The following is a 114,777-nucleotide window of genomic DNA, read 5'->3' as shown; positions in this document are numbered from 1 at the left end:
TGTCCCCAGATCGGCGTAGGGCACGCCTTGACCCAGCGTGTCGTTGAGGCCGAGCGGGTTGACGAGCACCAGCTTCGCAACGCGGTCGGGGTGCAGAAGCGCCAGACGAACCGCGAGGATGCCGCCGGTCGAATGGCCGACAAGCACGACCCGATCGGCCCCGGCGTCATCGAGCAGGCCCCGGGTCAGCTCGGCCAGGGCATGAAAGCTGTACTGATAGCCCGCCGGCTTGGACGATTTGCAGAAGCCGACCTGATCGGGAACGAGGACGCGAAAGCCGTTCTTCGCCAGCGCTGTGGCGGTGTCGGCCCAGGTCGCGGCGCAGAAATTCTTGCCATGGAGCAGCACCACCGTCTGGCCATTGGCAGCCGATGCCGGCGCCACGTCGAAATAGGCCATGCGGACCGAATGGCCTTGTGACGACGCGGTGAACCAGCGCACCGGCAGCGGATAGTCGAACCGTTCGAGGTTGGCGCCCAGCGACGCCGGTTGTGCGCCGACGCCCGTCGCCGACAACGCCGCCAGTGCCAGTGCCAAGATCCATCGTGCCATCCGGATCGAACGACCGGGCGGCGCCGCGGCTCCCGTCGCTCCGGTCATGGCGCGGTCTGCACTTCGGCGTCGGCACGCGCCGGCGGCGCTGGCGGCGCGGACAGGGCCAGCCAATCGGTGCGGGGCAGGCCGTACAGAAGGTCGAAAAATTCGAGCTGCGCCCGGGCCGGCATCGCGGTGTTGCTGTTCCACAGCATCACGATGCCGCTGCGCGCTGCCGGGTCGAACAGGATCAGCGAGCCATAGCCATCGACCGATCCGCGATGGCCCACCAGGGCATGGCCGGCATAGCGATAGGTCCGCCAGCCAAGCCCATAGGCCGGATCGGCCAGCGCGCGGTCCATCGCGCCGCGCCGCCGGTGCGGCGGCGTCGGCACGCGCGAACGGTGCATCATGTCCAGGCTGGCCGGGGACAGCACCGCCGGCGCATCGCCCATCTGGGCCCCCATCCAGCGCAGCAGGTCGCGGATCGACGAATTGACACCACCGGCGGCGGGGACGCGGTAATAGCTGTCGTTGACGGTGGTCGACACCTTGTTGTGCCGATGCGGGCGCGCCCAGCTCGCCGCCGATTCAAGTCCCTGCCGGCCGATCGTGGCGTGATCCATGCCCAGCGGCACGAACAGCCGCGCGCGCGCCACGGTCGCATAGTCCCGGCCGGTCACGCGCTCCACGACCTCGGTCGCCGTGTCATAGGCGATATTCTGATAGGCATAGCAGGTCGCCGGCGGACATTCGGGCTTCAGCGTCGCAAAGCTGGCGCGCAGCATCCGGGGGTCCTCGCCGGCTTCCAGCCGGTCGTCCCAGGCATTGTGCGGCAGGCCGAGACGGTGCGACAGGACATCGGCCACGGTGATCGCCCGGGTCCCGCCCGGCAGGGCAAGCGTCGTGCCCAGTGTCGCCAGCGGCGCATCGAGCGACAGCTTGCCCTCTGCCGCCAGCCCGACGACCACCGCCGAGGCGATGCTTTTGGACAGCGACGCCCAGCGAAAGACGGTGTCCGGCGTGACCGGGTCCTTCGATTGCGCCAGCGTCTCGCCATAGGCCCTGACGAACCGCACCTGCCCGGCCTCGATCGTGCCGACCGCCAGCCCGACCATGTCCGGTTCCTGCATCAGCGCCTTCAGCCGCGCGTCGAGTTGCTGGTAGTCGACGACCGCGGCCGGCGCCATCAGCGGCTGGCCGGTCGCGGCCCGGGGCGCGGCGATGGCGACCGCGTCGGTGCGCTGGACGGGCCCGCCCCGCAGCGCCAGCCCCACCGCGACCGCCACCAGGATGAGCACGACGAGCACGACCAGCCATGTCCCGCGTCGCACCGTCGCCGCTCCATCCATTCGGGGTCTGTCTCCCGGCCCGATCGCGCCCTAGGGTCGGGCCGACTGGATTCTGCCCTGCCCCGCCGTCACAGATTGAGCAAGGTCGGATTGCCGCCTTGCGCCGTGATGTTCACCGAAAGCGACCGTTCGACGGCGTAGCGCAGCAAGGCATGCGGTCCGCCGGCCTTGGGACCGGTGCCCGACAGGCCTTCGCCGCCGAACGGCTGCACGCCGACGACCGCGCCGGTGATCGTTCTGTTTACATAGGCATTGCCGGCCGGGACCAGCGCCCTGACATGGGCGGCAAAGGCGTCGATGCGGCTGTGGATGCCCAGCGTCAGCCCATAGCCGCGCTGCGCCAGCCGGGACGCGATCGCATCGAGGTCCCTGGGGTCATAGCGATAGATGTGGAGAATCGGCCCGAACACTTCGCTTTCGAGGAAATCGGGTGCCGGCACCTCGGCAATGACCGGGCCGAAGAAGCTGCCGGACAGATGCGCCGGGACCGGATGGCGATAGAGGATCCGGGCGTCGCGCTGCAGCCGCTCGACATGCGCGGCCAGCATGGCGCAGGCATCGGCGTCGATCACCGGCCCGACATCGGTGGCGGCATCGGCCGGATCGCCGATCACCATGGCTTCCAGCGCCCCGACCAGCGTCGCGATGATGGCGTCGGCGGACGGCGCCGGCAGGAACAACAGGCGCAGCGCCGAACAGCGCTGCCCCGCCGACCCGAAGGCCGACACCAGCACGTCATCGACCACCTGTTCGCGCAGCGCCGTCGTGTCGACGAACATGCCGTTCAACCCGCCGGTTTCGGCGATGAACGGCACGATCGGGCCGCGGCGGGCAGCGAGGCTGCGGTTGATCGTCCACGCCGTCTCGGTGCCGCCGGTAAAGGCGACGCCATCGATTCCGGCATGCGCGACCAGTGCCGCGCCGACGGTGGCGCCGTCCCCCGGCAGCAGCGCCAGCACATCGCCGGGCAATCCCGCGTCGTGGAACAGCCGCACCGCTTCGGCCGCCACCAGCGGCGTCTGCTCGGCGGGCTTGGCGAGCACGGCATTGCCCGCGGCCAGCGCCGCCGCGACCTGACCGGTGAAAATGGCAAGCGGGAAATTCCATGGCGAAATGCACAGGAACACCCCCCGCCCGTGGAGTTCGAGCTGGTTCAGTTCGCCGACCGGGCCGGGCAGGATGGTCGGCGCATCGAAGGTCCGTTCGGCAAGGTCGGCATAATAGCGGCAGAAATCGACCGCCTCGCGCACTTCCGCCACGCCATCGTTCAAGGTCTTGCCGGCTTCGCGCGCCAGCAGCGCGACGAACCGGTCGGTGGCGGCTTCCAGCCCGTCGCCCATCGCGCGCAGGATCCGGCCGCGGCCGATGCCGCCCAGCCTGTCCCAATCCGGCTGCGCGCGATGGGCGCGCGCCACGGCGTCGTCGATATCGGCCGGAGTTGCCGCCGACACGCTGCCGACCCGGTCGTTCCGATTGGCGGGATTGGTCACCGGCACGGCGCCCGCGCCCGGCCGCAGCGCACCGCCGATGATCGGCGCTGCCACCACCGGGCCGGAAAAGCGCTCCCCCACCGTCCGGGCATGGTCGCGGACCGCCAGGACACCATAGTCGCGCCCCGGCGGATTGGCGCGCACCGCGCCATAGATGTCGCGCGGCAGGGCGATCGCCGGATGCGGCCCGGGCCGGGCAATCACGGCGGCGATCGGATCGCCGACGACGGTTTCCACCGGCACATCATCGTCGAGCAGGGCGTGGACAAAGCTGCTGTTGGCGCCATTTTCCAGCAGCCGCCGGACCAGATAGGGCAGCAGTTCCTCATGCCCGCCGACAGGGGCATAGACTCGCACCGGGATCTGCGCATTGCTGCCGTGCGCGGGGCTGTAGAGCGCTTCGCCCATGCCATGGAGGCGCTGGCTCTCGATGCGCACCGCCGATGCGGCGGCCATGCTGCGCACCGCCGCCAGCGTATGGGCGTTGTGCGTCGCGAATTGCGCAAACAGATGCGGGCTGGCGTCGATCAGCGCCCGCGCACAGACGAGATAGCTGAGGTCGGTCGCTGCCTTGGTGGTGAAGACCGGATAGTCGGGGCGCCCCGCCACCTGGGCGCGCTTGATCTCGCTGTCCCAATAGGCGCCCTTGACCAGCCGCACCATGATCCGCCGCCGGCTGGTGCGTGCGAGCGCTTCAAGGCCGGCAATGACGGCAAGGGCGCGCTTCTGATAGGCCTGGACGACCACGCCCAGCCCCGACCAGTCGCCGAGCGCCGCCTCGTGCGCCAACCGGTCGACCAGCTTGAGCGACAGCACCAGCCGGTCGGCCTCCTCGGCGTCGATGGCAAAGTTGAGGTCGTACCGCGCCGCGATCAGCGCCAGCCGCTTCAACCGGGGATAAAGCTCCTCCCAGACCCGCGCCTCCTGCACGGCTTCGAAGCGCGGGCACAATGCCGACAATTTGACCGACACCCCATGGCCACGTTCGGGCGTGTCGGACCCCATCCGTGCCAGCCCCACCGTCTCGATCGCCGCGGCATAGGCCTTTTCATAATGTTCGGCATCGGCGGCGGTGCGCGCGCCTTCCCCAAGGATATCGAACGAACACAGGCTGCCATTGGCCTTCGCCCGTGCCAGCGCCTCGTCGATCGACCGGCCGAGGACGAACTGGTCACCCATCATCTGCACTGCGGTGCCGACCGCGGCACGGATCACCGGCTCCCCGAGCCGCGCCACCAGCCGCCGCATATAGCTGCGAAAATCGCGGCGGGCCTCGGGTTCGACATCGATCAGCCGGCCGGTGAGCATCAACGCCCAGCTCGAGGCGTTGACGAGCAGGCTATCGGACTGGCCGAGATGGCTTGCCCAATCGGCGGATCCGATCTTTTCGGAGATCAGCCGGTCGCGGGTCGCCGCGTCCGGCGTCCGCAACAGCGCTTCGGCGAGACACATCAGCGCCAGGCCTTCCTGCGACCCGAGCGAATATTGCTGCAAAAACCCTTCGATCAGGCTCTGCTTGCCCGCCGCCACGCGCGCATCGCGCACCAGGCCGATCGCCGTGTCGCGGACCGCGACCTGGTCGTCGGCCGACAGCGGCTGGCGCGCGAGCAGCGCCCGAACCGCCTCGGCTTCATCCTGAAATTTCAGGTCGTCGATGGCGTCCCATTGGGCATCACGTGGGTTCAAGCTGCTCACTCCTGTCGATCGCACACGACCGGCACCCGCCAATCCCGTGTCTGGCTTGTCGTTGGCGCACCGGATGTTACTGTCCGCGCTATGGGAATTTCCGAAGGTTTACCGATGCTCGACCAGATCGACCGCAATATCCTTCGGGTGATGCAAAAGGACGGCCGGATCACCAATCAGGATCTGGCCGCCAAGTCCGGCATTTCGCCGTCGGCGTGCTTCGACCGGCTACGCAAGCTCCGCGAACAGGGCTATATCACCGACATCGTCGCGCTTCTCGACCCGGAAAAGCTCGATCGATCGCTGCTGGTGTTCATCGAAGTCGTCCTCGATCGCACCACCAACAACCATTTCGACGAATTCGCCGCGGTCGTGCGGCGCATGCCCGAAATCCTCGAATGCCACATGGTCGCCGGCGGCTTCGATTATCTTCTGAAGACCCGCGTCGCCAACATGGCCGCCTATCGGCGCTTTCTCGGTGACACGCTGACGCTGCTCAAGGGGGTTCGCGAAACCCGCACCTACGCCGTGCTCGAGGAGGTCAAATACACCACCAACCTGCAGATCTGATCGGCGGTACATCACGGCTGCGCCGGCGCCGGGGCCGCGTTCAGCCGCTGCTTTTCGGCAGCGACCATCGCGGCGACATCGGCGAGCAGGCGCGGCGCGTCGTAGACGATGCCGTCCTTGATCGTATAGCGGACGCCGCCGACCTTTTCCTGGGCGTTGGTGGCATTGTTCAGCCGCATGAAGCCGGTGCCGTACAGCGTCTTCAGATTCTGCAGCGGGTTTTCCTTCACCACCACCAGGTCGGCGAGCATGCCGGTGCGCACCACGCCCATCGGTTCGGCGACACCCTTGGGTTCGTGAAGCGTCCGCGCGCCCAACATGGTCGCCGACCGAAAGATCTCCAGCGGCGTGAACCCGGCCTCGCGGAACAGCTCGAGTTCCTCGACATAGGCAAAGCCATAGACCTTGTAGATGAAACCCGAATCGGTGCCGACGGTCACCCGGCCGCCCATATTCTTGTAATCGTTCACCAGTGTGAAGAACCGCCCGTAAAAGTGCTTCCACGAGGTCTCGATCTCGCTGTTCCAGTCATAGAAATACGACCCATGGTTGTCGCGCGTCGACTGGAAATATTTCCACAATTGCGGGGTCGCATATTGCGCCTGCCAATCGGCATTGCGCGCCCGCATCAGGTCGCGCGACGCCGCATAGATGTTGAAGGTCGGATCGAAGGTGACGTGATGCGCCTTCTGCGCCTCCAGATACGCCATCCATTGCGGGCTGCCCGGTTCGTACACCTCGTTCCAGATGTTCGCGACTTCGCCGAAGCGATCGAGCTCGTTGTAGAAATTATAGCCCGGCGTGAACTTCTGGATGGTGCCGTCCTTCAACAGCGATTCCATGTGACCGTAAAAGTGCGTGATGGTGTCGAGCCCGGCTTCGCCGGCGATCCGCCCGTTGAAATTGGCGACGCCGAGCTGGCTGAGATGCGCCACCGTGCCCATCTTGTTCTTGTGCGCTTCGTCGATGGCGGCGGTGATGATCTCGGGCGTTTCATCCTGCCAGCCGAAGAACTTGATGCCGTCGATATTGTTGGCGGCGGCCCAGCGCACCCACTCGCGCGCTTTTTCCGTCGTCAGGATGCGGCCACCCGACCAGCCGGCCCCCAAAGTCTGGTAGTTGAAGATCCGCGGTGCCGCGATGGTGTTGGCGGCGGACCGGTTCTTTTCGGCACTCGCCAGCGCCGGCGCCGCCAGCGGCACGCCGCGCACCGTCGTCACGCCATGCGCCAGCCACAGCTTATACGCATAGGAGGCGTCGGGCGCCTTGTCGGGGCCGGGCAGGTGGGTGTGCATGTCGACAAAGCCGGGCAGCACATACATGCCGGTCGCGTCGATTTCCTGGTCGACATCGCGCGGTTCGCGGTTGCTGCGCTCCGGCAGGCCGGGCCAGCCCGCCTGGCGGATCTCGGCGATGCGATTGCCTTCGATGACGATGTCGACCGGCCCGCGCGGCGGCGCGCCGGTGCCGTCGATCAGCGTCGCGCCGCGAATGACCATCCGCCGGAACGGGCCGATTCCTTCCCCCGCAACCCGCGCCGGGGCGCCCCGCGCCACCTGCGCAGGCTCTGCCGCCGGCGCCGCCCGTTGCTGCGCCGCAGCCGGCGGCGCCAGCACCGCCGCCAGCGCGGCGATGCTGGCCAATGTTCGAAACACCATCGTCATTCCCCTGCCGATCCCTCAGTCGTCGATCCCTCAGCAATACCCGTCACGGGTGCGGCAGGCCCTCGGCCGGCATGCCCATGCGCTGCTTTTCGGACCGCACCATCACCGCGACATCGTCGAGCAGCTTCTTGGCATCGAAGACGATCCCGTCTTTGATGGTGTAGCTGACCCCGCCGACCCGTTCGAGCTTCTGGGTCTTTTCATTGAGCCGCAGCGCCCCGGTGCCATAGAGCGTCTTGAAGTTCTGCAGCGGGTTTTCCTTGACCAGCACCATGTCGGCCAGCTTGCCGACGCGCACGGTGCCGATCGGCGGCACTTCGCCCTTGGGATCGTACAGCGTCAGCGCGCCGTTGAGCGTCGCTGCCTGCACCACCTGGGAGGGGTTGAACCCGGCTTCCTGCAGCAGTTCGAGCTCCTGGATATAGCCGAAGCCATAGGGTTCGAAGATGAACCCCGAATCCGACCCGGTCGTCACCCGGCCGCCGATATTCTTGTAGTCGTTCATCAGCCGCATGAACTTGTGGTAGAAATTTCGCCACTTGACCTCGGTGCCAAGGCTCCAGTCGTAAAAATAGGATCCATGGTTCTCGCGCGACGACTGGTAGAAACCCCACAGCTGCGGCATCGTGTATTTGTCGTGCCAGTCGGCGTTGCGGGCGTGCATCAGGTCGCGGCCGGCCGCATAGATCGTCATCGTCGGATCGAAGACGACCTTGTTTTCCTTCTGCTTGTGCAGATAGTCCCACCATTCGGGCGAACCCGCTTCGAAGCTCTCCTCGCCCAGATTGGCGACATCGCCGAACCGGTCCTGCTCATCGGCGTAATTATAGTCGGGGCGCCAGTTCTGCACCGGGCCGTTCTTCAGCATCGATTCGAAATGGCCATAGAAGTGGGTGACAGTGCCCAAGCCGGCATTGCCCGCCTGCAGCGCGTTCATCCGCCCGACGCCGATCTGCGACAGATGCGCGACGGTGCCGATCTTCTGCTTCTTGGCCTCGTCCATGATGGCTTCCATCACTTCGGGCGGCTGGTCCTCGCTGTCGAGCAGCTTGATCCCGTCGATGCCCTGCTTGGCGGCCCATTGCACCCAGGCGCGCGCCACGGCCGGCGTGTTGACCCGGCCGCCGGTCCAGCCCTTGCCCTGGCCGGGCCGCTGATAGGCAAAGATGCGCGGCGCGGTGATCTCGTTGCGCGCCGACCGGCCGCGCTCGCTGAGCGAGGTTTCGAACGGCGCCAGGTCGACACCGCGCACGGTGGTGACACCATGCGCCAGCCACAGCTTGTACGAATAGGACATGTCGGGCGCCTTGTCGTCGCTGGCGCCATGGACGTGCATGTCGACAAAGCCGGGCAGCATGTACATGCCGGTGGCATCGAGCTCGTAATCGAAGTTGCGCGGCTCGCGGCCCGGCTTCATTGGCAGGCCGGGCGTGCCGGCGGCCACGATATCGGCAATCTTGTTGCGTTCGACGATGATGTCCACCGGGCCGCGCGGTGGTGCGCCCGACCCGTCGATCAGCGTCACGCCGCGGATGACCATGCGGTTGAACGGCCCGACGCCTTCACCCTGCGGCCGCGCCGGCGCCGGCACCGCTCCGGCCCGCGGCTTGACGGCCTGGACAGGACCGCCCGCCGGCGCTGCCGCTTCGGCGGTCTGCGCGTGCAGCGGCGGTGCCGCTGCTGCCAGCGCGACCAGGGCCGCGCCCAACCACAGCGCGCGCGATTTTCCAATGCTCATCGTCATGTCTCACCCCTCGTAACTGCCATGGCTGCCCGCCGGGCGACCCCCGCCGCCCGGCGCCGAAATCATCAGAAGCGCTTCGTGAAGTTCATCCCGAAGGTGCGCGGCGGCAGGCTGAAGGTCAGCGTCTTGCCGCCGGTGTTGGAGCTCGAACTGGCGCTGTTGATGGCGACATCGTCGAGCAGGTTGGCGACATAGAGATAGACGCCCCAGTCCCCATCGGGGCCCTGCATCCCGGCGCGCAGGTTGACCACCTCATAGGCCGGGATGAAGCGCCGGAAGACGTCCGCCGGCGCCAGCGTCGACCACGACGATCCGACATGCGAGGCATCGGCGCGCATCGTCAGTTCCAGCGTGTCGGACAAGGGCGTGGTGTAATCGGCCGAAACGCTCGCCGTCAGCCGCGGCACATAGGCCAGCCGATCGCCCTTGCGCCCGGTTGCGGTGACGATCGTGCTGACCTGGTCCTTCGACAATTTGGCGTCGGTGAAGCCGACATTGCCCGCCAGCATCAGCCCGGTCACCGGCGTCGCCGAAAGCTCGGCCTCGGCGCCATAGATGCGCGCCGCGCCGGCATTGGCGATCAGCCCGAACACCGACCCGGTGCCCGATGTCCGTGCCGATACCTGCAGATTGTCCCAATCGATGCGATAGCCGGCAACGTTGAAATAGACGCCCGGCGCCAGGGTCGTCTTGACCCCCAGTTCATAGTTCCACAGGCTGTCCGACGAATAGCCGGCCAGTTCCGCCGGCAGCCCGATGACCTGGTTGACACCGCCCGGGCGGAAGCCCTGCGCCGCCTGAGCATAGACCAGGATATCACGGTTGTGCTGGTACGACAGGTTGAACTTGTAGATGAAACCATCTTCCTGATAGTTCACTTCCTGATAGGGCGTGACCACCGAAGAATAATGGATCTGGCCCTGGTCGATGCGCCCGCCGACGACCTTGTTGAAGTCGAAATAGCGCGTGCCCGCCGTCAGTGTCAGCTTGTCGAAGAACTTGTAGCTCAGCTCGATGAACGCTGCCTTCTGCTTCAGCTTGTCGTTGATCGTGCGGTCGTAGCGGATGTTGTAAGGGTCGGTCGGCGACAACAGCTGGCCGGTCTGCGGATCGCCGAGCACCAGGGTCGAACGCACGACGGTCTTGCGATCTTCCATGAACAGCCCTGCCGTCCAGTTGAAGGCGCCGTCGCCGGCCGAACTGACGCGCAGTTCGTTGATCCAGTTCTTGACATTCTGCGGCTGGTACAGGCTCGAAACCTGGATCTCGCGGGTTTGCCGCAGATAGCCCGGCAGCTCGGCATCGGTGCAGGCGCGGGCGTTGCGCTGCAGATAGGTGCGGCAGCCCGCCGCCGTATCGCGGCCGTTGAAGGTGTCGCTGACATCGCCGACGACCGTGCGGCTGCGGTCGAAATAGGACGATACGCCGGTCAGCGTGAAGGCATCGAAATCATAGCGGACGGTGCCGTTGTACATCCGGTTGCGGTCGTAATTGCCCGATGCCGAGCGGCCGTCGGTGGCATAGTCGATCCCGGTTTCGGCGACCCAGCGCGGCGAATCGGTGGCGACATCCTCGAAGAACGCCGACAGATCGACCGTCAGCCGCTCGACCGGGGTGATCCGCACCAGCGCGCGGCCGCCATAGCTGCGGCCATCGTTGATGTCATTGCGGCGATAGACGATGTTGTCGACATAGCCGGCGAAGCGATTGTAGAAGCCGACGAGTCGCACCGCGACCTTGTCCTCAACGACCGGCAGGTTGATCATGCCATCAACCGAGCCGCCATAGCCGCCGCTGCGCACGCTCGACATGTTGGCGGAAAACGCCGCCTCGACCCGATCGCTCTTGGGCTTTTCGAAGATGACGCGCAGCGTGCCGCCCATCGACCCGGACCCGAACAACGTGCCCTGCGGCCCGCGCAGCACTTCGGCGCGCTCGACATCGAACAGCCGGAAGTCGGGCGTCGATCCGGCGGCGTCCGAACTCGTCGAAACCGACCCCGACACCGGCGTTTCGTCGAAATAGACGCCGACCGTCGGCTCACCCGATGACTGGATGCCGCGGATCAGCACGCGGCGGTTGCCCGGCCCCGAATCGACGATACGCAGCGACGGCGCATTGCGCGTCAGATCGGTGAAGCTCGTCGTGCCGCTGCGCTCCAGCATCGCCCCGGTCACTGCCGAAATCGCCAGCGGCGTTTCCTGGATGCGCGTGTCGCGGCGCAGTGCAGTGACGATGATCTCGCCTTCATCGGTTGCTGCCTGCGCGAGGGCCGCAGCCGGCGCCATCAATGTCACGCCGAGCAGCAAACCCAACCGTACGCCGCGCAACCGTGGCGTCTTGTAAATCCAGTCGTTCATGAAATGCCCCCTCCTGAAAGTCCCGCAGCCCACCCCATGCGTCCGACTTCTATCCGGATCGACATTTGTAACATAACCGCCATTAACCAGAATATGTTGGGTTTAATGCGCGACAGATTAGAATATCCCGGCGCTTTTGCCGAAATTGCCGAAGGATATTCGGATAGGCGCTGTCGCGGCGCTATGCCGCGTCCGATCGCACACCCTGGCGGCGAATCGGTTCAGATGGGTATATTCGCTGCAACCATGCCGCAGCGCAGCACCAGAGTATGGCGACGCGCGGGATGCTGCCCCCCGCCAGCGTCAGAAGGGCTTTACCACCACCAGGATGACGATGACGATCGTCGTCAGCGACGGAATTTCATTGACCAGCCGCAGCGTCTTTTCGGCGTACGGCCGCTCGCCGGCTGCGAATTTGCGCGCCGCACCGATCATCCAGCCGTGAAATCCCGACAGGCCGAAGACGACGAGAAACTTCGCCATCAGCCAGCCCGGCCATCCCAGGTGAAACGCCAGCATGATGCCGAGCACCCAGACGACGATCATGCCGGGGTTGAGGATGATGCGTTTGAGCCGGGCACAGCGTTCCGCCCAAAGGTCATTTTCCGGGGTGCCCGGCGCAACCTGCGACCAATACACCAGGAACCGCGGCAGCATGAACAGCCCCGCCATCCAGAAGATGACGAAGATGACGTGCAGCGCCTTGACCCACAGATAGGCGTCCCCGAGCCAGCCGACGGCGTGATCCATGTCAGAAAGGCTTCCGCAGCATCGCCATCAGCTGTTCGACATGGGCGATTGGCGCATCGGGCAGGATGCCATGGCCAAGGTTGAAGACGTGGGGCCGGGTGTCGAACGCCGCCCGGATGCGATTGACCGCCGTCACCAGCGCGTCCCCCCCGGCGATCAGCGCCAGCGGATCGAGATTGCCCTGCACCGGCATTCCCGGCGGCAACATCGCATCGGCCCATTGGGGATCGATGGTTTCATCGAGGCCGACGGCATCGACTCCGGTTTCGGCCGCATAGGCGGCCAGCTTGGCGCCGGCGCCCTTGGGAAAGCCGATGATCGGCACATCGCCATGGCGGACCATCAGCCGGCCGACGATATCGGCGGTCGGCGCGATCACCCAGCGTTCGAACTGCGCCGGCGACAGCGTCCCGGCCCAGCTGTCGAACAGCTGCACCGCCTGTGCGCCGGCCTCGATCTGGCCCGACAGATAATCTACGGTGACAGCGACGATCTTGTCGATGAGCGCCTGGAAGCCCTGCGGATCGGTATAGGCCAGCCGCCGGGTTTCGCCCTGGTCCTTGCTGCCATGGCCGGCGACCATATAGGTGGCAACCGTCCACGGCGAACCGGCAAAGCCGAGCATGGTGGTTTCGTGGCCGAGCTGCGCCTTCACCTTGGCCACGGTCTCGTAGATCCTGGCCAGATATTCGGGCTTTGCCACCAGCGCATCGAACCGCGCATCGCTCAGCGGCGGCGTCAGCTGCGGGCCTTCGCCGGGGCCGAAGGTCAGGCCCTGGCCGATGGCGTGCGGCACGATCAAAATGTCCGAAAACAGGATGGCGCCATCCATGCCGAAGCGGCGGATCGGCTGCAGCGTGATCTCTGCGGCTGCGTCGCTGTCATAAACCAGTGCCAGGAAACCGCCCTTTTCGGCCCGCAGCGCCCGATATTCGGGAAGGTACCGCCCGGCCTGGCGCATCAGCCAAACCGGCGGCGGATCGCGGCGGTCGCCTTTCAGCACGGCGAGCAGGGGGGGATCGGTCGGCGTCGGGTTCGAAATCATGCCGACCCATCACCGCGAAACCGGCCATGGGTCAAGGGCCAGTCGCGCCGCGCGCCACTACCGGCAACGGGCCATCTGCAATTCAATCTTGAATCGAAAATGCGATGGTAGTTGTCACCCGACCCATTTGGGGATTGTTGGCGCCGCACCGGCCTGTCCACAATCCGGCGCGCGGCTAGAGTCCTCAATCTCGGCGAGTCGCGAAAACTGTCCCCGTTATCCACAGGCTGCCCTGTGGAGTCTTCCCCAGCGGGATAAGCGGTTCGCGACTCATCCCGGCGGGCGGGAGGAATCGGTCGGAACTGTCGCAAAAGCCGCTTGCCCCCGGCGCTCGCCGCGCCATAACCATGGCGCCCCATGGTTATCCCCAGTCTCATCCCCGGTCTTTTCGCGTCAGTACCTCGGGCCCCAGCCGCCGGAGGCCCTTCATGACTCTCGAGCCGTCCCGCCTCCATCTCCACCTGGTCAGCGATTCGACCGGCGAAACGCTCGAATCGATCGCCAAGGCCGGGCTGGCGCGGTTCGAAGGTGTGGAAGGGATCAAGCATTTCTGGCCGATGGTGCGATCCGAAGGCCATCTCGACCGCGTCATCGAGGCGATCGCCCGCCAGCCGGGCCTTATTATCTACACCCTTGTCGATGGCGGCGTCCGCGACCGGCTCGAGCAGCGCTGCGCCAGCCTGGGGCTGCCCATCGTCTCGCCGCTCGATCCGATGATCGGCGCGCTGTCCGATCTGCTCGACCAGGCCGCGACGCGCCGGCCGGGGCGCCAGCACATCATGGACAAGGCCTATTTCGATCGTATCGACGCGATCAACTTCACCATGGTCCATGACGATGGCGCCGCCCACGAAAACTGGGAGGAAGCCGATATCGTCCTGGCCGGCGTGTCGCGCACCTCCAAGACGCCGACGTCGATCTATCTCGCCAACCGCGGCTACAAGACCGCCAATATTCCCATCGTCCCGCAATCGCCGCCGCCCGCGCTGCTGTTCACGCTGAAGCGGCCGCTGGTCGTCGGGCTGACGACGGCGCCCGAACGGCTGCTGACGATCCGGCGCAACCGGCTGCTGACCATCGGCCAGGCGCCCGACACCGATTATGTCGATGCAGCACATATCGAAAGCGAGGTCGCCTATGCCCGGCGGCTGTTCGCGGACCATGATATTCCGGTCATCGACGTGACGCGCCGGTCGATCGAGGAAACGGCCGCCGCAATCATCAACCTTTTCCAGGGCCGCACCCAGCGCGGCCCGAGCGGGCCGGTACCCCGGTGATGGTCCGATGATCGTGCTGGCCAGCCAGAGCCCGGCGCGGCGCGCCATGCTCGCCGCCGCCGGCGTCGCGCATGACGCGGTGCCGGCGCATGTCGACGAAGACGGTGTCACCGCCGGGCTCGTCGCCGCCGGCGCGACGCCCGATCGCATCGCCGATGCACTCGCCGAACTGAAGGCCGTCAAGATCGCGCGCAAATTGCCGGGCGTGCTGGTGCTGGGCGCCGATTCGGTCGTCGTGGCTGCCGATGGCGGGCTGATCGCCAAGCCGGAAACCCGCGCCGGCGCGGAGGCACAGCTGCGCCGGTTGTCGGGTGCCACCCACCGGCTGATCTCCGCCGCTGTCATCGCCGAAAACGGCGAACCGGTGTGGCGCGCCGGCGGGTCGGTGCGGCTGACGATGCGATCGCTGTCGGACGCGTTCATCGCCGATTATCTCGATGCCGAAGGCGATGCGGTGCTCGGCTGCGTCGGCTGCTATCGCATCGAGGGGCTGGGCGCGCAGCTGTTCACCCGCGTCGACGGCGACCAGTTCACCGTGCGCGGCCTGCCGCTGCTGGCGGTGCTCGGTTACCTGCGCGATCGCGGCGTGCTGGCGACATGACGCGGCTGCAGCCCGCCAGCGCCGGCATCTTCGGCTGGCCAGTGGCGCATTCGAAGTCGCCGGTCATCCACCGTTTCTGGCTCGGCAAGCTGGGGTTGGACGGCGATTATTCGCGCTTTCCCGTCCATCCCGACGCGCTCGGCGCCGCCATCCGCGCCCTGCCGGCGCTCGGCCTGCGCGGCGTCAACATCACCGTGCCGCACAAGATCGCGGTCATCGATCACCTCGATACGCTGGCCGACTCGGCGCGCGCCATGGGCGCCGTCAACACCGTCACCGTCACCGCCGACGGCAGCATCGCCGGCGCCAACACCGATATCGACGGCGTGCTGGAGCCCATCGCGCACCTCGACCTTGCCGGGCGCAGCGTGATGATCGCCGGCACCGGCGGCGCCGCACGCGCCGCGATCACCGCCGCGGTCGTCGCCGGTGCAGCATCGGTGACCGTCCTGGCGCGCGACCGCGCCAAGGGCGAGGCGATGCTCGCCAACGCGGGCACGGCCGGGTCGGTGCTGGCATTCGACGCGCCCTGGCCCGATGCCGATCAAACGGCGCTGTTCTTCAACGCCACCAGCCTCGGCATGGCCGGCCAGCCGCCGCTGCCCGTCGACCTGTCGCGGCTGCCCGTCACGACAACGGTGTTCGACGCCGTCTATGCCCCGCTCGAAACCCCGCTGCTGGCGGCGGCGCGCGCGCGCACCATGCCGGTCATCGACGGCCTGCAGATGCTCGTCGGCCAGGCGGCGACGGCGTTCGCCGCCTTTTACGACGCGCCGGCGCCGCGCCAGCACGATGCCGAACTGCGCGCGTTGCTGACCCGATGATCATCATCGGCCTCACCGGATCGATCGGCATGGGCAAATCGACCGTCGCCGCGATGTTCGAACGGTCGGGCATCCCGGTGTTCGATGCCGATGCCGCCGTCCGCGCCCTCCAGGGTCCGGGCGGCCGCGCCCTGCCCGCCATCGAGGCCATCTTCGCCGGCACCACCCACGCCGGCGGGCTCCACCGCGAAAAACTCGGCGCGCAGGTCTTCGGCAACCCCGCTGCGCTCAAACAGCTTGAAGCCATCCTCCACCCGCTCGTCGGCGAAGCGCAGTCGAACTTCCTCGCCCGCCACCGGCTGAAACGCGCCGTCGTTCTCGACGTGCCACTCTTGTTTGAAAAGGGCGGCTGGCGGCGCTGCGACCTGACCATCGTCGTCAGCGCCCCCTTGCGCGTCCAACGCGCGCGCGTGCTCGCCCGGCCGGGCATGACGCGGGCCAAGTTCGCCGCGATCCTCAAGTCACAGATGCCCGACGCTGAGAAGCGGCGGCGCGCCGATGTCGTGATCGAAACCGGGCGGGGCCGACGAGTGACATGGATGGCGGTGCGCCGTGTCGTGGAGCGCCTCCGTCGTGAAGGCGCCTGAGGCCCCTTCACCCCAAATCCTTTCATTACCGACTATGCAGAACGTCCGTTATGGGTGGTTAGCCGTCGTTGCCCGTGGCGAGACGATCAGCCTCGTCCGCCAACGCCAGAAGCTCTCGCTCTCCGTCAGCGCTCACTGGAAGGTCTACACTGCTCGCTCGAAGCCGGATACTATCAACCTCGGGATCGCGAAGGGAGCATGAGGTGAAATCGTCCCATTCGTATGGGCCGCATGTTTCGTCCAAAAAGGTCCGAATGGTGCGCGCAGCGTAAGCCGCCTTCTCTTGCTGGCCCTTCATCCCGTTGGCTTATCAGACGGTGCTAATGTCCGCCACTGAGCGATAGTTGCCAAGTCCCCCTGATGCCCCTCCGACGTGCGCGAGCTACCGGGATAGGGCGGGAATCTGCCATCAGACGCCTAGCCATTCTAACCCGCCCGGAAGCTCCTCCGCTGCGAAGTCGACCTGCAAAACCCGCCGGCGGGCGGGCTTAGCGGCGGCTTCCGATGCGTGCAGGATCGGGGTCGCATAAATCCACACGTCTCCAGCATCTGCGAGGCAGGTGTACGTGCCACACTGGCGCACAACGGCGTCAATTCCACCGACTGGAATGCGACCATGTTTATGCGAACCGGGCGCGATCAGCAGTGGGGCATTGGTCGCGGGAACGTCGTCCAAATGGATGCGCAACGTCACCATGCGAGACAGCAGCTCAAAGGGCGGAGCGACGTGCTGCATCCCTTGCTTCGTGGTCCACGGGCCGAAGCCTTGAACCTCATCGCGCCGTTCCACACAAATGGTGCGATCTTGGTGCCAAGCCAGCGACCAATTGGTTCCTGCGGTCTTGTCAAACAGGACGGCCCGAACCGGTCGGCTCCTTGGACCGAGGGTGCAGGCGGCAATCGCGCCGATCGAGCCATGCGATGCGAGGAATGGGGTTAGTGTTGCAACCCCTCTTATGCGGATGCCGGCGTGATCTGCCGGGAGGTAAGCTATGGAGCCGCGCAGTGCGGCGAGATCTCTGGCTACGGCACCCGGCAGGCGTTCCGCACCGTGGCTCTGAAAATTCAGCGAGGTGGCAATCGGGGACATAACCCGGCACCGATACGCTGACCGCTTATGCCAAACAATGTTCGCATTTGGGCGAAAGCCGTCGTTTGGGTCAACTGACCCGCCCATAAACGGGTGCAGGGGGTAACCCCCTGCCCTGCCGGGGGCTCTTCTCAAAACGCCGCAAAATCGCTACAGCCCCGCCATGCGCGAAATCGTCTGGGACACGGAAACCACCGGCATCTTTCCGGGTGATGGTCATCGCATTGTCGAGATCGGCGCCGTCGAGATGATCGGCAAGGTCGTCACCGGTCGCACGTTTCACACCTATATCGATCCGTGCCGGGCGATGCCCAAGGATGCCCAGGCGGTGCATGGCCTGTCGACGGCGTTCCTGACCGGCCAGCCGGTGTTCGAGATGGTGGTCGACGAATTCCTGGCGTTCATCGGCGATGCGCCGCTGGTGGCGCACAATGCGGCGTTCGACATGGAATTCCTCAATTACGAGCTGAAGCGGGCAAACCTGCCGCTGATCCCGCATACCCGCTCGATCGACACGCTGGAGATTTCGCGCAAGATCAACCCGGGTGCCAAGCACACGCTCGATGCGCTGTGCAGCCGCTATGGCATCGACCTGTCGGGGCGCACCAAGCATGGCGCGTTGATCGACGCCGAGTTGCTGGCGCGGGTTTATGTCGAGCTGACCGGTGGCCGCCAGATCGGTTTCGACCTTGCCACCGAGGCGGTGGAGGTCGAGCTGGTCGTCGACCGGGTCAATTTCGGCATCCGCGACCATGTCGCCCTGCCCGAGGAACTGGAGCGTCACGCGGCCTTTGTCGCGACCCTCAAGGACCCGGTCTGGCTGCAGTAAAGCATGCAATTCCCCCGATAGGACTTGGCATTGACCCCCTATCGGCGCGAGACTAGAGCCACCGCCCCGCCTGCGGGCGGCTGAGCCACAGGAGTTGAGCATGGACATTCGCATTTCAGGCCACCAGGTCGACACGGGCAGCGCCTTCGGCACGCACGTTCGCGAGCGTTTGAATGCGATGATCGACAAATATTTCCCGCGCGCCATTTCCGCCCAGGTGACGCTGGCGCCGGCGCCGCACGGGCATTTTTCCTGCGACATCGTCATGCACGTGATGTCCGACATCATCCTGAAGAGCACCAACCGCGCCGGGGAAGCGCATCCGGCCTTCGACGGTGCCGCCGATCGGATCGACAAGCAGCTGCGCCGCTACATGCGCCGGTTGAAGGACCGCCATGGCCCGGGCGCCGAGCGATCCGCCGAGCGCGCCGCCATCGCGGTCCTCGACAATGCCGATTACAAGATCTTCGCACCCGTGCCCGACGAAGCCGAGCCCGAGGGCGACCATCCGCTGGTCATCGCCGAAACCCGGGTCGACATTCCCGAAGCCAGTGTCGGCGATGCGGTAATGATGCTCGACCTGCGGAACACCAACGCACTTTTGTTCGTTAACAGCATGAGCGGCGACCATAATATGGTCTACCGCCGGGACGACGGAAGCATCGGTTGGGTGGAACCGCGCCGCGCATTGGCCGGGGTTGCCAAATGAGGCGCCAGCGAAGGCGAAAGTGAGTGTCATGACGAACAATGTTACCGGGTTCGACGATCTGGTGGATGCCGACGGCTTGATGGTCGGCCTGGCCGTGACGGACAAGGCGGCCCTGCTGGCGGCGATGGCGGAGCGGGCTGCCGCCGCGGCCGGCCTGTCGGCCGATACCATTCTCGAACATGTCCTGCTGCGCGAGGCGCTGGGATCGACCGGCTTCGGCGGCGGCGCCGCGATCCCGCATGCGCGGATCGAGGCGCTTTCCGGTATCATTGTCGTTGTCGCCAGCCTGGCAGCGCCCCTGGACTTTGCCGCGCTCGACGGCGAACCTGTCGATATCGCCGTGCTGATGCTGTCGCCGCAAGCTGCCGGCGCCGATCATCTCAAGGCGCTGGCGCGGATCAGCCGGACCTTGCGCGACCCCGCCCGGCTCGATGCGATGCGCGCCGCCGGTTCGGCCACGGCGCTGCGCCGCGCCCTTGCCGTTGTCGAGGAGGCATCGAGGCGGGCGGCATGACGGGCCGGCGATGACGGCGCGCTTGGCCAGCGGCATCCGCGTGGCGGCGCTGTTGCGCCGTGTCGCTGCCGCCGGCGGCTTCGCCACGGTGCTGGCGCGTGGCGACGCGACCGCCGGCAGCATCGCCATCGTCACGCGTGACCGCGGTGAAACCCAGGTGCTGGAACCGGTGCTTGCCCTTGCCGGCGGCTATGAATGGCGCACGGCGGCCAGCGGCGAATCCGTCGATAGCTGGGTCGAACGCGCGCGAAAGCGCGATCCGGACCTGTGGGTGATTGAACTGGATATCCCGGACGCCGCACGCTTCGTCGCCGAAACGGCTTCGTCCGATTGACGGGCCGGCCTTAACCATCGTTCAGAAATCGCATTGAACGCACGGCCCTTGGGCGGGCCGTGCTTGCGTGACCGAAGCGGACCGGACCGGACTTCAGCCCAGCCCTGGATGGCGGCCTTCCAAACGAGCGGAAGGACCATCCACGGCGGACCCGGACAAGGCCGTGTGTGATTGACGTTTGAATGACCTTTTCGGTTCCCGTGATCAGTGCAACCAGCAGCCGCCTGATCCTTTTGACCCTCGCCAGCGCGCTCCTGCTCGCCGCCGGCGATGCATCGACCAGCAGTTCGGCCCAGATGGGCCCGGTGGTCGATGACAGCCTTCTTGCTCCCATGACTGCCACCGACACCAGCGCCGCCAACGCCGCGCTCGCCGCCAGCCTGCCGGCCGACATCGCCGCCGCTGCCGTCGGCACTCCTGCCGCCGCCACACCTTCGACGCCGCTGCCGCCCTACAAGCTGGCGCAGCTGGTCAGCGACATGGGCAACGCCACCGACCTGGCCGAAGACGAAGATCTGCGCTGCCTTGCCAGCGCCGTCTATTTCGAATCGCGCGGCGAACCGCTCGAAGGCCAGCTCGCGGTCGCCCAGGTGATCCTCAACCGGGTCGAATCCGGCCGTTACGCCAACAGCGTCTGCGGCGTCATCAACCAGCCCGGCCAGTTCAGCTTCGATCGCAGCCGCACGCCCGCCGTCGGCGTCGACTGGCGCCGTGCCCAGGCGATCGCCCGCATCGCCGCGCAGGACCTGTGGCGCGCCATCGCCCCGCGCGCCGTGTCGTTCCACGCCGCGCGCCTGTCGCCGGGCTGGCGCGGCAAGACGCGGATCGCCCGGATCGGCAACCACGTCTTCTACCGTTGATCGCGGCCCGGCCGTTGCCGGGTTGATGTTCCCCTGTTGTTCCGGTTAAGCTTCCAGCATGACCGGTGCCGCCGCCCTCGCTCTGCCCTTCGCCGCTGTCGACGTCGTGCGGGGCGTCTCGCGGCTGCTGGTTCGTGCCGGCGTGGCGCCGCTTGCCGAAGTGTCGCTGGGCTGCGGCCGCCGCGCCGACATTTTGGGGGTGGATGGCGCCGGCCGGTTGACGCTGGTCGAGGTCAAGGTGTCGCTCGCCGATCTGCGCGGGGATCGCAAATGGCCCGAATATCTGGATTATTGCGATCGCTTCTACTGGGCGGTGCCGGCCGGGTTCGACCTGGCGCCCTTCGCCGACGACAGCCTGGCCCCGGCCCGGACCGGGCTGATCGTCGCCGACCGCTTCGATGCCGAAGTGGTTCGCGAAGCGCCCTGGGTGCCGCTGTCGTCGGCGCGCCGCAAGGCCGAAACGCTGGCCTTCGCCCGCCGCGCGGCGCTGCGCGTGATGCTCGCCAATGACCCCGAGGCCGTGTTGATCGGCGTCGACTGACTATTTGACCGGCCCGCCGCCGCGCACCACGAACAGCAGCAGCCAGCCCAGCCCGAGCATGCCCAGGATCGGCGTCAGGCCGGCCGACTGGCTGCCGCCGATCCGGGTCGCTGCCTCGATCAGCAACGGTCCCAGCCACATGGTGGCATTGCCCGACAGCACATACAGGCCGAAGAACACGCCGAGCTGATCGGGCGGCGCCACCCGCGTCAGCATGGTGCGGGATGAGGCATAGGCCGCCGTCACGGTGATGGCGATGATGCAGCCGAGCCCCAGGAACACCAGTTCCGGCAGCGTCGTGAACATCGGCCCGTCCCACAGCGCCGGGCCATCCCATGGCTGGTAGAACATCCGGTGGCGGCCCATGCCGAGCGCCAGCGCCTCGAAGACGATCAGCAGCGCCAGTTCCAGCTTGAGCGAGGTCTTGGGCCCCACGGCATCGTCGAGCCACCCGGCGAGCAACCCGCCGACGACCGCCGCCACCGACAGGATGATGCCATAGGCAAGCATTTCCAGCGTTGCCCATTGCATCGCGCCGGCGGCGAACAGCCCGCTGAACACCAGGATGGCGGTCAGCCCGTCGGTGAAGATCATCCGTGCCAGCAGATAGGTCAGCACGTTGCGATGCCCGCGCGCGCCGCGGAACAGCGCCGCCAGGTCGGCGGCGCCCGTCCGCACCGCGCCGCCCAGCGACAGCGCCGACCGCGCCATGTCGGGCACTTTCAGGAACAGCGGCAGGCTGAACGCTGCCATCGCCGCCGCCACGATCAGCGTGGTGACGCGGTCGGGCTCCCCCAGCGCCGGATCGAGGCCCCAGAGCGGCGCCGCCGGCAGCCAGCCCCACGCCACCTTGCCCGGCAGCGCAAAGGCGATGAGCACCCCGACCAGCATCAGCACCGACATCGCATTGCCGCCCGCCAGCCCCAGCCCGGACGCGCGCGCGGCGCCGGACAGCCCCGCCGCCGGCACCAGCAGGGCATTGTGCAGCATCTCGTGATAGGCAAAGGCCACTGTCATTGCGGCAAGGATCGTCGCCACCATCGCCGGCGACAGCCCGCCGCCGCCGGGCGGGGTGAACCACAGCGCCGCCGTCATCGCCACCATCAGCGCGACGACCGCCGCCAGCCACGGCTTGCGTGGCCCCAGCCGGTCGATCGTCGCGCCCAGCAGCGGCGCCGTCGCCATGACGATCCAGCCGCCCCATTTGTTGGCGCCGGCGACCAAGGTCTGCCCCGCCACCGGGTCGCCGATCACCCGCGTCACATAATAGGGCGCGAAGATGTAGATGGTGATGAGGATGACATAGGGGTCGCGCGCCGCCTGGGCGAGCGCCCAGGCACCGGCCGCACCGGGGCGGGTCGCCGGCAGCACCGGCGCCTCCCCGGGCAGGTCTGCAGGCGCGTCCTTCGGCAGGGCGATGGCTGTCATCGCGCGATCCTTCCCCGATGATATCCGGCCACTTTCGGGCCAGTTGCTGCTATCATCGCCAAATGCGCCGCTTTGGCAATCGCCGAGCGCCCCCCGCTGCCCCACGGAGATCCCATGTCGCCTCTCAACCCCGTCATCGCCGCCGTCACGGCGCGCATCGTCGAACGATCGGCGGTCTCGCGGCAGCGTTACCTCGATTTCATCACCCGCGAAGGCGAGGCCGGCACGGCGCGGCCGCGGCTGTCATGCGGCAACCTTGCCCATGGCTTTGCCGCCGCCGGCGACGACAAGCCGGCGATCCGCGCCGAGCGCGCCATGAACATCGGCATCGTCACCGCCTATAACGACATGCTTTCGGCGCATCAGCCCTATGGCCGCTACCCGGAACAGATCAAGCTGTTCGCCCGCGAAGTCGGTGCCACGGCACAGGTGGCCGGCGGCGTCCCGGCGATGTGCGACGGCGTCACCCAGGGCCAGGCCGGCATGGACATTTCGCTCGGCAGCCGCGACGCCATCGCCATGGGCACGGCAGTGGCGCTCAGCCATGCGATGTTCGAAGGCGTCGCGCTGCTCGGCATCTGCGACAAGATCGTCCCCGGCCTGCTCATCGGCGCGTTGCGCTTCGGCCATCTGCCGGCGGTGTTCGTGCCCGCGGGCCCCATGCCATCGGGGCTGCCCAACAAGGAAAAGGTGCGCGTCCGGCAGCTATATGCCGAAGGCAAGATCGGCCAGGCCGAGCTGCTCGATGCCGAGGCTGCCTCCTATCATTCACCCGGCACCTGCACCTTCTACGGCACCGCCAACAGCAACCAGATGATGCTCGAGATGATGGGGCTGCAACTGCCGGGATCGAGCTTCGTCAACCCCGGCGACGGCCTGCGCCCGGCGCTGACCCGCGCTGCCATCCACCGGCTGGTGGCGATGGACCGGCACGGCGACGACCCGCGGCCGCTGGGGCTGCTCGTCGATGAACGCGCCATCGTCAACGCCATCATCGGCCTGCTGGCAACGGGTGGCTCCACCAACCACGCCATCCACCTGCCGGCGATGGCGCGCGCCGCCGGCATCATCATCGACTGGGAGGACTTCGACCGGCTGTCGGGCGTCATCCCGATGATCTGCAACATCTATCCGAGCGGCGCCGCCGATGTGAATGCGTTCCACGCCGCCGGCGGCATGGGGTTCGTCATCCGCGAACTCGTCGGCAACGGCCTGGCGCATGGCGATATCGCGACGATCGGCGCCGGCTTTGCCGATTGGCAGAAGGTGCCGGTGAAGGACGATGCCGGGCTGGCCTGGGTCGATGGGCCGGCTGCCAGCGGCGACGCCACCATCCTGGCACCGGTCGCGACGCCCTTTGCGCCCGATGGCGGCATGCGGCTGGTTGCCGGCAACCTGGGCCGGGCCATCTTCAAGACCAGCGCCGTCGACGCGAAGCGCTGGACGATCGAGGCGCCGGCGCGCATCTTTGCCGACCAGAATGACGTGCTGAAAGCCTTCAAGGCCGGCGAGCTCGACCGTGACGTGGTGGTGGTTGTGCGCTTCCAGGGACCGCGCGCCAATGGCATGCCCGAGCTTCACAAGCTGATCCCCAGCCTGGGCGTGCTGCAGGACCGTGGCCACAAGGTGGCGCTGGTCACCGATGGCCGCATGTCGGGCGCCAGCGGCAAGGTGCCCGCCGCCATCCACGTCAGCCCCGAAGCGATGGGCGGCGGTGCGCTTGCACGGCTGCGCGACGGCGACATGGTGCGCCTGTGCGCGCAGACCGGCGTGCTTTCGACCACCGCCGACCTCGCCGCCCGCAGCGATGCGCCGACTCCGCCGCAGCCCGAAGGCACCGGCCGCGAGCTGTTCGCCCTGCTGCGCGCCCATTCCGACGATGCCGAACGCGGCGCCTCGGCCATGCTGGCAGCGGCGGGGCTCTAGCCTCCGGCGCTTCGTCAGGCCAGCGTCGCCGCCAGCCGTGCATGTTCCTCCATCAGCAGCACCCGGTTGGCCGGGTGCATCGCGCCGGCAGCGAGCGTTTCAAGGGCGTGCAGGGTTGCCGATTTGACCTGCACTTCCGTCGCCGCGTGCTGACGCATCTTGGCAAAGGTCGCCGCGATGAAATCGGCGAAGGTCAGCGAAATCGCCGAGACGCGCGATTGGACCGTGCCGAGCGTGGGCGCCGCCGGTGCGACGGTTCGTTCGCACTCCGACAAGGCTGCGGTCAACCAGTCGATGCAGGCAAGCGCGGTAAAGGGGTCGTTGGTGCCGGGCGACAGGGCGCGGATGGCAATTTCGGTCAGCTCGTCGAAACCGAACCGCAGGTCCTGCAGGTCGGTCCGCCGGTCTCCGATCGCGAAGGCATCGCGCAGCGAGTCACGGTGCGCCGGCAATTGGGCCGCATCGATGGCGAGCAGGGGGGTGCCGATGCGGATGAAGTCGCCGGGCCGGCATTGCACGCACAGTTTCAGGTCGTGCTTCGATGCCAGCGCCACCAGCGCTTCATGGTCGATACTTTCGACATAACCTGCCCGATCGGCTGCCAGTGTCGCGACAGCGACGTCGTCGAGCGGGTCGGACAAGCGCGCCGCGTCGGTGTCGGCAAGGCCATCTTTTTCGTTGCGATGGATTTCGGCGATCAGCCCGCGCGCGATCCGGGCGATGACGTTGTTGATATGGATGGTGTCGGTGACATGGTGGAAAAAATAGATCAGCACGCCGATCGACGCGAGCGCCAGGCCGAGCGCGCCATAGACGGCGAACTGCGGGACAAAGGCGCTGGCGCCGCCGTCTTCGCCGGCGGTGCGGATCGTCCGCAATACGATCAGGCAATAGACATAGGTGCCGATGAACACGCCGAGCGTCAGCTGGTTGCCGCGGTCGCGGGCGAAATTGGTCAGCAGGCGCGGGCCGTGCTGGCCGGAGGCATAGGTGACCGCTGCCAGGGTGATGGAAAACACCACGCCGGCCACGGTGATGGTCGAGCCGGCGATGGTCGACAGCATGGCGCGGGCGCCTTCCGGCCGGCTGCCGTGCAGGGTTTCGAATTGCCCGAGCCAATCATCACCGACGCTGATGTCAATGGCGACCAGCGCAATCCCTGCCAGCAACCCCGTCAGCGCCGCCAGTGCCGGCAGGAACCAGTATTTGTCGCGCAACCGCGCCAAAGCGGCGACGCCGGGCAGCCGGCGATGCCGCTCATGCCGGCGCGCCGATGGTCGGGCCTGTCGGTCCGCATCCGGCGGTGTGGGAAGGGGCGCGGTCCGATGTCATCAACGGGCAACGCCTGCAACGCCGCAGGGTTTCAGTCCAGAACATCCATGAAGCCGGTACCGGCGTCCCTGGTGCGTGACGTCGCGTTCGATCCCTTGGGCACGATGATGTGCAGCGCGCCGGCCTCGACGGTGAAGGTCACCGGCGTGCAGGTGCCGGTTTCGCCGTCGACAGACAGCGGCTGTTCGGGGGTGCACGACAGGGTAAAGGCCTGGGCGCGCAATTCGCGCACCCGGGACCGCGCCGGGCGCCAGCCGGCAAGACTCGCCGCCCAGACGCCGGCCAGCGCCGCGGCATAGCGGCCGCGGACGAGCTGGATGACGACATCGCGGCTTTCCGGATCGGCACCGTCGATGACGCGCAGCCCGCCGACGAAGGCGCCGTTGCCGACGCGGATTTCAAGCACCTGTTCGACGACGTCGGCCTGACCGTCGATGGCGATGCGCGCTTCGAACGACTTCAGGGTCAGGAACTTCCAGCAGCCGTACAGCAGATAGCCGACGCGCCCGAACCAGCGCTTCAGCCCCGGCGGAATATCCTCCGCGATCCGCGCCGGCACGCCGATGGTGGCCGAATTGATGAAATGCGTGTCGCCCACCGCCACCACATCGGCGCGCGCCACATCGCCATCGGCGATGACCGCGACCGCCGGACCCACTTCGGGTGCGATTCCCAAGGTGCGGGCAAAGCTGTTCGCCGTCCCGAACGGCAGCACCGCCATCAGGATCGGCTTGCCCGCCAGCTTGCCCGCCGCCATCGCCAGCGTGCCGTCGCCGCCGCCGACGGCGATCACGTCGCAGCCTTCGGCAATGACCCGGTCGAGCGTCGTGCCCAGCAGCCTTGGGTTGCGCAGCGCATGGGCGGCCGTCAGCGTGAAGCCTTCGGCTTCGAGGCCTTCACAGGCGGCGCGAAACAGCTCGCGCCCGCGCCGCGATTTGCCGTTGACGATGACGGCGATGCGCCGCGCCGCCAATGCGTCGGCGGCGGACCAGCCGGCATCGCCGGTCATGCGTGCGCGAGCCAGGCGGCGATGGCGGTGCCGAAATCGGGCTTGGTGACGGCGCTCATGTGGTTGCCGGGAATCTCGACCAGCGCGGCGTTGGGCAGTGTCATCGCCAGTTCCGCCGCGGCGCCATTGTCGCGATCGTCGACACCGCACAGCACCAGCGTGCGCGTCGCGACCGCGGCGATGGCGTCGGCCGGCGTCGACACCTGCGATCGCAGCACATGGGCGACCGCGGCGCCATCGATATTGTTGGCCTTCATGAAGGCTGCGGCCGCATATTCGGCGGTGCCGGAGGCGAAGCTGTCGGCATTGGCGATGACGTTGAGGAACCAGGCGGCGCGGTCGGTGCCCCCGGTCAGCCCCGCCAGCCCCATGCCCGACAGGATCGCCCGGCCCGGCTGCATGCCGCGCACCAGCAGCCGCATCGCCGTGCGCGCGCCCAGCGAATAGCCGCCAAGGTCGAAATCATCGATTCCCAGATGCTTGACCAGCGCCTCGATATCCATCGCCAGCACATCGGGCGGATAGGCGACGGCGTCGTGCGGCGCGGCGCTGACGCCATGGGCGCGAAAATCCGGCATGATGACCCGGTGGCCGGCGCCGGCGATCTCCGCCGCCGCGCCATAGCGCCGCCAGTTCATGTCCCCCGAGCTGAACAGGCCGTGCAGCAGCAGCAGCGGCCGGCCGTGCCCCAGTTCGTGCCAGCCGATGCGCACCCCGTCGAACGACAGGAAATCATCGCGCGTCACCACATCGGTCATTGGCTCTCTCTCGCTGGTTCGCGCAGCAGCGCATAGACCACGGCGGGCACCGTGGCGGCAAGGCTCCAGGCGACCAGTTCGAAGATCGACCGCAGCCAGATGCCGCCGCCCGACCCGCCGACCCCGGCGACCAGCGCCGCCGATGGCGCCAGCGTCACCCCGACGAGCAGCGCCAGCGCCAGCAGCCGGTCGCGATGCCCCGCGGTCAGCGCCGCCGCCCGCCGCAGCGCCGCCATCGGCCCCAGCCGCTCCACCACCGCCGCCGGCACCGCCGGCATCAGCGTCGTCACCGCCAGCAGCGCGGCGGTCAGCAGCAGCGAATTGAGCAGCCAGCCGGCGAAGGTGCCATGGCGGGCGAACAGCTGCAGCGTCAACCCGGCGACGACCATGGCGCCGATCAGCAGCGCCACCTGGACACCCGGCGTCGCCCGCGCCAGCCCTTCGCTGAGATAGCGACGCGGCGGCAGCGCGCGCCCGGCCAGGCGGGCAACGACGCCCCAGCTGACCAGCGCGACGTACAGCATGGCGCAGACACCGCGCAGCGTCGTCGTCAACGTGCCCCAGTCGGCGGTGTTCGGCAGGTGATGAGTCAGGGCCCCCGGCAAGGTGACGAGCAGCACACCGGCCGCGATCACCGATGCAAAGTCGAGCCAGAACACCTGCACGGCCCGGTACAGCGCCAGCAGCACATCGATCCGCGGCCGGTTCTCGGGGGCAGGCGGCGGCGCCATCAGCCGGCGCTGTCCGCCGGCTTGCGCGCCGCCGCGACCGCTTCCTTCAGCTTGTCATAGCCGACGGCGCCCGACAGGATCTGGTTGCCGACGACATAACTCGGCGTGCCGGTCAGCCCCAGCGCCCGCCCCAGTTCGAGATTGCGGGTGATTTCGGCCTTCAGCGCCGGTGCATTGAGGTCCTTTGCGGTCCTCACCTCGTTCAACCCGGCCTTGCGGACCATGGCGACCGTGCGTTCGTGCGCGACCTTGCCCGGTGTTTCGAACATGGCATCGTGAAAGCGCGTATACCGCCCCTGCTGCGCCGCCGACAGGCTGGCCATCGCCGCTTCCTCGCTGGCGGGCGACAACACCGGGAAGTCGCGATAGACGACACGCACCCCCGGGTCGCCGGCGGCAAGCCGGGCGATGTCGGCATGGCCCTGGCGGCAATAGGGGCAGGCGTAATCGAAGAACACCACCACCGAGACATCGCCCTTGGGGTTGCCGGCGACGGCACCGGCGAAGGGTGTCTCGATCTCCTTGCGGTTCGAATCGAGCAGGCGGGTGACTTCGCGGTTCTGCATCCGAGTCATCGCTTCGGGGATGATCTCGGGGTGGGCGAGGATATAGTCGCGCACGATCCTTTCGATCGCGGCCCGCCCTGCCGGGGTTTCCGCGGGCGCTGCGGCGGTCGGGTTCGCTGCCGCCAGTGCGGCACCGGCGACTCCGGCGGCCAGGGCCCCGGCGATCGCCCAGACCAGCCGCACGTCCTTCGTCATCATTGCTTTCAACCTGTCCATCATCGCCGCTTCTTCTTGCCCAGCGCATCGTCCGCCACCAGTGCGATATCGTCGGCACGCAGCCAGTCGGGGCTGCCGCGCGGCAGGCCGGCGAGCGCCAGCCGGGCGTTGGCGGCAGCGCCCTTGGCATTGTCTTCCAGGCTGTAACGTTCCGCCGCCGCCAGCGCGGCGCGCGGGGCATCGCCCTTGCGGTCATAGATGACGCCAAGTTGATACCAGGCAAAGGGGTTTTCGCGGTCCTGCGCCACGGCACGGCGCAGCAACGGTTCCGCCTCGGCGAAATCGGCGGGATTCTCGGTGGAGATCAGCGCATGGCCGAGGAGCGTCTGGATCAGCGGCTCGTTCGGCGCATAGCGCACCGCCTCGCGCAGCACTGGCAGCGACGCCTGGACCTTGCCCGATTCGAGCAGGATCTGGCCCTTCAGTTCCAGCACGAACGGGTCGTTCGGCGTCTTCTTCAGCAGCATGTCGGTTTCCGCCGTCGCCTGGTCGGGATAGGCCGACCGATGCAGCGCATAGGCGCGGGCATAATGGGCGGCGTCGGACATGTCGCTTTCCGGGTAGGTCCGCATCACCTGTGTCGGCGAATCAACAAAGCCGACCAGCTTGCCCTTGATCCGCAGGAACCGCGCCTGCAGCGCCGGGTCGGCGGGCCGGTTCCACGCCGGGTCCTTGTCATAGACATTTTCCAGATTGGCGATGCGCGTCCCGGACAGCGGGTGGGTGCGGGCATATTCGTTGGTCTGCGGGATGGCGAGGCGGAATTCCTGGCCCAGCAGCTTCTGGAAAAAGCTGATCGAACCCTTCCCCGAAACGCCGGCGGCGCTGAGATAGCGGGCGCCGGCCTGGTCGGCGCGGCTTTCCTGGTCGCGGGTGAAGGCCAGGAACTTGCCCTGTGCCGCCGAGGTGCCGAGCCCGAGCAGCGCCATGCCCGCTTCGCCGGCGCCCAGCGCCACGGCGGCGGCCGCCCCGACCAGCGACAGCAGGGATATGCTCGTCGCCGGCCCGGCGCCTTCGTTGAAGCGGACATTGTGGCCGCCGGCGATATGGCCGATCTCATGGGCGATGACGCCCTGGACCTCGCCGACATTGTCGGCGGCGACCAGAAGCCCCGAATGGACGAAGATGTTCTGGCCGCCGGTGACAAAGGCATTGATACTGGGATCGCCGATCAGGACGATCTGCACCGACTTGGGGTCGAGCCCGGCGGCCACGACCATGTCCTTCGAGATATCGCGGAAAAAGCGTTCGGTTTCGGCATCGCGCAGGATCGACTGGGCGCCAGCGCGGACCGGACTCATCAGCACCGCCAAAAGGCCCAGCAGCGCGGCAAGACGGGGGAGCGGACGCATGGCGTGCCGTTGGTCTAGCACAGCTGAACCCGTGGTGAAGTATCAACCTCGCCGCTGGCTCGCGCCAGCGTCGAGGCACCGCCTGTCCTAAACGTGCATCAGCGGATCGCTGACGCTGGGCTTTCCGTCCTCGATTCGTCCGGCAAGGCACATCACGAAATTGCCTGCCGTCACAGTGAAGTCGTACCAGCCATGGCTTTTTTCGGCCGACCAACGTGCCTTGGCCCGAGACCCGGCGGTGATGCCGATGCGCAGCGGTTCGTTCACGGCGTAGCGATCTTCGGCCATTATGACATCGAGAGGGTTCGTGCCGACATGGTCGATGGTGAGCGCAATCTCCTTGCGGCGGCTGTCGTATCGCGCGACCAGCGCCGGAACTTCCGTACGGAGGGGAGCGCGAAAGGACCGCATGAATCCGTTGGATCCAAGCACAACAAGATCGAAACCGTTTTCGCCGATTGACCATTGGTCATCGAGTGTCTTGCCGGCTTCCACGCAGTAGCGGCGCGGAATGCGGTCAAGATTTTGTTTGTCGTAGACATGGAACGTCGCGCCGACTGTTCCATCGTTCACGAAGGTAAGCGTCACCGCCCCTTGCCGTGTCCGCGCATCGACATGCAGTCTGTACGGCAAGGCGCGCGAGCGACGCAGGCCTTGTTCCTGGGTCAGCATCCCCTTCGATTGAAAATGCGGTATGATGGGGAAGTGCTGCATCTGTTCGGCGAGCGCGGCGCGCGAGCCGCGGGCATCGGGCAAGGGTGGGAAGTTGCGGTCCGCATCCATGCTGAAATCGAAACAGGAGGTCAGGTCGCCGCACATCTTACGGTGCCAGGGGCTGATGGCGGGCACATTTATGTCGAAGCGCTTTTCCAGAAACCGCCCGATGCCGGTGTGATCGAATGTCTCGCTGTTGACCCAGCCGCCCTTGCTCCATGGTGAGACGACCACCATGGGCACGCGCGGTCCAAGGCCCCAGGGACGGACCTTCCCTGTCACATTGTCTTCCGGCAACGTCCATTTGCCGTCATGATCGTCGTAATACTCGCCTGCCAGATCGAAGGTCGCCTTGCCCGCGACCGTGCCATCCTTGTTGAAGGAGGGCGGCGCAGGCGGTGGCATATGGTCGAAAAAGCCGTCGTTTTCATCGAAGTTGAGGAAGAAGACGGTGCTTGCCCAGACGTCCGGATTCGCCGTGAGTGCATCGAGGATGCGCGCGGTATATTCCGCGCCCTCGATGGGAGTCGAGGCGGATGGATGCTCGGACCAATCCGCCGGGGGGAGGATCCAGGATACGGCCGGCAGCGTCCCCTCCCGCACGTCCCGTGCGAGATCATCGAGCGACCAGTGCCGCATCCCGCGCTCGTACAGCGGATCGCCCGGCCGGCTATCACGAAAACCCTTGAACGCAAGGCCGCCGTGGAACAGGCCCGAGCAATTGTCGTTGGGATTCTGATAGATGCGCCACCCTATCCCGTTCTTTTCGAGCACTTCGGGAATTGTCTCCCATTCGAAGGCATCGCCGCCATAGCTATAGCCAGGATCGGGCATCGCGCCTTTGACATGGCACCGCACATTGTAGATTTCGGCCCGGTTCTCCCGACAATTGACCCCGCGTGCCCGCTCGCGAGGATCGAAATTGGATCCGGACCAGAATACGATCCGGTTCGGATCGGTGCAGGTCATCAGCGAGCAGTGATACGCGTCGCAGACCGTGAAGGCTTCAGCGAGCGCGAACTGGAAGGGAATGTCCGATCGCCTGTAAAAGCCCATGGCGTAATCGGACTTGAACTTGGGCCACGCGCCGAAGCTGCCCTGGTTCCATGCCGCCTGGGTATCGGGATAGGTGTGCGGTGTGTCGGGCACCCGCATGGCGCTGGTCTTGGCAGTGTCGAGCCAGAAGGGCGGACGAACACGCGCACCATTATGCTGTTGCCAGATCGTGCGATTGCCCGGCAGCGGGACGGTGTGGCGGTCGCCGAAACCGCGCACACCTTTCATCGTGCCGAAATAATGGTCGAAGGACCGGTTCTCTTGCATCAGGATCACGATGTGCTTCACATCCTTGATCGTTCCGGTCACCCGGCGCGCCGGCACGGCGAATGCCCGGTCGATGCTGGTGGGAAGCGCGGCGGCGGCGCCCAACGCGCCGACTGACTTCAGGAAATCGCGTCTGTTGTTGCTTGCCATCGCATCGGCCTCATTTTTTCTGGATTAGAAGTTCAGACCGGCGCGTGCGAAAAAGGTGCGCCCGATCGGATCATAGCGACCGCCGCCGCCATAGAGGGTGGCCGGGTTATACGGCGGCTTGGTATCGAGCAGATTTTTGATACCCAGGCCAATCTCCAACCCGTTGTCGAACCGACGCGTCACCTGAACGTCGTTGTACACCATCGCGGGTATGTCGTTGTCGTCGTAAAACTCTTCGGAGACGTTCGGATCGACCTTCGCTGCGCTGATGAACTGCGTGCCGAGCGAAACCGTATAGCGTTCGGTGTCGAAGCTGGTCAGCAGGTAGCCGCGGAAGCGAGGATCGGAATAGCCGCCGGCATATTTGATGATCGAAGCCGGCTCACCGGGAACGGCCTCGATCCTGCGCTGGATGAGATAGCTGCCGTTGAACGCGAAGTTCAGCCGCCCGCTGCCCAGCGGCAGCCGGTAGTTCACACCGATATCGACGCCTTCAACCGACAGGCTCGCAGCATTGACATTCTGGGTGGAGACGAATGTGACCTTGCCGTCGGGCCCGCGCTGAACATAAGGGCAGAAAGGATTGTCGGTGGTCGGCAGATCAACGCAATAGTTCAACATCTGCAGAAGCGGGAATGTCGTGATGACATCCTTGATTTCGATATTCCAGTAATCGACCGTTATGCTCAGATCCCGGGCGAAACGGGGCTGGATGATCGTACCGAACGTATAGCTGTTCGATACTTCCGGCCGCAGATCAGGATTGCCACCGCTTTGCACGATCACATTGTCCGAATAATTGGCCAACGGGGTCGGTGCCCCCGAGGCTGCGCAGTTTGCGGCCCGCGTCGGGGTGGCATTATAGTTGACGAACAGGCAGGGGTCGCTGATCGAACCGGTGATGCCTGTGTTGACCGGGGCGAACAGTTCGCCGAAATTGGGCACGCGCACGCTGCGCGACCGGGTGCCGCGGATCGTCAGCCCTTCGACCGGCTCCCACATGGCGCCAGCCTTCCATGTGTGCGTGTCGCCGAGGTCGCGATAGTCGGAATAGCGATAGGCACCTTCGACTTCGAGCCGGCGAAAGAACGGCCTGTCGCGCAGGATCGGGACGACAAGCTCGCCATATGCTTCGGTCACCCCCAGCGAACCCTGCGCATTGGTGCTCGGGACCACGCCCTCGAAGCCGCCCGGTCGGGCGTCGCCGCTGAGAGTCTGCGGATCGCCGGTCATCGTGGCCGATTCGGTGCGACGACCCACGCCGGCAGCGAAGGACACGTCACCCGCCGGCAATTGGAAAAGCGTCCCGTTCAGGTCGGCGCCGAACAGGTTCTGGGAAATTTCGCTCCGGCCGCGGACGGTTGTGAGGATATAGTCCTGTTGCGCCTGGGTCATCGGGTCGCTGGTGAACAGATTATACGGCACGCAACCCGCCGCACGTGCCGCCGTATCGCGGCAGACCGGCTGGCCGGTCACGGGGTCGGCAATGACATCGCGGGCTGCCACCCAACGCGACGTCCGTGGGATGTTGGGCACCGTCATGTCCTGCGTGGTGCGGCCGTATTGATAATAGACTTGCCAACTGACGGAGTTTGAAATCTTGCCGCCCAAATTCTGGGACGTGGTCAGAGTCTGGCGATCTTCCCTGACTTCGATCTTGGGCCAATTCTCGTAGTAACGAGAGATGTTGGCCCGGGTCAGTCCGAACCCCGTCAACAGCGTGCGGACACTTTCTGGCATGTAGGGGTTATCGATGCGCGCCACCGCACCGCCGAAGGGGGCCGCGAAAAGGGTCCGGGAATCCTCGCGATAGAGGGAAATCTGGCCGCTCGGCTGGGTACGCCCATAGGAAAAACGGGCGCCGAATTTGACCCAGTCTGCAAGATCATAGCTGAAGTTCGCCATCCCCGCGATCGTTCGCTGGCCGAGCCTCATCGGATAATAATATTGGTAACTTCTGATCACGTCGGGATTGTTGATCCCGTTGACACGCGCGAACTCGCCGGTACTGAGCTTCTCTTTTCCCAGAAGCGGCTGCAACTGTCCCTGGAAATAGGTATAGAAAGTGTCATTATTGGGAATGTACAGGGCAGGGACATCCGAATTGTACGGAAGGTAGAACTCGTTATAGCTCAGATTGTCCGGAATCCCGTCCCGCGGTCCGGTATTCGCCGGATTTGGCCAGAATGACAGGTGGTTTCTTGAAAACGCCCGGTCGGACTGCAGAAGGGCACCCGTCTTCAGGTATGTCGCCCCGATGGTGACGGACCCCCGATCATCCGCAAATTTGCCGCCGGCCAGCAGCGATATATTTGTCTCCGGCGCATCCCCCCGCTGGGAGATGCCCTGCTGGGCGGTGATGCGGAAGCCTTGAAAATCCTTCTTGGTAATGATGTTGACGGCGCCGGTTACCGCATCGGCGCCGTAGATGGCTGCAGCGCCGCCGGTCACGACTTCCATCCGGTCAATCATCCCGGCCGGGATCATGTTGATGTCGACCTGCGATGCGGTCACGGTGCCGGACACTTGGCGCTGGCCGTCGATCAACACGAGGGTCCGGTTGGCGCCCAGGTTGCGCAGGTTCAGATAGGCGGCGCCCGCCTGGCTATCCGAACGGCCAGACGTGTAGGCACCGGTTCCTGGTGAAAGAGCGGGAACAAGCCGCAACGCATCATAGGCGTTGAGGCGGCCGAGCTTCGCCATCTCGTCAAAGTCCATCACGGTTACCGGCATGGCCGATTCAAGCTCGCGACGCGGAATGCGAGAACCGGTGACCACGATCGCGCCGGTGTCATCCGGCGCGACGGTCGGACTCGTGGCGCTTGACTGGGCGAGTTCCTGAGCATGGCCGGTCGAAACGGTCAGTGCCGAGCTTGCCAGCCCCGCAAGCAACAGTTGTTTTGAGGTACGCATTCCCTTGCCCCTTCGTGACTGGACGCTTGGCCTTGGGCCGTCGCATCCGCGTGTTCCGAGGCGGTGCATAAGGAGCGATTGTGACAAGCAAATGAACCATTCTCAGATTACGACCGCAAAAACTGAGATATCTATATCCAGTTCTGGGCAGCGATTTGCTTGCTTATGGTTGCAATCGCGATTCTCGCGGCCCGCTGGCGTGAATCCGCTTCTCTGCCAACCAGGGCAAGGCTATCGAGGCGGCATGACCAGACAGCCCCGAACCCATGGACAATATATCCAGCCGGCGGCCGCGCGGCTGCAGAGCATGGCGGCGAGCCTGCCGGCAACCAGCCGGCGAATCGCACAATTCGTGCTCGATAACGTCAGCGAGGTCGTCCATATGTCGGTGACGGAACTGGCGGAAAAGACCGAGTCTTCGGAAGGCAGCGTCGTCGGCCTTGCCAAGACGCTTGGCTATACCGGTTTTCAGCAGTTCAAGATTGCGCTGGCCCAGGACCTTGTCGCCCCCGTCCAGTTCATCCACGAGGATCTGGAGCCTGGCGATCATGCCGATACGGTGGTGCGCAAGGTCTTTGCGAGCCACATCCAGGCGTTGCAGGACACCCGCGCCAGCCTCGACATTCCCGCGCTTGTCCGGGCGGCGGAGGCCATCCGGCGCGCCCGCCGCGTCGAGGTCTATGGCATCGGCTCCGCAGCCTCGATCGCCGAGGACGCCGGCTATCGGCTCATGCGGATCGGGGTGCAGGCAAGGGTGCTGGTTGACAGCCATATTCAAGCGATCGGCGCCAGCCTGACCGGGCCGGATGTCGCGACCCTGACGATCTCGCATTCGGGATCGAGCCAGGAGACGCTCACGGCGACGCGGCTTGCACGCGAGGCCGGCGCCACGACCATCGTCGTGACAAACTACGGCAAGTCGCCCATCCTCGCCTTTGCCGACATCGTGCTGTTCACCGTGGCGCGTGAGACCAATTTCCGCACCGAGGCGATGACAAGCCGGATCGGCCAGCTTGCGGTGCTGGATGCGCTCATCGCCTGCCTCGCGCTCGAGGATTACGAGGCGTCCAGCGCGGTCCTGCGCCGGTCTTTCGAGATCCTGTCGCTCAAGCGTTATTGACCGTCTGCAAGCCGGTAACACAGGTCGGCCAGATTGGGGTGTCCGCCGTGGCGATCGGCGTGGACGATGAGCGAACGCAAACCGAGCGCCGTGGCACCGACACGGTCGGTCAGCGGATTGTCGCCGATCACGATCGTATTGCGGCGCGTCGATCCCAGCCGGTCGAGCGCGGCGACGAACAGGGTCGCAGAGGGCTTGCCGATCACATGATCGGCAGCGACGCCCGCTGCCGCCTCGACCGCCGCGAGCAACGCGCCCGTTTCCGGCACGACCAAGCCGTTGTTGCCGGGATGGGTGAGATCGGGATTGGCGGCCACCAGCACCGCGCCGCGCCGTACCTCGTTGGCGATCAGCGTGAGTTTGGCATAGGTCCAGCGCGTGTCGCGCGCCAGGACGACAACATCGGCATGGTCGACGACCGGCACGAGCCCGCGGTTCCGCGCACACCGTCGCAACACGTCCGAGGCGGCAATCAGGCAACGCGCACCCGGATATCGGCGGGCGACGAAACCGATCGTTTCCTCGCCCGCGAGGATGATCCGCTCGGCTGGAATATCGAAACCGAGCCGGCGCAACTTGGCGCTCAAGGACCGGCTGGTTTCACTCGAATTGTTCGATAGCAGCACGAACCGACCCTGGACGGCGCGGCTGAAGACATGGGCGCCCTCGGTCGCATGCCCCCCCCGCAGCAGCGTGCCATCAAGGTCGAGAATGAAATGGTCGTCCGACGCGATCGGGCCCTCGTCCCTGGCGATCCGTCCCGGCGTCGACCGCGTGACAAGTGGGTCGTTCAAAAAGACTGCGCGCGGTGCACGGCTCGGATCAAGGCTCATGAGTGGAGTGCGATAATCTCAAATATTCGATTGTGCAAATGCGGATTACATCACGAATATGTCACATCACTGCCCTAAGCGGCGGGCGGAATGGCGGGGCTCAGCCGTCGCTGCGGCAGGAGTCGATCATGCGTTTGCTTTGGGGTTTGGCGGCGCTCCTGCTGGTGTCGGCTGGCTGTGCGCAGGTCGATACGCCCGCGCAGGACGCCCTGCGTGTTGTTCTGATCCCTGCCGATGGTGGCACCGAGGATGGCACCAAAGCGGACTATCAACCGATCTTCCAGGCGGTTTCGCGCATGACCGGGCTCGGCTTCGACATCCGGGTTGGCCAGTCCTATGCGACGGTCGTCGAAGCCCTGTGCAACGGCGGCGCCGATATCGCCTTTGTCGGACCCGTCACCTATCTTCAGGCGCGCGATCGTGGCTGCGCCGAATTGCTCGCCGTCGGCGTGGAAGACAACCAGTCCACCTATTATTCGGGCATCTTCGCCAAGGCAGCATCGCCAATTCGCGTCATTGCCGACCTCAAGGGCAAGCGGGTGGCATTCGGCGACGTCAATTCCACCTCGTCCTTTGTCTATCCGATGGCGATGATTCTGGATGCGGGCCTTGATCCGGTCCGCGACCTGGGTGCGATCCGCATGACGGGCAGCCATGCCGAAAGCCTGGCGGCGCTCGTCCAAGGTCAGGCAGATGCAGCTGCGCTGTCATTCGACAGTTTCGAAAAAGCGGTGGCAGAACATGCGATCGATCCCGCAACGGTCCGCGTCGTCGCCAGGAGTCCGTCCATTCCCTATCCACCGTTGATCGTGAGCACGCGGGTCGAGGCGGGTTTGAAGGCGAAACTGCGAGAAGCCTTTGCCGGCGTGCACAAGGCACCGGGCGTAACCTCCGACATGATCCGCGGCTATGGCGGCAAGAAGATCGACCGCTATGATACAGCGTTCGCATCCGGACAGTTCGACGTCGCGGGCGTCGTCATGGCCAAGCTGGACGATGCCTTGAAGGCGGACATACTCCGCAAGGCGTCCGAGCGGTGAGCCTGCTGTTCGAGCATGTCGGCAAGCGGTACCAGGACGGCACGGTCGGGCTGGCCGATGTCAGCTTCGAGGTGCCAGCCGGCCATTTCTGCGTCATCCTCGGGCGCTCCGGGGCAGGCAAATCGACGCTTTTGCGTTGCGTGAACGGACTGGCCAGCCCCAGCAGCGGGCGGGTCGTCGTGGACGGCGTGGCCGTGACGGCGGCAACGCTTCGCCAACTTCGTCCGCGCATCGGGATGATCCACCAGTCGTTCAATCTTGCGCCGCGCGCCAGCGTCGCGACAAATGTGATCGCGGGCGCGCTTCCGGCCGTTTCGACCGGCCGCGCGTTGCTGGGATTGTTCCCCAAAGCGTTGCGCGAGACGGCATGCGCGCTGATCGCCGATGTCGGGCTTGGCGAGGAACATTTGCAGCGCCGTGTCGCGTCCTTGTCGGGCGGGCAACAGCAGCGTGTCGGCATCGCCAGGGCCTTCATGCTCGATCCCGACCATGTGCTTGCCGATGAGCCCGTTGCCAGTCTCGATCCGCAAACGAGCATCGATATCCTTGCGCTGATTCGCCGCAAAGCGAAGCAGCGCGGAGCGGCCGTGCTGTGCAGCCTGCACCAGATCGATCTGGCGATGCGCTTCGCGGACCAGATTGTGGCGTTGAGGGATGGGCAGGTCGTGTTCAACGGCACGCCCAAGGCGCTTGCCAGGCAAGGTCTTGCGCACATCTATGACCCAGGCTGGTCCGAACCATGTTCGCTGCGAGAGGCCGTCGGCGCATGACCGCAACCGACATCGCGGCTCTCGCCCGGCCTTCCGGGACCTGGCACTTCCCGAGCCCGTTCGGATGGCGCACCCTGCTTGTTGCCATCGTTGCCTTCATGGTCCTGTTTCGCACGGGCGCCGATGTCGAGATCGGGCCGGCGATTTTCGAATCCGGCAAGGGCATTGCAGCGGTCGCCGGCCTTGCCGACGATTCGCAGGTCGCGCGCGGCTTTGGCACGATTCTCGTCAGGATGTTTCCGCCGCAGCTGGCCGAAATCACCGAAATCGGACGGATTGCCGGTTTCGACCGTGACCGGCTACCCCTGTTCGCCCGCGTCGAAACGCAGACGTTGGTGGTGCAATCGCTGGATCCCGAAACCATGCGCATGGTTGCGCGGGCCACGGAGCGCGAGGTGCTTGTCGAACCCTTCGGATATCTGCGCCAGGTGGTTGCCAAGCTCATCGAAACGCTGGAAATCGCGACCTGGGGCACGCTCCTGGCGGTGCTGATCGGCGTCCCCCTCGCCATCCTTGGAGCGCGCAACCTCTCGCCTCACCCGTTGCTCGTGATTCTCAGCCGTTGCGTTGTCAGCCTGCTGCGCTCGGTACCCGAATTGATCAGCGCGCTGTTCTTCGTTCTCGCCTATGGTTTCGGTCCCGCCGCAGGCGTCCTCGCGCTGGCGCTTCATGCCGCCGGCTTCCTCGGCAAATTTTACGCGGAGGACATCGAGAATGCAGATCCCGGTCCGCAGGAGGCACTGACAGCCGTGGGAAGCAACCGGCTGAAGGTCCTGCGTTACGCCATCCTGCCACAGGTTCTGCCGCAATATGTAGCCTACACGCTCTACATTCTTGACCGCAATGTGCGGATGGCGACCGTCATAGGCCTGGTCGGCGCCGGCGGTATCGGCATGGAATTGAAGGGGCGCTATGACCTTTATCAATATGCCCATGTCGGCACGATCCTGATCGCCATCTTCGTTCTCGTATTCGCCATAGACCAGCTTTCGAGCTGGCTGCGCCGTCGTTTGATTTGACGTCGCGCGGTTCACACGGTTGGAAACAGAGCCAGGGCGGTCCTGAAAGACACCCTGGCCGGTGTCGAAGGTGCTCCGGCTGCCGAAGCGCGCCAGCGTTCCACGACCAGCTGCCCGATCTTCGATACAGCTTGTCGACCGCGCAATTCAGGCGGCGGCGACCAGCCTTGCCCGCCGCCGGTTGAAGCTGCTCGCCAGCCCCAGTGCCTCGCGATATTTGGCGACGGTGCGCCGGGCGATGTCGAAACCTTCGCCTTTCAGGATGGTCACCAGCTGGTCGTCGGACAGCGTGTCGTCGCCTTCGGCGGCGATCAGCCGGGCGATCCGGTCCTTGACCGAAAGCGCCGACGAGGCCGCGCCGCCGTCGGCGCTGCCGATCCCGCTGGTGAAGAAATAGCGCAGCTCGAACAGTCCGCGTTCGCACTGGAGATATTTGTTCGACGTCACCCGGCTGATTGTCGATTCGTGCATCTCCACGGCGTCGGCAATGGCGCGCAGCGTCAGCGGCCGCAGTTCGCTGACGCCATGTTCGAAAAAGCCGCGCTGGTGCTTGACCATTTCCGACGCGACCTTGACGATGGTGCGGGCGCGCTGGTCGAGCGCCTTCATCAGCCAGTTGGCGCTGTTGAGGCAATCGCCGACGAAATTGGTGGTGGCCTTGTCGCCGCCCTGTTCCAGCACCGCCTGATAGTCTCGATCGATGATCAGCCGCGGCAGCGTCGCCTGGTTGAGTTCGATATACCATTCGCCATCGTCGCCGCGCAGGACGAAGACATCGGCGACGACCGGCGGCGCCCGCTCCCCGCCATGGCGCAGGCCGGGCTTGGGGTCATAGCGCCGCAATTCGCGGATCATGTCGGCAACGTCCTCGCGGTCGACACGGCAGACGCGGACCAGCGCCTGCAGGTCGCCGCGCGCCACCAGGTCGAGATGATCCAGCAGCGCTGCCATCGCCGGATCGAGCCGGTCGACCTCGCGCGCCTGCAGGGCCAGGCATTCGCCAAGGCTGCGCGCGCCGACGCCGGTGGGTTCAAAGCCGTGGATCACCGACAGCACGGCTTCGACATGCGCCAGATCGACGCCGAGCCGGTCCGCGACGACGTCGAGCGTTTCGGTAAGATAGCCGGCGTCGTCGATGAGATCGATCAGATGCCGGGCGATGACGAGATCGGCCGCTTCGAACGCGGCACTGGCCTGCGCCCCGAGCACATCGGCGAGCGACGCCTCGGCATCGGCAAAGCGTTCGAAATCATTGTCCTCGCCCTCGCCGCTGCTGGCCGCGGCCCCCCAGTCGCTGAGGTCGCTGCCGCTGTCGTGGTGGAAGGCTTCCCCGGTATAGTCGATGTCGAGCGGCGCGTCGGTGGCGGAGGTTGGTGCGCCGATCAGCTGGTCGAGCCCGCCCGAGACCGGATCGACCGCTGCCGGCGCCGCTTCGGCGGGCACGTCGCCGTCCATGCGCGCATCGCTGCTGTCGTCGGTGGACAGCAGCGGGTTCCGCTCCATCTCGTCGCCGATATAGGTTTCCAGCTCGACATTGGTCAGCGTCAACAGCTTGATCGCCAGCTGCAGCTGGGGTGTCATCACCAGCTGCTGCGACTGTCGCAGCTCGAGGCGCGGCCCCAACCCCATGGCTAAAGCGCGAAATCCTCGCCCAGATAGACGCGGCGGACATTCTCGTCGGCGACCAGGGCCTGCGGCGTGCCTTCGAACAGCACCCGGCCATCGTAGATGATGCAGGCGCGATCAACGATTTCCAGCGTTTCGCGGACATTGTGGTCGGTGATCAGCACGCCGATGTCGCGATCGCGCAGCTGCACGACCAGCGCCCGGATATCGGCGATCGAAATCGGGTCGATGCCGGCAAAGGGCTCGTCGAGCAGCATGATCGACGGGTTGGCGGCCAGCGCCCGGGCAATCTCGCAGCGCCGGCGTTCACCCCCCGACAGCGCCATCGCCGGCGCGTCGCGCAACCGGGTGATGTTGAATTCGCCGAGCAGCGCCTCCAGTCGCGCGGCGCGGGCCGCCTTGTCGGGCTCGGCGACTTCCAGCACGGCGAGAATATTCTGTTCGACCGTCATGCCCCGAAAGATCGACGTTTCCTGCGGCAGGTAGCCGAGCCCCAGCACCGCCCGCCGGTACATCGGCAGGCTGGTGATGTCGTGGCCGTCGAGCAGGATGCGGCCCGAATCGGGCATCGCCAGCCCCATGATCGAATAGAAGCACGTCGTCTTGCCGGCGCCATTGGGGCCGAGCAGGCCGACGACTTCGCCGCGCCGCACCGACAGCGACACATCGCGCAGCACCACCCGCTTGTCATAGCGTTTGCCGATGCCATCGACCGACAGGCCATTGGTGACGCCGCCGGCATGTTCGATGCCTTCGGGCGGCTCGCTGCTGCGTTCGATCGTCTCACTCAACGCCATCGTTGCTCCCAACCGGCCTGCCTGCGCCAGTTGGCGCGAATATTGCATGGCAAGGCGATGGTAAAGCCTCAGGCGCGTCTTGCAAAGGCCTCGACGGCGTTTCCGGCGTGCAGCCTCCCTTCCAATGCCTTGCAATCGGGCAGGCGACCGTCGAAACGCCAAGCCGATGACGATGATGCTCCTGCTGTTCGCTGCCGGCCTCTGGGCCGGGGCGCAGAATGCCCTGGCCGGCGGCGGGTCGTTCATCACCCTGCCGGCGCTGATCGCCGCCGGGCTCGATCCCAAGCTGGCCAATATCACCTCCACGATGGCGCTGTTTCCCGGCCAGATCACCACCGGTATCGCGGGCCGGTCCCTGGTGTCGGGCACCGATCGCGTGGCATTTCGCTGGCTGGCGCTGATCAGTCTGGTGGGCGGTATCGCCGGATCGCTGCTGCTGCTCGTCACGCCGTCACGGGCCTTTGCCGTGATGGTGCCGTGGCTGGTGCTGGCGGCGACCCTGTTGTTCGCCTGGTCGACCTTCGGCAACAAGCCCAGGCTGGCGAGCCAGCCACCACCGGCCTGGGTGACGGTGGCAACGCAGAGTATCATTGCGGTCTACAGCGGCTTTTTCGGCGGCGGTGCCGGCATCGTCACGCTGGCGTCGCTGACGCTGGCGCGGATGCCGGTGCGCAACGCCGGCGGCACCAAGAATGTGCTGGTGGCGCTCAGCAACCTCGCGGCGGCGGCGGTTTTCGCCTTTTCGGGCGCCGTGGCCTGGGGCCAGGCGGCCGCGATCGGGGCCGGCTCGATCCTCGGCGGCTATCTGGGCGCGCGGGCGCTCAAGGTGCTGCCCGAACGGGTCATCAAGATCGGCGTCATCGTCATCGGCGCGGCGCTGACGGTCGGGCTTTTCCTTCGGGGTTAGCAGGCCGCCGTCGGGGCCAGCAAGGCATGGCGATCGGGCCCGTCGCGGGAGTCGGCGGGTGACCGGTGACGCCCGCCCGCCGTGTCCTGAAGGCGTCCGGGCAGCGCCGCCAGGCTCAGCAGATAGCCGATGATGCCGCTGCCGCCATAACCGATGAAGGGCGTCGGATAATTGCCGAGAATCGCGGCGACGAAGATCGCCAGCCATGTGGCTGCAAAGACGGGCAGGGCGGCATCGCCGCGGACCGCCATCGGCAGCAGCAACAAGGCAGCGCCGGTCAGCGCGCCGAGACCGACGACCGTCGAGACGGCAAATGCCGAGCCGAACGCCTGCTCGACATAGGGCGTTGGCGCCAAGGTGTCGGGCTGCAGCAGCGCGGCAGCGAAGCCTGCGGCGGCCGCGGCCAGCGCAACCAGAATGTGCCGGTCCCGCGCAGCGATGGCCATTGCAGCCATGCCGGCAAGCAGTGCGCCTGCCATCGCCCGGTCGGGTTGCAGCGCCAATGCCACGGCGGCGATGACCATGCCCCCCGTGCCCGCGGCGTCGCGCGTGCGGGCGAAGGCGGCGACCATCAGCGGCAACAGGATCAGGCTCGGCTGCAGAACGATCCCGCCGATGCTGACCCAGCGCGCGACACCGTCGATCATCGTGCCCGACAGCATCGTTGCCAGCAAGGCGGTCGCCGCCGCCAGCACCATCATGCCCGTGCCGGCAGCGTCACGGCGGTTCCGGACGATCAGCGCCAGCAACGCGAGGCCGATGACCAGCGCGGCGACGTTGATAGCCAGATACCGCATCGGCGCCACGGCGCTGGCCATGAACATCAGGCCCGCCGCGGTCCAGCCATCGAAATGCGTCATTGCCTGCGCGCTCGCCCTTTCCGTTGCCTATCGCCGCTGGCCATTCTCGTCGATCAACACCTCGCGCCGGCCGACATGGTCGGGTTTCGACACAAAGCCATCGGCTTCCATCTGCTCGATCAGCCGGGCGGCATTGTTGTAGCCGACGCGCAGCTGGCGCTGGAGATAGCTGGTCGAGGCCTTTTGCGCGGTGGCGATGATGTCGATGGCGCGGGCATAGCTGTCCGCCTCCTCGTCGCCCGAACCGCCGCCGGAACCGCCCGAGCCGCCGCGCCCGCCACCACCCGAATCGGATGGCCCGCCGTCGAGCGGTTCCTCGGTGACCGCCTCGACATAGGACGGCATGCCTTGCCGCCGCCAATGGTCGGCGACCGCCTCGACCTCGTCGTCGGACACGAACGGCCCATGGACGCGCACCACTTGCTTGCCGCCCGACATCCACAGCATGTCGCCCTTGCCGAGCAGCTGCTCGGCGCCCTGTTCGCCCAGGATGGTGCGGCTGTCGATCTTGCTCGTCACCTGGAAGCTGATCCGCGTCGGCAGGTTCGCCTTGATGACCCCGGTGATGACGTCGACCGACGGCCGCTGCGTCGCCATGATCAGGTGGATGCCCGCCGCCCGCGCCTTTTGCGCCAGCCGCTGGATGAGGAATTCGACCTCCTTGCCCGCCGTCATCATCAGGTCGGCGAGCTCGTCGACGACCACCACGATCAGCGGCATGGTTTCGAATTCGAGGATTTCCTCCTCGATGATGGGCGCTTCGGTCTCGGGGTCCCAGCCGGTCTGGACCGATCGCACGAACGGCTTGCCGCTCGCCTTGCGCTCGGTCACCTTCTGGTTGAAGTTTGCCAGGCTGCGGACGTTGATGGCGGACATCTGGCGATACCGGTCCTCCATCTGCTCGACCGCCCATTTCAGCGCGCGGATCGCCTTGGGCGGATCGGTGACCACCGGCGCCAGCAGGTGCGGAATGCCGTCATAGGTCTTCAATTCGAGCATCTTGGGATCGATCATGATCATCCGGCACTCGTTCGGCCCCAGCCGATACAGCAGCGACAGGATCATGGCGTTGAGCCCGACCGACTTGCCCGACCCGGTGGTGCCGGCGATGAGCAGGTGCGGCATCGGCGCCAGGTCGGCGATCACCGGTTCGCCGGCGATGTCCTTGCCCAGCACCAGCGGCAGCACGGCGCCGCCGTTTTCGAACGCCCGGCTGCCGAGCAGTTCCGACAGGCTGACCATTTCGCGATGCTGGTTGGGCAGTTCGATGCCGATGACATTCTTGCCCGGCACCACGGCGACGCGCGCCGACAGCGCCGACATCGACCGGGCGATATCATCGGCCAGCCCGATGACCCGCGATGCCTTGATGCCCGGCGCCGGTTCCAGTTCGTACATCGTCACGACAGGGCCGGGCCGGACCTCGCCGATGCGGCCGCGGACTCCGAAATCCTCCAGCACGCCTTCGAGCAGCCGGGCATTCTGTTCCAGGCTGGCGGCATCGACCCGGCGGGTCGGCGCCGGCGGCGCCGGCTTGAGCAGCGCGAGGCCGGGCAGGATGGCGCTGTCCCCCAGGTCGAGCGACGGCTGGCGCTCCTTCTGCTGGCGCTTGCCCGGCGCCGGGCCGCGCGGCGGTTCGATGACGACAGCGCGCGGCGCCGATGGCTGCACGTCGGGTTCCGTCGCAATCCGGCGTTCCGGCCGCGGCGCCCGCACCGGCGTCGCCACGTCATCCTCCGCCTCCGCTTCGCGGCGCTGCGGCATCAGCGCCGACAGGCCAGCGCCAAGACCGCCGATTCCGGCGAGATCGGCAAGCCCCAGCCCCGCCCCCCACAGCAACAGCGCCAGCCCCGCCGGCACCAGCAGCACCGCGAGGATCAGCGCGATCGGCACATTGGCAAGCGCTTCGATATCGCCGAGCCCGAGCACGAAAATGCCCGCGGCGGTGCCGACCAGCCCGCCGAATCCGGCCGGCGCCCCCATCGCCGGCAACGGTATGGCCCCGCCGGCGGCAGACAACAGCGCGATGGCGAGCGGCACCGCCCAGAGCGCCCGCAGCACGCGCGGTCGCCGGCCCTGCGCCACGCGAACGCCGGCGACCAGCAACGGCAGCGCCAGCGCCAGCGCCGGCCAGCCCAGCAGCTGCAGCAACAGGTCGGCGACATGCGCGCCGACGGGGCCGAGCATGTTGGTCGTCGTGCGCCCGGTCACCGTGTTGAACGACGGATCGAGCGGCGAATAGCCGAGCAGCGCCAGCACCAGCATGGCGGCCAGCGCCATCAGCGCCCCGGCCGCCAGCAGCACGGCGAAGCGGCGCAGCGCCGCCTTGACGGCCGCCACGGCCGTCGCAACCCGCCCCGAAGGCGCGCGTTGCGGCGCCGCCGGCCGCGGTGATGTTGAAGCGCGCGTCGCCATTGCCGCCCTGACCTTGCGTTCAGCGTCCCGAAATGTTCATGCTTTGACCCTGTAGTCGCAAGATGACCGACCCAAAGTCCGGGGTCAAGATTGGATGGGCCGGATTGCACGGCGGATGCCGCCAGCACAGGCTTTGTTGCGGCAGGGCGGGGCGGCGACATGGTCTTGCAAATCCTGCGCTGACGCTGCCGGACATCATGTCCGCTTTGCGCCTTGCGGCGGCACTGCTAGACGCTTGGCCATGAACGCCGATGTCATCATCATCGGGGGCGGCCTGATCGGCTCCACCCTCGCCCTCGCCCTTGCCCGCCACGAGGTGACGAGCATCGTCGTCGACACCCAGGACCTCGATGCGACGACCCTGCCGGCCTTCGATGGCCGAGCCAGCGCCGTCGCCAGCGCCTCGGCGCGGATGCTGCGGGCGCTCGGGCTGGGTACGGTGCTCGATACCGATGGTTGCGCCATCCGCGCCATTCGCGTCACCGACGGCACGGCGCCGCAGTTCCTGCACTTCGATGCGGGCGCCGCCGATGCCTCGGGCCAGGCCACGGATCCGCTGGGCATCATGCTCGAAAATCGCCTGCTGCGGATCGCCTTGCTCGATGCCGTCCGCGCCGCCCCGGAAGTGACGCTGGTTGCCCCGGCAACCGTTGCCAGCCTCGTTCGCGACGACCATGCCGCAACGCTGACGCTCGACGACGGCCGTGTCTTCACCGCGCCGCTCGCCATCGCCGCCGATGGCCGCAAGTCGAAGACCCGCGACGCCGCCGGCATCCGCCTCGCCGCCTGGCACTATCCCAATGCCGCGCTGGTCTCCATGGTCGCGCACAGCCAACCGCATGGCGAAGTCGCCTGCGAGCTCTTCTATCCCTCGGGCCCGATGGCATTGCTGCCGATGACCGATCACAGCGACGGCCGCCCGCGCTCCGCCATCGTCTGGACCGTCGACGCCGCCAATGCCGCCGGCGCCCGCAAGCTCGGCCCCAGGGCCCTTGCCGCCGAAATCGCGGCGCGTGTCGATGGCACGCTGGGCGACATCGATGTCATCGCCCCGCAAGCCGTGTGGCCGCTCGGCTATCACCACGCCGCATCCTATACGGCGCAGCGCCTGGTGCTGGTCGGCGACGCCGCCCATGGCATCCACCCCATCGCCGGCCAGGGCCTCAACATGGGATTTCGCGACGTCGCCGCGCTGGCGCAGGTCCTTGTCGAAGCCGCCCGCACCGGCCAGGACCTCGGCGCGCCCGGCGTCCTGTCACGCTATACGGCGTGGCGCCGGCTCGACAACATGATGGTCGGCGCCGTTACCGACGGCCTCAACCGCCTGTTCGCCGTCCCCGGCCGCCTTCCCGCCGCCGTCCGCCGCCTCGGCCTCGCCGGGGTCGAGCGCGTCCCGGCGCTGAAGGCCCGCTTCATGGCCGAGGCGCGGGGCGAAACCGGGACCTTGCCGGCGCTGCTGACGGGTGAACTGATCTAGCCGGCCCGCAGCAAGGAAGCCTGACCATGGCAAATGCAATCGACGACGCGCGCAGTCGCAAGGCGCGTGCGAGTTTCTGGCGCCTGATCGTCTATCTCGGCATCGCCGGTGTCGCGATGGTCGCCGCGGCGCTGTATTACCTGTCGCTTCATGGCCCGCTGACGCCCACCCTGGTGCTGACCACCAGCGTCGGCGTCTTCATCTCGATCCTGCTCGGCGGCGGGCTGATGGCGGCGGGGTTCCTCAGTTCGAACAGCGGCCATGACGAGAGCGCCGCCGGCGCGACGGCGGCAATGCCTGCGGTCGACGAATAGCTGCATCCAGCGGAGCACCGGTCGATGGATGACTTCGTCCTGGCGCGTGCGGTTCATGTGATCGCCGTTATGCTCTGGGTCGGCGGTGTCGCCTTTGTCACGCTTGCATTGATGCCGGTCATTCGCGCCGACCAGCCCCCGGCGGCGCGGATCCCTGCCTTTCATGCCATCGAACGCCGCTTTTCGGCCCAGGCCAAATTCTGGGTCCTGCTTGCCGGTGCCAGCGGCTTCTGGATGGTCTGGCGCTATGACATGTGGGGCCGCTTTGCCGAGCCACGATCATGGTGGATGCACGCCATGGTCGGACTATGGCTGGTGTTCATGATGATGTTGTTCGTGCTGGAACCGCTGGTCCTGCACCGCGCCATGGCGGCACCCGACCCGGAGGCGCGGACCTTTTCGCGGATGGAGCGCGTCCACCGCATCCTGTTGGCGCTGGCGTTGCTGACGCTGTTCGGCGCCGTTGCCGGCAGCCATGGCATGACCTGAGCGGCCGAGACGCCAGACGGCCATCGTTGCGCATCGAGGCCAAACCACCGAATGTGCCCGCAATGGCAGCGTGGAGCCGACGTCCCTGCTTGCCGCGGCCGGCAATCTGGAAAGCATGATATGGCGAAGCAGTTCCTGTCCTCGGTGTTTCTGCTGACAATCACCGCGACCGCCGCCGCCGAACCGCCGCGCGTCCGTGCAAGGGTGGTCGGCGTGGCACCGGGGATGTTGCAGCCGGGGCCGCGCAACGCCATCACCGATGTCGCCGGCGTCGCGGTCGGCCATGTCACCCGAATCGAAGGCGCCGATGTGCGCACCGGCGTGACGGCCATCCTCCCCCATGCCGGCAACCTGTTCCAGGACAAGGTGCCCGCCGGCGTCGCCGTCGCGAACGGTTTCGGCAAGCTGACCGGCACGACCCAGATCACGGAGCTCGGCGAAATCGAAACCCCCATCATTCTCACCAACACGCTTTCGGTGCCGCAAGCTGCCGACGCGCTCATCGGCTGGACTTTGGCGCAACCGGGGAACGAGAATGTCGCGTCCGTGAACCCGGTCGTCGGAGAGACCAACGACAGTCGGCTCAACAATATCCGCAGGCGTGTCATCACCAGCAAGGATGTCCTCGCCGCCATCAGCGCCGCGTCGACCGGCGCGGTAACCGAAGGCGCCGTGGGTGCCGGCACCGGCACCGTGGCCTTTGGCTGGAAAGGCGGCATCGGCACCAGTTCCCGCGTCGTTCCCGGGACGCACGGGGAATATCGGGTCGGGGTGATCGTCCAATCCAACTATGGCGGCAGCTTGCGGGTCCTGGGCACCGAGGTCGGCGATGCCCTGCGCCCGGCCGGCGCGCCGGCAAAGACGCGGCCGAGCAGTGCCGATGGTTCGATCATGATCATCGTGGCGACCGACGCCCCGCTCAGCGACCGCAATCTGAAGCGGTTGGCCGAACGCAGCTTTGCGGGGCTGGCGCGAACCGGGTCCGCCTTCTCGAACGGATCGGGTGACTATGCCATTGCCTTTTCGACGGCGCTGTCCGTCCGCCGGACGCCGCAGCGCCGCGCCGCGGCAAGTGCCACCGAGGACGTTCCCAACGACCGGATGTCGGATCTGTTTGTTGCTGCTGCCGATGCAACCGAAGAAGCCATCTACAACTCGCTTTTCATGGCAACCCCGATGACGGGGCGCGATAGCAACGGTGACGCTGTTGTCGTGGAGGCTGTCCCCATTGAGATGGTCCGGCGCCGGTTGCCGTAGAGGCCGTTCGTGACGGCCTCTACGGCAACCGACCGCTTTCCACCGGCGCATCGCGCGGCGTCGCCTCGACGTCGGCGGCGCCTTCACGCCCCTCGCGCCAGCCGCGCCGTCCAGGCATAGCCGCGCCGCGTCGACGACCAGTCGCTCGTCAGCCCTTCGGCGGCAGCGATCGCCGCCACCGCCGCCGGCAACCCGGCGCGCGGGGTCACGTCGAAGCGGTCGAGCCAGGCGAACAGGGCGCGGCGAAAGGTCGGCGGCAAACCCTCCTGCTGGCCGAAGTCGACAAGATCGAGCCGGCCCCCCGGCGCCAGCGCCCGCGCTGCCTGCGCCAGCGCCGCCTGCCAGTCGGGGATCATCGACACGGTATAGGACAGGAACACCCGGTCGAACCCCGCGCCCCCCGACAGCGCCGCCGCATCGAAGGCGGTCGCGTCGGCCTGGACCAGGTCGATCCGTTCCGAAAGGCCGGCGCGGGCGATATTGGCGCGCGCCGTCGCCAGCATCGCCGCCGAAATATCGAGCCCGGTGAACCGTGCCGCCGGAAAGGCGCGCGCCGCGACGATGAGGTTGCGCCCGGTGCCGCAGCCGACTTCCAGCACCCGCGCGCCGGGGCCGGCGTCGAGCCCGGCGATCAGCGCATCCCGCCCCAGCAGATAATATTTTCGGGTCAGGTCATAGACATGGCGCTGGCGCCGATAGATGCGGTCCATCGCGGCAGCATGGCCGAGCACTGCCGTGGTCATGCCTCGACGCGCGTGTAGAGATGCACCCCGCCATAGATCGACGCGCGATCGGCGCGGGTGAAGCCCGCCGAAGCCTCTGCCTCGTACCGCCAGCGGTCGAGCAGCGCGGACGGCACCCGGCCGGGCAACAGGCTGGGTTCGGCGGCGGTGCGGAACAGCACCCGTGCCCCCGGCCGGGCGGTGCGGCCGATCTCCGTCCACAGTTCGGTCAACTGGGCGTCGGTCATCCAGTCCTGTGCATCGAGCAGCACATAGCGGTCGCAGCTCGTCGCTGGCTGGCTGCGCAAGAAGGCGGCGAAATTGGCGTGGCGATAATCGATCCGGTCGATGCGATCGACAACCGCCGCATGATGGTGCGGCTGCAGATAGGGGGGCAGCGGCGCGTCGGGAGCCGTGCCATATCCGCGGCCAAAGGCCTGCCAGGCGAAGTAATTGTCGGCGATGGCGAAGTCGCAGGACAGTTTCTCGAGCCTGGCGCGGAGCACGCTCGCCATGTCGGGTGCGTCGCCGAGCAGCGCCTGATATTGCGCCGGCGGGATGCCGAGGCCGAACAGCGCCGCCGGATTGCCGGTCAGCCAGCGCACGAATTTCTTGTCGAACAGCGGCGCAAAGCGCGTGTCGAAAATCCGGCGCTGTTCGGCGCGCGAGGTCGCCGCCAGGATTTCCCGCGTGTCGATGCCATAGGCGCGCGCCAGAAGTTGCCCGGTGATGATGAAGCTGCCCAGCAAGCCGCGCCGGTAGAAATTCCGGGCAAAGCCGCCGATGCGCCGCCGCCCGATCGGGTCCCGCCCTTCCCAATAGGCGCGCGACGCCGGGTCGAGATGCGGTGCGACATGGGTTTCGTAGGCGGTGATATTCGTGGGGCAGTCGGCGCGCGCGAAGAAGCGGTGGAAGCTCGCCTGGTCGGGCAAGTGCCGGGCAGCGGCGATCTTCAGGCGGCCGAGCGCGACATGGGCGGCGTTGAGATCGACCGCCGTGATCCGCGCCGGATCGGCGGTGAGGTACGACAGGACATTGCAGCCGCCGCTGGCGATGGTGACCAGGTGCATTCCCGGCCCCAGATCGAGCGCCGCCAGGTCGACCGCGGGGTCTTCCCAGATCTGCGCATAGACGAGGCCGCGAAAGGCGAAGGTGAACAACCGCTCGAGAATGCCCTGCCGGGTGAATTCGTCATGCTGGTGGACAGCATCGCGGACGGCAGCGTTGGGGGCAGCGTAAGGGGGCCCCGCAACAGCGATGTCCATATCTTGTGCCTTTCCGCGCTTTTGACTTCTTTAGGACGCCCGCGTGACGCACATGTGACAGTGATCGCGGCAGAGACCCCCGCCGCCGGCAGGATCCGCGGAGCGATGCGCACCGCTACGGCAGCCTTCGGAAATGCCGGGGAGGAGCAGGAAAAACGCGAATCCGGTCGACGCCGCCATTGCATGCAGGATGCGCCGATATCATCGCCGGCCAGACAACGCGCCGCGAAAACACCTGCACCAACCCGAGAAACGGGGGGGCCGGGACCGATGGTCGCAGCCTCAGTCCTCGACCGGCGCAAATTCCCGCGCCGCTTCGATCAGCAATATCGGCACGCCGTCGCGGATCGGATAGGCGAGGCCGGCGCGGTCGGCGACCAGTTCCTGCGCGGCCTCGTCATAGCGCAACGGCGTCCGCGTTATCGGGCAGACGAGCAGTGCCAGCAGCTGCGGGTCGAGCGTCATTGCCCGATCCTCATTGGAGCGTCGGCCGGTCGCTGCCGCCGCCATGGCCCTGGGCGAAGGTCATCAGCGCGGTCAACGTGGCGGCGCGTTCGGGCAGGTCCTCGGCTTCCAGCAGCGCCTGTTTTTCGGCCGGGTCGAAGGGGCAGACGCTGGCGAGGGTGGTGACCAGCGATTCGTCGTCGGCGGACTTGACCGCTTCCCAGTCGGCGCTCAGCCCCTGGGCGTCGAGATAGGCGCGCAGCACTTCTTCCAGCCCGGCGCGCGCCATGGCGGTCAGCGGGTCGGGGTCGGCGCGATCGTCCTGGAAATCGTGATAATCGGCCATGACCTGGCGATAGAGGGTGGTGCGGTCGAGCTCGGCGGCGATGCGGAAGCGGGTGATCCCGGTCAGCGCGATCAGGATCCGGCCATCGTCGGTTTCGCGATAGTCGCCGATGCGGCCGATGCAGCCGACGTCGTACAGCGGCGGCGGTTCGCCGTTCATCCGCGGCTGGATGATGCCGATCATCCGGTTGGCGGCGCCGTTCGCGGCCATCGCATCGCGGACCATGGCAAGATAGCGCGGTTCGAAGATGTTGAGCGGCAGCATGCCGCGCGGCAGCAGCAGTGCGCCGGTCAACGGGAAGACCGGGATGGCGACAGGCAGCGGCTCGGCACTGCTCATGCGAACAGGATCGATCGCAAGCGGGCGCGGACCTTGATGCTCCACGGGTCGCCAAGGCCGACGGCTTCGAACATCTTCAGCAACTTGGCCTGGGCAGCGCCTTCGTTCCAGCTCCGGTCGGCCGTAACGATGGCGAGCAGCGCGTCGGCGGCGGCGTCATTGTCGCCGCGCGCGATCAGCCCGGCGGCGAGTTCGAAGCGCACTGCATGGTCGTCGGGCGCGGCGGCGACGGCGGCCTGCAACGCGGCAAGGTCGTCGACCGGAACAGCCTCGCTGGCCAGCGCCACGGCGGCACGGGCGCGGATCACCTCGGCGTCCTTCGAATCGGCGGGAACGGCGGCGAGCGCGGCGGCGGCGGCGGGCGCGTCACCGGCCGCGATCAGCGCCAGTGCATATTTGGCGGCTAGCGATTCGCGATCGGGAAGTTCGGCGGCAAGCGCGCCGAACATCGTCAGCGCATCGGCATGGTTGCCGGCGGCGCTGGCGCCTTCGGCGGCCGCGATCAGCGCGGCGATCTCGGCCTCGGCATCGGCTTCACCCGCCGGCAGCGGTGCCGCGGCGAGCAGGCGATCGATGAAGGCATTCAGTTCTCGCTCGCCGAGCGCGCCCTGGAAGCCATCGACCGGCTGGCCATCGAGAAAGGCATAGACGGTCGGGATCGACTGGATGCGGAACTGCGACGCCAAAGTCTGGTTCTTGTCGACATCGATCTTGACCAGCTTGACCCGCGGCGCGTGCGCGGCGGTGACCTTTTCGAGCAGCGGCGTCAGCGTCTTGCACGGCCCGCACCATTCCGCCCAGAAGTCGACGAGCACCAGGGCGTCGCGCGACGCTTCGATGGCATCCTGGCGGAATGCCTCGATGCTGGCTTTTTCAGTGGCGGCGGTGGCAAGGCTGGCCAAGGGACTGTTCCTGTGTCTGCGATCGCTTCCATATGGGGCTCTGGCCGGCAATTTGCCAACCCCGTCGCGGTGCCGCAGCGCATGTTGCCCGATTCCGCTTGCATCGGCAAAGCGCCCCGTGTAACCGCGCCCCTCGCCACGGAAACTTCGGTGGTCGAGCGGGCGTAGCTCAGGGGTAGAGCGCAACCTTGCCAAGGTTGAAGTCGAGGGTTCGAATCCCTTCGCCCGCTCCAGCCGCTGCGCGGCTGGAGCGTAGCGCAGCTACGATCAGACTCGCGCAAGGCCGGCCAGCGAGGCGGTTGGCCCTCCGCCAACCGATCTCGTCTGACGCCAGCATGGGCTTTGCCCATGCCTCTTCAGCGCCGCGAGCGCGCAGCGCAGCAGCGCGCCGACAGGCGCAAGATCGGCCGGCGAGGCAGCGCGGCCTTCCCGCGCTGAACTCGTCCGACGCCAGCATGGGCTTTGCCCATGCCCCTTCCCGACGTCACTCCTCTCTCTCCACCCGCCGCTCGAACACCCAATTATGGTCTTCATAGACCACATCCCCCACCGCCCGCCCCGCCGCATCCCGCGCCGGCCGATACCGGAACCGCTTCACCACCAGCGCGCACGTCGTCTCATCCAGAACCGCGCTCCCGCTCGATTCGACCACGTCGCAGCGCAAAACCCGGCCATTCGCCCCGATCGTGTAGCGCGCCACCAGCTGCCCCCCGAGCCCCGCCTCCACCGCCGCCCGCGGATAATCGCCGCTGCTGATCCGCCCTTTCAGCCAGCGCGCATGGGTGCCACCGCCGCCATCGCCATCCCCGTCGGCGCCCACGCCGGTGCCGGACCCGGCCCCGCCGCCACCGCTGCCCGGCCCCGCCACCGGCGCCGCGCCGGCGTCGCTGTCCGCCGCAAGACCGGCCACCGGCGCCGCGACGACCGGCGGCAGCACGATCACCGGAATCACCGGCGGCGGGATGACGATCGGCGTCGCCTTGGCCACGCGATTCGGCGGTGCCGCAGCGCCTTGCGGTCGTGGCGCCCTCCGCGCCGGCGGCGGCGGTGGCGGCGCCGGCAGGTCGGGCAGGGTGATCGCCACCATAGCCGGTTCGGGCGTCCGCACCGCCGGGTCGCCGGCCAATCCGATCAGCAGCGCATAGAACAGCCCGCCCTGCAGCAGCAGCGTCAGGATCGCCGCCTTGGCGCGATCGGACCGGGTCGAATGAAAGGCCATGCCGACAGCAACGTGGGTGGGGCGCCACGGGATGCAACCGCCGCGGCTTTCAACCCGTCCCGCTTATCCCCTATGAAGGGCGCATGGCCGGCCATCATCATGACCACAAGGCGCACGGCGGGCATGACCATGGTGGCCATGGCCACAGCCACGCGCCCGCCAGTTTCGGCCGCGCCTTTGCCATCGGCATCGGCATCAACCTTGCCTATGTGGCGATGGAGGCGCTTGCCGGGGTCGTCACCGGGTCGATGGCGCTGCTCGCCGATGCCGGCCACAATCTGTCGGACGTGCTGGGGCTGGCGGTGGCCTGGGCCGGGCTGCGGCTGGCGCTGCGGCCGCCATCGGCGCGCTTCACCTATGGCCTGAAACGCAGCGGCATATTGGCGGCGCTGCTCAACGCCGTGCTGCTGTGCGTCGCCTGCGGCGCTATTGCGGTCGAGGCACTGCGGCGGCTGCAGGACCCGCAGCCGGTGGCGGGCGATGTCGTGATGATCGTCGCCGGCATCGGCATCGTCGTCAACGGCTTCACCGCCTGGCTGTTCGCGCGCGGCAAGGACGGCGATGTCAACATCCGCGGCGCCTATCTCCACATGCTCGCCGACGCCGGCGTATCGGCAGCGGTCGTCGTCTCGGGCTTCGTCATCCTCAAGACCGGCTTGAACTGGATCGACCCGGCGCTCAGCCTGATCGTCGTCGCCGTCATCCTGCGCGGCACCTGGGGGCTGCTGCGCGAATCGGTGGCAATGGCGCTCGACGCGGTGCCCGAAGGCATCGATTCGACCGCCGTCGCCGATTTCCTCAAGGGCCGCCCCGGCGTCGTCACCGTCCACGACCTCCACATCTGGCCGATGGGCACCACCGACACGGCCCTGACCGCACACCTCGTCATGCCCGCCGGCCACCCCGGCGACGCCGCCCTCGCCGACCTTGCCCATGATCTCGAACACAAGTTCGGCATCGGCCATGCGACGATCCAGGTGGAAACGGGCGCTGCGGATTGCGGCCGGATGGCATGCGCCTAGCGGCTGAAAATCGCAGCTAGCAGGCGGCGATGCCCGGCGCTAACACGCCCCCATGCGCATCATTGATCACTATATCGCCGGCCAGTCGGTCGCCTCCGGCACTCGCCACAGCGACATTTTCGACCCCAACAGCGGCAAGGTCCAGGCCCGGGTCACGCTCGGCGACGCCGCCACGCTCGACCAGGCCGTTGTCGCTGCCCGCGCCGCCCAACCGGGCTGGGCCGCCACCAACCCGCAGCGCCGGGCGCGCGTCATGTTCGCCTTCAAGGCGCTGGTGGAGGCCGAGATCGACGATCTGGCCCGCATCCTGTCGTCCGAACATGGCAAGGTGCTCGCCGATTCGAGGGGCGATATCCAGCGGGGGCTGGAGGTCATCGAATTCTGCTGCGGCATCCCGCATGTGCTGAAGGGCGAATTCACCCATGGTGCGGGTCCCGGCATCGATATCTGGTCGATGCGCCAGCCCGTCGGCATCGGCGCCGGCATCACGCCGTTCAACTTCCCGGCGATGATCCCGATGTGGATGGCCGGCGTTGCCATCGCCACCGGCAACGCCTTCATCCTCAAACCCTCGGAGCGTGACCCGACCCTGCCGGTGCGGCTGGGCGAATTGTTCAGGCAGGCCGGCCTGCCCGACGGCGTGTTTTCGGTCGTCAACGGGGACAAGGAAATGGTCGACGCCATCCTCGATCACCCCGACATCGCCGCGGTCAGCTTCGTCGGTTCGTCCGACGTCGCGCATTATATTTCGTCGAAGGGCTGGGCCAACGGCAAGCGCGTCCAGGCGATGGGCGGCGCCAAGAACCACGGCGTCGTCATGCCCGATGCCGACCTCGACCAGGTGGTGCGCGACCTCGCCGGCGCCGCCTTCGGGTCGGCCGGCGAACGCTGCATGGCGCTGCCGGTCGTCGTTCCCGTCGGCGCCGACACCGCCGATCGCCTGCGCGACAAGCTGCTCCCCGCCATTGCCGCGCTGCGCATCGGCGTGTCGACCGACCCCGATGCCGACTATGGCCCGGTGGTGACCGCAGCGCACAAGGCGCGGATTGAATCCTACATCGACATGGGTGTCGCCGAAGGCGCCGAACTCGTCGTCGACGGCCGCGGCTTCACGCTGCAGGGCCATGAAGGCGGCTTCTTCGTCGGCCCGACGCTGTTCGACCAGGTGACGCCCGCCATGCAGAGCTATCGCGAGGAAATCTTCGGCCCCGTCCTGCAGATCGTCCGCGCCGATGATTTCGAGGCGGCGCTGAAGCTGTGCAGCGACCATCAATATGGCAATGGCGTCGCCATCTTCACCCGCAACGGCCATGCGGCGCGCGAATTCGCCGCCCGGGTCAATGTCGGCATGGTCGGCGTCAACGTGCCGATCCCGGTGCCGGTCGCCTATCACAGCTTCGGCGGCTGGAAGCGCAGCGCCTTCGGCGACATCGGCCAGCACGGCATGGAAGGCGTGCAGTTCTGGACCAAGCGCAAGACCGTCACCGGCCGCTGGCCCGATGGCGGGGTGGGGGACACGGGCTCGGCCTTCGTCATCCCGACGATGGCGTGACGGAGATACGCATGACCTACGAAACCCTCCTGATCGAGCAGCACGACGCGGTCACCCTCGTCCGCCTCAACCGCCCGCAGGCGCTCAACGCGCTGAACAGCCAGACGCTCGCCGACCTCATCGCCGCCTTCGCCGCCTATGATGCCGACCCGGCCCAGCGCTGCCTCGTCCTCACCGGCAGCGAAAAGGCGTTCGCCGCCGGCGCCGACATCAAGGAAATGTCGGAACAATCCTTCGCCGACATGTACGGCAGCAACTTCTTCGCCGGTTACGAACGCGTCACCGCCACCCGCAAGCCGGTCATCGCCGCGGTGGCCGGCTTCGCGCTCGGCGGCGGTTGCGAACTCGCCATGATGGCCGATTTCATCATCGCGGCGGACACGGCGAAATTCGGCCAGCCCGAAATCAAGCTCGCCGTCACCCCCGGCATGGGCGGGTCGCAGCGGCTGGTCCGCGCCATCGGCAAGGCGAAAGCCATGGAAATGTGCCTGACCGGCCGGATGATGGACGCCGCCGAGGCCGAACGTGCGGGGCTGGTGGCGCGCGTCGTCCCCGCCGAAGCGCTTGTCGCCGAAGCGCTGAAGACCGCCGCCACCATCGCCGCCATGGCACCGCTGGCGGTGCTCGCCGTCAAGGAACAGGTCGAAGCCGCGTTCGAAATGCCGCTGTCGGCGGGCATCCGCTACGAACGCCGGCTGTTCCACGCGCTGTTCGGGTCACAGGACCAGAAGGAAGGCATGGCCGCCTTCGTCGCCAAACGCCCCGGCGTCTGGACGGGGAAATAGGCCATCTCCCCTCCCGCCTGCGGGAGGGGTCGGGGGTGGGTTTTCGCAACAGACCTGCGAGAGGGCGTCGGTGGCCAGCCCCACCCCCGACCCCTCCCGTGAACGGGAGGGGAGCAACATGCCCATCATCGGCTTCATCGGCGTCGGCAACATGGGCGGCGGCATGGCCGCCAACCTGGCCCGCGCCGGCCACCAGGTCCGCGCCTTCGACCTGAACGAGGACGCCGTCGCCCGCGCCGTCGCGCAAGGCTGCACCGCCGCCGCCTCGGCACGCGCCGCCGCATCGGGCGCGGACGCCATCATCACCATGCTGCCCGCCGGCAGCCATGTCGCCGCGGCTTATGCGGGCGCGCTGTTCGCCGCCGCCAGCCCGCACGCCATCCTCATCGATTGTTCCACGATCGACGTCGCCACGGCGCGCAGCGTCGGCGAGGCGGCCGCCGAAAAGGGCCTGCACATGGTCGACGCCCCGGTGTCGGGCGGTACGGCGGCGGCCGACGCCGGCACGCTCACCTTCATGGTCGGCGGCCCCGCCGCGGCGTTCGACGCCGCCCGGCCGTTCCTCGAAACCATGGGCAAGGCCGTCATCCACGCCGGCGCCGCCGGCATGGGGCAGGCCGCCAAGATCTGCAACAACATGATCCTGGGCGCCACCATGGTCGCCACCGCCGAAGCCTTCGTCCTCGCCGAAAAACTCGGCCTCGACACCCAGACCTTCTTCGACATCTCGTCGAAAGCCAGCGGCCAGAGCTGGTCGATGACCAGCTATTGCCCCGTCCCCGGCCCCGTCCCCACCTCGCCCGCCAACCGCGACTATGCCGGCGGCTTCGCCACCGCCCTGATGCTCAAGGACCTCAAGCTCGCCCTCGCCGCCGCCACCACCGCCGGCGCCAGCGTACCCATGGGCGCCCAGGCCGAAGCGCTCTACCAGCTGTTCGCCAACAACGGCGGCGGCGGGTCGGATTTCTCGGCGATCGTGAAGCTGTTGCGGGGCTGACCCCCCTCTCCCGCTTGCGGGAGAGGTCGAGACGCGCCACTTGGCGCGCCGGGTGAGGGTGCGTCCTAACGCCGAAACACACGATGCCTCCGGCGGCTGGGGCCATTGGCCCCAGACCCCCTTCCTAAAGCATTTTCGGCTGTAAGATCATGGTTGCTGCTGTCTGTCGCGGCTAGGGAGCACCTAGAAGCGCTGTATTGGCCGCTTGGCCCGATCTGCCCGCATGGTGGTTCGGACGATGCGACCCACCTTGAAGGCAAGAAGCATCGCGCCGGTCTGGTTCAGCGCAACGCTTGCCGGAAACAATTTATCGTCACCGTTGGCAACGTATTCGAGCGCTCCGAGGTTCCGCTTCACAAGTGGCTGCCTTGCAACCACCTGATTTGCGCCAGCAAGAAGGGCATAATCGCCCATGAAATTCACCGCTTGCTCGGTGTCACTTACAAGACCGCTTGGTTCATGTGCCACCTCATTCGCATAGGCGAAGCACACATGTCGCGCTACTGCGCCGAATTTGATTTCCGCTACAACACCCGTAAGGCCAATGACAACGAGCGTGCCGACGTCGCCTTCTCTGGGCCGCTGGAAAGCGCTTGACCTGTCGGCGGGCTAACGCGGCCTAAGACTGCGCAAAAGCACGCGGCGGCTTTTCAACGCTGGCGCGCTGGCCAGAGGCCGTCTTAGGTTTGTGCGGCGTTGGCGGCGTTTTCAGCAGGCGCCGCAGGACATCGTCTTCGTTGACTGGGGGCTTATCAGTGGACACTGGGGAGTGCCTCTTTCACGATCCGACCCAGCGCCCCCAATTCGTCACCACGGTAATTAGCGACGGCGGACAGGCGGTTGTTGGCCTGCTGGCGTACCTTCGCGCTAATTGCCTTTTCCCGCTCTAACAGCGCCACAATCGACACTGCGGTGTGAGTTTCATGCTCCGCGCGCATCTGCATGTAGAGCGCTTCCAATACCCTTGCATCGCTGGTGCCAAGAAACACGCCAACAGGGCTCCTCCCCGGAGCTTGAAGAACAAAATCTGGAGTGAAGTCAGACAATTCGGGACTGATCTCTGTGCGCTCTGTGATGGTCATTCGATCGCCAGCAAGCTCTCGCAACCGACGTGCAACGTCGTCGCGAAACGTGCTCGCTACGCGATCTTCATTCAGCAGCAAAAGGTCGCCAACGCGAAGCAGAAAGGACACAAAGCGCATGGCAGCATGGGGCAACTCGCCACCTGCGACCGGGGCAAGCCTGAACTCGCGGTCATCTTCGTCTAATGTAACGCCATACTCGCGCTGCAAGGCCGCAAAGGCTTCGGCGCGGCCCTGGTTCTTTAGGTCCAGTCCGCTGGCTTCCAGACCAGGGAACACAAGGCCGCTATCCTGAACCTCGAACAGGCCAGTGGTGGAGTCCTCGCGCACATAGAACGCGATTCTATCGCCATCAGGAAACATGAAACCAGTGCTTACGGCCATGCCCATAGGCAGATCGTTGACCGTCAAGTCGTCACAGAAGGCGCGGCAGAGTTGCTCTTTCATCCGAATAACCCTCCCTCGCTAACGCCTATCCGAAACGTGCGATATGCCCGATTTGTGGCCTCTTGATGGCTCATTTCGTACTCGCGCGCGCGATGATACGCCCGAACTGCCGGTATGCGAATCCCCATATTTCGCTGCCGCGAAGTTTGGGCGTCGAACTCTGAAATTGCCGCGCATTTTGAATGCAGGTGCCAGCCTGGATGATCGCCATGGTATTCAAGGCTGGCCACAACCGTGTGAATCCCCGGCGATCTTTCGATGGAAAGCCACGCCTGATAATTTACCTTGTCGAGCCTGTAAGCCACCAGCAAGCGGCCCGGCACGCCGCCGCAATCTAATTCATCAACGCGCCAGTGCCACTGGTTGCCCAAGATGTAGCCACGCTTCCCAAGAGGGAACGACCCCTTGTGCATCTTGCCTTTCGGATTGAGCGCCCCACAGCGCCACTCGCCGGCCTTGGTGATAGTCTTAGCGCTGAGAAGGAACTTGCGGATTTCCATAGCCAAAACGTGACGGAATCATTCATTCCGGTCAACCGCTTTGTTACGTATATAATTACTGAGATGTCGGGCTAATTAACTCCGTTTGGTTCAGACAGCGATAACTGTTGCTGTGGATATACGCGCATTGTGGGTCCACGATATATTCGAAAGATTCCGACATGCATAAGGTGTTTTAAACTTCTGCATATTGTTTTGGGTTGAGATGTAGATTTATTAAAATTAAACTTGTTAACTAAACGCTATGCGCACGGTGGAGGAGCCGCCGGCCCTGCCCGCCGGAGGCGCTGCGCAATCTTGACAAATATCTCCATATAGGTTATAAACGCGGAGCGTCGCCGACTTCGGGGATAAAGATGACCAGTCGCACAAAGTTCTCCTCTCCCGCCTGCGGGAGAGGCGACACGCGCGCGTCGCGGAGGCGACATTTGTCGGGCGCCGGGTGAGGGTGTTCGCCCGCTCCGAGAAAAGCGCACACCCTCACCCACTCGCCCGAGGGAGAGTCCCCTCTCCCGCAGGCGGGAGAGGGGGGACGTGGGGAATGTCCGCACCCCAAATCACTGTGACTTTCGAGACTTTCTAAATTTCCGTTAACCAAGTCCGCCACCGCTGCGGCATGCCGACATTGGCCTTTTGCCGGCGTCCGCGCTAAGCGCGCGCTGTCATGTCGAAGCCCATCACCCTTGCCCTGCCCAAGGGGCGTATCCTCAAGGAAGCCCTGCCGTTGCTGGCGCGGCTGGGGATCGTTCCCGAGGCCGATTTTTCCGACGACAACAGCCGCAAGCTGATGTTCGAGACCAGCCGCGCCGATGTGCGGATCATCCGCGTCCGCTCCTTCGATGCCGCGACCTTCGTGGCCTTTGGCGCGGCCGAGATCGGCATTGCCGGCAACGACGTGCTGATGGAGTTCGCCTTTTCGGAACTTTACGCCCCCGTCGACCTCGGCATCGGCCATTGCCGGCTGTCCGTGGCGCAGCCGGCCGGGCTGGTGGAGGACATCCGCACCCTCAGCCATGTGCGGGTGGCGACCAAATACCCCGGCATCACCCGCCGCCATTTCGCAGCGCAGGGCATCCAGGCCGAAGTCATCAAGCTCAACGGCGCCATGGAGCTGGCGCCGCTGTGCGGGCTGGCGAGCCGCATCGTCGACCTGGTGTCGACGGGCAAGACGCTTGCCGAAAACGGCCTTGTCGAAACCGAGGTCATCGCGCCGGTGTCGTCGCGGCTGATCGTCAACCGCGCGGCGTTCAAGACGCATCCGGCCGTCGTGCCCATTGTCGACGCCATCCGCTCCCTTGTCGAAAAGACCCCCGATGCCGCAGCGGCTTGATTCCCGGGACCCGGGCTTTGCGGCGGCGTTCGCGGCGCTGGTCGATGCCCGGCGCGACAGCGATGCCGATGTGTCGGCCGATGTGGCGGCGATCATCGCCGATGTCCGCGCCCGCGGCGACGCGGCGGTTGCCGAGCTGACGGCGCGCTTCGACGCGCTCGACCTCGATGCCGCCGGCTGGGAGATTCCGCTCGCCGAACTCGACGCCGCCGTCGCCGGGCTGACGCCGGACCTGCGCGCCGCGCTCGACCTGGCGGCGACGCGCATCCGCGATTTCCACCTGCGGCAACGCCCGACGGACAATGACGCGACCGATGCCGCCGGCGTGCGCACCGGCGTGCGATGGAGCGCGGTGGAGGCGGCCGGCCTGTATGTGCCCGGCGGGCGCGCCGCCTATCCGTCATCGGTTTTGATGAACGCCATCCCGGCGGTCGTCGCCGGCGTGGAGCGGCTGGTGATGGTGACGCCGACGCCGGGCGGGACGGCCAACCCGCTGGTGTTGGCGGCGGCACGGCTGGCCGGTGTCACGCGGGTGTTCCGCATCGGCGGCGCCCAGGCGGTCGCGGCGCTGGCGCTCGGCACCGGCCGGGTGCCGCGCGTCGATGTCATCACCGGCCCCGGCAACGCCTGGGTGGCGGAAGCCAAGCGCCAACTGTACGGCATCGTCGGCATCGACATGATCGCCGGGCCGTCCGAAGTCGTCATCGTGTCCGACGGCGGTTCGAACCCGGACTGGATCGCCGCCGACCTGCTCGCCCAGGCGGAACATGACCCGGTGGCGCAATCGATCCTGCTGACGACGAGCGCTGCCGAAGCCGATGCCGTGGCGGCGGCGGTGGCGCGCCAGCTCGAAACGCTGCCGACGGCGAAGGTGGCGCGGCAGAGCTGGGACGATTTCGGCGTCATCGTCACGCTGCCCGATCTGGATGCGGCGCTGCCGCTGCTCGATGCGCTCGCCGCCGAACATGTCGAGCTGATGATCGACGATCCGCAGGCACTGTTCACGCGGATGCGCCATGCCGGGTCGGTGTTCCTGGGCCGCCACACGCCCGAGGCAGCGGGCGATTATCTGGCGGGCCCCAATCATGTCTTGCCAACCGGGCGGCGCGCGCGCTTTGCTTCGGGCCTGTCGGTGGTCGACTTCATGAAGCGCACGACCTTCCTCGATTGCGGGCCGCAGGGCCTGGCGGCGATCGGCCCTGCGGGGGCCGCGATTGCCGATGTCGAGGGGTTGGCTGCCCATGCCGCGTCCATCCGGCTGCGGCTGGAGGCCAATCTGCCATGAATGCCAGGACGATGCGCAAGCTGCGGCAGCTGCATCTCTACATCGGCGTGTTCTTTGCACCGGCGATCCTGTTCTTCGCCATTTCCGGCGGGCTGCAGACCTTCCGCCTCCAGCAGGCCAGCGGCTGGGACGGCGCGCCGCCGCCGCAATGGATGGCGTGGATGGGGAAAGTGCATATCGACCAGGCCAAGCTGCAGCCCGCGGGCAAGGCCGAGGCGAGCAAGCCCAAGCCGCCGGTGGACCCGGTCGTCGCTGCCGAACGTGCCGCCCGCCAGAAGGCGGCGCTGCCGATGAAGATCTTCACCGTCGCGCTGGCGATTGCGCTGTCGCTGTCGGTCCTGCTCGGCGCCGGCATTGCGCTCGGCATGCGCTCGACCCGGCGCGTCGCGACGCTGATGCTGATTGCGGGCGCGGTGGTGCCGATCCTGCTGCTGCGCTGAAACCCGGGGGCGCATCGCGCGTTTGGCAGAGATGGACCCGCGCACGCCCTATCGGCCGATTGGCGAAAACCCCGACCCGTCGCCGGATGCGGACGCCGACCCGGCGCCCGATTCGCCGCTGCCACGCAGCGAGGACGACGACCCGGCGCATGATGCGAGCGCCGCGCCCGACGATTAACGCGAATAGACCGCGCGTTCGAAGGCCGACAGCACCGAAAGCGCGCCGGCGTCGGCAAAGGGCAGCAGCTGCATCATCAACACGGCGGCGACGTCGCTGGCGGGATCGACCCAGTAATAGGTGTTGCAGATACCGGCCCAGAACAGACTGCCCGCAGCGCGGCCATCGCCGCCGGGCTCCGGGTTGATGAGGAAGCCCAGCCCCCAGCCGGCGGTCATGTCCGGGAACCATTCGACCCGCGCGCTGAACGCCGGCAGCGTCGTTTCCATGACGCCGGCGCGCAAGGCGCCGATCTGGTTGCGCGCCATGTCGGCGACGCTTTCGGGGCGCAGGATCACGGCGCCATCAAGGCTGCCGCCGTTCAGCAGCATGCGCAGGAAGCGCATGTAATCGCCGGCCGTGCCGCTCAGGCCGGCGCCGCCCGACAGGAATTCGCCGGCACCGCCGCTGATGGTGATGGGGAAGGGCGCGAGCCTGCCGTCCGGCTGTCGCGCCATGTTGGTGACCAGCCGCGCCTTGTGCGCCGCATCGAGGGTGAACATCGTGTCGGCCATGCCGAGCGGCCCGGTGACATGATCGGCGACATAGGTATCGAGCCGCTGGCCGCTGGCCGCCTCGACCGCCAGCCCCACCCAGTCGGTGCTGATTCCATAGGCCCAGCCGTCGCCGGGGTCGAACAGCAGCGGCGATCGCAGGCTGGCGCGGGTGCCGGGCGGCGGCGGGCCACCCGGGCCGCGGGCGCGCGCCATGTCGGCATGGACAAAGTCATAGCCGAGGCCTGAGGTATGGGTGAGCAGGTGGCGCAGCGTGATCGGCCGCGCCGCCGGCCGCGTGGCCACGCTGCCATCGTCGCCGAAGCCGGTGATGACACGGGCATCGGCGAGGTCGGGCAGCAACGGTGCCAGCGGGGCGTCGAGCGCCAGCGATCCGGCTTCCACCAGCTGCATCGCCGCAACCGACACGACCGCCTTGGTCATCGATGCCAGCTGGAACATGCTGTCCGCTGCCAGCGGCGTGCCCGTGCCATCGTGCCCGACGACGCATGTTTCGGTCACGCCGGCGCGGTTGCCGACCATGGCGACGGCGCCAGGAATGCCGGCGGTCGCCAGCGCTTTTGCAAGTGTCTCGGTGATCGTCATCATCCCCTCCCCGTCGAATGGGCACCGACCAACAACCGGGTGCAGGGCCGCCGGCCCTGCCCGCCGGAGGCAGGCATCAGTGCCGGAAATGCCGCATCCCGGTGAACACCATCGCCAGCCCGCGTTCGTCGGCGGCAGCGATAACATCGGCATCGCGGATCGACCCGCCGGGCTGGATGACCGCCGTCGCCCCGGCTTCGGCGGCGGCGATCAGGCCATCGGCGAAGGGGAAGAAGGCGTCCGACGCGACTGCCGAGCCGATGGTGCGCGGGTGCGCCCAGTGTGCGGCGGCGGCGGCGTCCCTGGCCTTCCACGCCGCGATGCGGGCGGATTCGAGGCGGTTCATCTGGCCGGCGCCGATGCCGGCGGTGCTGCCGTCCTTGGCGTAGACGATGGCGTTGGACTTGACGTGCTTGGCGACGACCCAGGCGAACATGCAGTCGTCGAACTCCTGGGGCGTCGGCGCGCGCTTCGTCACCACCTGCACCTGGTCGCGGGTGACGCGGCCATTGTCGCGCTGCTGCACCAGCACCCCGCCGGCAATGATCTTCGTCGTCAGCCCGCTGCGCGCCGGGTCGGGCAGGTCGCCGGTCAGCAGCAGCCGCAGGTTCTTCTTCTTCGCGAACACGGCGCGGGCGTCGTCATCGGCGTCGGGCGCCGCGACGACTTCGGTAAAGATGCCGCTGATCGCTTCGGCGGTCGGGCCGTCGAGCGGGCGGTTGACGGCGATGATGCCCCCGAAGGCGGAAACGGAATCGCAGGCGAGCGCTGCCTTGTAGGCGTCGATGAGCGTGTCGGCGGTGGCGACGCCGCAGGGGTTGGCGTGCTTGACGATGACCACGGTCGGCGGGCCATCGCGGAATTCGCTGACCAGCTCGAGCGCCGCATCGGCATCGGCATAATTGTTGTAGCTCAGCTCCTTGCCCTGCACCTGAACGGCCTGGGCGATGCCGCGGGCGGCGGGGCCCGTCGGCACATAGAGCGCGGCCAACTGGTGCGGGTTTTCGCCATAGCGCAGCATGGCAGCGCGGCGCGAGGCCATGACGCGCAGCGGCGCAAAGGTTTCGCCCTGGTCGACGCCGGCGAACCAGCCTGACACCGCCGCGTCATAGGCGGCAGTATGGGCGAAGGCGGCGGCGGCGAGTGATTTGCGCAGCGCCAGGTCGGTGGCGCCGTCATGGGCGTCCAGCGCCGCAAGCAATGCCGGATATTGGTCGGGGGCGGTCAGGATCGCGACATGCGCGTGGTTCTTGGCCGCCGAGCGGACCATCGCCGGGCCGCCGATGTCGATATTCTCGATGATCTCGTCGCGGCCGGCGCCCTTCGCCACCGTGGCGGCAAAGGGGTAGAGGTTGATGATGGCAAGGTCGATCGGCAGGATGTCATGCGCCGCCATCGCCGCCATGTGATCGGGCACGTCGCGATCGGCGAGCAGGCCGCCATGGACCTTGGGATGCAGCGTCTTGACGCGGCCGTCCATCATTTCGGGAAAGCCGGTCAGGTCGCTGACGTCATCGACGGGCAGGCCGGCGTCGCGCAGCGCCTTCGACGTGCCGCCGGTGGACACCAGCGCGACGCCGCGTGCGGCCAGTGCCGCGCAGAGTTCGACGATGCCGGTCTTGTCGCTGACCGAGATCAGCGCGCGGCGGATGGGGACGAAGTCGGGCATTGCAGGTCCTTGATGGGTGTTGGGCCGGTTACTTGCCGGCGCGTTTGAAGCTCCAGCCGATGCTGGCTGCGGCCTTTTCGGTGCGGGCGCTGATTACCAGCTGGACGGTGCGATGGACATGGCCATCGGCATCGATCCACAGCGAAGGTTCGATGGTCACCAGCCCGCCGCCCGGGCCGAAGCGTGCCTTCATCGCCCAGACCCGCCCGGCCGGCAGCTTGAGCAGCGCGCCGGCCCCATCGGCAGTGGGGGTGGCGGCAACGCCGGGGCCGAGGTGGAAGCGGATGTCGAACGCGCGGTCCACCCGGCGTTGCAGCGCCGACCGCGGGGCCGGCTCCACCGTGTCCTCGCCGCGCACATCCTCACCGTCGGGGGACAGGAACAGGCGCCGCCGGACGGTCATGCCGAAGCGCCTGGCATAGCCATCGTGGCTGGCCTCGATCCAATGGCCTTCCTCGCTGTGGCGGGTCTGGACGACGACTTCCTCGACGCCGAGGCCGAGGGCGCCCTTGTTGGCGCCATCCTCGCGGATACGGGTGGAATTGGTGTCGGCGATGGTCAGCGTCGAATGGGCGGCGGTGGTGCGCAGGCCATCGGCCAGCGCTGCGGGCAGTGGCGACGCCAATCCGCGCGTACCACCGCAATTGGTCACCAGCCGGTCGGCCCCATCGCTCATTTCGAACGCCAGCGTGCCGGCATGGCCGATGCGCGACACCCGCGCCGGCGGCGGCGGGCCGGCGTCGATGACGAGGATGGTCTTGCCGGCCGACAGCCGGTGATAGCCCGACCAGCGCCCGGCCCGGCTGATTTCGGTGCCGGTGGCGGCGCGCTTTGCCAGCCGTTCGAGCGGCAGGGCGCCGATCACGGCGCCGCCGTGCCAGCCGCCGATCATGGCATCGCCCAGCGCCAGCCCGCGCAGGCTGGGCACCAGCCGCGCCAGCGTATCGGCGAACAGCGGTGCCGGCCGCACCCCCAGGCTCGGCGCTGCAGCGGCGGTGAACAGCAGCAGTTCCGCCAGGGCCAGCGCATCGACCGGCGCCCGGGTGACGATGCCGCCATCGGGCAGCACCAGGGCCGCCAGCAGCGTGTCGAGCCCGGCCAGGGCAACGGCAGCGCGCGCTTCCCCGCCGGGAATCAGCAGGCCGGCGGCATAGAGCCCGCACAGCGCCCGCGCCCGCGGCAGCCCGTCGGGCAGGCGGAAAGCAGCGCGATCGAGGTGCCGCGCCCAGGTCGCCATCGCCGACAGCACCAGCGACCGATAGACCTGGTCCGACGATGACAGCACCAGCGGGGCATGGCCGAGCGCGAACAACAGCCGGGTGCCGGTGACATCGGCGCGCCAGGCGGCGGCGTCGAACACCCCGAAGCGCGCCAGCCAGCGCGCCACCAGCGGTTCTGCCACCGCCGCGCCGGCGCGTGCATCGGTGGCAGCGGCGAGGTCACGCAGCCATTCCCAGCCATTGGCCCAATCCTGCCATGCGGGCGGGGCGCCGGCCTCGCTGAAGCTGAGGTCGCGAGTCATCACCATATGGCCGGCGTGGATCATGCGGCCGGCGACCAGCCGTTCGCCGATGGCGGCATCGCCCGGAATCGGATCCTGCGGCACGCCGAGCAGCTTCAGCGGATAGCGGCCGCGCAGCCGCAGCCGGTGCAGGGGGGTGCGGTAGAGCGAGGTCGAGACGCGGGCCGCAAGGCGTTCGGTCAGCGACAGCCCGCGGTCCCCGGCGACCCGGAGCAGGCGGCGTTCGCCTTCGTCGTCGGTGGCGGCAGGGGCTTCGGGAGGCGGCGCGGGTCCGGTCTTTCGCGCCATCGCATCAACCCCGCAGGGCGGCGATGTTGGCGGCGTATTGGCCCGCCCCGCCCCGGAAGGTGGCGGTGCCGGCGACGAGCACATCCGCCCCCGCGGCAATGGCCCGGGGCGCCGTAAGCGTATCGATGCCGCCATCGACCTGCAGGTCGATGCTGCGCCCGGTGCGGTCGATCATCTTGCGGACGGCCTCGATCTTCTTCAGCTGGCCGTCGATGAAGCTCTGGCCGCCGAAGCCGGGGTTGACGCTCATCACCAGCACCAGGTCGATATCGTCGATGAGATAATCGAGCATCTTGGCGGGCGTGCCGGGGTTGAGCGAAACGCCGGCCTTCTTGCCCAGCGCCTTGATGCGCTGGACGGTGCGGTGGACATGCGCGCCGGATTCGGGATGGACGGTCAGGATGTCGGCGCCGGCCTCGGCGAAGGCGTCGAGAAACGGATCGGCGGGCGCGATCATCAGATGCACGTCCATCACCAGATGCGTGTGCGGGCGGATCGCCTTGACCACCATCGGTCCAATGGTGATGTTGGGGACGAAATGCCCGTCCATGACATCGACATGGACATAGTCGGCGCCGGCGGCGGTGATCGCCCGCACTTCCTCGCCTAACCGGGCGAAATCCGCCGAAAGGATCGACGGGGCGATGCGAACGGGGGCTTGCATGGCAAGGCTCTAGCAGCGCGCGGGCGCCAGGGGTAGGGGATCGTTACGGGAAATTTCAGGCCGAACCGGCGCGGCGGCGTGCCACCGCGGCGCGGCGCACCAGGTCGAGCAGCGTCGCATGGGCAAGGGTTTCGCCAAGGCTGCCGCGCGCCTTGATGCCGCGTTCGGCGCCGAGCAGATCCGCCAGCGCCGCCGCCAGCGCCGGGGTTGTCCAGGCGCCGAGCTCGGCGACCATGGCGTCCTTTTCCTTCCAGAAAATCGGCGGCCGCGCCGCCTCCACCACCGCCCGCGGCGCGGCACCGCCATCGACGGCGCTGCGCAATGACAGCAGCAGCATCATGCGCCGTTCGACGGCGCGCAGCGCGACAATGCCCAGCCCCGGCGTCAGCCGCGCCAGCAGGTCGGCGGCCTGGTCGACATGGCCGCCCGCAATCGCACCCGCCAGCCCGAACTGGTCGGCATCACCGGCGCCCGCGGCCAGCGCCGCCACGGCATCGGCCTCCAGCGGGCGCGGCCGGTCGGGGGTCGCATCGAGATAGAGGCCGAGCTTTTCCAGCTCGCGGCGCATCACCATGCGGTCGCCGCCCGCCGCTTCGAACAGCAGCATGGCGGCATCGCGGGTCGGCCGCAGGCCCAGCTCGGCGCCGATGTCGGACGCCAGCCGGCCGGCATCGCGGGCGCTGGGTTCATAGCTGATCAGCGCCGCGATCGCCGGCGACCGGTCGGCAAGCGCCTGCAGCTTGCTGCCCTTCTTCAGGCTGCCGGCGAGAGCGACGACGGGGTTGCCCGGCGGCCCCGCGAGCAGCGCCTCGACCGCATCAAGGCCATTGTCGTCCAGCCCTTCGACGCGCACCAGCGTGCGGTCGCCGAACATCGACATGGCACCGGCGGCGGCAACCAGCGCCTGCGGATCGGCGGCGAGCGACGCGCCGTGCAGGGTTTCGACCGCCATCGGATTGCCGGCGTCGGCGAACTGGCGAGCGAGCGCATCGGCATGGTCGCGCGAGGCAGCGCCATCGGGCCCGTGCAGCAGGACCAGCCGCAGGTCATCGGGCCACCGCCGGGCGATGGCGGCGATGCGCGCCGTGTCCGCCTTCACTTCTGCGGTTGGCCGGCGTTGGCGTAGCGCGCGATGCGGGCCGCGATCTGCTGCGCGATTTCGGTCGAAAGCCGTTCGAGCGCGGTGGTTTCGGCGGCGACCACGGCGTAATTCGAGCTGACGCGGTCGATGCCCGCGTCCGACCCGGCGGTGGCGTCGACGAGCACGGCGTTGGTGGCGATATCGACGAGGCGGTAGCGGGCGCGCAGCGTCCGCCGTTCGCGCGAGGCGGAGTTGTCGCCGCGGACGCCGAAGGCAAGAATCTGGTCGTCGAGCTCCACTTCGAGCCGGTAGCGCGGCGCGGCGACCGTCTGCCCGAAGCGATCGATCAACGCCTGGCGGACAAGGAATCCCGACCGGTCGGGGATTGGCGGAACCTCGATCTGCGTCATCAGCACGGCCGGCGCACTGGTGCTGCCACCCGAATAGACCGGCGCCAGCCCGCAGGCCGAAAGGCCGAGGGCGGCGACGGCCGCAGCGAGAAGGCGCGGATCAGACGACAAGGTTCACCAGCCGATCGGGAACGACGATGACCTTGCGCGGCGCCAGCCCGCCGAGCGCGCGGACGATCTTGTCGCGCGCCAGCGCCTCGGCCTCGACCGCTGCCTTGTCGGCGCCCTTGGCGGTTTCGAAGCTATCTTTGAGCTTGCCGTTGACCTGGATGGCGATGGTCACGACGTCGTCGACCAGCAGCGCCGGATCGGCGACCGGCCACGGCGCGTCGGCGACGAGGCCCGATTGGCCGAGCGTCGCCCAGGCCTCTTCCGCCAGATGCGGCGCCATCGGCGCGACGAGGCGGAGCAGGATCAGGATGGCGTCGGTCCGGCCGGGTCCGGCCGCGGCCTTTTCGATGGCGCTGACCAGTTCGTACAGCCGGGCGACGGCCTTGTTGAACTGCAGCCGGTCGATGTCGGCGGTGATCGCGGCGACGGCGCGATGGACGCTGCGCGTCAGCTTGCCGTCGTCGTCGCCGGTGGCCGGTGCGGTTGCGGCGTCCTCGGCGAGCCGCCAGACGCGCTGGACGAAGCGCCACGCGCCTTCGATGCCGGCTTCGGACCAGGCGAGATCACGTTCGGGCGGCGAATCGGACAGCACGAACCAGCGCACTGCATCGGCGCCATAGGTCGCGATGATATGGTCGGGGTCGACGACGTTCTTCTTCGACTTCGACATCTTGATGACGCGGCCGACATCGACCGGGGCGTCATCGGCCTTCAGCGTGGCGCCGGTGCCGGTGCGGACAATGTCCTCGGGCGCGAAGAACAGCGGCGCGACGCCTTCGCCCTGCGCGCGCGAATAGGTTTCGTGCGTCACCATGCCCTGCGTGAACAGCCCGGCAAAGGGTTCGGCGACGTCGATCATGCCGATGCGGTTGAGCGCCCGGGTCCAGAAGCGGGCATAGAGGAGATGCAGGATCGCGTGTTCGACACCGCCGATATATTGGCCGACCGGCAGCCATTGCGCCGCGACCGCCGGGTCGAACGGCCGGTCGGCGGGCGCGCTGGCGAAGCGGATGAAATACCAGGACGAATTGACGAAGGTATCGAGCGTGTCGGTCTCGCGCCGCGCCGGGGCGCCGCACTGCGGGCAGGCGACATGCTTCCACGTCGGATGATGGTCGAGCGGGTTGCCGGGACGGTCGAAGCCGACATCTTCGGGCAGCACCACCGGCAGCTGGTCATTCGGCACCGGCACCGCGCCGCAGCCGTCGCAATGGATAATGGGGATCGGCGTGCCCCAATAGCGCTGGCGCGACACGCCCCAGTCGCGCAGGCGATATTGGGTGACGGCGGTGCCCCAGCCTTCGGCCTGCGCGCGGGCGATGACGGCGGCCTTGCCGGCATCGATGTCCATGCCGTCGAGCCAGCGCGAATGCACCAGCCGGCCGGGGCCGGTATAGGCCTCGTCGGCAACGGCCAAGTCCGCCTCGCCTTCGGGGGCGACCACGCGAGTCACCGGCAGGGCATATTTGCGGGCGAAATCGAGGTCGCGCTGGTCATGCGCCGGGCAGCCGAAGATGGCGCCGGTGCCATAGTCCATCAGCACGAAATTGGCGACGAACACCGGCAGGGTGATCGTCGGGTCGAGCGGGTGGACCACCGACAGGCCGGTATCGTAGCCCTTTTTCTCCTGGCCCTCGATATCGGCGGTCGCCGTGCCGCCGGCGCGGCATTCGGCGATGAAATCGGCAAGCCCCGGGGTGGTCTCCGCCAGCGCCGTGCTGATCGGGTGGTCCGGAGCCAATGCTGCGAAACTGGCGCCGAACAGCGTATCGGGGCGGGTGGTGAAGACGTCGAAGCTGGTGTCGGCGCCGACGACGGCAAATGTGAAGCGAAGTCCCTGCGACCGGCCGATCCAGTTGTCCTGCATGAGCCGGACCTTTTCGGGCCAGTCCGCCAGGGTTTCCAACCCGGCGATCAGGTCGTCGGCGAAATCGGTGATGCGCAGGAACCACTGGCTCAGCCGGCGGCGTTCAACAACGGCGCCCGACCGCCAGCCGCGGCCATCGATGACCTGTTCATTGGCGAGCACGGTCATGTCGACCGGATCCCAGTTGACCGCCGATTCCTTGCGATACACCAGCCCGGCGGCGAGCAGATCGAGGAACAGCGCCTGTTCCTGCCCATAATAATCAGGCTCGCAGGTCGCCAGCTCGCGGCTCCAGTCGAAGGCAAAGCCCAGCCGCTTCAACTGCGACCGCATCGCTGCGATATTGGCGCGCGTCCAGTCGCCGGGGTGGACGCCGCGCTCCATGGCGGCGTTTTCGGCCGGCATGCCGAAGGCGTCCCACCCCATCGGGTGGAGCACTTCGAAACCCTGGGCGCGGCGGGTGCGGGCGATGACATCGCCCATCGTGTAGTTGCGGACATGGCCCATGTGGATGCGCCCCGACGGATAGGGGAACATCTCCAGCACATAGGCCTTGGGCCGCGGCGACGCGTCATCGGCGCGAAAGCTGTCCGCTGCCGCCCATGCCGCCTGCCAGCGCGTTTCGGCGCCCTGATAGTCGAATTTCTGTGCCATTCGGGTCTGGATCAGCCGTTATATTGCGACCGGCGCAGGTCGCGGGCGCGGCTGAGGATGGTTTCTTCCAGTTTCTGCACCGTGCCCGGGCGCACCGGCGCATCGACCCAGCCCGATCCGGCGATGGTCTGGCGCACGGCGGTGACCTTGATGGCATCGGCGCGCAATTCGGTATCGAGGATGGCGATGGTGACCTTGACGCGCTCGTTGGGGCTCTGCGGCGTCGCATACCAGTCGGTGATGATGATGCCGCCGTTCGAATCGACCTGCGCCAGCGGCATGAAGCCGATGGTGTCGAGCGCAGCCCGCCACAGATAGGCATTGACGCCGATCGTCGTCAGCCGCGCCGGCGCTTCGGCGGCGGTGCGCGGCCGGTCCTTCTTGCCGCAGGCGCCGAGCGAGCCGGCCAGCGCCACGCCGACCAGCAGGATTCCGAAACGGCGCATCGACGATCTCTTCAACTTCATGGCCTTCCAAACGCTACGCGGGGGCTTATAGGCTTTGCCGCACCGATGCGCCAAGCCTTCCCGCGCGAATGCGCCGGGCGCGGTTCGGGCGGGCGGGCCTGATGCGCGCAACTGTGCGCTGCAAACCACAGTCCTTGCGAATAATCGGACAAATGTGGCCGAACCATGTTGTTAGCATCTGGGCGACCGGGAATGACGCTGATAGGGCTTGGACATGTTCGCGGCAGGTGATTCGCGCGGGGGAAACTCCGCCTTGGCCATAGGGGGCGCTTCGGCGCGCCCGTCTTTGGTCGTGACCGCTGCACTTGTCGTCGCATTGTTGGCCGCGCCGGCGCTCGCCGCCACCAAGACGATGACGATGACGGTGACCAAGGCGACGCCCAAGCAGCGCTTCAGCTTCGATACGCCGGTCACGTCGTTCCAGCCGCCGGTCAGTGACCTCAACAAGTTCAGCTTCACCGCCGCCGGCAATAATGCCGCATCGGCGCGGTTGCAGACGCAGGAGCGCGCCTTCCGTTTCACGCCATCGGGCCAGGCCGACAGCCGCAAGGCGCTGTCGCTCGGGCTGAGCACGCGCGTCGTTGCCGCCGCCACCGATCGATCGCGCGCCGCGGCGCCGGTCGAGGCAACGGCGGCGCTGCCGACCGCCTATGCCGTCGACGTTTCGGTCGGCTGGAAGGGCTTTGCCGTCAACACTGCCTATCGCCATGTCGAACCCGGCCCGGCGGCGCTGCTCGCCACCCGCAGCGACGCTATCGATATCGGCCTGAGCTATGGCGGCCGCAACTGGAAGACCCGCCTGCAGGGCACAGCCGAGCAGGGCAGCCTGCTGCTGTACCCGCTCGAGCGGCGTTATTCGGCGGAGCTGAGCGGCGCCTATGCCTTTGCACCGCGGCTGTCGGTCACCGGCGGCGTCCGCTACAAGCTGGCGCCGACGACACCGACCCTGCTCGATGCCGACCGGCCCGACCAGTCGGTCTATCTCGGCACCAACATCGCCTTCTGATCTTGGACAGCATGACACCCGCCGACCGGATTGCGGCGGTGACGTCGGCGATGGCGCGCGCCGCGCGCAGCGTCGGGCGTGACCCGGCCGCGATCGAGCTGGTGGCCGTCAGCAAGACCTGGGGGCCGGAGGCAATCGCGCCGCTGATCGCCGCTGGGCAGCGCAGCTTCGGTGAGAATCGCGTCGCCGAGGCGCAGGCGAAATGGCCGGCGCTGGTCGCCGCGACCCCCGATGTCCGGCTCCACCTCGTCGGCCAGCTGCAGTCCAACAAGGCCGCCGAAGCGGTGGCGCTGTTCGATGTCATCCACAGTGTCGACCGGCCGTCGCTGATCACCGCGCTCGGCAAGGCCATGGCGGCAGGCAAGCGGCCCGATTGCTACATCCAGGTCAATATCGGCGCCGAAGCGCAAAAGGGCGGCTGCGCGATCGCCGACCTGCCGGCAATGCTGGCGGCGGCGGGCGCGGCCGGCCTGCCCGTGGTCGGGTTGATGTGCGTGCCGCCGGCCGATACCGAAGCGGCGCCGTTTTTCGCGCTTCTCGCCGAGCTGGCACGGCGGCATGGCCTGTCCCAGCTGAGCATGGGGATGTCGGCGGATTATGAAACCGCGGCGATGCTGGGGGCGACCGTCGTCCGCGTCGGGAGCGCGCTGTTCGGGTCGCGCTGAGGCGGCACCGTCGGCACCGTGACCGCGGCGGTTTCCAGCGTGGTCAGCGCCGCCATGCCGGCCTGCCAGCGGTCCGCCGCGGCGAGCCAGGCGTTGATCGCGCCCGGGCGCGGTTCGGGCAGGCGGCGCAGGTGGCGGGCGGCAGCGGCGACATCGCCGCGGGCCAGCGCCGCGGCTGCGGCGTCGCGCGGCGCCACGGGGGCGTCCCCGGGGCGCGTCACCGCGCTGCGTACGGCTTCCGTAAGGGTCTGCCACCAATCCTGTCCGGCGCCTTCCGGCGCGGCGTTGAGCCCGGCGAAATCGCGGCGCAACCCGGTGAGCGTCACCGGCGCCGCGCCCAGTGCCGCGACCGCTGCGACCGCCTGCGGATAGCGCGCTTCGAACGCCTGGCGCAGCACCATTTCGATACCGCCGAGGCGCCGGCCCGCTTCGATCGCCTGGCGCGCCAGCAGCACGCCGATCATCCCCTGGGCGCGATCGGCGGCGGCGGTGGCAGCAAGCGCCGCGGCTTCGGTGCGGCCCGTATCGGCCTCCACCCGCCCGGTCAGCGCCGCGATCTCGCTGGTCAGCTTGTCGATGCGTTCGCTGTCGCGGGTCAGATGCTCGGCATTGGCTTCGACACGCGCTTCGGTGCGCGCCAGCCGTTCACCGGCGGGCAGGCCGACCGAGGCAGCGCCCTGGCTTTCCAGCTGGTCGATGCGCGCCTGGAGCTTCTTCACCTCGCCGGCGTTGCCGACGGGGGTGGCGGTGGTGGCGGCGAACGGCAGCTGGCTGCGCACCGAGCGTTCGAACCACGGGTTGGCGATCATCCCGGCCGAAAACACGAACAGGCTGCCGGCGAGCACCCAGGGCAGCACGCTGCGGCGCGGTGTCGGGGCCTGCGCCGGCGGCCGGCCGGACAGGCGCGCACGCAGCCGCTCCGTGGCGTCGAGGCTGGCACGGTCGATCTCGCCGCGATCGAAGGCAGGGTCCATGGATATCCTTTCGGGCCGCCCTATTGGCACGGAACGCCGATGGCCGCCAACAGACTGTCTTCGTCGGGGGTCGCGGCCGCCACCGCCCGTCGCCAGCCGCCCCCGACCGCTGCCAGCGCCGCCGGGCTGATCGCGGCAAGGGCGATGGTGTCGCGCGGCGGCTGCAGCCGGTCGATCTCGGCAGCGAAATGGGCGGCGGTGCGCGGGCTGTAGAGCAGCACCCAATCCACGGCGGGCGCTGTCGCCAGCGGCAACAGCCGGGCGCGATAGACGATATGGGTATCGACCGTCAGCCCGGCAGGGACGCGGACCGGCGTGCGATCCGCGCCGGCGAGGTGGACGATCCTTTCCAGCCCCTGCGCCGCAACGCCGTCGAGAAGCGCCTGCACGGTGCCGCCCCCGTCGCGCACATCGGTGAAGCCGGCCGCCCGCGCGGCGCGGGCGGTGGCGGCGCCGACGGCGAACACCGGCACGTCGCACCAGCCGGCGATGCCTGGCCCGGCGAGTCGCGGCGCCATGGCGCTGGTCAGCATGATCGCGCGCGGCGGCATTTCGGGCGGCGTCCAGGCCTGCGCCTTCGTCGCCATCAGTGGCGCCAGCAGCGCGTCATGGCCCAGCGTGCGCAGGCGGTTCGCGGTTGCCTCGCCGCCGGGCAGGGGGCGGGTGACGAGCAGCCGCATCGCGTCAGCCGGGGTGGAACAGCGCCCGCAACGCCGGTCCCGAATCCGCCAGCATGTCGGCGGCCAGCGCCGCCACCAGCTGCGGCGCGTCGGCGAGCGTCGCTTCAAAGCCGCCTTCCTCGATCTCGCTGCCGTCTTCGGTCATGATTTCGCAGCGGAAGGCAACGCGGTCGCCGGTGATGGTGGCGAGCGCTGCCACCGGGCTGTGGCAGGTGCCGCCGAGCGCCGCCAGAAAGCCGCGTTCCAGCGACACCGCGGCAAAGGTATCGGCGTCGTTGATCGCCGCCAGCAGCGCCAGCACGGCCTCGTCACCGGCGCGGGCGGTGATGCCGACGGCACCCTGGGCACTGGCCGGCAGCATGACATCGGTTTCGATCGTCGCGCCGACCGCGATGCCGAGCCGGTCGAGACCGGCGGCGGCGAGCAGCGTCGCATCGATGGCGCCGCTTTCGACCTTTGCCATGCGCGTCGCGACATTGCCGCGCAGCACCTCGGTGACGAGGTCGGGGCGCAGCGCCTGCAATTGCGCGGCACGGCGCGGCGACGACGTGCCGATGCGGGCACCCTGGGGCAGGGCATCGATGCTGTCTGCCCCGATCAGCCGTTCGCGGACATCGGCACGTGGCAGCATCGCCACCAGCGCAATGCCATCGCGCAATTGTGTTTCGACGTCCTTCATCGAATGCACGCCGCAATCGATGCGGCCATCGATCAGCGCGGCGTCGAGTTCCTTGGTCCACAGCGCCTTGCCGCCGATTTCGGCAAGCGGCCGGTCCTGCACCCGGTCGCCGGTGGTCGAGATGACGACGATTTCGGCATGGCCCGGGTCCCAGCCATGCGCCGCGGTCATCGCCGCCGCTGTCATGCGGGCCTGCGCCAGCGCGAGCGGCGAGCCGCGCGTGCCGAGCTTGAAACTGGGGGTATCGGCTGTGATCATGGCAGCGACTTGTGAAAGCCCGGGGGCGGCTTGGCAAGGGACTGTGCAGCTGCATATCGACTTGGATGGCGGCAGCCGCCACACTGGCGAAAAGACGATCATCGGGGGGACAGGCCATGGCGACCGGAACGTCCGCTGACGCGCCGGCGGCGGTGCGCGACAATCCGTTGCTGTCGGGCCCGCTGTTGCCCGCGCTGATGCGGCTGGCATTGCCCAACATGGGGGCGATGGTGGCCGGGTCGGTCGCGGCCATTGCCGAAACCGCCTATGTCGGCCGGCTGGGGGTGCCGGCGCTGGCGGGCATGGCGGTCGTGTTTCCGCTGGTTATGCTGCAGGCCATGTTGTCTGCCGGCGCCATCGGCAGCGGTGTTTCGGCGGCGATCGCGCGGTCGCTGGGCGCCGGCGACACCCCCCGTGCCGAGGCATTGGCGGTGCATGCGCTGTGGATCGGGGTGATTGCCGGAGGTGTCACTTCGCTGGTGCTGCTGCCGCTGGCGCCGCTGGTCTTCGGCGCGCTGGGGGCGAAGGGTGCAGCGCTCGACCAGGCGGTCGCCTATGCCCGCGTGGCCTTCATCGGATCCATCGGGGTGTGGACGGTCAACCTGCTGGCCGCCGTCCTGCGCGGGGCGGGCAACATGGCGGTGCCATCGACCGTGTTGCTGCTGACCGCCCTGTTGCAGATCGTCATCGGCGGCACGCTCGGCCTGGGGCTGGGCCCGGTGCCGCGGCTGGGCATGGCGGGCGTCGCGGCCGGGCAGCTGGTCGCCTATGCCATCGGTTCGGTCGTGCTGCTCGTCTACCTGCGGGCCGGGCGGGCGGGAATTGCCGTGCCGGTCGGCGCGGTGCCGCCGACCGCCGCCTATTTTGCAGCGATCCTGCGGACGGGGGCGACGGCGGCGGTTTCGCCGATCATGTCCATCGCCACCATCGTCATCCTCAATCGGCTGGTCGCCGGCTTCGGCCCGACCGTGCTGGCCGGGTTCGGCATCGGTACGCGGCTGGAGTTCCTGCTGACCCCGCTCAGCTTTGCCATCGGCGTTGCATCGGTGCCACTGGTCGGCACCGCCATCGGTGCCGGCATGGTGCCGCGCGCCCGCGCCGCGACCTGGACAGCGGCGCGGCTGGCGGCGGCGGTGATGGCTGCCATCGGGCTGATGATGGCGCTGGTGCCGGGCCTGTGGGTCGGCATCTTCACCAGTGACGCGCCCACGGTGGCGGCTGCGTCGCAATATTTCCACTTCGTCGGGCCGACCTACGGCTTTTTCGGCGCGGGGATGAGCCTGTTCTTTTCCGCGCTGGCGGCGGGCAAGGTCGCGCCGATGCTGCTGGCAGGCGCCTTGCGGCTGGGCATCGTCGCGGTGGGCGGCACGGCGCTGGTCGCCATGGCCGCGCCTGTCTGGATGGTGTTCGCGCTGATCGGCGCCGGCATCATCGTCTATGGCGCCATGTCGATCCTGGTCGTCTGGCGGGCGGATTGGACCCGGCGTTGAGTTGCCGGTAAGGCGGGGGGATGCTCATTCTCGGCATCGAATCATCGTGCGATGAAACCGCCGTGGCGCTGGTCCGCGGTGACCGCAGCATCGTCGCGCAGCGCATTGCGAGCCAGGACGAGGCGCACCGGCCGTTCGGCGGCGTCGTCCCCGAGCTGGCGGCGCGCGCCCATGCCGAGCGGCTGACGCCGATGGTGGCCGAAGTCCTCGACGAAGCCGGCGTGGCGCTGGCCGATGTCGATGCGGTCGCGGCGACGGCCGGGCCGGGGTTGATCGGCGGTGTCATGGTCGGTCTGGTCACCGGCAAGGCGCTGGCCTGGGGAGCGGGCAAGCCGCTGCTGGCGATCAACCATCTCGAAGGCCATGCGCTCAGCCCGCGGCTGGCCGACCCGGCCCTGCAGTTCCCCTATCTGCTGCTGCTGGTTTCGGGCGGCCATTGCCAGCTGCTGGGGGTCGAAGGCGTCGGCCGCTATCGCCGGCTGGCGACGACGATCGACGATGCCATCGGGGAGGCATTCGACAAGACCGCCAAGATCCTCGGGCTGGGCTTTCCCGGCGGGCCGGCGGTCGAGCGGGCGGCGCGATCCGGCGATGCGCGGCGCTTTGCCCTGCCACGCCCGCTGCTGGGCAGTGCGGAGCCGCATTTTTCCTTTGCCGGGCTGAAGTCAGCCGTGTTGCGGCAATGGGCGGCGCTGCCGGACAAGACGCCGACCGATCGCGACGACCTGGCGGCGGGGTTCCAGGCGGCGGCGACCGATTGCCTCGTCGATCGCACGGCGCGCGCCATTGCGGCGTTCCCGCAGGCAACGGCCCTGGTGGTTGCCGGCGGGGTGGCATCGAACCAGCATATCCGCGCGGCACTGGCGGCAGTGGCGGCGGCGCATGGGCTTGGGTTCGTCGCGCCGCCCCTGTGGCTGTGCACCGACAATGCCGCGATGATCGCCTGGGCCGGTGCCGAGCGGCTGGCGCTGGGGCTGGTCGACACGCTCGACGCGCCGGCGCGGCCCCGCTGGCCGCTCGATCCGGGAGCGGAAGCCGTGCGCGGGGCCGGGGTGCGGGCGTGACCATGGTGATCGGTGCCCCGGCGCGTGTGCGCCAAGCAAGGCTATCCGCCGCCGATCACCGCACCGGCAGGGGAGTTGCAGCGTGACCATCGGGGTGATCGGGGGCGGCGCCTGGGGGACAGCGCTGGCGCAGGTGATGGCCGGCGACGAGGATGTTGTGCTGTGGGCGCGCGAGCCCGAAGTGGTCGCGGCGATCAACCAGGACCGTGCCAACCCCGATTTCCTGCCGGGCGTCGCCCTGTCTCCGCGCATCCGCGCCAGCGCCGCCACGGCGGGGTTGGCGGCGGCCGATCTGTGGCTGGTGGTCGCGCCGGCGCAGCATCTGCGCAGCGTTCTCGCCGAATGCCCGCTGGCGGCGCGACCGACGCTGGTGCTGTGCGCCAAGGGCATCGAGGCGGCGACGCTGAAGTTGATGGCCGAAGTCGTCGCCGATCTGACCGATGCGCCATGCGCGGTCCTGTCCGGCCCGACCTTTGCCGGTGAAGTGGCGCGCGGCCTGCCGACGGCGGTCACCTTGGCATGTCGCGATGCCGGCGTGGGGACGGCGCTGGTGCAGCGGCTGGCGCGGCCGACGTTCCGCCCCTATTTCAGCGACGATGTGACGGGCGCGGAGATCGGCGGTGCGGTCAAGAACGTCCTCGCCATCGCCTGCGGCGTCGTCGAGGGCGCGGGGCTGGGGCTCAACGCACGCGCCGCGCTGATCGCGCGCGGTTTTGCCGAAATGACACGGTTCGGGCTGGCACGCGGCGCGCGGGCGGATACGCTTGCGGGGTTGTCGGGGCTGGGCGACCTGGTGCTGACCTGTTCATCGGCGAACAGCCGCAATTTCACCCTGGGGCTCGGGATTGGCCGCGGCGAGCCGGCGGCAACCCTGCTCGATACCCGCACGGTGGCGGAGGGCGCCGCCACGGCGCCGGTCCTGGTCGCGGCGGCGCGCGCGGCCGGGGTCGAAATGCCGATCGCCGAGGCCGTGGCGGCGCTGCTCGCCGGTGCGCCGGTGGTCGAGGTCATCAGTGCATTGCTGGCGCGGCCGCTGCGCGCCGAATAGGCGCTGGAACCGGCGTGGCCGGCGGACGCTATAGCCATTGGCAAAAGGAGAGCCCGATATGGACGGCAGCGGCATTTCGCGACGGGGTTTCATCGAGCAGGCGCGTGACACGGCCATCGTCACGCTGGCCGCCACTGCGGCCCCCGCGTCGGTTTTCGCGCAGACGACCGGAAAAGTGTCCGCACGTGGTCGTCCGATGCCCGACGCTGTCACCTTGCCCTCCGGTCCCCCGCGCGCACCGCAGCCGGGCAGTGTCGGTTACGCGATCGTCGGTCTGGGCGACTATGCGCTCAATCAGATGATGCCGCGCTTTTCGCGGTCGGCGCGGTCGCACATCGCGGCACTGGTATCGGGCAATCCCGAGAAGTTGCGCCGGGTCGGGGACGCTTATGGGGTGCCCGCCGACGCCCGTTATTCCTACGAGCAATATGACCGCATTGCCGCCGACCCGCGGATCGACGCCGTCTACATCGTCCTGCCGAGCGGCCTCCACGCCGACTATGCGGTTCGCGCCTTCAAGGCCGGCAAGCATGTGCTGTGCGAAAAGCCGATGGCGCTCAACAGCGCGGATTGCGAGCGGATGATCGCTGCCGGGCAGCGCGCGAACCGGCGATTGATGATCGCCTATCGCGTGCATTTCGAGCCCCACAACATCGAGGCGATGGCGCTGATGCGGCGCGGGGCAGCGGGCAACATTCGCTTCCTGCGGACCGAGCAGTTGTCGCGCACCGACCCGGCATCGCGGCCGGCCGAGAACTGGCGGATCGACCGCGCCCTCGCTGGCGGCGGGCCGCTGGAGGACTATGGCATCTACGGGCTGCAGGCGGCGCTCTACCTGGCCGACGAGATGCCGGAAAGCGTTGCCGCCACGACCTATCGACCCGCAAACGACCCGCGGTTCACCCAGGTCTTTGCCTCGGTCGCATCGCAGCTGCGCTTCCCCTCGGGCGCGATTGCACAGCTGATGACATCGTACGATTCGAACGGATCGAACCTCGTGCACGTTCGCGGTGACACCGGCGCGCTCATCATGGATCCCGCAACGGGCTATTCGGGGCACAAGATGCGGTTGGAGGGGCGCGAGCGTCGCGACATCGCGCTCGGTGACCCGACGGTGCAGTTCGCAAGGCAGCTCGACAATTTTACGGACGCCATTCGCGACGGCGCGACGATCCGGACACCCGACGAGATGGGTCTGCGGGACGTCCGGCTGTTCGAGGCGATCTATGCGGCGGCCGAGACCGGGAAGACGGTGCCGTTGCGCCCCGATGGCCGGATGCGCCTCTGACGCATCCGAACTTCGGGCAGACGCCGACGATGGGTTGGCGCGGTCACGACGGATTTTTCCCGTTCAGAGACTGGACTTGACGGGCACCGCAATCATCGGGTGCCGGCAGCTCGGCAAAACGGTCGGCGATCCAGCCGATGGCGGCGTTGGCGCTTTTGGTCGCGATCCAGCCATGCCCGATGTTCGGCCCGACGTGCAGCGCCACCTTGCCGCCGGCAGCGCACTGGCGTGCCATGAAGGCCGCCGTCACCGCCGGGCGCACAATGACGTCGGCGTCGCCCTGCGCCAGGAAGAGCGGCACCGTTGCGGGCAACGGTTCGGCGCTGTTGCGAGCGATGATTTCGCGCCATGGCGCCACCGCCGTGACATCGGGGACCGTGAGAAAGCCCTGCGCCAGCACCTTGTCGGCGGCGCGCTTGGACGGGCTGGGCAGCAGCGCATCGATGCACTTCGCCGCCACCGCATCGATCGCGCCCACGGCACCGGGCCGGACGATGGCATCAAAGGGCGCATCTTGGGTGCGTGCCCAGGACCAGAGCGCCAATGACGTCAGATTGTTGCCGCCCTTCGTGCCCATGTCGTCGCGCAACAACGCCGCCAGATCGGTGGCGGGCGCAGCGGCGGCGACGCCGGCAAGTGCCAGCTCCGGGGCATAGTCCTTGTGCATGGCGCCGGCGAACAGCACGGCCTGCCCGCCTTGCGAATGGCCCCAAAGTGCATAGCGTTGCCCGGCGCCGGAGCCTTCCAGCCTTCGGGCCGCACGTACCGAATCGAGGACGGCACGCGCTTCGGCACGGCCATCGAGGAACGGCTGGACTTCGCCCGGCCCCGTGCCCGGATAGTCGGTCGCGGTAACGACAAAGCCCTGTTTCAGCATGTCGCGCAGCCCCGGGATCATCGCGAACTTGAGGAAGGATCTGGATGGCGCGCAGGCCGGGACGACGCCGGTTGTCGGGTGCGCCCAGGCGACAACCGGCCGGCCGCCGGACGGCGCCGTGCCCGCAGGCACGATCACCAATCCGGAAACCGACACCGCATCGCCATTTTGCCCGCGCGAAGCATATTTGAGCCGATAGGCCGTTGCACCGTCCGGCGCCCCGTCGATCGCCTGTTGGGCGAGGATCGTGCCGGCGGGGGGCGGCGCTGCGTGCGCGCCGGCACTGGCAAGGCTGGCGGCCAGAAGCCCCGTCGCCACCATATAGGATCGAAATGGCATCATCTGGCCGCCCCTTTTGTACAAGTTCAGCGCGCGTTCGCGAAATCGGCTGCGAGGCGAATTTCGGCATTGGCCTGGCTCAACAGCGCCTTGGCCTTGACGGCATGGTCGCCGAGCTGGTTGCCATTTTCCTTCTGGGCAAGACTCAGCCGGTCAAAGGCCTGGCGCACCAGATCCTGGGCCGCGGCGAGGTTGCCGTGGCGGGCGGGATCGATGTTCTGCACCGGTTCCTGGGCGTAAGCTGCGCCGGTGGCGGCCAGCATGGCAAGGGCGAAGGCAATTTTCATCATGGACTTGGTCCTTTCGATCGGGGCGGAGAAAAGATCACCGGCTGCCCCATTGTCCGGCAAAATGGTCAGCCTGCCGCGATCGGCAGCAACAGCCGCGACGTCGAATGGATGTGGCTGAGGCACGAGGTGCCGATGCTGGCGTGACGGAAGTTCAGCGCCGCGGGCGTGTCGGGGTCCTGGTCGTCGCTGGTCAGGACGAGGCGGATGCGGTGCCCGGCCTTGAAGCGGCGCGCGTTGGGCACCAGCGCGATGCGATAGGGCGTCAGTTCCCCGATCGGCACGGCGTTGAAACTGCGACACGGCATTACCGGGGCACCGGTGCGGCTTTGCGCTTCGTCGACGTCGCGCAGCCCGGCGCGCAGATAGCCCGTCGTGACCTCCGTCACCTGGCCATCGGGTGCGACATCCTGCAATGTCGCGATCCACGCCGTATCGGGCGCCGTGCTGGTCGCGTCCAGCGCCAGCTCGATCTCACCCACCACGTCGAGGTCGGCGGCAAGCGGCGCGCTGTCCCACGCCAGCAACGCCGGCGGGTCGATTTCGCTGGCACGAACGCGGCCCAGCCCGGCGCCCAGCGTCAGCATCGCGCGTGCGCCCGCGCTGTCACCGCCCAGCACGCCATCGGCGCCGAGGGGAAACGGGTGATGCTGCGTCCGGGGCAATGGCCAGCTGTCGGCACTGTGCCATTCGTCGGTGCCGGGCAGGGCATAGCGGAGGCGCGGACCGTCGAGGATGCCGGTATCGCAGCCCTTCAGCCAGTGATCGAACCACGCCAGCGCTTCGACATGCAGGCTTTCCCATGGCCAGGCGAGGCCATGCTCGCCCATCAGCGCGACACGCACATGCGGGCTGCCGGTCAAGCGGTTGATGGTATCGAAGGTGTGCGGCAGGTGCAGCGGCACATTCTGCCAGTCGCAGCCGAGATAGACCGGCACCTCGACGCGATCCAGCAACGGCGTCAGGTCGCGGTCGTCCCACCAGCCATCGCGGAACGGGTGTTCGACAGCGATGGCGCTCCAGAGTTCGTCCCAGGGGTGCGGATCATGGTGCAGCTTGAGCACCGCCTTGAGCCCGGCAATGGCCGCCTCGCCGTTCATTGTCTCGAACTTGTGGTGGATGGCCGGCGTGTGCAGCACGGCGCGTGCGGCGGCGATCAGTTTCGATCGCCAGAAGCTGTCGGGTCGCGCCGATGTCATGCCGATCATCGACAGGAAGGGCGTGACGAAGCCGCTGCTGAACAGGCCATTGTGGGTGGCCGACTGGTACAGGTCGGTGGTGCAGGCAATCGGCATGATGGCTTTCAGGTGCGGCGGGCGTTCCACCGCGGCTTCCATCTGCGTCATGGCGAAATAGCTGATGCCGACCATGCCGACATTGCCGTCCGACCAGGGCTGTGCCGCTGCCCATTCGACCAGGTCGTACATGTCCCGGCGTTCCTGGCCGTCGAAAAACCCGAACGTGCCGCCCGACCCGCCGGTGCCGCGACAGTTGACGATGAGGTGGACATAGCCCCGCGGCACGAACCAGTCGCTGGCCCCGGCCTCGATGAAGCCCATCGGTGCGCCCAGGTCCTGGATCTGGCGCGGATAGGGCGAGGCGGCGACGAGGACCGGATAGCGGCCGGGTTCCGCCGGGCGATGGACGTCGGCGCGCAGTTCCACGCCGTCGCGCATGGGCACCGCCACATCGTCATCGCGCGCCATGGCGTGAACGGGCTGCGACAGGTTGCGATATTGGCGCCCCGTCGTTTGCGGTCCGTTGAGCCGGCGCTGGCCGGGGTCGAATCCTGCGGTCATTTCAGCATCCCTTGATTGGGGCCCGGAGCGATCCGGGCCCTGGCCAAGCATCAAAAGGCGATGGTCAGCCGCGCGGTGCCCGAATGGGACGCGAAGTCCTTGCCGAATTCGGGCGCATATTGGACCGAGAAGGCGACGTTCTTCGACCCGATGAGATCGGCACCGACCGAGAAGCGCCCGAGCGTGCCGGGGCCGGCGGTCTTCAGGTCGAAGCTGGCGCCCTGCATCTGGTCGGCGAACCGTGCCGTCGTCGTCCAGGTGCGCGGGCTGCCATATTCGATCGCCGCACTGGCGAACGGCCGCAACGTCACCTTCGGCGACAGCGCGAGCCTGGTGCCGAGTTCGACCCCCGCCACGCCGATGAGCGCGGTGTCGGACTGGCCCTCGACGGCGAGGCGGAACGGCGAGGTGCCGGTTTCGGTGAAGGCCTTGTTCGACACATGGATGGCATGGCCTTCGACGAAGGGGCGGACAAAGCCCTCGCCGCCACCCAGCACATCGATCGCCGCCCGCAGATGGCCGCCGATTTGCGACTGCCGCGGCTTGGCGGTCGCTTCCTCGGTCAGCCCCAGCGTGATCGTGCGCCGGGCGTTGTACCAGCCATAGGCCGCGTCGATCCCCGCCGACAGTTCCAGCCGCGCCGGGGTGTAGAGCAGGCCGATACCGCCGACCATCGAATCCCCGGTGATGCGCGCACTGCCGCTGCCGTCGCGGAACTTGGTGTTTTCATAGGCGGTGGAGCCGATCAGCGCGAGATTGTCGCCCACCGGCAACTGAAACCCCTTTTGCAGCGCATAGGAGTCGGCATGGTAGCCCTGCGTGTCGGTGCCTGCGGTCTGCACTGTATTGTTGACGAGGACGCGGCCCCAGGCACAGCGTCCGGCCTTGCGGCTTTCCAGCTGCAGGTCCTGGCATCCGCCATACAGGTTGGCGGCAAAGGTCCGGCTGCTGTTGAAGCGGAAGGCGCCGAACGCCCCAAGCCCCTGGCCAGCCAATGACTGGAGGCCTGCGACATAGCCGGCGTCGTCCTTCACCGTCAGCAGCCGGTTGAAGACGGCATCGGCCGAGGCATTGCCATCGAACAGCGATTGCAAATTGGCTGCCACCGATTGTTCATTGGCACCCAGGCCGGCCGCCTTGGCCGCAAAGGCAGCGACCGGCGCCACCATCAGGTCGGTGCCGACCGCCGTCGCCTTGAAGTCATAGAGGTGAATGGTGTCGGCCATTTTCAGTGCCGGATCGACGCTGAGCGTGCCGGTGGCGGACAGAAGCTTCACCGCGTGATTGCTGATGCTGGCGGGTTTGACGGTGATGGTGTCATGCACCACCGCATCGCCGTTCACCACCAGCCTGTCGGCGGTGCGGCCGGCGAAATCGGCATCGAAGACCAGCGTGCCACGGCCTGTATAGTTGCCGGTGATCGTCGTCGTTCCGGTCTTCGAACCCTTGATGTTGATGGTGCCGAGGTTGGAGACGCCGCAGCCGCCGACCGTGACGGCATCGCCCGAATCGAACACCGCCGGCTGGCCGTTCGCCATCGTGCCGTTGCTGAAGCAGCCCTGGCCGCCGTTGTTCTGCAGCAGGATGTCGCCGCCCATGGTGCCGTTGTTGAACACCTGGGTGTAGCCGCCGGTGCTCCAGACCGCGACCGAGTTGGTGGCAGCGGCGTATGTGTAAAGCGTCCCATTGTTGGTCACTTTGTTCGGCGTCGCCGACGTCAGGCCGCCATGATCGATGTAGACGCCGGCTGACGTGCCGTCGCCAAACTGCGGCTGGGTGGCGATCCCGGCCTGGATATTCCCGGTGGCGCCGATCGTCACCGTGATGGGCGCGGTGGACGTCGCATCGCCAAGGCTTTGCGCCAGGATGCCATTGGAGGCGATGCCGGTCACGGTGATCTTGCCGTCGACGTTGATGTCGATGGTGCCGCCGGTGCCGGTGCCGCCGGCGCTGCCCGCATAGGCAGGGCCTGCCGCCGTGTTGACGAGGCCGCCGCCGCCGCCGATCGACTGTGCCCAGATGGCCGGCGTGTTGGGTGCCGAGGTGGTGATGCTGCCGGCCTGGGCAACCGTGACCGTGACGTTGCCGCCATTGCCGATGTGCGTGCCGTTTTCGGCAAACGCCTGCCGCTGCTGGGTCCAGCCGGTGTCGCCGACAAGGCCGCCGCCGCCGCCGATCGACTGGGCGAACACACCGACGCCGCCAATGCCCGACGTGGACAGGGCGTTGCCCACGGTCACCGAAACCGTGTTGCCATTGCCCCGCATCGTGCCGGTGCCGAAGAACGAGGTTCCGCTGGGGTTCCCGCCCTGGACCAGGCCGCCGCCGCCGCCAATGGATTGGGCGAAGACGCCATAGGCATTGCGACCACTCGTCGTGATGGCGCCAAGACCAAAGGCTGTGTTTGCGACCGGCGCGCCGACCGTGACCGTGCCGCCATCGCTCGACGTGCTGGCGTTGGTGTCGCCAAAGGTCAGGTGGAAGCCGAACAGGTCGGCGCTGGACGGATCGGGATCGCCGGCCGGGCCGGTCTGGTCTTTCGAGAGCACCGACGTGATGCCGCCGCCGCCGCCGACGCTTTGCGCGATGATGCCGACGGCGTTCTTGCCGGTCGTGGCAATATAGGCGCTGACGTCGTTGTTGACGGTCACGTCCTTGCCGCTGCCCGCCGAGCCGCCCGAGCCGCCCAGCGTTACCGTGAGATTGCTGAGGGCGCCGGCCTTGGACGCGGTGATCCCGCCCTTGCCGCCGCCGCCGCCGATGCTCTGGGCGACCAGCGCGTTCGCCGTGGCGCCCGCCGTATAGACTTCCGCTTCGGCGGCGTTGGTCAGGAGCACGCTGTTGCCGTCCCCGGCGGCGCCGCCCTGGCCGCCGAGCACGACGCTGGCGGTGTTGCTGGCGCTGTCGGTGAAAGTGACGGCGCCGCCGGCGCCGCCGCCGCCGCCGACCGACTGGACGAAGATGCCATCGGATTTGCCGCCGGTGGTGCGGATGGCGCCTTCGTTATAGGCGGTTGCCGTTCCGGCATTGCCGCCCTTGCCACCGTTGTTGCCGATCTTGAGGTTCAGTGTCAGCGTACCCGAGGTGCTGCCATCGCCATCGCCGTCGCCGACCGTGGCAACCTTGGACGAATTGAGGACCTTTTGCAGGTCGGCGATGCCGGTGACGTCGGCGAGCTTGCCATCGCCGATCTGATAGACATCGGTGGTACCGTCGATCAGCGTCGCCGTTTGCTTGAGGTTGAGACCTTTCTGAAACGCTGTTTGCAACTGGTGGTTGAGATCGGACGCGTCCGCCGCACCGCCGTTGGTGGACGCCGCCTTGCCGCCGCTGCCGCCGCCGCCACCGACGCTCTGCACGAACATGCCGTCGGCATCGGCGCCGGTGGTCACGATGCCGAAATGGTTGGAACCGTTCGCCGCACCACCGGTGCCGCCGGTGCCGCCGGTGCCGCCCAGCGTCACCTCGATGGTCAGCCCGCCGCTGCCATTGGCCTTGCCCACCGCGCCGCCGGCCGCGCCGCCGCCGCCGCCGATGCTCTGCACCATCATCCCGCGGGCGCCGTCGCCGGCCGTGGCGATGCCGCCGGCATTGTCTCCGGTGGCACTGCCGCCGGTGCCGCCGCCACCGCCATTGCCGCCCAGCGTCACGGTGAATTTGCCGGTCAGGTTGCTCGGCGTGGTGTTTGCCGACGAATCGCCGCCGCTGCCCTGCCCGCCGCCGCCACCGATCGACTGCGCCAGCATGCCATAGGCCGATTCGCCCAGCGTCAGCACCAGCGCCTTGTTGTTCAGCGTGGACTGGCCGCCGGTACCGCCGACGCCGCCGCTGCCGCCCATGCCCAGGGTGATGCTGGTGGTGTTGGACGTGGTGGTGCCGTCGTTGTACGCCGCCGCCGAGGAATCGCCGCCATTGCCGCCGCCGCCGGCGATATTATGTGCCATCAGCCCGATGCCGCCGTCACCTGCCGTCGCCACGAACCCGTAGTTGGTGAGCAGCAGCGGGCTCGTCGAGCCGTCGCCGCCGCTGCCGCCCGATCCGCCGATGGCGGCGGTCATCGAGATCGAATTCGCGTCGCCGCCGGCCGAGGCGTTGGCATTGCCCGACGCTGTGCCGCCTTCGCCGCCGCCGCCGCCCACGGTCTGCGCCTTCACGCCATAGGAATCGGTGCCATAGGTGGTGACCTGGTAGTTGTTGGTCAGCGTGACCTGGCCGCCGCTGCCGCCATTGCCGCCATTGCCGCCGATGGTGACATTGACCGCGAGATCGACGCCGTTGGTCTTGCCGACGCCGGCACCGCCGTTGCCACCGCCGCCCCCGACACTCTGCGCCATGAGACCGCCCGATTTTGCGCCGAAGGTGGTCAGCAGCGCGGCGTTGGTGGCGTTGGCCACCCCGCCGATGCCGCCGCTGTTGCCATTGCCGCCGATCGTCACGGTCACTTCGGCGCCATTGCCATTGGCGCTGCCGCCGACCCCGCCGCTGCCGCCGATACTTTGCGAAAGCGCAGCGCCCGCCTGGCTGCCGCGGGTGATGACCGTGCCTGCCAGCGTCAGCGTGGCGGTGCCGCCATTGCCGCCGGCCCCGGCGTCCCCGCCCAGCGCATCTTCGTTGGACGTGGCGTTGCCGCCGGCGCCGCCGCCGCCGCCAATGCTCTGGGCGATGATCCCCATCGCGCCGGTGCCGGCGGTGGCGACGATGCCGCCGGTGCTCGATACCGTCGCCGTGCCGCCGTTGCCGCCCTGGCCGCCGGTGGCGCCGCCGGTCGACCAGACATCGCCGGTCTTGCCGGCGCCGCCGCCGACGCCGGCCACGCTTTGCGCCATCACGCCGTAGGCATAGGAGCCGGACGTGGTCACATTGCCGGCGATATTGGCGACGGCGAGGCCACCGCCACCGCCGATCCCGGCGCCGCCCGCCTGGCCGGCAACTGCGCTTTCGGATCCGCTCGCGCCGCCGACGCCGCCATTGGCTTGCACCAATATGCCGGGGATGACGACGGTCTGGGACGGCACATCCTGACCCTGGGTCGTGACCGATCCGCCGGCCAGCAGGTTGACCGTTGCGCCGCCGTTTGTCGCCGCGCTGCCGCCTGCACCGCCGGTTCCGCCGCTGCCGCCGTTGGAATCCGTGGCCGAGGTCGCCTTGCCGCCACTGCCGCCATTGCCGCCGTTGGCAGACACCTGCACGCCCAGGCCGAAGGAACTGGTTTGTTCCGACAGGGTGACGGTGGTGAGGCCGCCGACGCCGCCGACGCCGCCATTGCCGCCGGTGCTGGTGATCGCACCCGCCGAGGCGCCGCCGCCGCCCGCGCCGCCATCGGCAGACGCGACGATTCCCGAGGTCAACGCGATGATGCTGCCAGCCGCCGTCAGCGCGGCGCTGCCGCCGGTGCCGCCGGCGCCGCCGCCGCCGCCGGTCGTCGTTGTCAGGCCGTCGGCCGATCCGCCATTGCCGCCCGTGCCGCCATTCGCGGCAAGGACCACGCCGATACCGCCGGTGATGCGTTGCGTCGCGCCTGCGGTGATGCCGCCGGCATTGCCGCCCGCGCCGCCCGTGCCGCCATGGCCGACGGCCCCGGCGCCGGCATAGGCGCCGCCGTTGCCATAGCCGCCGGCGTTGGTGATCGATACCGCGGTGCCGCCCGCATTCACCGTGCCGCTCGTTTCGAATGTGATCGATGCGGCACCATTGCCGCCGTCGCCGCCCTTGGTACCGTCCGCCTTGCCGCCGGAGGTCACATTCCCGGTGCTGCCGCCATTGCCGCCCTGCGCCGTAACGTTGATGCCGTCGCCGGTGATGGAGGAGACCGCGCCATCGATGGCGATGGTCATGGCGCCGGCGGCGCCGCCGGCGCCGGCCGATTTGCCGATATTGTCGGCCGGGCGCCCGCTGCCATGTTGTTGGCCGCCGGTACCGCCCAGCGAGCTGATGACGATCGCCGCGCCGGCGCCGGTCGCGGTCACGCTGGTGCCTGCCGCGAGGTTGAAGTTGCTGATCGCGCCGCCGCCGCCGCCGGCGCCGCCCGAGCCGTTGTAGTAGCCGGTGGCACCGACGCCGCCGGCGCCGCCGACGGTCTGGACCGAGATCACCGTTCCGTTGGCCGACAGCGTCGCGCCCGATCCGATGGTCACCGTCAGGTCGCCGCCGCCGCCGCCGACCCCGCCGCTGCCGGCGGTGGTGTTGATGCCGGAATCGCTGTCCCCCGAGCCGTTGCCACCGGCGCCGCCCGTGGTGATCAACAGGATCGCCGGGCCGCTGGGCGCGGCGATCGACCCGCCCGGCATGGTGAACAACGACGGGCTGATACCCTGCCCGGCGCCGCCGATGTTGCCCGACCCGAAGTAGCTGGCTGTTTCGCCGTTGCATCCCACCGCGCCGGTGAGACTGATGCTGACCGGCGCCGGGCCGGACGTGGATGCACCGGCCCCCGGTGCCGGCGCCGGCGCCGGCGGGTTGCCGTTGCTGCAATTGCGGGAAAGCGCGGGCGCGGCCACCAGCGTCGCCAGCGCCGTGGCGCCGAGCAGACGTGCGAGCGACGTGTGACGCAGATAAGCGAGCGACTTGCGACGGACGGCAGCTGCAGACTTCATGACGGTACCCCCTGTGAATCGATGCTGGTTGCATCGCGCAAAGGTCGGCCGTCTGTCGGAAGCCATTGTCCGACATGCTGGTTCCGCCTTTGCGATGATGTCGCTTTTATCGAGGGGCCGGCGCAGGGGTCTTGCCACTTTCCGGGTGTTCTTTTTCCAGTTTTACGGAAAGGCCCGTTCCTTGAGCGGTCCCGCCGAATGGATTAAGCTGTCGCCGAAATGAACAGGGCAGCCGAAGACTTTTCAGCTTTTCCCGCCAGCCGGCATTTCCCGGAAATTCGGCGTGCCGCTTCGGTCAGCAATTGGGAGGTGGCGCACTACCACGACACATTGGAATTTAACCTCGTTGTGGCGGGCCGAGGCGCCTATTTCCTGGAGGATCGACACTATGACCTCCTCCCCGGGACGCTGGTATGGCTGCTGCCTTTTCAAAGCCACCGGCTGTTGCGCGCGCCGGGGCTGGACATGTGGGTCGGGGCCCTTGGCGAGCGCCATTACACCCCGGAGATGTTGGCAGAAGTCGCCCAGCACCCAATAAAGCGGCTTGCGGCGAATGATGCCGTCGCCCTGGACCGCCTGTTTTCCCACGTCAGCCAGGATGCCGACGCGCCGGCTGTTTACGAAGTGGGCATGCAATATGCGGTGCGCAGTGCCATTCAAATTGCCCGCAACAGCGCCGGGCCGCCGCCACCCGTACTTCATCCGGCAGTTACCCAGGCGCTGGCGCTGTTGCGCGCCGACGATGCAATTTCCAATCTGTCCGAACTGGCCAAACGCTGCCGGGTTTCCGCCAATTACCTTGCCGAACTGCTCGTATCCCAGACCGGCCGCGGGTTCGTCGAGTGGCGCAATATCGCACGGCTCGATCGTTTCCAGAATTTCTATCCCGAATCCGAAGATCTGCTGACGGCAGCACTGGCTGCGGGATTCGGCAGTTATACCCAGTTTCACCGGGTGTTTCAGGACATGATCGGGACCACGCCCGGGCATTGGGCGCGCAAGCGCACCGAAAGCGGACCGATCAAATTGCCGCAAATGAGCCAGGCAAGGGATGAACTGACGCCGGGGAGCCAGCGCCTGCTGTGGTACAATCTCAGCGCTGTCTGCTTGCGGACCGCGGGTGCCTGGCTGGCAGCGCTCCTGCAAGGTGGCGTGGCGCCCCCGCCGGATGGCGCGGCGGCGGGAGAGGCCATTGCCAGCGGCTGCGACGAACTGGCGGCACTGCAGGCGCTGCTGCCCAGACTTGCGGATGAGCTGGCCGAGACGCTGCCCGAGCTTGCACCGCGCATCAGGACCGTATTTGCCGAGAATGACGTCTTTCAGCAATTTGTCGATACCGTAGGCCCCATGGGTGCCGATCATCGCGATCTGACGAACCTGGCCATGGTTGCGCTTGCCGCGCACTCGCTTGTCGCCAACTGGTCGCTGCTTCCCACCAGCGAGGACATGTCCCGTCTGCTGGCATTTGTCCGATATCGCGCCGCCCTGCCGTCAGCCGCCATTGATCCGAACCAGCGACAGGAAATTGCCGCTGGTCTGATCATACAGGCCCAGTCGCTTCGCAATGCCTGGATAGGTGGCAGTGGCTCAGTCAGCGACGCGATCGCAACCCAAGTGTCCGAGACCGCCCATGCCGCCGCATTGCGCGCATTGGGCATCGATTTGCGGCAGACGCCCCTCTATGGCCCGCTGAGTCCGCTCGAGGTTGCTTGAGGCCTCTCTCCATCAGGCCTTTCCCCTATCGGACCGCTGCCGTCAGGCGCGCTGCAAGGCCCTGGCGTCGAAGAACAATCGCGGCTGCAACGGTGTGGCACAACAGCGCGGTGGCAACGCACCGACACTGAGCAGGGTTGGGGACACGATGTTGCCGGACCGAAATCCGTTTTGCGCCAGTCGCCATGGTGCGCGCACGCTTTGCACGCTTCTCGGCCTCGCATTGCTGCTTACCGCCTGCCAAAGCCTGCGCCGGGTATCACGCGAATTGCCGTCGACGCCCCTGACGATCGATGCGCCGATCGGCTGGGGAACCCGCAGCAAGCTCGTGGCCCTTGGCGAGGACACACCGCGCTGTCTTGCCCTGCTCGATGCCGCCAGCGTGCGCCATGATGTGCTGCCGCCGGTGCGGCAGGACCAGTGTGGATATGCGGACGGTGTCCGGCTGGGACGCGGCGGCGCGCTGCCGGTGACGTTCCACCCCGGCGGGCCGGCTGTCGCCTGCCCGGTTGCGGTGGCGCTGGTCATCTGGCAGCGCCAGATCGTCCAGCCGGCGGCGCAGCGCCATTTCGGCAGGGCTGTAACCGGCATCGATCATTATGGCAGCTTTGCCTGCCGGCGGATCAACGGGCGCAGCACCGGCGATTTCAGCGAGCATTCGACGGCCCGCGCCATCGACATCGCCGGCTTTCGGCTTGCTGGCGGCAGCACCGTGACCGTACGACGCGACTGGAACGGTGCGCCGGCACGTGCCGCCTTCCTGCGTGAGGTACGCGACGGCGGTTGCCGGCTGTTCAGCACGGTTCTGTCGCCCGACTTTAATGCTTCGCACGCCGACCATCTGCATCTCGATCATGCGAGGCGCGGTCTTGGGGGGTACTGCCGGTAAGAATGTCACTGATGCCCGAGAATGGCATCGAGCGACCCGGAATAGACCGGATAGCGGTTCTGGTAGCTGTCGGCGATGCGCGCTGCGACAGCGTCGATCGGTACATCGGCTTCCATGGCGACGAGCCGGTCGCGCCACGTCATCGGTTCCTCGGCAGTGCGGTCCTCCATCTCCAAGATATGTCGATCAGCACGCGCTGCTCCGTGCCGCGCTGGCCGCTGGCGACGACCTCTTCCGTCGCGAGGGCCAGTTCCGCCGACGTGTAGAGCATCGACGTTGACGGCCGTGATGCGACCAGCCGGTTTCGTGCTGTCCGGGTTTTCCACGGGTGCCGCCCTCATCGAAGACGGCTGGCCCAAGGGATCGGGAGCTTCAACTCATGTGACTTTCTTGTAGATCGTGAAGCCGAGCACCGCGAGCACCACGGCGATGATGACGGCGACCCAGAACAGGATTTTTGCGAGTCCCCATGCAAACCCTGCCAGCCCACCAAAGCCCAGGACGCCAAGAACGAGCGCCAATATTGCAAAGACCGCAGCAGCTTTCAGCATGATCACGCCTTATTTTTCGAACAAGAAAGTTTGAAGCATTTTTAACGCTCCTCGTCGGCAAAAGCTCCATTGCAATTCTTGTACGTGCATTTGGTGTTCGAACGAATTTCTCATGGGCGATGCCAGCAAAGCCGGGCAGCAGGCGCCGTGCACGCCCGATGACGACAATCCGGACAGTCTCGCTGGTCATTGGAACTGGAACCGCCAGCGTCATCGCTCGTCTGTCGAAGCGGAGACCCGTTATGACCGATATGAAACGCTATGGACTATCACCGAAATTGGCTGCGTGCCTGGCTGTCGGTGTCGTGATTGGGGCACTTGCCGTCGGAAGTCGCGCCAGTCCGTCGCCTGCCAACCCACAGACGAGGCGTTGGTACGACCGGCTCCACAAGCCGGGATTCACGCCGCCGGCGCCGGTCTTTGCGCTGGCATGGCCGCTGATCCAGACCGCCCAGGCGTATAGTGGCTACAGATTGCTGCGTGCGAAAAGCTCGCCCGACCGCCGCACGGCGCTGGCGCTCTGGGGTGCCAACCAGGTCGGAATTGCCGGCTGGAGCGAGGTCTTCTTCGGCCAACGCGCACCAGGCTGGGCCACGGCCGGCTCTGCGGTCCTCGAAGGCAGCGCCATTGGCCTCGTTGCTGTCGGACAGCGGGTGGACAGGCGCGCTGCGACTGCCGGGTTGCCGCTGGTTGCCTGGGTCGGCTTTGCAACGCTGCTGGCAGAGGAGATTTGGCGGCGGAATGACACGACCGGCTGATGCGCGGCAGTGCAGGGCGTTGCGGCGCGGCGGACCCGGTCGTTTCAACGGACGCTGCCCGCCCCCGCCCCCGCTCCTCCGGACATCGCCGACGCGGACCCGCCGGTTGCGGCGCACCCCTATCTAAACCGGCTTTTCCGGTTATCGGATATCATTGATAAGGCACACGCATCGGCTGCAAATTCCGGTGTCAGGCCGGCCAATCGGTTATCCAGGGGGGAAATACCATCATCATGAACCACTGCACTTTGCTGTCCGCCGCGGTGGGCACGCTGGCGCTCGTCGTCCCTGTCGCGGCGCAAACCATGGACCCCGACTTCGCCAAGTCGGTGCAGGAATGGACGACCCGACCGGAGTTTTCGAGCCCGCTTGTCGACCATCTGCCGACCTCGGGGACCATCCCGTCGCCGAAGCAGATCCTTGGTGATCATATCGGCGTGCCGAACAAGCTGCACAGCCACGGGCAGATCGTCGATTATTTCCGCAAGCTGGCGACCGCAGCGCCCGATCGGGTGCGTGTTCTCGACCTTGGCACGTCGAACGAGGGACGGCCGAACATCGTCGTGATGATTTCGAGCGCCGCCAACATGGCCAGGCTCGACCGCTACAAGGCGAACCTCGCGCTGTTGTCTGACCCGCGGCGCACCGATCCCGAGGCCGCCAAACGGATCATTGCCGACACCAAGCCGATCTATCACCTGACCGCTGGCCTCCATAGTTCCGAGACCGGCCCACCCGAGATGACCATGGAGCTCGCCTATCGCCTGCTGACCGAGGATTCGCCGCTGATCCAGAAGATCCGCGACAATCTCATCGTGGCGATCAGCCCGGTGCTCGAAGCCGATGGCCGCGACCGGTATGTCGACTGGTACCACCAGAGCCTGATCGACGAGACCAATGATCTCGACAAGCCTGGCGGCCCACCTTATTGGGGCAAGTATATCTATCACGACAACAATCGTGACATGAACTATTCGGACCCCAGCGCCCGCCAGCTGCTGAATTACTACCTCGAATGGCACCCGCCGGTGATGCACGAGCTGCATGAATCGGTGCCATTTCTCTACACCTATTCGGGACAGGCGCCGCAGAACCCCGATCTCGATCCGATCCTTTATGGCGAGTTGCCATTTTATTCGAACTTCGAAATGTCGCAGCTGACCAAATACGGCATGCCGGGGGTGTGGACCCATGGCTTCGTCGATGCCTGGTCGCCGGGCTATGTCGGCTTCATGGCGTCGAACCACAACGGCATGCTGCGGATGTACGAAACCTTCGGCAACGGCGGCGCCACCACCATGTTGCGCCATGTCGACAATGGCGTCGACCAGGGCAGCGCCCGCGGCGGCAACCAGCTGCAACGCGACTGGTTCCGGCCCAATCCGGCCTATCGCAACGTCATGTGGTCGATGCGCAACAACACCAACTACATGCAGACCGGTGTCCTCACCGCATTGCAGCTCGCGTCGAACTTTCCCGCCGTCATCCTCGAGAACTATTACCAGAAAAATGCCAATGGCGTAAAAGTCGGCAGGACCCGGGCGCCCCATGCCTATGTCATCCCGGCCGGACAGGCCGACCAGAGCCGCGTCAAGTTCGTCGTCGACCAGCTGAAGCTGCAGGGCATCGAGGTCGGCCGGGCCACCGGCGCCATCAAGGTCAAGGAGGGGGCGTATCCGGCCGGGTCGCTGGTGGTGAAGCTCGACCAGCCCTATGGCCGGCTCGCCAAGACCTTGCTGAAAGTGCAGGACAATTTCCCCAACGAAAACCTGATGACCTATGATGATGCGGCGTGGACGATGGGGTTGATGACCGGCACCAAGGTCGTCGAGATCGCCGACAAGTCGGTGCTCGAAGTGCCGACGACGCCGGTCGACACGATGGAACTGGCGGGCAACATCGGTTCGGCCGGCGCCGGCGGGTTCGTCGTTCTCGACAATGGCGCGGTCAACCTGGCGGTGCTGCGCTATCGCCTCAAGGACGTGAACATCCGGGTCGCCGAAAAACCCTTCAAGGTCGGCGCCACCCATGTTCCGGCCGGGTCGTATATCGTCCCGGCAAGTGCCGCGGATGTGCTGCGGCCGGCGGTGCAGCAGCTTGGCCTGACCGCCATCGCGGCGCCCGCAACCATCGCCGTTAGCACTCACGAGATTCCGGTGCCGCGCACTGCCGTCTACAGCAGCTGGGGGGCCACCGAAAAAGTCGGCTGGGTCCGCTACGCCTTCGACCAATATGAGACGCCCTACGACCTCATCTACAAGGAGCAGGTCCGCGGCGGTGGATTGCGCGCCAAATACGACGTCATTGTGCTGCCGCATCAGGGTCGGGCGCCGAACGACATCGTCTTCGACATTCCGGTCAAGGGCAAGCCGCTGCCGTACAAGACCAATGCCAGGTTCCCGACGCTGGGGGCCTATGGCCAGTCCGACGACATCCGCGGCGGCATGGGCCTTGAAGGGCTGGCGGAGCTGCGCAAGTTCGTGGAGGAGGGCGGCACGCTCATCACCACCGGCAACGCCAGCGCCGTGCCGGCATCGTTCGGGCTGGTCGACGGCATCGGCGTCAGCAGCCCGGGCGGCGGTTTCTATGCCCCCGGGCCGATCGTGAAGGCCAAGCTGCTGCAACCGGCCAGCCCGATCTTCTATGGCTATACCGAAGACACGATGCCGGTGCGATGGGCAACCAATGTGCTTTTTCAGATGCGCCCCGCTGACCGCCAGCAGGTGCTGATGGAGTTTCCGGGCGGGCAATCGTCGGTGATAAGCGGTTTCATGAAGGGCGCCGAGGAGGTGCGCAACAGACCGGCGATCATCAACGTCGCGCGGGGCCAGGGCCGGGTGCTGATGTTTGCCACCACACCGATCTGGCGCTGGCAGACGCTCGGCGAATACCGGATGTTGTACAACGCGATGCTGAATTGGAAATCGCTTGGCGGTGCCACCGGGCAGTCGCCGCGCCGGCCCGAGCCCGATGTGAGCCTCGATGCCACACCCGAGCAGGATAACGGGCTGAAATCGACGCGCCGTCCGGCGCCGACTGCATTTTGATCGTCAGATGCGTCCCCACCCGGGGGCGCATCCGAGGTGTCGAAGCAACACAGTCGCGGCGGGCGATGTTCCGGCGCCTGGCTGGATGGAACTGCAAGCCGGCTGCTACATTAGGCTTGCAACAACCCTTGAGGAGCGTGGAGCCCATATGAGCATCGGCAACATCATCGGCGGAATCCTCAATCAGACGATGTCCGGCCAGTCTTCCAGCAAATTGCAGACCGGAGCCCGGAATGCCGAGCAGGGCGGTGGTATCGAGCAGATGCTCGAATCGCTGCTGGGCAGTCGTTCTGGCCTTTCGGGGCAGGCCGGCGCCGGCGGCCTGGCCGATATGGCGAAGGACTTTCTCGGCAAGGAGCAGGCCGGCGGCATGAGCGGCGCCAAGATCGGCGGGCTCGGCGCGCTGGCTGGCGGCTTGTTGGGCGGTGGCTTGGGTGGGGCCGCAAAGGGTGGTGCCATGGCGGTGTTGGGCACCCTGGCATTGAAAGCCTGGCGCGACCATCAAGGTCAGCAGGGGCAGCAGCCGGCCCCGACTTCGGATGATGTCGATGCCCTGACGGGACCCCGAACCGAGCGTCTCGTCCTGCAGGCGATGATCGGGGCCGCGCAGGCGGACGGACAGATCGACGCGGCGGAGATGGAGAAGCTGCTCGGACGGATGAGCCCGGATGACGCCACCGAGGAGGAACGGCAGCTCGTGCGGACGCAAGTCGCCGAGCCGGTCGACCTTGAGCGGCTGGGGGCGGACGTCCAGCGCCCCGAGGTCGCAATGGAGGTCTATCTGGCTGCGCTTATCACGACCAATATCGACACGCCGGCAGAACGCGATTATCTGGCCAGGCTGGCGTCCGCCCTCAAGCTGGATGCCGGGATGATCGAGCGGCTGCACGATCTCACGGGTGCACCGGCGCCGAACGGTTCGCGTCATCCGAGCAATTGATGGCCGGGCGGGTCGAGACGGGCGTCGGCGTCCGGCGGCTGCATTTCGGGTATGTCCATTGGCCGGTCCTCGACTAGGGTGAAGTCGAGAGCCACGGATCCCTTGCGGGTCGTGGCGGTGAAAAGGGGACCTGATGAACGACATGCCGCCGCAACCGAACGCGAAGCGCGCCTTGAGAGTCCTCTCGGCGCTGACCGCCCTAGTCCTCGCCGCGCCAGTCCTGGCCCAGCCGGCAGCGCCGACGGCGGATCCGGTTCGCGTGCTGGTGAAGCGGCTCGATCTGGAGCGGTACAAGGCGACGATCAAAGGCCTGACCCAGTTCGGCGACCGCCGCCAGGGAACCGCCCGCAACCGCGCCGCGCTCGACTGGATCGAAGCCCAGCTCAAGAGTTACGGGTGCACCAATACCGAGCGCGTCCAATACACCTTCGGCGCGGAGCCCGTGCACAGGACCGCGCCGGCCAGGGCTGCGGTCGCGGCCGGGTCGGACGAACCCGGCCTGTCGGTCGGCGGTGGGCGCTCGCGCGGCTTCACGCGCAAGACCGGGGTCAACAACGACCCCGATGCCCAGCCCGACGCCCGGATCCGGGCGCTGAACGCGCCGCCCGCGGTGCCGGGACCGCGCGAATCCGTCTATTGCACCAAGGTCGGGACCGGCCATCCGGGCGAGATGTATATCGTCAGCGCCCATATGGACGGGATTGGCTTTGGCGAGGCCGCCAATGACGACGGCTCGGGGACCGCGCTGGTGATGGAACTGGCGCGCGTGTTCAGCAGCCCCGATGTCCAGACCGACCGATCGATCCGCTTCATCTTGTGGAACAATGAGGAAACGGGGCTGAACGGCGCCAAAGCCTATGTCGCGCAGCGCGCCGCCCTGCAAGGCAAGGAGTCGCCCGCCGGATCGGGCCGCTACCCCGAGCCGAAGTGGCTCGGCGTCATGCAGCACGACATGATGTTGTTCGACCACGGCATGCCTCGGGCCGACGGCAGCGTCAGTCCCGAGCAGCGTCCCGAGGCCGATGTGAACATCGAATTCCAGGCCGCGTCGAAGCTCGCCGCCCAGTCGCAGGAACTGGCCGGGGTGCTGCAAGCGGCGAACGAGCGTTACGCTACAGATTATCCGGCCACGGTCGGACGCCATATGACCAATACCGACTCGACGCCGTTCATGGATCTGGCGCCAGCCGTGAGTCTGCGCGAGAACGAACGCGGCGCCCAGGTCGGGAGCGGCTGGGACCCGCAGTGGCACCAGCCGACCGACCTTTACACCACGTATAGCGACAAGGATTTCCTGCTCGGCCTGAACGCGGCGCAGACCACACTTTCGGCGACGGCGCGGTTGGCGGGCGCGACCCTGCGCTAGCGTTTGTCGAGCACGCGGTGCTGACAATTCCCCTCCCCCCGGGCCTGTTCGACTGGCGCGAAGCGCCGCGGGTCCGCGCGATGAACGCGCACGACCTGGCGGGTGGGGGAGGCTATGTCCTGTGCTGGCTCCAGCAGGCCCTGCGCGCCCGGGACAACCCGGTGATCGACGCCGCCATCAGGCTCGGCAATGCGCTGGGGCTGCCGGTGCTCGTCTATCACGGCGTGCGCGAGGACTATCCCTACGCCTCGGACCGGCTGCATCACTTCATCCTGGGTGCCAGCCGCGACCTCGCGATCGGCTGCCGAGCGCGTGGCCTTGCCTGTGTCCAGCACGTCGATCGCGCGGAACGCCGCGAGAAGGGGCTCGTATACCGGCTCGGCAACGACGCTGCCGCCGTGGTGCTGGAGGACCAGCCGACCTTCGTTGCGCGGTGGCAGGCGGAAAGTGTCGCGGCGCGGATTTTGGTCCCCGTGTTCGCGGTCAACGCCGCCTGCCTGGTGCCACCCGCCGTTCTGGGTGAGGGCATTGGCGGCCGGTTCGCGTTCCTGCGCCGCCACGAGCCCGAACGCGCGGGTTGGACGCGGAGCGAGGACGAGGTCGCCGCCGTTGCGCCGTTCGACGGCGCGCTGCCGTTCGAGCCTGACCGGTTGGAGGCGATGGATCTCGACGCGCTCGTCGCCGGATTGCAGATCGACCACAGCCTGCCAGCCAGCCCGGTCTTCGCCGCCGGTCGCGCGGCCGCCCTGGCGCAACTGGCGCGGCTGACGGCCGACGTGCTGCCCGACTATGCCGCGACGCGCAATGATGCCACCAAGGCCGAGGGTGCAAGCGGCCTGTCGCCCTATCTGCATTTCGGGGTGATCGGTCCGCGCGAGGTCATGCAGGCGGTCGCGGCCGCGGCGGCCGGGACGCGGCACAAGGCAAAGTTCGCCGACGAATTGCTCGGCTGGCGGGAGTGGTTTCACTATCAGGCGCGCAGCCTGGCAGCGCCCGAACATTATGACCGCGTCGCCGCCTGGGCGCGCGAGACGCTGGCCGTGCATGCCGAAGATGCGAGGCCCGCGTGCGAAAGCCTGTCGGCGCTGCTTCGCGGCGAGACGCGGGACGAAAGCTGGAACGCGTGCCAGCGCCAGTTCCTGGGCCTCGGCTGGATGCACAACAATCTGCGCATGTACTGGGCCAAGCGCATCATCGCGATGACGCCCGACCCGGAAACCGCCTGGGCGACGGCCTGCTACCTCAACGACCGGCTCAGCCTCGATGGTCGCGACCCCGCGACATATGGCAACATCGCGGCGATGTTCGGCGGCACGCCGAGCGACCGCGAGCAGCGGGTCTACGGACGGGTCAGTACGCGTGGCGACGGCTCGACCCGTGGCCGCGACGGCGGTGCAGACTGGCTCGCTCAGGCAGCGTCGCAACCGATGCCGCCCGTCACGGTACCTGCCGATGTCCCGCGGGAACCCTATCTGACGGCCTGAGAGGAGATCATGCTCGAACGCCGGCGCAGTGGCAGGCGCACCGGCTTGGCTTGACCCCTAGATATGCTCCGAACCCTGCACAATGCAGGGCCCGTCGCCCTGGGACCAGGGTGCAGACCGATACATGATCGTGCCGAACAGATCCGAAGCAAGGTGGTCCGCAAGCCAGGCCTTCAGACAGGGGAGCGGCAGGGCTTCGAACCAGTCCGGATCGACTCCGGCGAACTGCCTGACGAACGGCATGATCGCGGCGTCTGCCAGACCCCGCGCCGATCCGCAGAGTTGGCCAGCAATCGCGATCCGTGCCTCGAGGTCGCGCAGAAACCGCAAGCCGCTTTCGCGATGGCTGTCAGGGTCTGAAGCGTGGCGATCGGGATATTTGTAGCGGTCGAGATGGTGCTTGAACATGCCGTCATTGATGGCGATCAGCGCCGGGTCATCGCGCGTGCGCCAATTTTCCGGGTCATGGGTGGCCAGGGCCCAACGCATGATCGCCAGACTTTCGTCGATCACCGTTCCATCGGCGGTCTGGAGGACGGGGACGGTGCCCTTGGGCGATGCCGACAACAAGGCCGTCGGTTTGCGGGAAAGCCGAACTTCGCGGAGCTCGTAGCGCGTGCCGCTCGCAGCCAGCGCCAATCGTGCCCGCATCGCATACGGACAGCGACGGAAACTGTAGAGGATGTGTTCGGCCATCACGGACCTATGCTGCGCCAGGCGATCGCACGATAGTGCAGCGCTCTGCCCTCTTCACCGCCGGAACTGACGCGGGGTGACCCGGCCGTGGCCATAAAGCCGGCTATATGAGTCCTGCGGCGGCGGCTCGGATCGCGGCATCGGTACGGTTGGTGGCGCCAACAGCCGAGATGGCGAGGGCTGCGTGCGTTTTCACCGTCGCCGGCGACACGCCCAGCGCTTTGGCGATCGCCTTGTTGGTCAGGCCGGCGGCCATCAGGCGGAGCACCTCGACCTGCCGGGGCGTCACCGGCGCGGCGCAGCGGCGACTCTGCTCGTTCTCGACAGCGATTTCGGCAAGCCGATCGGGCAGGTAGCGACCACCCGCGAGCACCAGTTCGATCGCGGCAAGCAGGAGTGGCGACGGCAAACGCTTGGGCACAAATCCGGCAATGCCAGCGGCGACCAGGCCGAGCAGCACGGAATCCTCGTCGGATCCGGTGACGATAACGATACGGCTGTCGGGAGCCGCGGCACGCACTCCGGCGACGCCGGCAAGCGGGTCCGCACCCGGCATTGCCAGATCGAGAATGCAAAGGTCAGGGGCCTCGGCAGCACGGCTCCATGCGTCCGGAAAGCTGCCGGCGGTCAGGACCTCCGCTGCCGGCCAGCGGGCGGTGATCAACATCGCCAAGGAATCCCGCAGGAGCGGGTGATCGTCGGCAATGAGACAGCGGTGCAGCGGGACGACCGCAGCGGCAGTTGATGACACCAGTTCTGTCCCCAAGCTCATCCCGAACACGTCGATAGCGTTGAACCCATAGCCGATCCAGCCATCCGGGCCATCGGCCATGCGGGTCGCCCGTTCGGGCGATGCGCACAGGCCAGCGTCCTTCTAGGAACCGCATCAGGTGGCGACCGGTGCCATCGCTTGCAAACCAGGGGATTTCAATGCGTTCGAGAATTCTTACGGCCGCGCTTGTCGCCTCGGCGATGGCCGGCAGTGCCGCTGCGGCCGAAAGCGACAACACGGGGGTCTACATTGGGCTCGGCGTTGGCTTGGCGACGCTGCAATCGACCGATATCGGTTATTATGACGCCGGCGGCACGTTCGGCGGCAGTGGCGCGACCGACCGGGCCGATGGCTCGCTTCGTTTCAAATCGGCGGCTGAGTTCAGCGGCCTCATCGGATATGACTTCGGCCCGATCCGTGCCGATCTGCAGCTGAGCTATGCTCGCAACAAGGTGAAGTCGCTCGACATCGTCTCGATCAACGGCGCGCCGGTGACGCTCGATCCCGCGGACATCGCCGATGTGTGCGATTACCTCGAAGCCGATGGTTGCAGCGCCAGCGGCAACAGCATCACCTTCGACGGCGGCCGCCTGCGCCGGCTGTCTGCGCTGGCCAGCGCCTGGGTCGATTTCCCGACCGGATCGGTCGTGACGCCCTATGTCGGCGGCGGCCTCGGCATTTCGGGCTTCGAGATCGACGGCGAAGGCAAGGGTCGGTTTGCATGGCAATTGGGTGCCGGTGCCGCGTTTGCCGTATCGAAGACGGTCGCCGTGACGCTCGACTATCGTTACCGCAGCGCCAACGGGGCAAATATCGCCTATGACGCGACTTCCGGGTTCGACGTCGGGCGGCTGCGCAGCCACAGCTTTGCCACGGGGCTGCGCTTCACCTTCTGACCCCGTGGAGGCGGCGTTCAGGCACTCGGCAGCGTGAGCCTGAACGCCGCGCCTCGGCGCCAGCGCGTATCGAGCGCAACGCTGCCGCCGAGCAGTTCGGCCTGGCGCCGAACCGAAGCGAGGCCAAGGCCCAGGCCAGCGGTGTCCGCGGGTCCGGCGCCATAGTCCGTGAACAGCCATTCCTCGTGACCGGGTGGCATGCCGCGGCCATCGTCGATGACCCAGATGTCCACAACGCTGCTGCGTCGGCGGGCGCCGACAACGACCCGGCTTCCACCGGAGTGGCGGACGGCATTGGCCACAAGGTTGCCGAGGGCCCGACGCACCATCGCGGCATCGGCCAGGATCTGGCCTCGACCGGACTTCACCACCAGTGCGATGCCCGCGGCGATTGCCGATGGCTGATGCTGAATTGCGACAGCCTGCAGCAGGGGATCGATCGGGACCTCGCCGACCTTGGCTTCCGCGGCGCCAGCTTCAAGCCGCAAATGGTCGAGCATGCTGTCGATCAGCGCCGTCGTGGAGGCGAGCGACGATCGTACGCCCATGATCGCCCGTTCCCGCACTTCGCCCTGACCACTTGCCACAGCCGCTTCGAGATAAAGCGCAGCGGCTGCCAGCGGCTGTTGCAGATCATGGCTTGCCGATGCGATGAAGCGTGTCTTGGAATCGCGTTCGCCAGCGACCGTAGCAAGCGCCTCGCGCGTCGCGGCTGCAGCCTGGGCGCTCAACACCTCTGCCGCAAGCGCCGCAGAGACGGTGCTCTGCACCAGCCTCCTGAGACCGAGCATGGTCAGGCCGATCAGGACGATGAGCAGTGCGACCGGTATGCTGTACGGCGTCGTCTGGGTCAGGGCAAAGCTTGCAGATGACAGCGTCAGAAGCGCCACTTCCCAGCGACTTATCGGGACGCCGGCGTTGCTCGTCATGGTCGTCACCCCGACATACCAGACGTACATCATGGTGGTGAAATACTGGAGTGCGGGATCGGTGCCGGGCAGCAACACCCAAGGACTGGCAGCGATGCCGATATTGAGCCCCGCCTGTATGACTTTGCCGCACACTGCCCAGGTCGCCACGGTTTCTGTGGCCTCGGGCCTCTGCCTGGCGAATGCGACCATGCTGGCCGACCAGAACAGCACGACGCCGCCCATGAAGGCGAGCCAGAGATCGAGATGGAGCGGCGTTTGAACGCGCGGCCGGAACCATATATGAACAAAGACCAGCACCACGGACATGATCGCCATGCCCGGAATGCTCATGCGGGCACCAGCGCGGATCGCCTTGGCACGCGCCTCGACATCCATGTCGGGGCCATTGCTCGTGGTCGCCTCGACCTCACTGACCTGCAAGTCGGTCCTCCCGCTCAACCCCGCCATCTGGACAATGACGCATTGCAGTGCCAGGCCGCGGTTCTCAAGACATGTTCTTTACGGATGCGTCCTGTCGACCGCTCCCGCGACCGTGCAGCGTTTGCCGCGATCCGAACCTGTTGGAACATTTGTCGGGCTTTCACCGCACAAGTGTCGCTTTTTGCCCGTCGCTTCGCGGACGTTGGCCGCAAGGGTGCCCACAAGGCCGGCGGTCGCTCGCAGCTTTCGGGATCGGCGCCGGACATCTTGCCAGCCGCCGACATCGGTCACGACCTGTTCGGGTGCGCCGCCCTTTTGCCGCTATTGCGTCAGACCACTGCGGGTTCCAGCAACTTGATGGTGCCGGCGTCGGCGTCGATTTCAACCATCCCACCGACGGGCAGGGTGAACTGGTCGGCAATATGGCCGAACCAGGCGCCCTGATAGGCCGGCACACCGAGCCGCCCGAGGTGGTGGGTCAGGAGGTCGGTCACGGTGAAGCCGCCATAACGCCCGCTGCTCGATCCCGTGCAGTTGGTGCACTGTCCGAACACCACGCCCGCCACCTTGCCCAGCACCCCGGCCTGGCCCAATTGGGTCAACATCCGGTCGATCCGGTACTCGGCCTCGTCGACATCCTCCAGGAACAGGATCGCGCCCGAAAAATCCGGCATGTATTCCGTGCCCGCCAGCGCCGTCAGCACGGTGAGGTTGCCGCCCAGCAGCCGCCCGCGCGCCCGCCCGCCGCCGATCGTCTGGGTGCGCCACAGCCGTTGCACCAGCCGGTTTTCGGTGCCGGGCGGATTGACCAGCAACGGCGTGGCGCCATCAAAGGCAATGGCCCGAAAATGTGCAACCGATGCCGTGCCCCATGCGCTGCCGGCATTGGGGCCGTGCAATGTCACAAAGCCGGCCTTGGCGGCGATCGCCATGTGCAGCGCGGTGATATCGCTGAACCCCAGCAGCAGCTTGGGGTTGGCGCGGAGCATCGGCCAATCGAGAAGCGGGAGCATCCGGGCACTGCCCCAGCCGCCGCGCACCGCGAACACTGCCTTGACCTGCGGGTCGCGGAACATGGCGTTGACATCGGCGGCGCGGCTTTCATCGGTGCCGCCCAGATAGCCGTGGCGGCTCGCCAAATTGGGCGCGCGCTTGGGCTTCAACCCCATGGCAGTGACCATTTCTTCGACCATGGTCAGTTGCATCGCCTCGTCGCTGGCGGATGCCGGTTCGATCAGGCCGATGGTGTCGCCGGGGCGCAGGCGGCGCGGCTTGACGACACCGCCCGCCGCCGTGGCCGCTGGCAACGGCGTCGCTGCCGCCATTGCCAGTGTTGCCATCACGTCACGCCGGGAAAGCTGCATCATCTGCCCTTTCGAGACCAGGTTCGGCAAAGGCGGACATTCTCGGCAATATCGTCATGCAAACCCCTTTTGCCGCCCGATATAGTCGATCAGGGTCAGAAATCGACCGCCACCCCGGCCTTTTCCCAATCGCCATAGCGTACCGGGTCGGGTCCGGCCCGGCCGCCGACTTCCTGCGGTGCATCTGCGGGCGGCAACGGGTCCGGCTGGGGCACCGGCGGGGATTTCGGCGGCACATAGCCGGAATTGGGCGGACGATTCATGGCCGGGTTTCCGAAAGACGCGCATCTGCGCTAGGTGGGGAAGAAATAGGCTCGCGGTGCGCGCGGCGAAAGGGGCGGCGACATCATGGCCGGGACGTTCGACAACAGGGTGATCGCGATAACCGGCGGCGGCAGCGGTATCGGCCGCGCGCTGGCGCTGCATCTCGCCGACAAGGGCGCGGTGCTGGCGCTATCCGACAAGGACGCGGCCGGACTGGTTGAAACGAAGCGCCTGCTCGGCAACCGCCCGGCGCGCATAACGACGCTCGATGTGACCGACAATGTGGCGCTGACCGCCTGGATCGACGGGGCGGCGGCCGAATTCGGGCGGCTCGACGGAATCATCAACAACGCCGGATTGAGCGTGACGGCGCCGTTCGCCGAAACGCCGCGCGCCGATTTCGACCGGGTGATGGCGGTCAATTTCGGCGGCGTCGTCGAAGGCTGCCGCGCCGCGCTGCCGCATTTGCGCCAGGCGGCGGCAGCGACAGGGGACGCCTGGCTGGTCAACATCTCATCGGTGTTCGGAATGATGGGATATCCGACCCAAAGTGCCTATAATGCCTCCAAATATGCGGTTCGCGGGCTGACCGAGGCGCTGTATATCGAACTGGGCGTCACCGACCCGAACATCTGCGTGATCCGTGTCCACCCCGGCGGGGTGAAAACCAATGTGGCGCGCAATGCCAAGCATATTGCCGGAATGCCGGGGCAGAGGACCGACCTCGACTTCGGCGCCGAATTCGAAAAGGCAGCGAAGACGACGCCCGAACAGGCCGCGGCCACGATTGTCGCCGGCATGGAACGGCGCCAGCACCGCGTGCTGATCGGCAGGGACGCACGCTTTGTCGACCTGATGACCCGGTTGTATCCGACGACATATTTCAAGCGCATCGGCGCATTCATAGGAGGCGGTGATCGCTAGTTTCGAGCCACGCATGCAGAAGGAAAAGCCCGTCCAGGCGACCCAGGGTGTACCGGCGCGCAAAGGCGCGCTGCGCCTGCTGATGGCGGTGCTGGGGCGCGGCACGCCGCTCGAACTGGCGATCGAGTCGAGCCTCGACGGCATCACCATGGCCAACGACCGGGCGCTGGCGCGGCACCTGGCGTCGACGGTCCTGCGCTGGTTGCCCGACCTCGACGCGTTGATCGATTCGGCAACTCCCAAGCCGTTGCCGGAGGATGCGCGGGCGCGGATGGTGCTGCGCATCGCGCTCGCCGGCTGGCTGAAGCTGGGTACGCCGCAACATGCCGCCGTTGCGACGGCGCTGCCGCTGGTCGAAGGCGGGCCGCGCCGGCTGGTGCATGGCGTGCTCGGCAATCTGATGCGCCGCGATGCAGCGCTGCCCGAGGTGCCGCATCTGCCCGACCTGTTCGCCATCCGCTGGGCGATGGACTGGGGGGCGGATGTCGCCGAGGCGGCGGCGCGGTCGCTCGCCGAGGAGCCGGCGACCGACCTGACGTTGCGCGATGCGGGCGAGACCGCGCATTGGGCGGCGGCGCTTGGCGGCGTTTCGTTGATGCCGGGCCATGTCCGGGTGCGGCGCCACAAGGATCTGGGCGGTGCGTTGACCGAATGGCCGGGGTTCGCCGAGGGCGCCTGGTGGGTTCAGGACCTGGCGGCGTCGCTGCCGGTGCGGCTGCTGGGGGCAAAGGCCGGGGACAGCGTTCTCGACCTGTGCGCTGCGCCGGGGGGCAAGACGCTGCAACTGGCGGCGCTGGGGGCTGCGGTGACGGCGCTCGACGTGTCCGATGCACGGCTGGAGCGCGTGCGCGAAAATCTGGCGCGCACCGGGTTGCCGGCGACATTGGCGGCCGGCGACGCCTTGCGGTGGGAACCGGGGCAGTTGTTCGACCATATCCTGCTCGATGCGCCATGTTCGGCGACGGGCATCTTCCGCCGCCACCCCGATGTCCTGCACCTGAAGGGCGCGCGTGACCTGACACCGTTGACATTGTTGCAGGCGGCGCTCCTGCGACGCGCCGCGGCGTGGCTGAAGCCGGGCGGCACGCTCGTCTATGCGACCTGCTCGCTCGATCCGCGGGAGGGCGAGCGCATCGCCGAGCGCGTGGTCGCGACGCTGCCGCGCACGCCGTTCGAAGCGGCAGAATTGCCGCTGGGGTTGCAGCCGACCACCGATGGCTGGGTACGCACATTGCCTGGCACGCTCGAAGCCGAAGGCGGGATGGACGGGTTCTTCATCGGGCGCATGCGCAAGATCTGAGGGCGTCGATCCCTCAGGCCTGGATCAGCTTGACGCACAACCAGTCGAGCTGGTCGAGGCTGTCGAAGCGCACGGTGATGCTGCCGCTGGTGGCACCCGGCGCGACGCTGAGCGCCACCGGCATGCCGAGCGCATCGGCGAGCTGGATTTCGAGCGCGTCGACATTGGCGTCGTTGGCGGCGGCCGGGGAAGCCGGCGCCAAGGTGGCATCGCGGGGCCGGGCAGGCGGCTTGCCGGCGACCAGCGCTTCGATCGAACGGACCGACAGCCCTTCGGCAACCACCCGGCGGGCGAGGGCGACGGGATCGGCGGCGCCGATCAGCGCGCGGGCGTGCCCCATGGCAAGCGCGCCGTTTTCGACCATCGTCTGGATGGCCTCGGGCAGATCGAGCAGGCGCATCAGATTGGTGACATGGCTGCGCGACTTGCCGACGATGGTGCTCAGCACCTGCTGGGTATGGCCGAAGTCCTCGATCAGCCGCTTGTAGCCGCGCGCTTCCTCGATGGCGTTCAGGTCGCTGCGCTGGATGTTCTCGATGAGGGCGATTTCAAAGGCGGTGCGGTCGTCGAGCGGGCGGACCACGGCCGGCATTTCGTGCAGACCCGCAGCTTGCGCCGCGCGCCAGCGGCGTTCGCCGGCGATGATTTCATAGCGGCCCGCGGCGACCGGGCGGACGAGGATGGGTTGCAGGACGCCATGGGCGCGCACCGAAGCGATGAGGTCATCCATCGCAGTGGTGTCGAAGTGCCGGCGCGGCTGGGTCGGATTGGCACCGATGTCGGCGACGGCGATGCGGGCGACGCCGGGGTCATTCGCATCGCGCGGTGTCGCAGCTTCCTCCAGCAACGCCGAAAGGCCGCGGCCGAGGCCAGAAACACGTTTCTTTTCAGCCATTTATCAAGCAACCTTGGTGGCAGGCAGCGGGCGCGAACGGCCCAGGAATTCGCGCGCCAGGGCGACATAGGCCTCTGACCCGGCGCAGCGGCTGTCGTAGAGCAGCGCCGGCAGGCCATGGCTGGGCGCCTCGGACAGCCGGACATTGCGGGGGATTTCGGTCTTGAACACCTTGTCGCCCATGACCGCCCGCACGTCGTCGGCGACATTCTCGGTCAGGCGATTGCGACGATCGACCATGGTCAGGACGATGCCGAGCAGGTGCAGCCGCGGATTGAGACCGGTGCGCACGCGCTCGATGGTCCCGAGCAACTGGCTGAGCCCTTCGAGCGCGTAGAATTCGCACTGCATCGGTACAAGCACGCCATCGGCGGCGACGAGCGCGTTGACCGTGAGCAGGCCGAGCGAAGGTGGACAGTCGATCAGCACGTGATCGAAATGACCAAGACTGTCGATGGCGGCTTCCAGCCGATGGCTGCGGCGGTCGAGATCGACGAGCTCGATCTCCGCGCCGGACAGCGCTGCGTTGGACGGCATGACCGACAGGCCCGGAATGCGTGTGGTCTGTAGCGCCTCCTCGGCGGCGATCTGGCCAAGCAAGACCTGGTAAACCGATGCAGCGCGGGTGCGACGGTCGATGCCGAACCCGGTCGAGGCATTGCCCTGCGGATCGATATCGATGACGAGCACGGACTGGCCGGTGGCGGCGAGTGCCGTTGCAAGATTTACGGTTGTCGTCGTCTTGCCGACTCCGCCCTTCTGGTTGGCAACTGCAATGATCATCGGCGCTTCACTCCGCTGGCGACCACGATACGGGCGGCATCGTCGGTGCGGCTTGGCACCAGGCTATAGTCGAATGCGAATCGCTCGATGGCAATGGCCAATTCCGCTTCGACGCGCGCACCCTTGGGCAACACCCATTTCGTGCCGGAGCCTGCATAGGGAAGTGCCCAACCGAACAACTGATCGAGCGATGCCAGCGCCCGCGCGGTGACAATATCGAACTTCTGGCGCGGCAGCGTTTCGATTCGGCGGTTATCGATGGTGACGCGCGCCCCCAGGCCGAGCGCGTCGGTCACAGCCTCCAGA

At 67.3% G+C, this 114,777-nt stretch carries 101 protein-coding genes, 1 tRNA gene and 1 pseudogene (2 of these 103 running past the window's edge); 47 read left to right on the top strand and 56 right to left on the bottom strand.

Going from position 1 to position 114,777, the window contains the following annotated elements; genetic code table 11:
• From GGQ62_RS10510 to putA, 3 genes are all read right to left on the bottom strand, one after another.
• A protein-coding gene (locus GGQ62_RS10510; RefSeq protein WP_152577361.1) for an alpha/beta fold hydrolase crosses the window boundary here: on the bottom strand, positions 1–552 show its 5' portion. It extends 447 nt beyond the left edge of the window; the window shows 552 of its 999 coding nt (coding positions 1–552); it begins with the start codon at positions 550–552; its stop codon lies beyond the left edge, outside the window.
• A gap of 44 nt (positions 553–596) precedes the next feature.
• Positions 597–1,868 (bottom strand): serine hydrolase domain-containing protein, encoded by a 1,272-nt coding sequence (locus tag GGQ62_RS10505; protein WP_167649578.1) that lies wholly within the window; start codon positions 1,866–1,868, stop codon positions 597–599.
• Between the two features lie 86 nt (positions 1,869–1,954).
• The gene (putA, locus tag GGQ62_RS10500) at positions 1,955–5,062 is read right to left on the bottom strand and encodes a bifunctional proline dehydrogenase/L-glutamate gamma-semialdehyde dehydrogenase PutA (protein WP_153401215.1); all 3,108 of its coding nucleotides are present in this window, start codon (positions 5,060–5,062) and stop codon (positions 1,955–1,957) included.
• 90 nt (positions 5,063–5,152) lie between these two features.
• On the opposite strand from putA, the gene GGQ62_RS10495 reads away from it, so the two are divergent.
• Positions 5,153–5,632 carry an Lrp/AsnC ligand binding domain-containing protein gene (locus GGQ62_RS10495; protein WP_243446082.1) on the top strand — a complete coding sequence of 160 codons (480 nt, stop codon included), beginning with the start codon at positions 5,153–5,155 and terminating at the stop codon, positions 5,630–5,632.
• An 11-nt stretch (positions 5,633–5,643) separates the two neighbouring features.
• On the opposite strand, the gene GGQ62_RS10490 is transcribed toward GGQ62_RS10495, so the two are convergent.
• The 5 genes from GGQ62_RS10490 to hemE form a co-directional block, all read right to left on the bottom strand.
• Complete coding sequence (locus GGQ62_RS10490) at positions 5,644–7,296, bottom strand: amidohydrolase family protein (RefSeq protein ID WP_152577364.1); 1,653 nt, start codon at positions 7,294–7,296, stop codon at positions 5,644–5,646.
• Positions 7,297–7,339: 43 nt separating this feature from the next.
• Positions 7,340–9,034, bottom strand: a complete 1,695-nt coding sequence (locus GGQ62_RS10485; RefSeq protein ID WP_152577730.1) for an amidohydrolase family protein — start codon at positions 9,032–9,034, stop codon at positions 7,340–7,342.
• Positions 9,035–9,105: 71 nt separating this feature from the next.
• Entirely contained in the window at positions 9,106–11,400 is a 2,295-nt protein-coding gene (locus tag GGQ62_RS10480) for a TonB-dependent receptor (protein ID WP_243451561.1), read from the bottom strand.
• 303 nt (positions 11,401–11,703) lie between these two features.
• The gene (locus tag GGQ62_RS10475; RefSeq protein WP_152577365.1) at positions 11,704–12,150 is read right to left on the bottom strand and encodes a CopD family protein; all 447 of its coding nucleotides are present in this window, start codon (positions 12,148–12,150) and stop codon (positions 11,704–11,706) included.
• A gap of 1 nt (position 12,151) precedes the next feature.
• Positions 12,152–13,195: a uroporphyrinogen decarboxylase gene (hemE, locus tag GGQ62_RS10470; protein WP_152577366.1), complete on the bottom strand. Its 1,044-nt coding sequence runs from the start codon at positions 13,193–13,195 to the stop codon at positions 12,152–12,154.
• A 428-nt stretch (positions 13,196–13,623) separates the two neighbouring features.
• Between hemE and GGQ62_RS10465 the strand changes: the two genes are divergently transcribed.
• From GGQ62_RS10465 to coaE, 4 genes are read left to right on the top strand one after another with little or no spacing between them, the layout of a single operon-like run.
• Positions 13,624–14,472, top strand: a complete 849-nt coding sequence (locus tag GGQ62_RS10465) for a pyruvate, water dikinase regulatory protein (protein WP_152577367.1) — start codon at positions 13,624–13,626, stop codon at positions 14,470–14,472.
• A 7-nt stretch (positions 14,473–14,479) separates the two neighbouring features.
• Entirely contained in the window at positions 14,480–15,073 is a 594-nt protein-coding gene (locus tag GGQ62_RS10460) for a Maf family protein (protein ID WP_152577368.1), read from the top strand.
• Positions 15,070–15,897, top strand: a complete 828-nt coding sequence (locus GGQ62_RS10455) for a shikimate dehydrogenase family protein (protein ID WP_152577369.1) — start codon at positions 15,070–15,072, stop codon at positions 15,895–15,897. Before GGQ62_RS10460 ends, GGQ62_RS10455 begins: the two co-directional genes overlap by 4 nt.
• Positions 15,894–16,484, top strand: a complete 591-nt coding sequence (gene coaE / locus GGQ62_RS10450; protein WP_152577370.1) for a dephospho-CoA kinase — start codon at positions 15,894–15,896, stop codon at positions 16,482–16,484. The genes GGQ62_RS10455 and coaE overlap by 4 nt, the downstream gene beginning before the upstream one ends.
• Before the next feature lie 409 nt (positions 16,485–16,893).
• Here coaE and GGQ62_RS10440 read toward each other — a convergent pair whose 3' ends face one another.
• A complete protein-coding gene (locus GGQ62_RS10440) occupies positions 16,894–17,574 on the bottom strand; it encodes a phytanoyl-CoA dioxygenase family protein (protein WP_152577372.1) in 681 nt (226 codons plus the stop codon).
• A gap of 163 nt (positions 17,575–17,737) precedes the next feature.
• On the opposite strand from GGQ62_RS10440, the gene dnaQ reads away from it, so the two are divergent.
• From dnaQ to GGQ62_RS10410, 6 genes are all read left to right on the top strand, one after another.
• Complete coding sequence (gene dnaQ / locus GGQ62_RS10435) at positions 17,738–18,403, top strand: DNA polymerase III subunit epsilon (protein ID WP_152577373.1); 666 nt, start codon at positions 17,738–17,740, stop codon at positions 18,401–18,403.
• Between the two features lie 100 nt (positions 18,404–18,503).
• Complete coding sequence (gene hpf, locus GGQ62_RS10430; protein ID WP_152577374.1) at positions 18,504–19,112, top strand: ribosome hibernation-promoting factor, HPF/YfiA family; 609 nt, start codon at positions 18,504–18,506, stop codon at positions 19,110–19,112.
• A gap of 28 nt (positions 19,113–19,140) precedes the next feature.
• Positions 19,141–19,626, top strand: a complete 486-nt coding sequence (locus GGQ62_RS10425; RefSeq protein WP_243446085.1) for a PTS sugar transporter subunit IIA — start codon at positions 19,141–19,143, stop codon at positions 19,624–19,626.
• A gap of 10 nt (positions 19,627–19,636) precedes the next feature.
• Positions 19,637–19,960: a DUF1491 family protein gene (locus GGQ62_RS10420; RefSeq protein ID WP_152577375.1), complete on the top strand. Its 324-nt coding sequence runs from the start codon at positions 19,637–19,639 to the stop codon at positions 19,958–19,960.
• Positions 19,961–20,160: 200 nt separating this feature from the next.
• Positions 20,161–20,820, top strand: coding sequence for a cell wall hydrolase (locus GGQ62_RS10415; protein ID WP_243446632.1), 660 nt, complete (start codon positions 20,161–20,163; stop codon positions 20,818–20,820).
• Between the two features lie 58 nt (positions 20,821–20,878).
• Complete coding sequence (locus tag GGQ62_RS10410) at positions 20,879–21,361, top strand: MmcB family DNA repair protein (RefSeq protein WP_152577376.1); 483 nt, start codon at positions 20,879–20,881, stop codon at positions 21,359–21,361.
• On the opposite strand, the gene GGQ62_RS10405 is transcribed toward GGQ62_RS10410, so the two are convergent.
• A complete protein-coding gene (locus GGQ62_RS10405; RefSeq protein WP_152577377.1) occupies positions 21,362–22,789 on the bottom strand; it encodes an MFS transporter in 1,428 nt (475 codons plus the stop codon).
• Positions 22,790–22,903: 114 nt separating this feature from the next.
• On the opposite strand from GGQ62_RS10405, the gene edd reads away from it, so the two are divergent.
• On the top strand, positions 22,904–24,715 hold the full coding sequence (edd, locus tag GGQ62_RS10400; RefSeq protein WP_152577378.1) for a phosphogluconate dehydratase: 1,812 nt from the start codon (positions 22,904–22,906) through the stop codon (positions 24,713–24,715).
• A gap of 14 nt (positions 24,716–24,729) precedes the next feature.
• On the opposite strand, the gene GGQ62_RS10395 is transcribed toward edd, so the two are convergent.
• The 8 genes from GGQ62_RS10395 to GGQ62_RS10360 form a co-directional block, all read right to left on the bottom strand.
• Positions 24,730–25,941 carry a DUF2254 domain-containing protein gene (locus GGQ62_RS10395; protein WP_167649577.1) on the bottom strand — a complete coding sequence of 404 codons (1,212 nt, stop codon included), beginning with the start codon at positions 25,939–25,941 and terminating at the stop codon, positions 24,730–24,732.
• A 137-nt stretch (positions 25,942–26,078) separates the two neighbouring features.
• Positions 26,079–27,056: a diacylglycerol/lipid kinase family protein gene (locus GGQ62_RS10390; RefSeq protein ID WP_152577380.1), complete on the bottom strand. Its 978-nt coding sequence runs from the start codon at positions 27,054–27,056 to the stop codon at positions 26,079–26,081.
• Positions 27,053–27,814, bottom strand: coding sequence for an alpha/beta fold hydrolase (locus GGQ62_RS10385; RefSeq protein WP_167649576.1), 762 nt, complete (start codon positions 27,812–27,814; stop codon positions 27,053–27,055). Before GGQ62_RS10385 ends, GGQ62_RS10390 begins: the two co-directional genes overlap by 4 nt.
• A complete protein-coding gene (locus GGQ62_RS10380) occupies positions 27,811–28,545 on the bottom strand; it encodes a hypothetical protein (RefSeq protein ID WP_152577382.1) in 735 nt (244 codons plus the stop codon). Before GGQ62_RS10380 ends, GGQ62_RS10385 begins: the two co-directional genes overlap by 4 nt.
• Complete coding sequence (locus GGQ62_RS10375; protein ID WP_243446086.1) at positions 28,545–29,309, bottom strand: DsbA family protein; 765 nt, start codon at positions 29,307–29,309, stop codon at positions 28,545–28,547. The genes GGQ62_RS10380 and GGQ62_RS10375 overlap by 1 nt, the downstream gene beginning before the upstream one ends.
• A 17-nt stretch (positions 29,310–29,326) precedes the next feature.
• A complete protein-coding gene (locus GGQ62_RS10370; protein ID WP_152577383.1) occupies positions 29,327–30,679 on the bottom strand; it encodes a M48 family metalloprotease in 1,353 nt (450 codons plus the stop codon).
• Positions 30,680–30,766: 87 nt separating this feature from the next.
• A complete protein-coding gene (locus tag GGQ62_RS10365; RefSeq protein ID WP_152577384.1) occupies positions 30,767–32,866 on the bottom strand; it encodes a phosphocholine-specific phospholipase C in 2,100 nt (699 codons plus the stop codon).
• A 24-nt stretch (positions 32,867–32,890) separates the two neighbouring features.
• Positions 32,891–35,779, bottom strand: a complete 2,889-nt coding sequence (locus GGQ62_RS10360; RefSeq protein WP_167649575.1) for a TonB-dependent receptor plug domain-containing protein — start codon at positions 35,777–35,779, stop codon at positions 32,891–32,893.
• Positions 35,780–36,023: 244 nt separating this feature from the next.
• Between GGQ62_RS10360 and GGQ62_RS10355 the strand changes: the two genes are divergently transcribed.
• The gene (locus GGQ62_RS10355; RefSeq protein ID WP_152577386.1) at positions 36,024–36,899 is read left to right on the top strand and encodes a MurR/RpiR family transcriptional regulator; all 876 of its coding nucleotides are present in this window, start codon (positions 36,024–36,026) and stop codon (positions 36,897–36,899) included.
• On the opposite strand, the gene GGQ62_RS10350 is transcribed toward GGQ62_RS10355, so the two are convergent.
• Positions 36,893–37,732: an HAD-IIA family hydrolase gene (locus GGQ62_RS10350; protein WP_152577387.1), complete on the bottom strand. Its 840-nt coding sequence runs from the start codon at positions 37,730–37,732 to the stop codon at positions 36,893–36,895. The genes GGQ62_RS10355 and GGQ62_RS10350 overlap by 7 nt on opposite strands.
• 2 nt (positions 37,733–37,734) lie before the next feature.
• Between GGQ62_RS10350 and GGQ62_RS10345 the strand changes: the two genes are divergently transcribed.
• The 3 genes from GGQ62_RS10345 to phnE are packed head-to-tail and all read left to right on the top strand — an operon-like array spanning position 37,735 to position 40,561.
• A complete protein-coding gene (locus GGQ62_RS10345; RefSeq protein ID WP_207790486.1) occupies positions 37,735–38,772 on the top strand; it encodes a phosphate/phosphite/phosphonate ABC transporter substrate-binding protein in 1,038 nt (345 codons plus the stop codon).
• Positions 38,769–39,542, top strand: a complete 774-nt coding sequence (locus tag GGQ62_RS10340) for a phosphonate ABC transporter ATP-binding protein (protein WP_152577388.1) — start codon at positions 38,769–38,771, stop codon at positions 39,540–39,542. Before GGQ62_RS10345 ends, GGQ62_RS10340 begins: the two co-directional genes overlap by 4 nt.
• Positions 39,539–40,561, top strand: a complete 1,023-nt coding sequence (gene phnE / locus GGQ62_RS10335; RefSeq protein ID WP_152577389.1) for a phosphonate ABC transporter, permease protein PhnE — start codon at positions 39,539–39,541, stop codon at positions 40,559–40,561. The genes GGQ62_RS10340 and phnE overlap by 4 nt, the downstream gene beginning before the upstream one ends.
• Positions 40,562–40,708: 147 nt before the next feature.
• On the opposite strand, the gene rpoN is transcribed toward phnE, so the two are convergent.
• Complete coding sequence (gene rpoN / locus GGQ62_RS10330; protein WP_152577390.1) at positions 40,709–42,190, bottom strand: RNA polymerase factor sigma-54; 1,482 nt, start codon at positions 42,188–42,190, stop codon at positions 40,709–40,711.
• Between the two features lie 2 nt (positions 42,191–42,192).
• Complete coding sequence (lptB, locus tag GGQ62_RS10325) at positions 42,193–42,984, bottom strand: LPS export ABC transporter ATP-binding protein (RefSeq protein WP_152577736.1); 792 nt, start codon at positions 42,982–42,984, stop codon at positions 42,193–42,195.
• A 166-nt stretch (positions 42,985–43,150) separates the two neighbouring features.
• Between lptB and GGQ62_RS10320 the strand changes: the two genes are divergently transcribed.
• The gene (locus GGQ62_RS10320; protein ID WP_207790487.1) at positions 43,151–43,891 is read left to right on the top strand and encodes a sulfite exporter TauE/SafE family protein; all 741 of its coding nucleotides are present in this window, start codon (positions 43,151–43,153) and stop codon (positions 43,889–43,891) included.
• Here the strand turns inward: GGQ62_RS10320 and GGQ62_RS10315 are convergent.
• Positions 43,888–44,751 carry a hypothetical protein gene (locus tag GGQ62_RS10315; protein ID WP_243446087.1) on the bottom strand — a complete coding sequence of 288 codons (864 nt, stop codon included), beginning with the start codon at positions 44,749–44,751 and terminating at the stop codon, positions 43,888–43,890. The genes GGQ62_RS10320 and GGQ62_RS10315 overlap by 4 nt on opposite strands.
• Before the next feature lie 27 nt (positions 44,752–44,778).
• Positions 44,779–47,166, bottom strand: coding sequence for an FtsK/SpoIIIE family DNA translocase (locus GGQ62_RS10310; RefSeq protein ID WP_152577391.1), 2,388 nt, complete (start codon positions 47,164–47,166; stop codon positions 44,779–44,781).
• 241 nt (positions 47,167–47,407) lie between these two features.
• Between GGQ62_RS10310 and GGQ62_RS10305 the strand changes: the two genes are divergently transcribed.
• The 4 genes from GGQ62_RS10305 to GGQ62_RS10290 all read left to right on the top strand — a co-directional run bounded on the left by GGQ62_RS10305 (position 47,408) and on the right by GGQ62_RS10290 (position 50,703).
• Positions 47,408–48,643 carry an FAD-dependent monooxygenase gene (locus GGQ62_RS10305; protein ID WP_152577392.1) on the top strand — a complete coding sequence of 412 codons (1,236 nt, stop codon included), beginning with the start codon at positions 47,408–47,410 and terminating at the stop codon, positions 48,641–48,643.
• 26 nt (positions 48,644–48,669) lie between these two features.
• On the top strand, positions 48,670–48,957 hold the full coding sequence (locus GGQ62_RS10300) for a hypothetical protein (RefSeq protein WP_152577393.1): 288 nt from the start codon (positions 48,670–48,672) through the stop codon (positions 48,955–48,957).
• Between the two features lie 24 nt (positions 48,958–48,981).
• A complete protein-coding gene (locus GGQ62_RS10295; protein WP_152577394.1) occupies positions 48,982–49,446 on the top strand; it encodes a hypothetical protein in 465 nt (154 codons plus the stop codon).
• Between the two features lie 120 nt (positions 49,447–49,566).
• On the top strand, positions 49,567–50,703 hold the full coding sequence (locus GGQ62_RS10290; RefSeq protein ID WP_152577395.1) for a DmpA family aminopeptidase: 1,137 nt from the start codon (positions 49,567–49,569) through the stop codon (positions 50,701–50,703).
• Positions 50,704–50,786: 83 nt separating this feature from the next.
• Here GGQ62_RS10290 and GGQ62_RS10285 read toward each other — a convergent pair whose 3' ends face one another.
• The 5 genes from GGQ62_RS10285 to trxA all read right to left on the bottom strand — a co-directional run bounded on the left by GGQ62_RS10285 (position 50,787) and on the right by trxA (position 54,721).
• On the bottom strand, positions 50,787–51,446 hold the full coding sequence (locus GGQ62_RS10285; protein WP_167649573.1) for a class I SAM-dependent methyltransferase: 660 nt from the start codon (positions 51,444–51,446) through the stop codon (positions 50,787–50,789).
• Complete coding sequence (locus tag GGQ62_RS10280; RefSeq protein ID WP_152577396.1) at positions 51,443–52,690, bottom strand: BtaA family protein; 1,248 nt, start codon at positions 52,688–52,690, stop codon at positions 51,443–51,445. The genes GGQ62_RS10285 and GGQ62_RS10280 overlap by 4 nt, the downstream gene beginning before the upstream one ends.
• Positions 52,691–52,972: 282 nt before the next feature.
• Complete coding sequence (locus GGQ62_RS10275) at positions 52,973–53,155, bottom strand: Trm112 family protein (protein ID WP_152577397.1); 183 nt, start codon at positions 53,153–53,155, stop codon at positions 52,973–52,975.
• Positions 53,156–53,165: 10 nt separating this feature from the next.
• Entirely contained in the window at positions 53,166–53,819 is a 654-nt protein-coding gene (locus GGQ62_RS10270) for an LON peptidase substrate-binding domain-containing protein (protein ID WP_152577398.1), read from the bottom strand.
• Complete coding sequence (gene trxA / locus GGQ62_RS10265) at positions 53,816–54,721, bottom strand: thioredoxin (RefSeq protein ID WP_152577399.1); 906 nt, start codon at positions 54,719–54,721, stop codon at positions 53,816–53,818. The genes GGQ62_RS10270 and trxA overlap by 4 nt, the downstream gene beginning before the upstream one ends.
• A 158-nt stretch (positions 54,722–54,879) precedes the next feature.
• Here trxA and GGQ62_RS10260 point away from each other — a divergent pair.
• Positions 54,880–54,954: transfer RNA gene (locus GGQ62_RS10260), tRNA-Gly, on the top strand.
• 251 nt (positions 54,955–55,205) lie between these two features.
• Here the strand turns inward: GGQ62_RS10260 and GGQ62_RS16620 are convergent.
• Positions 55,206–55,940, bottom strand: a complete 735-nt coding sequence (locus GGQ62_RS16620) for an energy transducer TonB (protein WP_152577400.1) — start codon at positions 55,938–55,940, stop codon at positions 55,206–55,208.
• A gap of 83 nt (positions 55,941–56,023) precedes the next feature.
• Here GGQ62_RS16620 and GGQ62_RS10250 point away from each other — a divergent pair, with 83 nt between their 5' ends.
• The 5 genes and pseudogenes from GGQ62_RS10250 to GGQ62_RS10230 form a co-directional block, all read left to right on the top strand.
• Complete coding sequence (locus GGQ62_RS10250) at positions 56,024–56,962, top strand: cation diffusion facilitator family transporter (RefSeq protein WP_152577401.1); 939 nt, start codon at positions 56,024–56,026, stop codon at positions 56,960–56,962.
• A 52-nt stretch (positions 56,963–57,014) separates the two neighbouring features.
• Complete coding sequence (locus GGQ62_RS10245) at positions 57,015–58,514, top strand: CoA-acylating methylmalonate-semialdehyde dehydrogenase (protein ID WP_152577402.1); 1,500 nt, start codon at positions 57,015–57,017, stop codon at positions 58,512–58,514.
• Between the two features lie 11 nt (positions 58,515–58,525).
• Complete coding sequence (locus tag GGQ62_RS10240) at positions 58,526–59,299, top strand: enoyl-CoA hydratase-related protein (protein ID WP_152577403.1); 774 nt, start codon at positions 58,526–58,528, stop codon at positions 59,297–59,299.
• Between the two features lie 118 nt (positions 59,300–59,417).
• The gene (gene mmsB / locus GGQ62_RS10235; protein WP_152577404.1) at positions 59,418–60,296 is read left to right on the top strand and encodes a 3-hydroxyisobutyrate dehydrogenase; all 879 of its coding nucleotides are present in this window, start codon (positions 59,418–59,420) and stop codon (positions 60,294–60,296) included.
• A gap of 153 nt (positions 60,297–60,449) precedes the next feature.
• Positions 60,450–60,773, top strand: a pseudogene (locus GGQ62_RS10230) (transposase); the annotation flags it as partial.
• 275 nt (positions 60,774–61,048) lie between these two features.
• Here the strand turns inward: GGQ62_RS10230 and GGQ62_RS10225 are convergent.
• Together GGQ62_RS10225 and GGQ62_RS10220 are read right to left on the bottom strand one after the other, a co-directional pair.
• Positions 61,049–61,825: a DUF1828 domain-containing protein gene (locus GGQ62_RS10225; RefSeq protein ID WP_152577406.1), complete on the bottom strand. Its 777-nt coding sequence runs from the start codon at positions 61,823–61,825 to the stop codon at positions 61,049–61,051.
• A complete protein-coding gene (locus tag GGQ62_RS10220) occupies positions 61,822–62,325 on the bottom strand; it encodes a hypothetical protein (RefSeq protein ID WP_152577407.1) in 504 nt (167 codons plus the stop codon). The genes GGQ62_RS10225 and GGQ62_RS10220 overlap by 4 nt, the downstream gene beginning before the upstream one ends.
• A gap of 664 nt (positions 62,326–62,989) precedes the next feature.
• Here GGQ62_RS10220 and hisG point away from each other — a divergent pair.
• Genes hisG through GGQ62_RS10200 form a run of 4 tightly spaced genes read left to right on the top strand, consistent with a single transcriptional unit; the run spans position 62,990 to position 65,558 of the window.
• Positions 62,990–63,655: an ATP phosphoribosyltransferase gene (gene hisG, locus GGQ62_RS10215; protein WP_152577408.1), complete on the top strand. Its 666-nt coding sequence runs from the start codon at positions 62,990–62,992 to the stop codon at positions 63,653–63,655.
• Complete coding sequence (gene hisD / locus GGQ62_RS10210) at positions 63,639–64,940, top strand: histidinol dehydrogenase (RefSeq protein ID WP_152577409.1); 1,302 nt, start codon at positions 63,639–63,641, stop codon at positions 64,938–64,940. Before hisG ends, hisD begins: the two co-directional genes overlap by 17 nt.
• An 11-nt stretch (positions 64,941–64,951) precedes the next feature.
• Positions 64,952–65,380 (top strand): hypothetical protein, encoded by a 429-nt coding sequence (locus tag GGQ62_RS10205; RefSeq protein ID WP_167649572.1) that lies wholly within the window; start codon positions 64,952–64,954, stop codon positions 65,378–65,380.
• A gap of 31 nt (positions 65,381–65,411) precedes the next feature.
• The gene (locus tag GGQ62_RS10200) at positions 65,412–65,558 is read left to right on the top strand and encodes a hypothetical protein (RefSeq protein ID WP_153401217.1); all 147 of its coding nucleotides are present in this window, start codon (positions 65,412–65,414) and stop codon (positions 65,556–65,558) included.
• On the opposite strand, the gene GGQ62_RS10195 is transcribed toward GGQ62_RS10200, so the two are convergent.
• The 8 genes from GGQ62_RS10195 to GGQ62_RS10160 form a co-directional block, all read right to left on the bottom strand.
• Complete coding sequence (locus GGQ62_RS10195; RefSeq protein WP_167649571.1) at positions 65,555–66,700, bottom strand: serine hydrolase domain-containing protein; 1,146 nt, start codon at positions 66,698–66,700, stop codon at positions 65,555–65,557. The genes GGQ62_RS10200 and GGQ62_RS10195 overlap by 4 nt on opposite strands.
• A 73-nt stretch (positions 66,701–66,773) precedes the next feature.
• Positions 66,774–68,366, bottom strand: coding sequence for a bifunctional phosphoribosylaminoimidazolecarboxamide formyltransferase/IMP cyclohydrolase (gene purH, locus GGQ62_RS10190; RefSeq protein ID WP_152577412.1), 1,593 nt, complete (start codon positions 68,364–68,366; stop codon positions 66,774–66,776).
• A gap of 28 nt (positions 68,367–68,394) precedes the next feature.
• Positions 68,395–70,176 (bottom strand): heparinase II/III family protein, encoded by a 1,782-nt coding sequence (locus GGQ62_RS10185; protein ID WP_167649570.1) that lies wholly within the window; start codon positions 70,174–70,176, stop codon positions 68,395–68,397.
• A gap of 4 nt (positions 70,177–70,180) precedes the next feature.
• The gene (gene rpe, locus GGQ62_RS10180; protein ID WP_152577414.1) at positions 70,181–70,840 is read right to left on the bottom strand and encodes a ribulose-phosphate 3-epimerase; all 660 of its coding nucleotides are present in this window, start codon (positions 70,838–70,840) and stop codon (positions 70,181–70,183) included.
• Positions 70,841–70,895: 55 nt separating this feature from the next.
• Entirely contained in the window at positions 70,896–71,939 is a 1,044-nt protein-coding gene (holA, locus tag GGQ62_RS10175; protein ID WP_152577415.1) for a DNA polymerase III subunit delta, read from the bottom strand.
• A complete protein-coding gene (lptE, locus tag GGQ62_RS10170) occupies positions 71,936–72,442 on the bottom strand; it encodes an LPS assembly lipoprotein LptE (RefSeq protein WP_152577416.1) in 507 nt (168 codons plus the stop codon). The genes holA and lptE overlap by 4 nt, the downstream gene beginning before the upstream one ends.
• Positions 72,432–74,963, bottom strand: coding sequence for a leucine--tRNA ligase (gene leuS, locus GGQ62_RS10165; RefSeq protein ID WP_152577417.1), 2,532 nt, complete (start codon positions 74,961–74,963; stop codon positions 72,432–72,434). Before leuS ends, lptE begins: the two co-directional genes overlap by 11 nt.
• An 11-nt stretch (positions 74,964–74,974) precedes the next feature.
• Positions 74,975–75,409: a DUF3576 domain-containing protein gene (locus GGQ62_RS10160; protein ID WP_243446088.1), complete on the bottom strand. Its 435-nt coding sequence runs from the start codon at positions 75,407–75,409 to the stop codon at positions 74,975–74,977.
• 313 nt (positions 75,410–75,722) lie between these two features.
• On the opposite strand from GGQ62_RS10160, the gene GGQ62_RS10155 reads away from it, so the two are divergent.
• The gene (locus GGQ62_RS10155; RefSeq protein ID WP_152577419.1) at positions 75,723–76,436 is read left to right on the top strand and encodes a hypothetical protein; all 714 of its coding nucleotides are present in this window, start codon (positions 75,723–75,725) and stop codon (positions 76,434–76,436) included.
• 11 nt (positions 76,437–76,447) lie between these two features.
• Positions 76,448–77,101 (top strand): YggS family pyridoxal phosphate-dependent enzyme, encoded by a 654-nt coding sequence (locus tag GGQ62_RS10150; RefSeq protein ID WP_152577420.1) that lies wholly within the window; start codon positions 76,448–76,450, stop codon positions 77,099–77,101.
• Here the strand turns inward: GGQ62_RS10150 and GGQ62_RS10145 are convergent.
• Genes GGQ62_RS10145 through hemC form a run of 3 tightly spaced genes read right to left on the bottom strand, consistent with a single transcriptional unit; the run spans position 77,032 to position 79,692 of the window.
• A complete protein-coding gene (locus GGQ62_RS10145; RefSeq protein WP_152577421.1) occupies positions 77,032–78,075 on the bottom strand; it encodes a hypothetical protein in 1,044 nt (347 codons plus the stop codon). The genes GGQ62_RS10150 and GGQ62_RS10145 overlap by 70 nt on opposite strands.
• 20 nt (positions 78,076–78,095) lie before the next feature.
• Complete coding sequence (locus GGQ62_RS10140; RefSeq protein WP_152577422.1) at positions 78,096–78,755, bottom strand: uroporphyrinogen-III synthase; 660 nt, start codon at positions 78,753–78,755, stop codon at positions 78,096–78,098.
• Between the two features lie 4 nt (positions 78,756–78,759).
• Positions 78,760–79,692, bottom strand: coding sequence for a hydroxymethylbilane synthase (gene hemC / locus GGQ62_RS10135; RefSeq protein WP_152577423.1), 933 nt, complete (start codon positions 79,690–79,692; stop codon positions 78,760–78,762).
• A gap of 116 nt (positions 79,693–79,808) precedes the next feature.
• Between hemC and GGQ62_RS10130 the strand changes: the two genes are divergently transcribed.
• The 4 genes from GGQ62_RS10130 (at position 79,809) to GGQ62_RS10115 (ending at position 84,582) form a co-directional block, all read left to right on the top strand.
• Entirely contained in the window at positions 79,809–81,182 is a 1,374-nt protein-coding gene (locus GGQ62_RS10130; protein ID WP_152577424.1) for an MATE family efflux transporter, read from the top strand.
• Positions 81,183–81,202: 20 nt separating this feature from the next.
• A complete protein-coding gene (tsaD, locus tag GGQ62_RS10125) occupies positions 81,203–82,246 on the top strand; it encodes a tRNA (adenosine(37)-N6)-threonylcarbamoyltransferase complex transferase subunit TsaD (protein WP_152577425.1) in 1,044 nt (347 codons plus the stop codon).
• An 82-nt stretch (positions 82,247–82,328) separates the two neighbouring features.
• Complete coding sequence (locus GGQ62_RS10120) at positions 82,329–83,294, top strand: NAD(P)H-dependent glycerol-3-phosphate dehydrogenase (protein ID WP_152577426.1); 966 nt, start codon at positions 82,329–82,331, stop codon at positions 83,292–83,294.
• A gap of 58 nt (positions 83,295–83,352) precedes the next feature.
• The gene (locus tag GGQ62_RS10115; protein WP_152577427.1) at positions 83,353–84,582 is read left to right on the top strand and encodes a Gfo/Idh/MocA family protein; all 1,230 of its coding nucleotides are present in this window, start codon (positions 83,353–83,355) and stop codon (positions 84,580–84,582) included.
• Positions 84,583–84,625: 43 nt separating this feature from the next.
• Here GGQ62_RS10115 and GGQ62_RS10110 read toward each other — a convergent pair whose 3' ends face one another.
• From GGQ62_RS10110 to GGQ62_RS16615, 4 genes are all read right to left on the bottom strand, one after another.
• Complete coding sequence (locus GGQ62_RS10110; RefSeq protein ID WP_152577428.1) at positions 84,626–85,801, bottom strand: alpha/beta fold hydrolase; 1,176 nt, start codon at positions 85,799–85,801, stop codon at positions 84,626–84,628.
• A 23-nt stretch (positions 85,802–85,824) separates the two neighbouring features.
• Positions 85,825–86,088: a hypothetical protein gene (locus tag GGQ62_RS10105; RefSeq protein WP_152577429.1), complete on the bottom strand. Its 264-nt coding sequence runs from the start codon at positions 86,086–86,088 to the stop codon at positions 85,825–85,827.
• Between the two features lie 65 nt (positions 86,089–86,153).
• Positions 86,154–87,884 (bottom strand): CocE/NonD family hydrolase, encoded by a 1,731-nt coding sequence (locus tag GGQ62_RS10100; RefSeq protein WP_152577430.1) that lies wholly within the window; start codon positions 87,882–87,884, stop codon positions 86,154–86,156.
• A 50-nt stretch (positions 87,885–87,934) separates the two neighbouring features.
• Positions 87,935–94,477, bottom strand: a complete 6,543-nt coding sequence (locus tag GGQ62_RS16615) for a hypothetical protein (RefSeq protein ID WP_167649569.1) — start codon at positions 94,475–94,477, stop codon at positions 87,935–87,937.
• Between the two features lie 219 nt (positions 94,478–94,696).
• On the opposite strand from GGQ62_RS16615, the gene GGQ62_RS10090 reads away from it, so the two are divergent.
• On the top strand, positions 94,697–96,190 hold the full coding sequence (locus tag GGQ62_RS10090; protein ID WP_152577432.1) for a helix-turn-helix domain-containing protein: 1,494 nt from the start codon (positions 94,697–94,699) through the stop codon (positions 96,188–96,190).
• Positions 96,191–96,413: 223 nt separating this feature from the next.
• On the top strand, positions 96,414–97,079 hold the full coding sequence (locus GGQ62_RS10085) for an extensin-like domain-containing protein (protein WP_243451560.1): 666 nt from the start codon (positions 96,414–96,416) through the stop codon (positions 97,077–97,079).
• 5 nt (positions 97,080–97,084) lie between these two features.
• Here GGQ62_RS10085 and GGQ62_RS10080 read toward each other — a convergent pair whose 3' ends face one another.
• Together GGQ62_RS10080 and GGQ62_RS10075 are read right to left on the bottom strand one after the other, a co-directional pair.
• Positions 97,085–97,249, bottom strand: a complete 165-nt coding sequence (locus GGQ62_RS10080) for a hypothetical protein (protein ID WP_153401219.1) — start codon at positions 97,247–97,249, stop codon at positions 97,085–97,087.
• A 207-nt stretch (positions 97,250–97,456) separates the two neighbouring features.
• Positions 97,457–97,630 carry a DUF1328 domain-containing protein gene (locus GGQ62_RS10075; RefSeq protein ID WP_152577434.1) on the bottom strand — a complete coding sequence of 58 codons (174 nt, stop codon included), beginning with the start codon at positions 97,628–97,630 and terminating at the stop codon, positions 97,457–97,459.
• A gap of 158 nt (positions 97,631–97,788) precedes the next feature.
• On the opposite strand from GGQ62_RS10075, the gene GGQ62_RS10070 reads away from it, so the two are divergent.
• The 5 genes from GGQ62_RS10070 (at position 97,789) to GGQ62_RS10050 (ending at position 105,225) form a co-directional block, all read left to right on the top strand.
• Complete coding sequence (locus GGQ62_RS10070) at positions 97,789–98,388, top strand: TspO/MBR family protein (protein WP_167649568.1); 600 nt, start codon at positions 97,789–97,791, stop codon at positions 98,386–98,388.
• A 233-nt stretch (positions 98,389–98,621) separates the two neighbouring features.
• Entirely contained in the window at positions 98,622–101,435 is a 2,814-nt protein-coding gene (locus GGQ62_RS10065; RefSeq protein ID WP_243446090.1) for a M14 family zinc carboxypeptidase, read from the top strand.
• A gap of 148 nt (positions 101,436–101,583) precedes the next feature.
• Positions 101,584–102,375, top strand: a complete 792-nt coding sequence (locus GGQ62_RS10060) for a tellurite resistance TerB family protein (protein WP_152577436.1) — start codon at positions 101,584–101,586, stop codon at positions 102,373–102,375.
• Positions 102,376–102,508: 133 nt separating this feature from the next.
• Entirely contained in the window at positions 102,509–103,741 is a 1,233-nt protein-coding gene (locus GGQ62_RS10055) for a M28 family metallopeptidase (protein WP_152577437.1), read from the top strand.
• A 17-nt stretch (positions 103,742–103,758) separates the two neighbouring features.
• Positions 103,759–105,225 carry a deoxyribodipyrimidine photo-lyase gene (locus GGQ62_RS10050; protein ID WP_243446634.1) on the top strand — a complete coding sequence of 489 codons (1,467 nt, stop codon included), beginning with the start codon at positions 103,759–103,761 and terminating at the stop codon, positions 105,223–105,225.
• Positions 105,226–105,282: 57 nt separating this feature from the next.
• Here GGQ62_RS10050 and GGQ62_RS10045 read toward each other — a convergent pair whose 3' ends face one another.
• Positions 105,283–105,921 (bottom strand): glutathione S-transferase, encoded by a 639-nt coding sequence (locus GGQ62_RS10045; RefSeq protein ID WP_152577438.1) that lies wholly within the window; start codon positions 105,919–105,921, stop codon positions 105,283–105,285.
• A 103-nt stretch (positions 105,922–106,024) separates the two neighbouring features.
• The gene (locus GGQ62_RS10040) at positions 106,025–106,753 is read right to left on the bottom strand and encodes a response regulator (RefSeq protein WP_152577439.1); all 729 of its coding nucleotides are present in this window, start codon (positions 106,751–106,753) and stop codon (positions 106,025–106,027) included.
• A 98-nt stretch (positions 106,754–106,851) separates the two neighbouring features.
• Here GGQ62_RS10040 and GGQ62_RS10035 point away from each other — a divergent pair, with 98 nt between their 5' ends.
• Entirely contained in the window at positions 106,852–107,589 is a 738-nt protein-coding gene (locus GGQ62_RS10035; RefSeq protein WP_167649567.1) for an outer membrane protein, read from the top strand.
• Between the two features lie 17 nt (positions 107,590–107,606).
• On the opposite strand, the gene GGQ62_RS10030 is transcribed toward GGQ62_RS10035, so the two are convergent.
• The 3 genes from GGQ62_RS10030 to GGQ62_RS10020 all read right to left on the bottom strand — a co-directional run bounded on the left by GGQ62_RS10030 (position 107,607) and on the right by GGQ62_RS10020 (position 110,568).
• Complete coding sequence (locus GGQ62_RS10030; protein WP_167649566.1) at positions 107,607–108,896, bottom strand: sensor histidine kinase; 1,290 nt, start codon at positions 108,894–108,896, stop codon at positions 107,607–107,609.
• 374 nt (positions 108,897–109,270) lie between these two features.
• Positions 109,271–110,305 carry a S66 peptidase family protein gene (locus GGQ62_RS10025; RefSeq protein ID WP_152577742.1) on the bottom strand — a complete coding sequence of 345 codons (1,035 nt, stop codon included), beginning with the start codon at positions 110,303–110,305 and terminating at the stop codon, positions 109,271–109,273.
• A 95-nt stretch (positions 110,306–110,400) separates the two neighbouring features.
• Entirely contained in the window at positions 110,401–110,568 is a 168-nt protein-coding gene (locus tag GGQ62_RS10020) for a DUF1674 domain-containing protein (protein ID WP_152577442.1), read from the bottom strand.
• A gap of 85 nt (positions 110,569–110,653) precedes the next feature.
• Between GGQ62_RS10020 and GGQ62_RS10015 the strand changes: the two genes are divergently transcribed.
• Complete coding sequence (locus GGQ62_RS10015; protein ID WP_152577443.1) at positions 110,654–111,493, top strand: SDR family NAD(P)-dependent oxidoreductase; 840 nt, start codon at positions 110,654–110,656, stop codon at positions 111,491–111,493.
• A gap of 13 nt (positions 111,494–111,506) precedes the next feature.
• Positions 111,507–112,793 (top strand): RsmB/NOP family class I SAM-dependent RNA methyltransferase, encoded by a 1,287-nt coding sequence (locus tag GGQ62_RS10010; RefSeq protein ID WP_152577444.1) that lies wholly within the window; start codon positions 111,507–111,509, stop codon positions 112,791–112,793.
• Between the two features lie 13 nt (positions 112,794–112,806).
• Here the strand turns inward: GGQ62_RS10010 and GGQ62_RS10005 are convergent, their stop codons facing one another.
• The 3 genes in view from GGQ62_RS10005 to rsmG are tightly spaced (at most 3 nt apart) and all read right to left on the bottom strand, a layout consistent with a single transcriptional unit that may run on beyond the window.
• Entirely contained in the window at positions 112,807–113,688 is an 882-nt protein-coding gene (locus GGQ62_RS10005) for a ParB/RepB/Spo0J family partition protein (protein ID WP_152577445.1), read from the bottom strand.
• A gap of 3 nt (positions 113,689–113,691) precedes the next feature.
• Entirely contained in the window at positions 113,692–114,471 is a 780-nt protein-coding gene (locus GGQ62_RS10000) for a ParA family protein (protein WP_152577446.1), read from the bottom strand.
• On the bottom strand, positions 114,468–114,777 hold the 3' portion of the coding sequence (gene rsmG, locus GGQ62_RS09995) for a 16S rRNA (guanine(527)-N(7))-methyltransferase RsmG (protein WP_152577447.1). Its footprint extends 305 nt past the window's final position; 310 of the gene's 615 nt are visible here — the last part of the coding sequence; the start codon falls outside the window, past its right edge — the gene reads right to left on this strand; the stop codon is at positions 114,468–114,470. The genes GGQ62_RS10000 and rsmG overlap by 4 nt, the downstream gene beginning before the upstream one ends.

Origin of the sequence: Polymorphobacter fuscus, assembly GCF_011927825.1 — a bacterium.
GTDB lineage: Bacteria > Pseudomonadota > Alphaproteobacteria > Sphingomonadales > Sphingomonadaceae > Sandarakinorhabdus > Sandarakinorhabdus fusca.
The sequence above is the reverse complement of the archived record's forward strand: the minus strand, read 5'-3'. Positions and strand labels throughout refer to the sequence as shown.

Coding starts and splice junctions, on each gene's coding strand:
- GGQ62_RS10240 (WP_152577403.1), top strand. CDS start 58,526: ATGACCTACGAAACCCTCCTGATCGAGCAGCACGACGCGGTCACCCTC.
- GGQ62_RS10010 (WP_152577444.1), top strand. CDS start 111,507: ATGCAGAAGGAAAAGCCCGTCCAGGCGACCCAGGGTGTACCGGCGCGC.
- GGQ62_RS10390 (WP_152577380.1), bottom strand. CDS start 27,056: ATGACCGGCGATGCCGGCTGGTCCGCCGCCGACGCATTGGCGGCGCGG.
- GGQ62_RS10270 (WP_152577398.1), bottom strand. CDS start 53,819: ATGAGCAGTGCCGAGCCGCTGCCTGTCGCCATCCCGGTCTTCCCGTTG.
- GGQ62_RS10405 (WP_152577377.1), bottom strand. CDS start 22,789: ATGACAGCCATCGCCCTGCCGAAGGACGCGCCTGCAGACCTGCCCGGG.
- GGQ62_RS10160 (WP_243446088.1), bottom strand. CDS start 75,409: ATGCGCCGTTTCGGAATCCTGCTGGTCGGCGTGGCGCTGGCCGGCTCG.
- GGQ62_RS10100 (WP_152577430.1), bottom strand. CDS start 87,884: ATGACCGCAGGATTCGACCCCGGCCAGCGCCGGCTCAACGGACCGCAA.
- GGQ62_RS10075 (WP_152577434.1), bottom strand. CDS start 97,630: ATGCTGAAAGCTGCTGCGGTCTTTGCAATATTGGCGCTCGTTCTTGGC.
- hemC (WP_152577423.1), bottom strand. CDS start 79,692: ATGATCACAGCCGATACCCCCAGTTTCAAGCTCGGCACGCGCGGCTCG.
- GGQ62_RS10055 (WP_152577437.1), top strand. CDS start 102,509: ATGAACGACATGCCGCCGCAACCGAACGCGAAGCGCGCCTTGAGAGTC.
- GGQ62_RS10285 (WP_167649573.1), bottom strand. CDS start 51,446: ATGACCACGGCAGTGCTCGGCCATGCTGCCGCGATGGACCGCATCTAT.
- GGQ62_RS10140 (WP_152577422.1), bottom strand. CDS start 78,755: ATGCGGCTGCTCGTCACCCGCCCCCTGCCCGGCGGCGAGGCAACCGCG.
- purH (WP_152577412.1), bottom strand. CDS start 68,366: ATGCCCGACTTCGTCCCCATCCGCCGCGCGCTGATCTCGGTCAGCGAC.
- GGQ62_RS10030 (WP_167649566.1), bottom strand. CDS start 108,896: ATGGATGTCGAGGCGCGTGCCAAGGCGATCCGCGCTGGTGCCCGCATG.
- mmsB (WP_152577404.1), top strand. CDS start 59,418: ATGCCCATCATCGGCTTCATCGGCGTCGGCAACATGGGCGGCGGCATG.
- GGQ62_RS10105 (WP_152577429.1), bottom strand. CDS start 86,088: ATGATGAAAATTGCCTTCGCCCTTGCCATGCTGGCCGCCACCGGCGCA.
- hisG (WP_152577408.1), top strand. CDS start 62,990: ATGTCGAAGCCCATCACCCTTGCCCTGCCCAAGGGGCGTATCCTCAAG.
- GGQ62_RS10275 (WP_152577397.1), bottom strand. CDS start 53,155: ATGACGCTCGACCCGCAGCTGCTGGCACTGCTCGTCTGCCCGATAACG.
- GGQ62_RS10090 (WP_152577432.1), top strand. CDS start 94,697: ATGAACAGGGCAGCCGAAGACTTTTCAGCTTTTCCCGCCAGCCGGCAT.
- GGQ62_RS10385 (WP_167649576.1), bottom strand. CDS start 27,814: ATGACCGATGTGGTGACGCGCGATGATTTCCTGTCGTTCGACGGGGTG.
- GGQ62_RS10000 (WP_152577446.1), bottom strand. CDS start 114,471: ATGATCATTGCAGTTGCCAACCAGAAGGGCGGAGTCGGCAAGACGACG.
- GGQ62_RS10220 (WP_152577407.1), bottom strand. CDS start 62,325: ATGGAAATCCGCAAGTTCCTTCTCAGCGCTAAGACTATCACCAAGGCC.
- GGQ62_RS10460 (WP_152577368.1), top strand. CDS start 14,480: ATGATCGTGCTGGCCAGCCAGAGCCCGGCGCGGCGCGCCATGCTCGCC.
- GGQ62_RS10300 (WP_152577393.1), top strand. CDS start 48,670: ATGGCAAATGCAATCGACGACGCGCGCAGTCGCAAGGCGCGTGCGAGT.
- GGQ62_RS10370 (WP_152577383.1), bottom strand. CDS start 30,679: ATGCGTCCGCTCCCCCGTCTTGCCGCGCTGCTGGGCCTTTTGGCGGTG.
- GGQ62_RS10465 (WP_152577367.1), top strand. CDS start 13,624: ATGACTCTCGAGCCGTCCCGCCTCCATCTCCACCTGGTCAGCGATTCG.
- lptB (WP_152577736.1), bottom strand. CDS start 42,984: ATGGCGTTGAGTGAGACGATCGAACGCAGCAGCGAGCCGCCCGAAGGC.
- GGQ62_RS10025 (WP_152577742.1), bottom strand. CDS start 110,305: ATGCAGCTTTCCCGGCGTGACGTGATGGCAACACTGGCAATGGCGGCA.
- GGQ62_RS10355 (WP_152577386.1), top strand. CDS start 36,024: ATGACCAGACAGCCCCGAACCCATGGACAATATATCCAGCCGGCGGCC.
- GGQ62_RS10080 (WP_153401219.1), bottom strand. CDS start 97,249: ATGGAGGACCGCACTGCCGAGGAACCGATGACGTGGCGCGACCGGCTC.
- GGQ62_RS10490 (WP_152577364.1), bottom strand. CDS start 7,296: ATGACGATGGTGTTTCGAACATTGGCCAGCATCGCCGCGCTGGCGGCG.
- GGQ62_RS10410 (WP_152577376.1), top strand. CDS start 20,879: ATGACCGGTGCCGCCGCCCTCGCTCTGCCCTTCGCCGCTGTCGACGTC.
- GGQ62_RS10315 (WP_243446087.1), bottom strand. CDS start 44,751: ATGACGCATTTCGATGGCTGGACCGCGGCGGGCCTGATGTTCATGGCC.
- coaE (WP_152577370.1), top strand. CDS start 15,894: ATGATCATCATCGGCCTCACCGGATCGATCGGCATGGGCAAATCGACC.
- phnE (WP_152577389.1), top strand. CDS start 39,539: ATGACCGCAACCGACATCGCGGCTCTCGCCCGGCCTTCCGGGACCTGG.
- GGQ62_RS10375 (WP_243446086.1), bottom strand. CDS start 29,309: ATGATGACGAAGGACGTGCGGCTGGTCTGGGCGATCGCCGGGGCCCTG.
- tsaD (WP_152577425.1), top strand. CDS start 81,203: ATGCTCATTCTCGGCATCGAATCATCGTGCGATGAAACCGCCGTGGCG.
- GGQ62_RS10110 (WP_152577428.1), bottom strand. CDS start 85,801: ATGATGCCATTTCGATCCTATATGGTGGCGACGGGGCTTCTGGCCGCC.
- edd (WP_152577378.1), top strand. CDS start 22,904: ATGTCGCCTCTCAACCCCGTCATCGCCGCCGTCACGGCGCGCATCGTC.
- GGQ62_RS10365 (WP_152577384.1), bottom strand. CDS start 32,866: ATGGCAAGCAACAACAGACGCGATTTCCTGAAGTCAGTCGGCGCGTTG.
- GGQ62_RS10060 (WP_152577436.1), top strand. CDS start 101,584: ATGAGCATCGGCAACATCATCGGCGGAATCCTCAATCAGACGATGTCC.
- GGQ62_RS10360 (WP_167649575.1), bottom strand. CDS start 35,779: ATGCGTACCTCAAAACAACTGTTGCTTGCGGGGCTGGCAAGCTCGGCA.
- GGQ62_RS10320 (WP_207790487.1), top strand. CDS start 43,151: ATGACGATGATGCTCCTGCTGTTCGCTGCCGGCCTCTGGGCCGGGGCG.
- GGQ62_RS10250 (WP_152577401.1), top strand. CDS start 56,024: ATGGCCGGCCATCATCATGACCACAAGGCGCACGGCGGGCATGACCAT.
- GGQ62_RS10205 (WP_167649572.1), top strand. CDS start 64,952: ATGCGCAAGCTGCGGCAGCTGCATCTCTACATCGGCGTGTTCTTTGCA.
- GGQ62_RS10480 (WP_243451561.1), bottom strand. CDS start 11,400: ATGAACGACTGGATTTACAAGACGCCACGGTTGCGCGGCGTACGGTTG.
- GGQ62_RS10070 (WP_167649568.1), top strand. CDS start 97,789: ATGACGACAATCCGGACAGTCTCGCTGGTCATTGGAACTGGAACCGCC.
- hpf (WP_152577374.1), top strand. CDS start 18,504: ATGGACATTCGCATTTCAGGCCACCAGGTCGACACGGGCAGCGCCTTC.
- leuS (WP_152577417.1), bottom strand. CDS start 74,963: ATGGCACAGAAATTCGACTATCAGGGCGCCGAAACGCGCTGGCAGGCG.
- GGQ62_RS10130 (WP_152577424.1), top strand. CDS start 79,809: ATGGCGACCGGAACGTCCGCTGACGCGCCGGCGGCGGTGCGCGACAAT.
- GGQ62_RS10115 (WP_152577427.1), top strand. CDS start 83,353: ATGGACGGCAGCGGCATTTCGCGACGGGGTTTCATCGAGCAGGCGCGT.
- GGQ62_RS16615 (WP_167649569.1), bottom strand. CDS start 94,477: ATGAAGTCTGCAGCTGCCGTCCGTCGCAAGTCGCTCGCTTATCTGCGT.
- GGQ62_RS10195 (WP_167649571.1), bottom strand. CDS start 66,700: ATGATGACGATCACCGAGACACTTGCAAAAGCGCTGGCGACCGCCGGC.
- dnaQ (WP_152577373.1), top strand. CDS start 17,738: ATGCGCGAAATCGTCTGGGACACGGAAACCACCGGCATCTTTCCGGGT.
- GGQ62_RS10295 (WP_152577394.1), top strand. CDS start 48,982: ATGGATGACTTCGTCCTGGCGCGTGCGGTTCATGTGATCGCCGTTATG.
- GGQ62_RS10475 (WP_152577365.1), bottom strand. CDS start 12,150: ATGGATCACGCCGTCGGCTGGCTCGGGGACGCCTATCTGTGGGTCAAG.
- GGQ62_RS10280 (WP_152577396.1), bottom strand. CDS start 52,690: ATGGACATCGCTGTTGCGGGGCCCCCTTACGCTGCCCCCAACGCTGCC.
- GGQ62_RS10015 (WP_152577443.1), top strand. CDS start 110,654: ATGGCCGGGACGTTCGACAACAGGGTGATCGCGATAACCGGCGGCGGC.
- GGQ62_RS10225 (WP_152577406.1), bottom strand. CDS start 61,825: ATGAAAGAGCAACTCTGCCGCGCCTTCTGTGACGACTTGACGGTCAAC.
- GGQ62_RS10420 (WP_152577375.1), top strand. CDS start 19,637: ATGACGGCGCGCTTGGCCAGCGGCATCCGCGTGGCGGCGCTGTTGCGC.
- GGQ62_RS10350 (WP_152577387.1), bottom strand. CDS start 37,732: ATGAGCCTTGATCCGAGCCGTGCACCGCGCGCAGTCTTTTTGAACGAC.
- GGQ62_RS10045 (WP_152577438.1), bottom strand. CDS start 105,921: ATGGCCGAACACATCCTCTACAGTTTCCGTCGCTGTCCGTATGCGATG.
- GGQ62_RS10310 (WP_152577391.1), bottom strand. CDS start 47,166: ATGGCGACGCGCGCTTCAACATCACCGCGGCCGGCGGCGCCGCAACGC.
- GGQ62_RS10065 (WP_243446090.1), top strand. CDS start 98,622: ATGAACCACTGCACTTTGCTGTCCGCCGCGGTGGGCACGCTGGCGCTC.
- GGQ62_RS10495 (WP_243446082.1), top strand. CDS start 5,153: ATGGGAATTTCCGAAGGTTTACCGATGCTCGACCAGATCGACCGCAAT.
- GGQ62_RS10150 (WP_152577420.1), top strand. CDS start 76,448: ATGACACCCGCCGACCGGATTGCGGCGGTGACGTCGGCGATGGCGCGC.
- GGQ62_RS10145 (WP_152577421.1), bottom strand. CDS start 78,075: ATGGACCCTGCCTTCGATCGCGGCGAGATCGACCGTGCCAGCCTCGAC.
- rpe (WP_152577414.1), bottom strand. CDS start 70,840: ATGCAAGCCCCCGTTCGCATCGCCCCGTCGATCCTTTCGGCGGATTTC.
- rpoN (WP_152577390.1), bottom strand. CDS start 42,190: ATGGGGTTGGGGCCGCGCCTCGAGCTGCGACAGTCGCAGCAGCTGGTG.
- GGQ62_RS10455 (WP_152577369.1), top strand. CDS start 15,070: ATGACGCGGCTGCAGCCCGCCAGCGCCGGCATCTTCGGCTGGCCAGTG.
- GGQ62_RS10305 (WP_152577392.1), top strand. CDS start 47,408: ATGAACGCCGATGTCATCATCATCGGGGGCGGCCTGATCGGCTCCACC.
- GGQ62_RS10040 (WP_152577439.1), bottom strand. CDS start 106,753: ATGGCCGATGGCCCGGATGGCTGGATCGGCTATGGGTTCAACGCTATC.
- GGQ62_RS10005 (WP_152577445.1), bottom strand. CDS start 113,688: ATGGCTGAAAAGAAACGTGTTTCTGGCCTCGGCCGCGGCCTTTCGGCG.
- GGQ62_RS16620 (WP_152577400.1), bottom strand. CDS start 55,940: ATGGCCTTTCATTCGACCCGGTCCGATCGCGCCAAGGCGGCGATCCTG.
- hisD (WP_152577409.1), top strand. CDS start 63,639: ATGCCGCAGCGGCTTGATTCCCGGGACCCGGGCTTTGCGGCGGCGTTC.
- GGQ62_RS10035 (WP_167649567.1), top strand. CDS start 106,852: ATGCGTTCGAGAATTCTTACGGCCGCGCTTGTCGCCTCGGCGATGGCC.
- GGQ62_RS10245 (WP_152577402.1), top strand. CDS start 57,015: ATGCGCATCATTGATCACTATATCGCCGGCCAGTCGGTCGCCTCCGGC.
- GGQ62_RS10020 (WP_152577442.1), bottom strand. CDS start 110,568: ATGAATCGTCCGCCCAATTCCGGCTATGTGCCGCCGAAATCCCCGCCG.
- GGQ62_RS10290 (WP_152577395.1), top strand. CDS start 49,567: ATGGCGAAGCAGTTCCTGTCCTCGGTGTTTCTGCTGACAATCACCGCG.
- GGQ62_RS10200 (WP_153401217.1), top strand. CDS start 65,412: ATGGACCCGCGCACGCCCTATCGGCCGATTGGCGAAAACCCCGACCCG.
- GGQ62_RS10425 (WP_243446085.1), top strand. CDS start 19,141: ATGACGAACAATGTTACCGGGTTCGACGATCTGGTGGATGCCGACGGC.
- hemE (WP_152577366.1), bottom strand. CDS start 13,195: ATGATTTCGAACCCGACGCCGACCGATCCCCCCCTGCTCGCCGTGCTG.
- GGQ62_RS10485 (WP_152577730.1), bottom strand. CDS start 9,034: ATGAGCATTGGAAAATCGCGCGCGCTGTGGTTGGGCGCGGCCCTGGTC.
- GGQ62_RS10185 (WP_167649570.1), bottom strand. CDS start 70,176: ATGGCGCGAAAGACCGGACCCGCGCCGCCTCCCGAAGCCCCTGCCGCC.
- GGQ62_RS10380 (WP_152577382.1), bottom strand. CDS start 28,545: ATGGCGCCGCCGCCTGCCCCCGAGAACCGGCCGCGGATCGATGTGCTG.
- GGQ62_RS10440 (WP_152577372.1), bottom strand. CDS start 17,574: ATGTCCCCGATTGCCACCTCGCTGAATTTTCAGAGCCACGGTGCGGAA.